Source organism: Thermasporomyces composti (genome assembly GCF_003386795.1).
Classification (GTDB): Bacteria; Actinomycetota; Actinomycetes; order Propionibacteriales; family Actinopolymorphaceae; genus Thermasporomyces; species Thermasporomyces composti.
Genome location: NZ_QTUC01000001.1, coordinates 57456 through 172798 on the forward strand (window position 1 = coordinate 57456; position 115343 = coordinate 172798).

Genomic DNA, 115343 nt, shown 5'->3' on the forward strand with positions numbered 1-115343 from the left:
GACGGGCGCTGTGTGATGTTCGACATCACCGCCGCGACCCCGCGGGAGATCTTCACCCGGCTCTCCAGCGAGGCTGGGGACGTGCCCGACCTGTGGATTCCCGACACCTGGGAATGGGTCTCCCGCACCGGCATTCCTCACGACCGGCTACTGTCGCTGAGCCCGTCGGTGGCTGCCACGCCGCTCGTCCTGGCCACGACCCAGGCCAAGGCGGAGGAGCTCCGTGACGTCAAGGACTGGCCGACCTTGGCCACCGCTGGACGGATGGCCCTCGCCGACGCCGAGCGGTCCGGCCCCGCCCTCAGCGCCCTGCTGGCCATCCGGCGGTCCATCACCGACGACGCCGAGGCAGCACGCCGCAGGCTCGGCACGATCATCCTGCAGTTGATCAAGGAGCGCGTCGACAGCCTCGAGGTCGAGCTGGACCAGGCCAGGCGGGACGGCCTCCGCCGCGGAGTCCCCGCCACCGAGCAGCAGGTGGTGGCGTTCCGGAAGGAGCATCCGACCGCCGACGTCGTGCCCGTGGTGCCCAGCGGTGGCACGGTGCTCCTGGAGTACCCCCTGGTGTCCGTGCTCCACCAGAAGTCCAACCGGGGCCGGATCATCGAGGCGGGGGCCGCCCTCATGCGCTACGTCGACGCCCCCGCTGGCCGCGCCGCATTCCGCAAGGCCGGCTTCCGTGACTACCGCGATCAGACGCCGCCGGACGCAGCCGGCGCGGTCGGCGAGGTGACCGTGCTGCCGCCGGTCTCGCTCGATGACGCCGACGACGTGCTGCGGAGCTGGGCCGCGATGAGCCTGGACACTCGACTGCTGACGGTGGTCGACGTCTCCGGGTCCATGGCGGTGGCCGCCGGTGACCGAAGCCGGATCGAGCTCGCCCGCGACGCGGCCAAGACGGCATTGACCTACTTCCCCGACAAGTCCCAGGTCGGGCTGTGGGAGTTCGCCGAGAACCGTGATGGTCGCCGGCCGTGGCGTGAGCTGTCGGCCATCAAGCCCTTGACCGCCGAGCACCGTGCCGAGCTCAACAAGAACCTCGACGCGCTGCCCAGGCGAACCGGGGGAGGCACCGGGCTGTACGACACGTTCCTCGCGGCGTACCGGGTCGCGCAGAACTCCTACGACCCCACCCACGTCAACTCGTTGGTCTTGCTCACCGACTCCTGCTCGGGTGCCGCCAGGCCGTCGCCTGCCTGTGCCAACGAGGACACGCCCGGGATCTCGCTCAACCAGCTCATCAACACTCTGCAGCTGGAGGCTGACCCAGCTCGGCCGATCGCGGTGATCCTGGTCGGTATCGGTCCGCAGGCCGACATCGCCGCGTTGGAACGCATCGCCAAGGTCACCAGCGGACGGGCCTACCGGGCCAAGGACCCGCAGGACATGGAGAGCATCATCATCGACTCCCTGCTGCGTCGGCAGTGCGGTGCCGCCTGTGAATGATCCGATCTCGCAGCCGGTCGCGTGGTAGGAAGACGGCGGACGCGCCGTCAGAGCGCGGGGCTGGTGGAAGCGAGGCGGGTTTGATGACGCTGTCCGACAGGCGGCCGAAAAGCACGGCCCGGGTCCGTGTGCGAGAGGTGGACAGCGGCACGGTCCGCCAGCGCGAGGACCTGGTGGCGACCGAGGAGCCGCTCGAGATTCGCGTCGCCTGGCCCGGCGCGTCGCCGCGCTCCCTCGTGGTGACGATGCGCACGCCGGGGGCCGACTTCGACCTCGCGGTCGGTTTCCTGGTCTCCGAAGGGCTCCTCACCCACCCCGACGGCGTGGTCCAGGTCAGGTACTGCACAGACCCGGGCGTCGAGCAGACGTACAACGTCGTGACGGTCGACCTGACTGGTCCACTGCGTGGGCCGGTGGCGGCTCGGTACGGCGCCGCCTCGGCCGCGTGCGGGATCTGCGGCAAACAGAGCCTCGACGAGCTGGAGCTGTCCGGCCTCCACTCGGTCGCGCCGGGCCCGGTGGTCGACCCGGTCACGCTGTGCGCCTTGCCCGACCGGCTTCGGGCAGCCCAGAGCCTGTTCAGCCGAACCGGCGGGCTGCACGCGGCCGGCGTGTTCACTCCGGAGGGCGAGCTGGTGTGCGCCCGGGAAGACGTGGGCCGACACAACGCGGTCGACAAGCTCATCGGATGGGCGTTCCTCCGTCGCCGGCTCCCGCTGGCCGGCCACCTCCTCGTCGTCAGCGGACGTGCCGGGTTCGAGATCTGCCAGAAGGCACTGGCCGCTGGCGTGCCCTTCGTCGCCGCGGTCGGCGCGCCGTCCAGTCTCGCGGTCGACCTGTGCGATCGATTCGGCATGACGTTGGTGGGCTTCCTGCGGGGGGCGCGGTACGTGGTCTACACCCACCCCGATCGCGCCGCCGGCCGCGGCGTCAACCAGTAGGCCACAGGCGGGTCAGTCGGTGAGCCACAGGCGGGTCAGTCGGTGCGCCCCGGGCGAGCGGCCACGCGGTCACCGCGGTCAGCTGGTGTGGAAACGCAGCTCCCGGCAGGGGTAGTCGACGTCGGGCGGGTAGAGGTCCCGCGCCTCGATAGGCCCGTCGGCCACCGCCTCCACAACCTGGGGCCAGAACCGGGTCGCGGGTACGTTGGCGTGGTCGTACTCCAGCTGCCAATCACCAGGAAAGCGTCGGAACAGCTTGGTCGCCGCGCGGCGGCCGATCCCGGCCCGGCGCAGGGCCCGCAGCACGAAGAACTCCGCGAGGTGCAGCAGCCCGTCGTCGAGCTTCCGCACGAGGGCGAAACCAGCCAGCCGCTCCCCCGCCAGGATGAACAACGGTTCCCGGGCCGGTTCGACGAAGTAGTGGTCGAGGTAGCGATACGGGTACGTGCCGTGCGGGGAAAGCTCGTAGTTGCGCACCTCACTCAGGTCGTAGCGGTAGAACTGCACGAGGTTGGCGAGCACCGTCTTGTGCCGCTCAGCGACCCGCACCAGCTGGACGTGGTCTTCTTCCGTGCTCATGTCGGGCGTCAGCTTGCCACACCGTGGGGACCACCATGGCTCACAGGCGCACGATCCGAGCACCCGGCACGGTGCTCGCGTAGCGGTCCGGCACGCAGGTCAGCAGGATCACCTGCGTCGTGGAACCGGCGCGGGCGAGCAGTGAGCCCATCGCTTGCAGCCGTGCCGGGTCGGACCAGCCGAGGGCGTCGTCGAGCACGACGGGAACGCCGCTGCCGTCCGACGCGGTGAGTCCGGCGATGGCCAGTCGCACGATGGTGGCGAGCTGCTCACGTGCCCCCGTCGACAGGGACGTGACGGGCAGGGAGACCCCGTCGAGCACCCGCTCCCGCACCTCGAGGTTCTCACCGAGCACCACGCCGAAGGAGGGGCCGTGCAGGACGCGGCCGAGCGCTTCGATGCGCTCGCGCAGGGGCGCGGCGTATCGGCGGCGCGCCTCGACCTGATGGCGGGTGAGGGTCTCCCGGAGCCGGCGGGCCGCGCCGGCCTTGCGCTCGACGTTCTCCAGCTGAGCCTCGGCCTGGGCCTGGTCGGCTTCCGCGCGCTCGGCCGCCGACGCCAGACCGTGTGCGCCGGCCATCTCCAGGCGTCCTTCAACGCGTCGCAGCTCGTCGTGCAGCTCCTCGACCTGCCGCCTTAGCTGGTCGCGCAGGCTCGTGGCGTCGGCCAGCTGGTCCTCGATGGTGTCGAGGCCGCTGGCGGCGAGGGCCTCCCTGGCTCGTGCGAGCTCCTCGGCCACCGCCGCGAGCCGCGACTCGCACGCGCGGACCTCCTCCTCGAGGGTCGTGTCATCCTTCTCAGCGCGGGCGGTGGCGAGCGCGGCGAAGGCGTCGTCCCGGCGTTCCTGTTCCTGTTCCGCTCGGACGCGGGCCACCGTGGCGTGCTCGCTGGCCGCCTCGTACTGCTTGCGGCACCGCGCCTCGCGCTCCTCAGCCTCGGCGACGAGTCGCGCGGCCGCGGACTCGTCCTGCTGGGCGCGGGCCAGCCTGGCGCGCGCCTCCTCGATACCGGTGGGCGGATCAGGAGCGCCGTCATCGTCGCCAGGGTCCTCGGCGAGTCGGCGGGCCAAGACGTCGCGACGGAGGAGGAGCTGCTCGAGCGATTCCCCACCGAGTCGACGGTGGAGCGTCTCGCGAGCGGCGCGTAGTCCTCGCTCCGCTTCCGCCCGCGCGCGGGCCGCTCGACGGGCCTCCGCGACGTTCTCGACACCCAACGTGGCCAGGAGCTCCCGTTCGGCATGCTCAGCCTCCGCGCACGCGGCGGCGAGCTCGGCGACGCCCGCGCCGGGTCGGACGGTGACCTCGGCGACGCCCGCGACGGCGACGGTCGTGTCGTCCGCGACGCTCAGCTCGGTGTCACCGGCCACCGGTCTGCCGTCGATGTCGATGTCACCCAGCCCGATTCGCCGAACGACGACAGTCGGGGCGCCGGCGTCTCGTGCCGCCCGTGCGGCCAGGACGCGACGGTGGGCAGCTTCGACCTCCTCCACGTCGGCGTCGGTGATCGTCAGCCGGTCGAGCTCGGCCGCCCACCGCCGCTCCTCGTCCTGGGCGTGACGGACCTCGGCCAGCTTCGCCTCCAGCTCGGCGAGGTCGGCTCGGTCACGCAGGCGTCCCAGGTGCGCTTCGGCAGCGCGGACGGCCGTGTGTCGCGCGGTGAGCTCCTCCCGAGCCTGCCGGAGCTGCGCGGTGGCCTCGGCGAGATCACGCTCGGCCTCGCGCAGGGCCTGCTCCGCCTGGCGGGCGGTCGCCGCCGTAGCCGCCGCGGTCTCCTCGCGGTGGGCGGCCTCGCCACGAAGCAGCGTGCGGCGCTCCAACTCACCGCGCGCCGTCACCAGCCGCTCCTCGGCGAGGTCGCGGTTCTGGCTGAGCCTCTCGACGGACGCGATGAGCTCGGCCGCGGCCTGGCGGCGCCGTTCCAGCTCGTCGACTCGGCGTGACTGCTCCGCCAGTCGGGCGGCCAGGCGGTCGTGGTCCTGGCTGAGCCGCTCGGCGCGGGCGACGTCCTGGTCGACCTCGGTCAGTCTGGCTCTCGCGTCCTGAGCCAGGCGTCGCGCCTCGTCCCGGCGCCGGAGCGCCTCGGCGTAGGCGCCGGTCGGGCGGCCGGTCGGGGTGAAGTAGCGGAGGTACTCCGCTTCCACGGCCTCCACGAGCGGGACGGTCGCGCCGTGGTCACTCTCCCCACCTGCCACCTCGTCGAGCGCGGTGAGCACCGAGGTCACCGTCCCGGCCACCGGGACGGTGAGGGTCTGCTCTTGGCCGACGGCCAGCGCCGCCCACAGGGTCTCGTCGACGTGTTCGCCGAACAGCCGCCTGGCCTCGTCGTGGGCCTCGCGGCCGGTCCACGTGCGCCCTTCGGGCTCGACCCGAAGCTCGGTGGCCCGCTGCTTGAACCAGCGTTTGCGGTAGTGGAGGCGCAGCTCCCCGACGCTGACGTCGGCTTCGACCTCTGTGCCGACGTCGCTGCCGGCCGGTTGGACCGCGCGCAGCTTCGTCGCCTTGGAGTCGTCGGGCACCTCGAACAGCAAGCGGAACGCCTCGAGCAGGCTGGACTTGCCGGTCTCGTTGTCCCCGACCACGACGGTGACCCCGGTGGGATGGAACGTCAACTCGCGGTCGGTGACCCCGCGGAAGTTGCGCAGTCGGAGCCGATGCAGTCTCACGCCGCTCCCCCAGCCAACCGGTGCAGCAGCGCCAAGGCGTTGGCGGCTTCAGCGTCGCCGGCGCCCGTGGCGATGCGAAGCTCCTCCAAGGCCGCGCGAGCCGGTCCGGTGACGGGCAGCTCGTCCAACGCGGCGTCGTCGGGAAACACCCCGACGTCCCAATGCCGGCCCCAGCGCTGGACAGCGGCGAAGACCTCCTCATAGGCGTCGAGGAGGGTCTCGAGCCTGGTGAGCCCAGCCACCGAGAGCGTGCCGCGGACGCCGAGACGGACGACGGTCCGAGTCTTGTCGGGTTGGTCATCCAACCAGCCGGCGAGCTGGTCGAGGTCGTCGTCACCGTCGACCTCAACCACGTGGGACAGGAGGCGCCAGGTGCCGACCCGCGTCGGGGTGACGGTGCAGGCCTGTCTCTCGCCACCAGCGAGTTCCACGACCAACACCTCGCCCGGGCGCTCCTCCTCCGGACGCGTGGGCTCCGGCGTTCCCGAGTACCAGATCCGCCCGGTGGTGCCCACCTCGGTGGTGGAGTGGCGGTCCCCGAGCGCGAGGTAGTGCAGCCGACCCTCGTGGATCGCCCGCTCCACGGGGGCGAGGCGGATGAGAGCGGGTTCGTCGACGTCGGGCGCGAGGCTGTCCACTTGGCCGTGACCGACGACGACCCGGATCAGCCCGTCAGCGGGCGGGTCGAGGTCGGCGACCGCTGCGAGTGGATCGGTGAGCGCGCGCCGGGTCCGCCAGGGGAAGCCCACCACCTCCACGCCAGGGGTGGGTCGGCGCGGCTCGCTGTCGGACAGGACGTCGACGTGGCTGGGTAGGTGGGTGGTGAGGGTCGAGCTGGTCCAGACCGTGCCCGGCTCGAGCGAGTCATGGTTGCCTGGGAGGAGCAGCACGGGGCACGGAACGGCACGGAGCGCCTCGCAGGTCCGCAGCACGACGTGCCGGTCGACCTGGTTGGCGTCGAAGACGTCCCCCGCTACCACGACGAAGGCAGCGGCCACCTCCCCGGCGAGCGCGCCGATGCGCTCGATCGCGTCGATGCGCGCTTGGCCGTAGCGAGCCTGCGCCTCCGGGCCGAGGAAGTGCCGCACCATGCCGAGCTGCCAGTCACTGGAGTGGACAAACCGCACGCCGACGGTGTCCGAGGCCCCGGGTCTGCTCGTGATCGCCATGATGGGGTGCACGCTAGTCGGAGCGACCGACGAGACGCGTCGTGCCACGCCTGTGAGGGGCAGGGATGAGCGATCGGGCCAGGGACACCGCGGTCATCGACATCGATGGCGTGCTCGCGGACGTCCGCCACCGGCTCCACCACCTGCGCACCCGCCCCAAGGACTGGGACGCCTTCTTCGCCGCGGCCCAGCATGACCCGCCCTTGCCGGAGGGCTTCGCCGTCGTGCGGACGTTGGCAGACCGACACCGCGTCGTCTACCTGTCGGGGCGGCCCGAGCGCCTCAGGGGGGTGACCGAGCGGTGGCTACGCCAGCACGGCGCCCCGCCGGGAACGCTCCTCCTGCGCCGGGACGGCGACCTCAGACCGGCTCGCCGGGTCAAGCTGGAGCGGCTGCGCGAGCTCCAGGCACGTGTCGTGGTCGTGGTCGACGACGATCCCGCGGTGTGCGCGACGCTGCGCGCTGCCGGCTTCCCCGTCCTGCAGGCCACCTGGGGATTCGGCGAGGAGAACGAGCACGGCGAGGCGGCCAGAACCCTGCACGAGGCGCAAGAGCGTAACGGTCGGTCATAACGACCTGCACGTCGTCACTGATTGTGTCGGTGCGCCTACTGTGACCAGCGAAATCACCGATGCGCGGGAACCGGTTGAATAACGAATTGGCAACGTCGTAGAGTCCTGTCCGTCGCGTCGCCTTGACGCGACTACGACCCGCTTCGCCGAGCTCCGCCCAGCGGTGTCGTACGTCCGTCGTCAGCAACGGGGCGGAGACGGAGGAACCGATTCGGCTCCACCCCCTCGGGTGGGCCTAGGGGTGAGGCCGCGGAACCCGCGGCCGGGCACACCTCTCGCCCGAACCCGACAGCTCACTCCGCAGGCGATGAGAGGGAGCGAGACAAGCATGCCCTACAAGCCCAAGCACCGTGGCACGAGTCGCGCTCGACGGGCCGCTCGCAAGGTCACCACGACCGCGGCGGTCACCGGCGTCGCCGCCGCAGTCCCGATCGCGTTCGCCAACCAGGCCGACGCCGCCACGCAGGAAACGTGGGAGCGGCTCGCGCAGTGCGAGAGCAGTGGGAACTGGCACATCAACACCGGCAACGGCTACTACGGCGGACTCCAGTTCGCCCCCTCCACCTGGCGGGAGTTCGGTGGCACCAAGTACGCGCCGCGCGCTGACCTGGCCACCAAGGAGCAGCAGATCGCCATCGCGGAGAAGGTGCTCGACGTCCAGGGATGGGGAGCCTGGCCGGCCTGCTCGCGCAAGCTCGGACTGACCGAGGCGGACAAGGCGGGCGACCCTGGAGTGTCGTCGGACCAGAGCAAGGCCCGTGAGAGCTCCCGGTCGAGGAGCTCGCGCGGTTCGGAGCGAGCTCGCACGCCCGTATCCAGCGCGACCTACGTCGTGCAGCCCGGCGACTCGCTGTCGTCGATCGCCGCCGCGCACAACCTCGAGGGCGGCTGGCGTGCCCTGTGGAAGCTCAACCGCGATGTCGTCGGCAGCAACCCCGACCTGATCTTCCCGAACCAGAAGCTGCGTTTGCGCTGAGCGTCCTGCACCGAACGCCCCGCCTGTCCCACCCGGGCGGGGCGTTCGCGTGTCCAGCGCGGCGTAGGTCACGGTGTGTGTCGCTCGGGGGTGCCGCGACGAGGGCCGTCCGCGGTCACGCGTGATCACCCACCTCGTCGCGCCGGACCGCTAGGCTTCGGCGTGTGCCGCACGAGATCGACCAGGACTTTGTGAGCCTGCCTCTCCACTCTCTCGCCGACGCGGCGCTGAGCCGAGCTCGCGAGCTCGGCGCCGAGCACGCCGACTTCCGCCTCGAGCGAATCCGGTCCCAGCGCTATTCGCTGCGGGACGCCAAGCTGGAGGGCAGCCACGACGGCCAGGACAGTGGCTTCGCCGTCCGTGTCATTCACAACGGCACCTGGGGCTTCGCCAGCAGCGTGATCTTGACGCCTGACGAGGCGGTCCGGGTCGCCGAACGCGCCGTCGAGGTGGCCAAGGTCGCGGCCACCATGAACGCCGAGCGCATCGAGCTGGCCGACGAGCCCATCTACCACGACGTCACGTGGGTCTCGTCGTATGAGATCGACCCGTTCGACATCGACGAGCCCACGAAGGTGGCGCTCCTGGCCGACTGGAGCCGCCGGCTGCTGGACGCCGAGGGCGTGGACCACGTGACCGCTTCGCTCCGCCAAGTCAAGGAGCAGAAGTTCTACGCCGACAACCGCGGCACGATCACCACCCAGCAGCGGGTTCGCATCCACCCGGTCGTGGAGGCGTTCGCCAGCGACCCCGAGACCGGTCGCTTCGACTCGATGCGGACACTCGCGCCACCCGTCGGCCGCGGGTGGGAGTACCTCATCGGATCGGTGTGGGACTGGGAGAACGAGCTGGCCGAGATCCCCTCGCTGCTGGCGGCCAAGCTCAAGGCACCCAGTGTCGAGCCGGGCGTCTACGACCTGGTCATCGACCCGTCCAACCTGTGGCTGACCATCCACGAGTCGATCGGCCACGCCACCGAGTTGGACCGGGCGCTCGGCTACGAGGCCAACTACGCGGGTACCTCGTTCGCGACTCCAGACCAGCTCGGCACCCTGCGCTACGGCTCACCGTGCATGCACGTCACCGGCGACCGCACGGTCGAGCACGGGCTGGCGACGGTCGGCTACGACGACGAAGGCGTCAAGAGCCAGTCCTGGGACATCATCCGGGACGGCATCCTCGTCGGCTACCAGCTCGACCGTCGGATGGCGAAGGCGTTCGGTTACGAGCGGTCCAACGGCTGCGCGTTCGCCGACTCCCCGTCGCACATCCCCGTGCAGCGGATGGCGAACGTCTCGCTGCAGCCCGAGCCTGACGGGCCCTCGACCGAGGAGCTGATCAGCCGGGTCGACCGGGGGATCTACATCGTGGGCGATCGGTCGTGGTCGATCGACATGCAGCGACGCAACTTCCAGTTCACTGGTCAGCGCTTCTACCGCATCGAGGGTGGCAAGCTCGCCGGTCAGCTTCGTGACGTGGCCTACCAGGCGACCACCACCGAGTTCTGGGGCGCGATGGAGGCGGTCGGCGGCCCTCAGACGTGGGTGCTGGGTGGCGCGTTCAACTGTGGTAAGGCGCAGCCCGGACAAGTCGCTCCGGTGAGTCACGGCTGCCCGTCGGCGCTCTTCCGCGGTGTACGCATCCTCAACACCACTCAGGAATCGGGACGGTGAGCGTGAGCAGCAACCTGACCCTCCAGGAGATCGTCGAGCGGGCGCTGTCCCGGTCGAAGGCCGACGGATGCGTCGTCATCGCCCAAGAGTCCTCCAGCGCCAACCTGCGCTGGGCCAACAACACGCTCACCACGAACGGGGTGATGCTGACCCGGTCGTTGACGGTGATCGCCACCGTGGCGGGCCGGTCCGGAGTGTCCTCCGGTGCCATCAGCCGGTCGGTGACCACAGCACAGGATGTCGACCGGGTGGTCCGGGACGCCGAGGACGCCGCTCGGGCCAACGAGCCCTCCGAGGACGCGCGTCCGCTCATCACGGGCGAGGCCGCTCCGGACTGGGACGAGCCGCCGGCGAGCACGTCGATCCACGTCTTCGACTCCTTCGCCCCCGCTCTGGGCGAGGCGTTCGGACGGTCTCGCGACACCGGGGTGCAGCACTACGGCTACGTCGAACACGACGTGACCACGACCTACCTCGGCTCCTCCACCGGCCTGCGGTTGCGGTACGTGCAGCCGACTGGGTTCGTCACCATGACCGGCAAGTCGAAGGACCTGAGCCGCTCCGCCTGGGTCGGCCAGGCGACCCGCGACTTCCGTGACGTCGACCCCGGCGCCCTCACGACCGAGCTCGAGCGCCGGTTGTCGTGGGCGCGGCGCACCATCGAGCTCCCGGCTGGCCGCTACGAGACCTTGCTGCCACCGACGGCCGTTGCCGACTTGATGATCTACGCCTACTGGACGATGTCGGCGCGCGACGCCCACGACGGCCGCACCGTCTTCGCCAAGCCGGGCGGCGGGACACGTGTGGGCGAACGGCTCTCCTCCACCAGCGTGAGCTTGCGCTCGGACCCGGCTCACGCCGGCCTGGAGTGCGCGCCGTTCGTCGTGGCCCACGCGTCATCCAGCGAGCAGAGTGTCTTCGACAATGGCCTCGGCCTGGGCGCCGTCGAGTGGATTCGCGACGGTGTCCTGTCGTCCTTGGTGACGACTCGGCACTCCGCGGAGCTCACCGGGTTGCCGGTGACACCGTTCGTCGACAACCTCATCCTCGAGGTGCCGAACCCGGGTGGCTCGCTCGAGGATCTGGTCGCCCGCACCGACCGTGGCCTGCTGCTCACCTGCTTGTGGTACATCCGCGAGGTCGACCCGCAGACCCTCCTGCTGACCGGGCTCACCCGTGACGGCGTCTACCTCGTCGAAGGCGGGGAGGTCGTCGGGCAGGTCAACAACTTCCGGTTCAACGAGAGCCCGGTCGACCTGCTCGCCCGCTTCACCGAGGCGGGCGTGACCGCGCCGGCCTTCTCCCGCGAGTGGGGTGACTACTTCCCACGCACGGCGATGCCGGCGCTGCGGGTGCCTGACTTCAACATGTCCAGCGTGAGCCAGTCGAGCTGACCCTGGCGCCCACCCTGACCCTGGCGACCACCGGCCGCGGCCGACACGCGCCACGCGCCTTGGTTCGCTGTGCCCGTGTGGCCTTGGTTCGCTGTGCCCGTGTGAGCGTCCGCGGGCGACCCACGCGGTCGCGCGGCTGCACGACCGGGCCGTCGAGCTGTCCCTCGAGCTCGTACGACCGGGCGATGAGGTCGGCCATCGCGGCGCGGAACTCCTCGCGTCGCCTGTCACTCCAGTCCGCGGTCAGCTCAGCGAAGATCCGCTCCTGCCACGGATGCGCGTGCCGGAGGAGGACCTGGCCTTTCGGCGTGACGGTGACCATGCGGCGACGGCGATCGGTCGTCGCCGCGGCCATCGTGAGATAGCCGGCCGCGACCGCGTCCTTGATCAGTCTGGACGCGCCGCTTCGGTCGATGCCGAGCTCGTCGGCGACGCGTTCAACGTCGCCAGCGCGTTACGTCCGGTCAGCGCGGCCACTGCCTCCGTCACCATGACGAGCCGGCCCCGCGCGGCAACCGACCCGTCGCCGGCGACCGCACCTCGCGACCAGTGGCGGACGAACGCGAACAGCAGCTGCCCCGGTCCCGGTGTGCTCATTCGGTCGCGACCAGCTCCCGCTAGACCGACGCGAGTTGCAGCGCGGCCTCGAGGTTGGGCAGTCGCAGCGCAGCGGTCGCCTTCGCGTTCGCGACGCGAAACACCGTCGCCACCCTCGTCGGCGCGTCGCTTCCCGGCCACGTGGCGTCCTGCTCGACCACCACGAGCCGCTGTCCGATGAGGTGCCGGGTGCGCGGCTGCAGCCGGATGCCCGACCGAGCGACCCAGTCGGCGAACTCTTGCGGCGAGATCGACCCCGCGCCCTTCGGGCCGAGGACGACGACCGGGTCACCGACAGCCTCCGCCGCTCGACGGAGGTCACCAGCGTTGACCGCGGCGTGCCACTCGTCGATGGCCCGTTCCTCTGTCGAATCCACCCGGTCTGTCGAAGCCACCCGGTCGGTTGTATGCGAATCGCATACATCAGTTGTCCGCCAGGCCACCGACCACTCGCGGAGACCTGCTGAAGACACTCGAGCGCCTGGTGCAGGCCGTCGAGAGGGTCGGGGTTTTCGCGGTCGGCGTCCGACCCGGCTTCCCCGGTGAGCAGCCCCCGACACCTACCGCAGGGCGAGTCGGCACACCGTCGAGGTGCCATACCGTGCCGCGGCGGCATCCTTGAGCGCGCGGAGGCCAGAAGCCCGCACGGCGATGGCCAGGTCGGCGAGCTCGCGCTGGGCGGTGGCGTCGCCACCGAAGGCCTTGATGCAGGCCTCGGGAGCGACGTTGGCGAAAGCCAGCAACGCACCCGCGACACCCAACGGCCCGGCGAAGGAGAGCAGCGCACCCGACCCGACGTAGATCGCGCCGTCCCACGTGGACAGCTCGTGGAGCAGCCGTACCGGATCCGCCGAGGAGTCCTTGAGGCCGCCGATGGGCAGGTCGGGCAAAGTGCCGACGTCGATACCGGGGACGCCGAGCGGCCCCGGGTTGTGGTACCCGATCACCCGCTCGGGCCCACCCGCGGCGTCCGCCACCGACGCGAACAGCTCACGCTGGTCGACCCCACCGCGTGCCGGGCTGACGAGGACGGCGTCGGCTCCCGCCGCGCGCGCCGCGGCGGTTCGCCTCGCGGCCGCCCTCGGCCACGCACCGCTGGCGCCGGCGATGACGGTGATCTCCTCGGGCAAGGCGTCACGAACGGCCGCGATCAGGTCCGCTCGCTCAGCGTCGTCGAGCGTCTCCGCCTCTCCCGTCGTCCCAGCGACGAGCACCGCCCGGACACCAGCGTCAACGAGTCGCCGGGCGTGGTCGACGGTCGCCGGGACGTCCACCTCACCCTCAGACGTGAACAGCGTGAGCAAGGCGACACCGACGCCGACGAACGCAGGGCTAGCCATACCTCTCCTCAGCCGGACTACCTCTCCTCAGCCGAGCTATGTCCCCTCAGCCGAGCTGTCCCGCTCGACCGGGCTGCTCCGCCACCACGAGGCATTCTGGCAACGAGTTGTCGCCTTGTCGGCAGCCGTCGTGGCTGATCGACGTCACGCCCGCCGGCCCCTCCGGGCTGGCCGGTGCGCCCGAACGCCTCCGGGGCGTCCGGGATCGGTACGGCTCACGTCGGTGAGAAGGGCGACGCGTTGTTACGGTTCCTCCCATGGCCGCTGCCGTCGCGCCCGGGCTGATCCGCACCCTCCTCCAGATCCCTCTCGTCGAGGCGCGGGATGTCGACGACGAGGGTCGGCTGCTGGTCGGCTACGACGTCTCCGGGTCGATGCAGCTCCACGAGGTCGACCACGACGGAACCTGGCGGCAGCTCACCGCTCTCGACGGCCCGGCCAGGGGTCGCTACCTGCCCGGGCAACGCGCGGTCGTCGTCGAGCACGACGCCGGGGGCAACGAACGCACCCAGCTCTCGCTGCTCGACCTGGACGAGACCGGTGCCGCCACCGACGGCGAGGCCAACGACGAGGGCACCGACGAGCTGCCCCTGCGGCCACTGGTTCACGATCCGCGCTGGATCCACCGGCTCGCTGGCGTGCGGCCCGGAGGGGTTCTCTACCTGACCAATCGGCGCAACGGTGTCGACTTCGACCTGGTCCACCGCGACGTCGCCACGGGTGAGGAGAGGGTTCTCTACGACGGGGGCGGATACGTCATGGAAGCCCAGGCCTCACCCGACGGCCGATGGGTCGCTCTGACCCGGCCGAACGCGCCAGCCAACTCCTACCAGCTCGTTCTGGTCGACACGACCGACGGCCAGTGTCGCGCGCTCACAGGCTGGAAGGACGACACGTTCCTGCGGACACCGTCGTGGCTGCCGGACTCCTCGGGCTTGCTGGTCTCGAGCAACGCCGGCCGTGAGATGACCGCCGTCGTCCACTACGACCTGACCAGCGACACCTGGAGGGACGTGGTCGTCGACGACGCCCACGACCTGGTGGGCTGGGCCAGCCCCGATGGCGAGCACGTCCTCGTCGCGGTGAACGACGACGGCGAGGTGGGGCTCGCGATCCACCGCCTCAGCGACGGGCGACTCGTGCGCACTCTCCCCCTTCCCGCCGGCGGCTGCGCCGCTCTGCACCGCCACCCCGACCCGGTCTGGTCGCCGTCGGGGCGCTTCGCCGCGTTCACGTTCTCCTCCCCGCTCGAGCCCCCGTACGCGGTCCGCTACGACCAGGCCTCGACCACACTCACCGCGGCCCGGGCTCCTGACACGCCGGCCCCACCCACGTGCCTGGTAGCGCCAACCTCCCAACGAGTGCCCACACCGGACGGGGAACGGATCCCGACGTTCCTGTACCGGCCCGCCGACGGTGGCGACGGCTCGGTCGTCGTCGTCATCCACGGGGGTCCGGAGAGCCAGTCGGTCCGACAGTGGAGCCCGATCGTCGCCGGTCTCGTGGCCCAAGGACACGCCGTCGTCGTGCCGAACGTGCGCGGCTCGACCGGCTACGGCAAGCGCTGGTACGCCCTGGATGACGGGCGCCGCAGGCTGGACGCGGTGGCCGACCTCGCCGCCCTGCACGAGTGGCTCCCTGCGGTCGGCCTCGATCCCGGGCGGGCCGCGCTCTACGGTGGCTCGTACGGCGGCTACATGGTGCTGGCAGGGCTGGCCTTCCAGCCCGAGCGGTGGGTGGCCGGCGTCGACATCGTCGGGATCGCCTCGCTGGTGACGTTCCTGGAGAACACCTCGAGCTATCGACGCAGCCACCGCGAGCGCGAGTACGGCTCGCTCGCCCACGACCGCGACTTCCTCCACGAGGCGAGCCCACTCACCAGGGTGGACGCGATCCGGGCCGCCCTGTTCGTCATCCACGGAGCCAACGACCCGCGCGTGCCGCTGTCGGAGGCGGAGCAGATCGTGGCGGCGCTGCGCGCACGTGGCGTGCCGTGTGAGTTCCGGGTGTACGACGACGAAGGACACGGCTTGGCCAAGCGCGCGAACCAGCTCGACGCGTACCCAGCGGTCTTGGCGTTCCTCGCCGAGAAGCTGGCCCCGCCGGTGCGGCGTGAGGCTGAGGACGAGTCCTCGCTAGGTTCACAGGTCGGGTCCGGGTGAGTCAGTGGACGAGGCTGGCGGAGAGGATGGACAGCGATGAGTGAACGTGTCGGCTTCATCGGCCTGGGGATCATGGGTGCCGGGATGGCGGCGAACCTGCTCCGCGCCGGGTTCGACGTCGTCGTCTACAACCGCACCGCCGCCAAAGCTGAGCCACTCGCCGCCGCGGGTGCGGAGGTGGCTGACTCGCCTCGGGCGGTGGCTGAGCGCTGCGGCGTGGTGTTCACGTGCGTGAGTGACACCCCTGACGTCGAGCAGGTGCTCTTCGGTGAGGACGGTGTCGCTTCCGGAATGGCCCCAGGAGGACTCGTCGTCGACACGAGCACGGTGAGCCCGGAGGCCACCCGCCGGTGGGCGGCGCGGCTGGCCGAGCAGTCGATCGGCTTCCTGGACGCCCCGGTCTCCGGCGGCAGCGAGGGCGCCGCCAAGGGCACGCTGTCCATCATGGTCGGCGGTGACGAGGCTCACCTCGAGCGCGCCCGGCCGTACCTGGAGGCGATCGGCACGACCATCACCCACATGGGTGGCGTCGGCTCCGGTCAGACCTGCAAGCTCGTCAACCAGATCCTCGTCGTGGTCTCGATGCTCGGCGTCGCCGAGGCGCTGGTGTTCGCGAAGGCGGGTGGGCTCGACCTGCGGAAGACGATCGCGGCGGTCGAGGGCGGCGCGGCCGGTTCCTGGATGCTCAGCAACCGAGGGCCGCAAGTGATCCGCGGCGACTGGCGGCCGGGGTTCACGATCGACCTGCAGCAGAAGGACCTGCGGCTGGTGCTGGAGGAAGCGCACCAGCTGGGGGTGCCCACGATCGCGACGAGCACGATCTCGCACCTGTACCGCGTGCTCCAGCGGGAAGGCCTCGGCGGCGAGGGAAACCACGCGCTGATCAAGGCGTTGGAGCGGCTCGCCGGGATCGAGGCCCGCCAGGACGACTGAGGCGCGCTAGTCGGCGAACGCGTCAGGAGGAGGGCAGACGCACACCAGGTTGCGGTCGCCGTACGCCTGGTCGATGCGCCGGACCGGTGGCCAGTACTTGCGCCGCCGCAGCGTCGCCACCGGGTAGACCGCCTCCTCACGCGCGTAGGGGTGGGTCCACTCCTCGGTCAGCATCTCGGCGGTGTGGGGAGCGTTGCGCAGCGGGTTGTCGTCCGCCGGCCACTCCCCTCGCGCCACCCGATCGATCTCCGCGCGGATGGCGATCATCGCGTCGCAGAAGCGGTCGAGCTCCGCGAGGTCTTCGGACTCGGTCGGCTCGACCATGAGCGTCCCGGCGACCGGGAAGCTCATGGTCGGGGCGTGGAAGCCGTAGTCGATGAGCCGCTTGGCCACGTCGTCGACCGTGATGGAGGTTCCCTTGGTGGCGGGACGGGGGTCGACGATGCACTCGTGGGCGACCAGCCCGTTCCGGCCGGTGTAGAGGATGCGGTAGTGCGGCGCCAGCCTCGTCGCGACGTAGTTGGCGGCGAGGATGGCCGACTCCGTGGCCAGCCGGAGCCCCGACCCACCCATCATCCGCACGTAGACCCACGTGATCGGCAGGATGCCGGCCGAGCCGAACGGGGCCGCGGCCACCGGTCCCACTCCGGTGGCCGGGCCGGCCTCCGGCACCAGCGGGTGGTTCGGCAGGTACGGGGCGAGATGCTCGCGAACCGCGATCGGACCGACGCCGGGTCCTCCCCCACCGTGGGGGATGCAGAACGTCTTGTGCAGGTTGAGGTGGGAGACGTCGCCCCCGAACTCCCCGATCCGGGCGAGGCCGAGGAGCGCGTTGAGATTGGCGCCGTCGACGTAGACCTGCCCGCCGGCGTCGTGCACGACATCGCAGAGCTCCCGGATGTCTTCTTCGAAGACGCCGTGGGTGGAGGGGTAGGTGACCATGATCGCGGCGAGTCGGTCACGGTGCTCCTCGACCTTGGCGCGCAGGTCGTCCAGGTCGACGGTGCCGTCGTCGCGGGCAGCCACCACGACGACTCGCATCCCCGCCATCACCGCTGACGCCGCGTTCGTGCCGTGGGCCGAGGAGGGAATCAGGCAGACGTCTCGCTGGGCCTGCCCACGCGCTCGGTGGTAGGCGCGGATCGCCAGAAGCCCGGCCAGCTCACCCTGAGAGCCAGCGTTCGGCTGGAGCGACACCGCGGCGTACCCGGTCAGCTCGGCGAGCCACGCCTGCAGCTGCGCGAACAGCTCGAGGTAGCCGCGGGCATCCTCGACAGGAGCGAACGGGTGGATGCCGGCGAACTCCGGCCAACTGATCGGCTCCATCGCCGCCGCGGGGTTGAGCTTCATCGTGCAGGACCCGAGAGGGATCATCCCCCGGTCGAGGGCGTAGTCGTCGTCCGCCAGCCCGCGCAGGTAGCGCAGCATCGCGGTCTCGGAGTGGTACCGGTGGAAGACCGGGTGGGTGAGGTACGGCGTGGTCCGTCGCAGCGTTTCGGGGATGCCGCTCGACACCCGCACGGTGTCGACGTCGAGGACCGGCACACCGAACGCCTCCCACACCGCGGTGATGTGCTCGGCGGTCGTCACCTCGTCGCAGGCGACCCCCACATGGTCGGCGTCACGCAGCCGGAGGTTGATCCCCCGATCCCGGGCGGCGGCGACGACCTCGGCCGCCCGCCCGGGAACCCGGGCGAGCACCGTGTCGAAGAAGTGGCGATGCACCACCTCGACGCCACCACGGCGCAGGCCTTCCGCGAGCACCGTCGCGCACCGGTGGACGCGGTCGGCGATCGCGCGGAGACCGTCCGGACCGTGGTAGACGGCGTACATGCCCGCCATGACGGCGAGGAGAGCCTGCGCGGTGCAGATGTTGCTCGTGGCCCGCTCCCGCCGGATGTGTTGCTCGCGGGTCTGGAGCGCGAGCCGGTACGCCGGCCGGCCCGCAGCGTCGCGGGAGACACCGACGAGCCGCCCGGGGAGAGAGCGCTCCAACCCGCGGCGGACGGCGATGTAGCCGGCGTGCGGCCCGCCGTACATGAGCGGGACCCCGAACCGTTGGGCGCTGCCGACGGCGACGTCCGCGCCCATCTCCCCTGGGGGCCGCAGCAGGGTGAGCGCGAGCAGGTCGGCGGCGACGACCACCTGAGCGCCACGGTCGTGCGCCGCGGCGATGGTGTCGGCGTGATCGATGACCGCCCCGTCGACACCGGGGTACTGGAGCAGGACTCCGAAGAACTCCCCGTCCGGCAGCCCGTCGGTGACGTCGGCGACCTCGACGTCGATGCCGAGCGCCGCTGCCCGCGTCCGCACGACCGCGATGGTCTGGGGGAGGCAGTCTGCGGCGACGACGAACCGGTTGCTCGTCGTCGTTCGGTTGGTTCGCCGCACGAGCGTCATCGCTTCGGCGGCAGCCGTCGCCTCGTCGAGGAGCGAAGCCCCGGCGACCGGGAGAGCGGTCAGGTCGGCGACCATCGTCTGGAAGTTGACGAGCGCCTCGAGCCTGCCCTGACTGATCTCCGGCTGGTACGGCGTGTACGCGGTGTACCAGCCCGGGTTCTCCAGGACGTTGCGGCGGATGACCGGCGGCGTGATCGTGTCGGCGTAGCCCAGGCCGATCATCTGGGTCATGGGTCGGTTCTTCGCGGCGATCGCCCGCAGCTCCGCTACGGCCTGCGACTCGGTCGCGGGCGCGGGTAGGTTGAGCGGCCGCTGGGTGCGGATGGAGGCCGGGATCGCCGCGTCGACCAGCTCTTGGAGAGAGCCGAAGCCGCAGGCGGCGAGCATCTTCGCCCGGTCCTCCGGCGATGGGCCGATGTGCCGGTCGGCGAAGCGAGCCGCAGGCGACGGCTGGGACAGCGACGCTGATTCCGAAGGGGCGGAGCTGAAGCGGGTCGTGGCGTTCATCGGGAACTCCCCGGTCGAAGCCGTCAAGGCGCCGTCAGGTTCGGTCCCCTCTCTGTCACGCCGCCGTGGCGGCGCTCCAGAGTCGCCTCGCCCGCGCGGTCCTGGAGCCTGAGAGGTTCCGGGGTGTTGCCCCTTCGGCGCTTCGCGTCGGTCTCGCCCGGGACGCGAAGACTCTCCCACGCGGGGTTATCAGCCAATACCACGCTACCAGTGATGCGGCTCCCCTTGGCCGCCCGTGGCTCGTGACACGCTCGGATCGCCCTCGGTCCGACTCCTGGCCGACGTGTCGAGTTGAGCGGCCGCCGCTCAGCCGGTGAGCCGAGCCCGGGCACGCCGCCGCAGCGCCAGCTCGTCGCGCACGGTGGGTGGCGTGGTCTGCACGCCATCGGGACGCTCGGCCGGCAGCTTCGCGAGGGTGCCCTCGACCTCCCGAGACACCCGCCCCAGCGCGATGCCGAACACCCCTTGGCCGCCTTGCAGGAGGTCGATGACCTCGTCGGGCGAGGTGCACTCGTACACGCTCGCGCCGTCGCTCATGAGGGTGATCTCGGCGAGGTCACGGGTACCGCGCTCGCGGAGATGGACAACAGCGGTACGGATCTGCTGGAGCGAGATGCCTGCGTCCAGAAGCCGCTTGATGACCTTCAGCAGGAGGATGTCGCGGAACGAGTAGAGCCGGTGGCTCCCCGACCCAGAAGCCGGCCGGATCGTCGGCTCCACCAGTCCAGTACGCGCCCAGTAGTCCAGCTGACGGTAGGTGATGCCAGCGGCTGCACACGCTGTGGGACCGCGGTAGCCGAGTGTCTCGCTGGGCGGAGACTCCTCCGCCTTCTCGGTGATCCCGACCAGCAGACCCTGCTCGCCAGCCGAACGTCGTGCTTGCGCCCGTCTGGGATCTTCACCCGCGGCGGCGCCCTGAGCGCCGCCCGCTTGGTCACCCGTGCTTGCCACGGCCGCCTCCTACGCTTTGGTGTCGCCGTAGCCGCGACACCCTCGTCGGGTCCGCCCAGGGCCCCCAACCTGAGCGACAACCGCTGGACATACGGCGGAGCCGCATGTGACACCAAGGTGGAACGACATCGAGAAGGTTCCGTCGTCACGGTAAGCCGCCGCACTGATACGGTCAACGCGCTCGGCCGGCGTGTCGCGGGCAAACCTCTACTTGAGGTCGAGACTGGCGGACTTGGGGAGAACGGCCCGCAGCCCCGGAGGCCCCACGCCCACGCTCGGGTAGGCGGGGAGGTCCCCACGGCCTGACCGTGACGGCGTCAGCCTCCTGGCGTGTCGAAGTCCTCCGGGGTCACCTGGTCGAGGAACTCCCGGAACTTCTGGACCTCCGCCTCCTGCTCGTCGGGGATGGCGACGCCTGCCTCCGCGAGGACCTCCTCCGCGCAGAGGATGCGGACCCCCATGCGGAGGGCCAACGCGATCGAGTCGGACGGCCGGGCACTCACCTCGACACCATTGGCGAACGCGAGGATGCCGAAGAAGACGCCGTCCCGCAGATCGGTGATACGGACCTCGGTGAGTCGCTGTCCGGTCGCGATGAGCACGTCTCGGAAGAGGTCGTGGGTCAGCGGCCGGGCGGGAACGATGCCCTGCTGCGCATGGGCGATAGCACTCGCTTCAGCCGGACCCACCCAGATCGGGAGAAACCGGTCGCCGTCGACCTCCCGGAGCAGGACGATCGGCTGGTTCGACGACATGTCGACCCGCACACCAACGACGTCGAGCTCGCGCACCCATCCACAGTACCCCGATGCCGGCCAGTCCCGTCGAGTGACGCTCATGGCAAGCCGCGGACGGCCATCACGTGTCGAGGTCGGCCTTCATCAGCAACGCGTGGAGCCGCACAGACAGGGCCGCGAGCTCCCGCACGCGCTCCTGGACCCGCGCCCGCGAGTCCGGACCGTGCTGACGGGTGAGGGGAGCCATCAGCTGCTCGATGAGCCCGACCTGACGGTCGGCCGCGGTACGGAAGATGCGAAGGTGACGCGGCTCCAGACCGAAAGCGGCGAGCTCCCCGGCCGTTCGAGCGATCTGCAGCGCGTCCTCGTCGTAGTGGTCCCGGCCGTACCGGGGACGGATGAGGCCGTAGGACTCCAGCTGCTCGAAGGTCTCCGGCTTGATGTCCGCCGCCTCGATGAGCTCCTGACGGGTGAACCGACGCTCCGCTCTCGTCCGGCGGAACGCGTCAGGGTGGGTGTACTCCTCACCACCTCGGAGCACCCGCGGGGGCGGGGCGGTCGGCAGCCGTCCTCCAGGTAGAGGCGGTGGCTCCTGGCCGCGGTCGAGTGCGTCCAAGTGCTCCTTGATCACCCGCAGCGGCAGGTAGTGGTCGCGTTGGGCGGTCAGGACGAACCGCAGACGTTCGATGTCAGCGTGGGTGAACTTGCGGTAGCCCGACGGCGCACGACGCGGCTCGACGAGCCCCTCGGCCTCGAGGAAGCGGATCTTCGAGATGGTGACGTCGGGAAACTCGGGGCGCAGTTGGGCGAGTACCTCGCCGATGGAGAAGTCACCAGACCGCGCGGACGCCGCACTACTCACCGCAGACGCCCTCGTCCGATTGGCGTTCCACCCCTTCCACGCGAAGCGTCACTCACCCTGTGTCCCCCTCCGGACGTCCGTCGCGGCCGGCGCCGGCCCGCTCGGCCGAACCAGTCACGCCGAACCCGCGCTGGCTGGCGAAGTAGACGAGACGGAACTTGCCGATCTGCACCTCGTCGCCGCTGACGAGCAGGACCTCGTCGATGCGGTCACGGTTGACGTAGGTGCCGTTGAGGCTGCCCACGTCACGCACGACGAAACCCTGCGGACCGCGATGAAACTCTGCGTGTCGCCGCGAGACGGTCACATCGTCCAAGAAGATGTCACTGTCCGGGTGCCGGCCCACTGTCACCACGTCGGAGTCGAGCAGGAACCGGCTTCCCGCGCTGGGCCCGCGCTGGACGATCAGGAGCGCGCAGCCTTGTGGCAGCGCGTCGACCGCTGCCTGCTCCTGAAAACGCAGCTCCGGCTCGGTGCGATCGACGTCGGAGTCGAGCCTCAGCGAGATCGTCGCCGTCTGCTCCACGGCACGCTCTCCAGTGAGGGCTCGCCCGCACTGCGAGCAGAACCGGCTACCTTCGGCGTTCTCATGCCCACACTGGGTGCAGAACGGCATCGGTGACCCTCCCGTGGCAGAACGGCGCTGAACGCGCGGACACTTCCCCCGCACACACCCTAACCGTTACGCGCAGTGTGCCGTCGACGGTGGTGCCGGACGAAATCGGCCAGGACCGGGCCACGTCCAGCGCACGCAGCGACGCCGCGGGGTCAGCCACGCTCCTGGCCTGGTGACCTCACCCCACCGAGCCTCACTCGGCGGTTCGGTCTAACCCTGCTGCTCGACGTGGGCGCGATAGCTCTCCGCGTCCATCAGGCTCTCCAGCTCACCGCGATCGGCGGGGCGGATCTCGAGCATCCAGCCCTCACCGTAGGGGTCGCTGTTGACCAGCTCGGGGTGGTCGTCGAGTGCCTCGTTCCGGGCGACGACCGTGCCCGTGACCGGGGCGTACACGTCGCTCACACTCTTGGTGGACTCGACCTCGCCGCAGGCCTCGCCCCGTCGCACCTCGGCACCGACCTCCGGCAGGTTGACGTAGACGATGTCGCCCAACGCCTCCTGCGCGAAGTCCGTGATGCCGACGCGAACGCTCCCCTCGCTGCTGCCGGGGTCACGGACCCACTCATGCTCGCTGGTGTAGGTGAGGTCGTCGGGAACCACCTGCGTCTCCTGGCTTCTGCGGGTTACTTGCCTTCGTCGGAGGTGCTCTCCGGAGCCGGCCGAGCGTAACGAGGCGCCGCGGGCTCGTGCAAGGAGGTGACCTGGAGGTTGTCGCGTTCCAGCACGCTGACCAGGCCACCCTTCTGGTTCACCTCGTCGACGACGCCACCGGGGATCCGCATCGCGGTGGCCAGCGTGCGGGTGTCGCCGATCGCGTCGATGCTGTACGGCGGTCTGATGTGGACGCCGTCGACGATGATGCCGACGCCGCCCTGCGGGTCGAGCACGTAGCTCCCGGCCACGATCCGAACCCGGTCGTTGATCTCGATCGCCTCCGCGCCGGCGTCACGCAGCTCCTGAATGGTGTTGATGATGAGCGAGGCGGAGACCGCGGACTGGGTGTCAGAGATGGTCACCCGAATGCCCGGCCCTTCCGCAGGCAGCGTCCCGGCGAGGATGCCGAGGGTCTCCGCCCGCGCCTTCGCCTGCTCGACCGCTGTGCGCGTGCGGTCGGCACCCGAGATGAGCTCCGCGCGGGCCCGTTCGAGTTCGCTGATCTCCGCCTCCAAGCGACGGGTGCGCTGCTGGAGGCCGTCCAGCATCTGGATGAGCTGCGGCCGGTTCGCGGAGGCGAACTCGTCGTCGGTCCGCAAGGACTGCACCTGGACGGTCGCGGCGAAGCCGAGGATGGCCAGGAGGGCGGCGGCAGCGATCTGAGAGCGTGAGACGTAAGGCCGGAACGCCTGGGACAGCCGTCGCCAGGCGGGATTCTGCGGTCGAGGCCGCGCGGAGCTCGGAGTAGGCTTCGGGTCACTCATCGGTCCGCGTCAGGCCTTGAACAGTCGTCGCCGGATCGCCGCCATGTTGGAGAAGATTCGGATTCCGAGGACGACGACCACTCCTGTCGACAGCTGCGCGCCGACACCGAGCTGGTCCCCGAGGTAGACGATGAGGGCCGCCACCACGACGTTGCCGATGAAGGAGACGACGAAGACCCGATCGTCGAAGATGCCGTCGACCAGCGCACGCAAGCCGCCGAAGACCGCGTCGAGCGCGGCGACCACCGCGATCGGGAGGTACGGCTGGAGCCATAACGGCACCGAGGGCTGGAGAAGCAGCCCGACGATGATTCCGACCAGGAGGCCGATCGTCGCGATCACTGGGTGCCTTCCGTCCGCGCGTACCGAAGCTTGGTTCCTGAGTCAGGCGGCAGCGTGAGCTTGTCGACCGCCTCCGTCTCCAGACGTATATGGTGCACCGCGTGGAGGTTGCGCAGCCACTCGCCACCCGGGCTTTCGGCGAAGCGCGCCTCCAATGTCTTGGGGTCTCCGATCGCCTCCACCACGTAAGGGCGGGCGAGCGGGCGATAGTCCACGGTGATTGATCGGTCCGCGCCGCGGATCGCGGTCACCGAGGTGAGCCGCTCACCGTTGATCGCGATCGCCTCCGCGCCGGCCCACCAGAGGCCGTTGACAACCTGCTGGAGGTCGATGTCGAGGATGCGTCCGTCGGCGGCGGACGGGTCCGCCACGTCGTCGACGGGAGCGTCGTCGATCGTGATGCGCAGCCCTGGGCCCTCCACCCGGCTGGTACCGGCGTACAGGTCGAGGGTCGCCAGCCGGTCGCTCAAGTTCTGACCACTCTCGGTGCTGGCCAGCACCTCGTTCTGGAGGGCGGTGACCTCCTCCCGCAGTGCGTTCGCCCGCTCCCGCAGACTGTCGTTGAGCGCGGCCTCGGCCTTGATCCGCTCCAGCAGCTCCGCCTTCTCCTTCGCCACCGCGGGCGCGGCCTGCCGGGTCTGTGTCGCGGCGACGGTCAGGAGCAAGCCGAGCAACGCCAGGACCACGAGAGTGCCGCTCAGGCCGCGTCGGCTGCGTCCCTGGTTGGCACCCTTGCGGGCGGCAGCGGCGACGTAGCCGTCGTCGAGAGCGTGGGTGACCAGCTCTCGCATCAGGGACATGGAGTCGTCGCGGCGGAGCTCACCGACCGCCCCGGGCCACATGCCTGGCCGGACGACGGTCGAGCGCTGTCGCTGCGCCCCCGACGCCTCGCCCGACGGGCCCGACGCCTCGCCCGTCAGGCGTGGTGTGGGCGACTCCCCCTTCCCCTCGGCCATAGGGACCATCGTGTCATGTCGTCGGGCACGCGGTACCTCCGCGTCGCCAGGTGACGCGCCGCCTCTCGTCGGTGTCGGGTCTCACTGCCCAGCGCGGGTGACCAGGTCGGCCCATTGGTGCGCCAAGGCGGTCGCGCGCTCGGTCGTGGGGCCCTCGGCCCACACGCGTGTCACCGCCTCGGCTGGATCGGGCAGCACCAGAGTCCACGAGCCGTCGTTTTCCACCACTCGAACGCCGTCGGTGGTGTCGACGAAGCGGCCGTCGGCAGCCTCGAGAGCGGCCCGCATCACGGCGCCCTTGCTGGCCCACGGCGTCGGTACCGCGAGCTGGACCAGGTGCGCGCGCGGGATCCGAGCGTTGATCTCGGACAAAGGCAGCCGGGTTCGCGCCACCAGGCCGACCAGCCGGACGAAGGCGGCGAAGCCGTCGACGGCGTGGGAGAACTCGGGGACGACGAACCCACCCCGCCCGTCCCCAGCGAGCAGCAGCCCGTCGTGGGCGGCAGCGGTGGCGAGGGCGTCGGGGGCTGTACTGGTCCAGAAGACGTCGACACCGTGGAACCGTGCCACGCGCTCGGCGACCCGGGTGGTCGTCACGGGGACGGCGACGTGCCCGCCGGCCGCCTCCGCCGCGACCAGGTCGACGAAGATCAACAGCGCGCGCTCGTCGGAGATGAGCGTGCCGGTCTCGTCGACCAGGGAGATCCGCTCACCCATGGGATCGAAGCGCACGCCGAGCGCCGCGCGGGAGGAGGCCACCAGCTCGGCGAGGTTGGCCATGGCGGTGCTGCGCTGCTCAAGCGTCTCGGTGGGACTGCGCTCATCGAGGCCGGCGTTGACCAGGTACGCGTCGATCTCGAGCCGCCCGAGCAGGTTGGGTAGCAGGAGCCCAGCCGTCCCGCGTCCGGCGTCGACGACGACCTTGAGGTGCGCGTCGGCCAAGCCCGAGGTGTCGAGGCTGTCGAGGAGGTCGCGGACGTAGCTCTCGGCGATCCGTGAGGGGAAGCCGAGGTCGCCGATCTCGCCGGGGAACGCGCGCCGGAACTCCTGTCGACCCAGCACCCGCTCCACCTTGCGTTGAGCGGCCAGCGACAGGTCGGCGCCACGCTCGTCGAGGAAGACCAGGTCGACCGAGTCGGGGCGGTTCGGTGTGGTCCGGATGAGCAAACCACCGTCGACGTTGCCGCGCGCCGCCTCCCACCGAGCGACCGGACTCGGTGCTGCCTCCAGGTCGTACACATCGAGTGCGCTGGAGGTGAACGCCGCGATCGCGGCGCGTTTGAGTGCCCGAGCGGATCGGGAGGTGTCCCGAGCCGTGAGCACGGTCGCTCCCTTGCGCAGGGTCGTGGCGTAGGCACAGGCCAGTCGGACAACCAGCTCGGGGGTGATCTCGACGTTGACGATGCCGCTCACCCCGCGTGGGCCGAACAGCGCCCGGCGGCCCTGAGACTCCCAGATGACGCTCTGGTTGACGACTGCGCCCGCCTCGATGGTCTTGCTCGGATACACCTTGATCTCGGGGTGGAGGACCGCCTCCTCCTCGATCACGCAGTCGTCGCCGACGACGGCCCCGTCATCGATGCGTGCGCCGCGCATGACGTCTGTGTTCTTGCCGACCACGCAGCCGCGCAGGTTGGCGTGCGGGCCGATGTAGGCGTTGTCGTGGACGACGGCCCGGTGCAGGAACGCCCCGCTGCGCACCACGACGTTGTCGCCGACGACGGTGTGATCGCGGAGCTCCGCCCCGCCCTCGACCTTGGCGTACGCGCCCACGTAGAGCGGGCCTTTGAGCACGGCGTCGGGGTCGACCTCGGCTCCCTCGTTGACCCACACGCCTCGGGCGACCTCGAAGCCGTCGATGTCGATGTGGACCTTCCCGGCCAGGGCGTCGTGGTTGGCCTTGAGGTAGCTACGGTGGGTGCCGACGTCCTCCCAGTAGCCGTCCGCGACGTAGCCGAAGAGCGGGGCGCCAGCCTCCAACAGCCGCGGGAAGACGTCGCTGGACCAGTCGACGTTCTCCGCCTCGCCGACGGCGGCCAGGATCTCCGGCTCCATGACGTAGATGCCGGTGTTGACCGTGTCGGAGAAGACCTGGCCCCAGGTCGGCTTCTCGAGGAAACGCTCGATGCGGCCGTCCTCCCGCAGGATCGTGATGCCGAACTCCAGCGGGTCCGGTACGCGCGTCAGGCACACGGTCGCGAGCGCCTGGGAGCGTCGATGATGGTCGATGAGGGCGGTGAGGTCGATGTCGGTGAGCGCGTCGCCGGAGATGACCAGGAAGGTGTCGTCTGACAGCGCCGCCGCGGCGTTCTTCACGCTCCCCGCCGTGCCGAGGGGCTTCTCCTCGGTCGCGTAGGTGATCTCCATGCCGAGGTCCTCACCGTCGCCGAAGTACGACCGCACCATCGACCCGAGGAAGTGGACGGTGACGACGGTCTGGGTGAGGTGGTGACGGCGCAGCAGCCGCAGGACGTGCTCCATGATCGGCCGGTTGACCACCGGAAGGAGTGGCTTGGGCATGCTCGTGGTCATCGGACGCAGGCGGGTGCCCTCACCGCCAGCCATCACGACGGCTTTCATGCCCCCTCCTTCGCGGTCCTCTGCCGACCAGCTGATCGGCTGTGGTGTCAGGTACGCAGCCGGTCCCCCTCGACGGTCGGTGGCGTCGGCGTCCCGCGTCGGAGGAGCTCGCGCGCCTGTGCGAGGTAGAGGATCCCCGCCCACCAGTACAGACCCACGCCCCAGATGGCGAACGCCCAGCCCGCCACCTTGGCGGCCAGGGGAAAGCCTCCCTCGCCGTGGCCGAGGAAGAGCAGGGGGAACGCGTAGAGCAGGCAGAACGTCGCCGCCTTCCCGAGGAAGTGCACCGGCAGGGGGCCGTACCCGTGGCGCCGGAGCACGAGGATCTGAATGCCGAGGACCACCTCACGCGAGACGATGAGGAGGACCAGCCACACCGGGACGATGCCCCGCAGGAGCAGCCCGGCGAGGACGGCCAGGATGTAGAGGCGGTCGGCGAGCGGGTCGAGCAGCTTGCCCAGCGTGCTGACCTGCCCCAGACGGCGAGCGAGCTGGCCGTCGAACCAGTCGGTCAGACCCGACACGGCAAGGACCACGACCGCCCACCCGTCAGCTCGCGGACCGAGCACGAGCCACAAAAACAACGGAACGCCAGCGAGCCGGACGAAACTCAACACGTTGGGCAGCGTGAAGATTCGCTCGCCAGAGTACGTTTCGACCCGCCCCGCCACCTGCTTCCCCCTCCGCAGCACCACGATGGGCCTGCCGGAAACCCTAGTACCTGGCCGCCGGCCTGGCCTCCCGGTCACGGCGCACCGGCGGCCGGGCCGTCGTGGCCGGATGAATCTCGCGTTTCGTCGGACGGCGACCTGGTGACGAGTTCGCCGAGACGTGCCCGCCACTTCTCGTCACCACCCACGGTCACCAACCGCTGCGTCGCTCGCGTGAGGGCGACGTAAAGGGTTCGGGTACCGACGGGGCTCTCACGGGCGATCGCCTCCGGCTCGACGACGACGGCGGCGTCGAACTCCAGACCCTTGCTCGCCCGGGCGGTCGTCACGACCACGCGATCATCGGCGGCGAGGCCGTCCAACCACGACGTGGCCTCGGCTTGCCGCGCTGTGGGCAGGATCACCCCGACAGTTCCCTCCACCTCCTCCAGCATGCGCGCGACCGCGTCGCGCAGCGTGTCGGCGAGCGGCTCGCCATCCAGGTGGGTGGGGTGGACTCCGGTGGTTCGGACCGCTCGGGGAAGGGGCGCGTCAGAGTCCACCGCCCGGATCACGTCGGCAGCGAGCGCGAAGATCTCGGCGGAGTTGCGGTAGTTGGTGGTCAGCTGGTACTCGCGGCGCGGACGGTCGCCGAGGGCCGCGTCGCGGGCGCGGGCGGCCTCCGCGGGGTCCGGCCACGCGCTCTGCGCCGGGTCGCCCACGATCGTCCAGCTCGCGTAGCGGCCCCGTCGTCCGAGCATCCTCCACTGCATGGGAGACAGGTCCTGCGCCTCGTCGACCAGGACGTGGGCATAACCATCCGCCTCCCGCGCCGGGGCGGCGTCAGCGTTGACGTCGCCGATGCGCACGTCGTCGGTGTCGTCCGGGTCCTGTGGTCGAGGAGGCTCGGGTGGCTCACCGAGCAGCCAGGCGAGCTCGTCCAGGAGGGGAACGTCCTCCACCGACCACTCGTCCGTGGTGGACCACGAGCGGGCGAGCGCATCGATCTCGTCTGGCCGGAGCACACCGTCGGCCGCGCGAGCCAGCCGGTCCGGATCAGCGAGCCAGGCCAGCACCTCCTCCGGGCGCAGGACTGGCCACCAGGCCTGGACGAAGCTCCAGAACGCGTCCCGGGAGGTGACGTCAGCGATGAAGTCCTCCCGTGGAACACCGGCTTCCTCCCCGACCTTGCGCCACAGGGCGGCGACCAACGCGCGCGCCGCGTCGGTTCGCGCGCGGTTGTACCGGTTGCGCCGCACCACCGCTCGACGGGCGGCGGCGAGCTCGTCGGCGTCCAGCCGTAGTTGACGTCCGGCACCGTACAGGCGCAGCTCGCGAGGGACGCCCGGCGCCGCCTCGCGCACGGCCCGCGAGAGCACCCGCCGCATGCGCAAGGAACCCTTGACAACAGCGACGTCGTAGGGGTCGGACCGGGTGGCCACGATGCCGTCGACGATCTCACCGACGGAGCGCAAGGTGGCGTCGTGCTCGCCGAGCGACGGCAGGACCCGTTCGATGTAGGTCATGAACACCGGCGATGGGCCGACGACAAGGACACCACCGCCCTGCAGACGTCGGCGCTCGGTGTAGAGGAGGTAGGCGGCTCGGTGCAGCGCGACGACGGTCTTGCCCGTCCCGGGCCCTCCGCTGATGATCGTCACTCCCGAGGAGGGAGCACGGATGATCGTGTCCTGCTCCCGCTGGATAGTGGCCACGATGTCCCGCATGCGCCGGCCACGGGCCGCGGTGAGCGCGGCGATCAACGCTCCGTCACCGACCACGTGCATGTGAGGCGGCGCGGCCTGAGGGTCGAGCAGATCGTCCTCGATGCCGACCACTCGCTGACCGTGGCAGCGCAAGACGCGGCGGCGCACGACGCCCATCGGCTCCACCGCCGTCGCCTGGTAGAAGGTCGCCGCCGCCGGAGCCCGCCAGTCGATCACGAGCGGCTCGTGTTCGGCGTCTCGGACTCCGATCCGCCCCACGTAGCGCACCTCGCCGTCCCGCTGGTCGAGTCGCCCGAAGACGAGCCCTTCCCGCTGGGCCTCCAGCACGGCCAACCGTCGGACGGCGTGATCGACGAGCGCATCTCGCTCGAACAGGCTGCGGTAGTCGTCCTCCTTGATCTCCCCGGTGTAGTCCAACAAGCCCCGCGCGTGTCCGTCGCGACGGACCTCCGCTACCCGCTCCACCATCTCGTCCAGACGCGTGTAGACGCGGTCCACGTACTCCTGCTCGCGACGGATCTCCTGCTCGATTGTGGTGGGCTCCACGGATCCCCCTGTCGCATGACCGGCCTTGGGCGCGGTCGACAATCAGGCAATCGGGAAAGTCTAGTCCGCGGTGGCGGACACCGAGGACGCCCAGATCTGCGAGATTGGAAGCGACCTACGGGTGCCGTCGTGGGCTCAAGCGTGCGAGGATCGGTCCTGTGATCGCCATCGCCGTACGCGTCATCATCAACGCGCTCGCCTTGTGGGCGGCCACGCTGGTGCCGGGGATCGAGCTCGGTGCCGGCACCACCACCCAACGGATCGGCACCTTGCTCGCGGTCGCCGTGATCTTCGGGATCGTCAACGCCGTCCTCAAGCCGATCATCAAGGTGATCGGCTGCGGCCTGTACATCCTGACGCTGGGGCTGATCTCCCTCGTCGTCAACGCGCTGCTGTTCCTGCTCGTGGGATGGCTCGCCAACCAGCTCGGGCTCGCGTTCACCGTCGACGGGTTCTGGGCTGGCTTCTGGGGTGCGCTCGTCGTCGCGATCGTGAGCTTCGTGTTGAGCCTGGTCGTTCCGGACAAGTACGACAAGCGCTGACGCGCGGAAGCAACGCTCTCCGTGGCCTCGTGCGGGGCCTTGTGAGGGACGGCCTTGTGAGGGACACAGCGTCGGTCGCCGCGACCCGGCGCCACGTCGTCACGCACCGCCACGACTGACCGGCTGTCACCGCCCACCCGAGCCATCGAGACGCCAATCGCACTAACATTCGAACATAGGTTCGACCTGTTCCCCTGCCCTAAGACCGACCAGGAGGACAGGCAACGTGATCGATCGTTTCGCAGTGCGCAAGAGCTCGCAGGGCTTCGGAGTATGGGACGCCGCCGTCAACGGCTGGCACAGCCGCCAGGACCTGTCCGAGGCCGAAGCGACCGCGTTGGCGCGTTCGATGAACGCGGGCCACACCCCACGCGAGGCGCGGACCGGGTCTCGAAGAGTCTCCCCAGCCAAGCCTGTCCTGGTGCTCGTCGACGGTCGCTGGTGGCCGGGACGACTCGACTGGTGGGTTCGCGAGACCGACGGATGGTACGGCCGAGTCACGCTCGACGACACCGGGGCCAGAAGCTGGTACCCCGCCGCAACACTGCGCCCGGCCAACCCTGCGCGCTCGTCGTGACGCGCGCACGTCGTGAGACGCCAGGTGGCGCTCAATCCTCCTCGGGCCCAGACCCGGGAGGCAAGGTCCATGCCCTCCACAAGACGTCACTGACACCTGGCGCGGAAACCAAGATGCCGCCGGAGTGCGGGAACCATGCCGGCTTGCCGTCCTCTCCCAGCACCACCGCGCCAGCACGCGAGGCGATGAGCATGGCCGCGAGCACATCGATCGGACTGAACTCACCGATCACCCCGCCAACCGCTCGGCCAGCGCCGACACTGACCAGAGACAGCGCCGACGAGCCCATGATCCGCACAGTGCAGTGCATGTCGGCCAGCCGCCGCAGCATCGTCGGCATGCCCGGCCAAGGTCGGTGCGCCGCCCACTCGCTCACCACGATCTCGCCGGAGAGACTGGTCGCGTCTCGGCACTTGATCGGGACTCCGTTCCGCAACGCCGGCCCGTCCCGAACGGCGCTGAACACCTCGCCGTGGAAGGGGTCGGCCACGACGCCGAGAACCGGGCCGTCCGCGTCCGCCAGGGCCAAGCTGAACGAGCACCACGGCAACCCGCTGGCGTAGTTCGTCGTGCCGTCCACGGGATCGACGTACCACGTCAGCCCGTCGGTACTGGGGCGACCGCCGTACTCCTCTCCCACGACGGGGTAAGGGAAGCGCTCGGTGAGCACCTGGCGTACCCGGCGCTCGATCTCCCGGTCGGTCTCCGTCACCAGGTCCGCCGCGTGGGCCTTGGAGGTCACAGCCAGCGGCCGAGCGCCAGTGATCCGCCAGCTCGCCCACTCGGCGAGCTCCAACGCCGTCGCGAGCTCGTCTGGGAAGTCCCGCATCACACCACGCCAGCCTCACGCATACCGCGCAGCTCCCGCTTCAGCTCCGCGATCTCGTCACGCAGCCGCGCCGCGAGCTCGAACTGCAGTTGCTCGGCGGCGGCGTTCATCTGGTCGTTCAACTCTTGGATCAAGTCGGCGAGCTCGCTGGCCGGCAGAGCCGCGAGATCCTTCGCGTGCCTGCCCACCTCGGCCCGGCGGCTGGCCAACTCTGGGACCGGCGCCTTGCCACGGGTGCGCTGCCGACCGGCGCCACCGAGGAGCTTCTGGGTGTCGGCGTCCTCCCGGGCCAGCATGTCCGTGATGTCGGCGATCCGTTTGCGCAGCGGGGTCGGGTCGATGCCCTTCTCCTTGTTGTAGGCGATCTGCTTGGCACGCCGCCGGTTGGTCTCGTCGATGGCGCTGCGCATCGACGGGGTGATCGAGTCGGCGTACATGATCACCTGACCGGAAACGTGACGGGCCGCCCGGCCGATGGTCTGGATGAGGCTCGTACCGGACCGCAGGAAGCCTTCCTTGTCAGCGTCGAGGATTGCCACGAGCGAGACCTCCGGAAGGTCGAGACCCTCGCGGAGGAGGTTGATGCCGACCAGGACGTCGAACTCGCCCAGGCGCAGCTCGCGCAGCAGCTCGACCCGACGCAGCGTGTCGACCTCGCTGTGCAAGTAACGGACCCGGATGCCCTGCTCGAGCAGGTAGTCGGTGAGGTCCTCGGCCATCTTCTTGGTCAGCGTGGTGACCAGGACCCGCTCGTTGCGGGCCTCCCGCATCCGGATCTCGTGGATGAGGTCGTCGATCTGCCCCTTGGTGGGCTTGACGATGACCTCGGGGTCGACCAGACCGGTGGGCCGGATGATCTGTTCCACCACACCGTTGGCCTTCGACAGCTCATAGGGGCCCGGCGTCGCGGAGAGGTAGATGGTCTGGCCGATGCGTTCCAGGAACTCCTCCCACCGCAGTGGACGGTTGTCCATCGCCGAGGGCAGCCGGAACCCATGCTCGACGAGCGTGCGCTTGCGGGACATGTCGCCTTCGTACATGCCGCCGATCTGCGGCACGGTCACGTGCGACTCGTCGATGACCAGGAGGAAGTCCTCGGGGAAGTAGTCGAGCAGACAGTTCGGGGGCGAGCCGGGCGGACGACCGTCGATGTGCCTCGAGTAGTTCTCGATGCCGGCGCAGGTGCCGATCTGGCGCATCATCTCGATGTCGTACGTGGTGCGCATCCGCAGTCGCTGTTCCTCCAGGAGCTTGCCCTGTCGCCGAAGCTCGGCGAGGCGCTCCTCCAGCTCCTGCTCGATGCCGCGGATGGCGCGTTCCATGCGCTCGGGACCGGCGACGTAGTGGGACGCCGGGAAAATGTACAGCTCCTCGTCCTCGGTGACGATCTCGCCGGTCACAGGATGCAGCGTCGACAGACGCTCGATCTCGTCGCCGAAGAACTCGATGCGAACCGCCATCTCCTCGTACATCGGGAAGACTTCGAGGGTGTCCCCGCGGACCCGGAAGGTGCCGCGGGTTCCGGCGGCGTCGTTGCGCGCGTACTGCATCTCGACCAGGCGGCGCAACAGCTGATCGCGGTCGAGCTCCTCACCGACGCGTACCCGCACCATGCGGTCGACGTACTCCTGAGGTGTGCCCAGACCGTAGATGCTCGAGACGGTGGCCACCACGATCGTGTCGCGCCGGGTCAGGAGCGAGTTGGTCGCGGAGTGCCGCAGGCGCTCGACCTCCTCGTTGATCGAGGCGTCCTTCTCGATGTACGTGTCGGTCTGCGGGACGTACGCCTCGGGCTGGTAGTAGTCGTAGTAGGAGACGAAGTACTCAACCGCGTTGTGCGGGAAGAACTGCCTCAGCTCGTTGGCGAACTGCGCCGCCAGCGTCTTGTTCGGCTCCAACACGAGCGTCGGCCGCTGGAGCCGCTCGACCACCCAGGCGATCGTCGCGGTCTTACCGGTACCCGTCGCGCCCAGGAGGACGACGTCCTTCTCCCCCGCCTCGATCCGGCGGACGATCTCCTCGATCGCTTGAGGCTGGTCACCCGAGGGCTCGAACTCGGAGACGACCTTGAACGGCGCCACCTTGCGGACGATGTCTGTGACCGGACGCATGAGACCACCGTAGCCGGGACCGCTGACAACCCCACTCAGGTCGCCCGGCGGCGCAACTCCTCCCAAACCCGGTGAACCTTCCCGTCCAGATCGGCGAGATCTCCCGAATTGTCGATGACGATGGTGGCGGCCCGCAGGCGTTCCTGCCGCGACGCCTGGGCCGCGATCCGCGATCGTGCCTCGTCGCGAGTCATCCCACGCATCCGCACGAGGCGGTCGACCTGGATCTCCTCCGGGACGTCCACCACGATCACCACGTCGAAGCGTTCGGCCTGACCCGTCTCCACCAGGAGGGGGATGTCGTGGACCACCACTGCCGAGGAGTCGGCCGCCACGGCCGCCGCCTCCAGTGCCGCGGCGCGGGCGCGCACCCGCGGGTGCACGATGGCTTCCAACCTGCGGCGGGAGTCGGGATCGGCGAAGACGATCCGCGCCAGCGCCGCGCGATCCAACGCGCCATCGCTGGTCAGCACGTCCTCACCGAACTCCTTCACCACCTCCGCGAGGCCCTCGGTGCCCGGAGCCACGACCTCGCGGGCCAAGAGGTCGGCGTCGATGACGACCGCTCCGTGCGCGGCGAGGCGCCTGGCGACCTCGCTCTTGCCTGAGCCGATCCCGCCCGTCAACCCCACTCGCAGCACGCCCGGACCCTACCGTGACGCTCGGCGCCACACCACCGTCACGACACGCGAGAAAGACACGATCGTGACGCGCCGTCGCGCGTCTCACCAGCCTGCCGCCTCGCTCAGCCGTGTGCGACCACCTGAGCCATCGCCCGCCGCGCCCGCTCCAGACTCGTGGCGAGCGGCTCGTCGAACCGCTCAGGGTTGAACGGAGCCCTGGTCGAGACGTACAAGCCGGATCCCACCCGCTCCATGTGCGCGCCGGTGTAGGCCTGGACGATGCTGGTGTTGAGCCGCGTGAGGTCGAACCAGGCATCGAGGAACAGGTCTGGCTCCGGCGTCACGAGCAGGTCCTTCGGCGACAGGAACGGCGCCTCCAAGACGATCGAGGCGTACAGCGGGCGCAGTGTCACCGCGAGCGCCAGGAGGAGCTCCCGAAGCCGGTCCCCCAACCCGAAGGCGAGCTTCTCGTCCGTGTAGGGACGTTCGAAGACCGAGCCGTCGACCACGACCTCGATCGGGTCCGCGTCGAGCAACGCCAAGGACGTCATCGGCGAGCAACGGCGGACGACCGGGTCCTGCAAGCCGCCCAACCGGTCGACGACCTCGCGTACCTCGGCCACGAGCGCGTCGTCCCGGCGCCCCGGAACGAACAGGCCCACGCCTGCGGGTTGCCATCCGAGCTCGTGCACGTCTCCAGTGTCACCGACCTGACGAGCATCGGACAGGGCGCTGCCAAAGACGCCGACGCGCTTTGCGGGGTATGCGCTCGTTCGCGTCAGACGCGCCAGGCCGGCTATGGGCGCAGGACGTGGTTGACGAACCGTTGCAGGGCTGGCCCGGCTTGCCCCCGTCTGCGGACATCCACGGCTTTCACGCGCGACCTTCGCCGACCCCGTCCTGCTCGGACCCGACGGCCCGCCTCCTCGTCCGCACCCTCACCAAAGCCGGGACGAACCCCGTCGTTGGCGAATCCAGGGCTAGCTACGGCATCGTGCCGTATAACGGAGGCGTGCCGAAGCTTCCCCGCGACGAGGCCGAGGCGCTCTTGCGCGTCCGCAGCCAGCTGGGCGACGACTTCGAACCGGCGCTCGTCGACTCCTTTGTCGACCGCATCGACGAGGCCATCGAGACCAGGGTCGCCCAGCACCTGCGGCGCGCCCTCGAGCAGGAGCGGCGCCGCCGTCACCAGCGGCGGAGCAGAGACGACCATGCTCTGGCGCTGGCGATCGTCTCCCTGGGCGTCGCGATCCCGCTCACCGCGATCGCCTCGGAGTCCGCTGGCTTCGTGGGTGTCCTCGTCGCCTGGCTGGGCATCGTGTTGGTCAACGTGGTCTACGGCCTGGGGTGGTCCACCAACGACTGACCCCGACGGTCGGGAGGACGACGATGAGGCCCCGCCCGGGTCCGGGCGGGGCCTCATCCATGCGGACTCGTCGAGTCCGACACATCTCAGCTCTGGCCGGTCAGCTTCTCCCGCAGGGCCGCCAGCGCCTCGTCGGACGCCAGGGTTCCCTCGGCCGGCTGGGACTGCTCCTCCGAGGCGTACGAGGAGGAGTCCGAGCCCTCGCCGCTGGCGGCGTACTCGGCCGCGGCGGCCGCCTCGATCTGCCGCTTGTGCGCCTCCCAGCGGGCGTGGGCCTCCGCGTAGGCCCGCTCCCACTCGTCGCGCTGCTGCTCGTAGCCCGGCAGCCACTCGCCCGTCTCGGGGTCGAAGCCCTCCGGGTACTTGTAGTTGCCGTGCTCGTCGTACTCGGCGGCCATGCCGTAGAGCGTGGGGTCGAAGTGCTCGACGATCGCCTCGCCGCCCTCGTTGGCCTGCTTGAGCGACAGCGAGATACGACGGCGCTCGAGGTCGATGTCGATGATCTTGACCATGACCTCGTTGCCGACCTGGACCACCTGCTCGGGGATCTCGACGTGGCGCTCGGCCAGCTCCGAGATGTGCACGAGGCCTTCGATGCCGTCTTCGACCCGGACGAACGCACCGAACGGCACCAGCTTGGTGACCTTGCCCGGCACGATCTGACCAATCTGGTGCATCCGGGCGAACTGCTGCCACGGGTCTTCCTGGGTCGACTTCAGCGACAGGGAGACCCGCTCGCGGTCGAGGTCGACATCGAGGACCTCGACGGTCACCTCCTGGCCCACCTCGACGACCTCGCTCGGGTGGTCGATGTGCTTCCAGGACAGCTCCGAGACGTGCACCAGGCCATCGACACCGCCGAGATCGACGAACGCGCCGAAGTTGACGATGCTGGACACCACACCCTTGCGGATCTGGCCCTTCTGCAGCTGGTGCAGGAAGTTCTGCCGGACCTCGGACTGGGTCTGTTCCAGCCAAGCGCGCCGAGACAGGACCACGTTGTTGCGGTTCTTGTCCAGCTCGATGATCTTGGCCTCAAGCTCCCGACCGACATAGGGCTGCAGATCGCGAACCCGACGCATCTCGACCAGGGAGGCGGGCAGGAAGCCGCGGAGGCCGATGTCGAGGATGAGGCCGCCCTTGACGACCTCGATGACGGTGCCCGTGACGACGCCGTCCTCCTCCTTGATCCGCTCGATCGTGCCCCAGGCCCGCTCGTACTGAGCGCGCTTCTTGGACAGGATCAGCCGGCCTTCCTTGTCCTCCTTCTGCAGGACCAGCGCCTCCACTCGGTCGCCGACCTGCACGACCTCGCTGGGGTCGACGTCATGCTTGATCGACAGCTCGCGAGCGGGGATCACGCCCTCGGTCTTGTAGCCGATGTCGAGCAGGACCTCGTCCCGGTCGACTTTGACGACGGTGCCCTCGACGATGTCACCGTCATTGAAGTACTTGATCGTCTCGTCGATCGCGGCGAGAAAGGCCTCCTCCGAACCCACGTCGTTCACCGCGACCTGCGGCGTGTCCTGCTGGGCCGGTGCTGCGTCGTTCAGCGGGGCCTCAATACTGCTCGTCATCTGGATGGTGGCTCCGATATATGGCGTAATCGTCGTGTCGATGCGCGCGTGGACCCTGGATCGTACTGCCGAGGGAACCGGGCGCCGCGTGGAGCCGGAACCGGGGGATTTCGACAGATCAGAGCGCGAGCCTGCTCCGTCCGAGGTCGCGCAGGCCCACAGCGCTCAGGTCAGGATACGGGCACGCCGCGATCAGGGTCAACGCGACCCCCGCGCGTCGCGACCGCCGTGACTGCCCGCGGCGTCCTCGCCGCGTCCCGACATCGTCCACTGGTGGCATCCACTGGTGGCGCACACACCGAGCACGCCCGCGAGGGGCGCGACGCCCTAAGGTTCCAGCTTGTCCGGCTCCGGTGTCAGGGCCATGTCGGCCGTCCTGCGGCAAGATTACGGCATCGCGCCGTGGCCTGGAGGAGTCGGATCGCCGCGGTCGCGGCGGCGTCGCTGCGCATGGCGGCGTCGAGGAGCGCTGGGAGGTCGGCGGCCCGGGCGAGCTCGACGAGCGCGCCCAGGTCGTCGGCTTTGTCCGGATTCGTCGCGATACCTGGGACACGCCACGCGTAGGCGCGAAGGACGGCTTCGGCGAAGGTCGCGTCGGACTCGAAGCGCAGCAAGGCACCGAGGTCCGTGTGGGGAGTGCCAGCGTGCGCGAGCTCCCAGTCGAGGACGCCGGTCACCTCACCGGTCGTGGGGTCGACGAGAAGGTTGCTCGGGTCGAAGTCACCGTGGACCAAGCAGATCCGAGGTTCCCCGCCGCGGTCGAGGATGTCTTCGGCGGAACGGGCGACCTCCACCAGCCCGGTGAGGTCCTCCTCGGACAGGGCCGCGAGTGCCCCGCGCGTCCGCCGGTCCTCCACCAGGTCGACGAGGGACGCGGACCTCGCCCGTGCCTCGATCCTGAGCTCGGCGCCGACGAACTCACCGGCGCGCAGGAAGGGAATGCCGGCGAGCTGGGCGAGAACCCTGCCGACGCTGCCGCCGGCTCGCGCCCGAAGGTCGGCGTCCGCCTCGGGAAGCCACTGGTCCAGACGAACACCGGGCAGTCGTTCGAGCAGGAGGAACGCCGGCGCCTCCGGTGTCCCCCTCACCCGCTGCTCCAACACCCGTGGCACGGGAAGCAGGCCGCGTACCAAGGCGAGCAAGGCCGCGTCGACCGCCGCCCGAGCGGGATCACGGGCGTACAGGCGAAGGACCGCCTCTTCGCCGGCGACTCCCACGAGGAACACCTCACCGCTGTCGCCGTCGAGCGGACGTACGTCAGCGCCCAGGAGCGCCCGGGCCGCGTGGACGAGGCCTGCGGCGGAGCTCGGTCCCTCCACGTCAGTCGGCGGGTGCGAGGAAGGCCGCGAGAGCGGCGACGTACATGCCGGGATCCGCCGCACCACACAGCTCACGAGCGGAGTGCATCGCGAGCTGGGGCGCGCCGACGTCGACCGTCGTGACCCCGATGCCGGCCGCCGTGATCGGACCCACGGTTGAGCCGCACGGCAGGTCCGCCCGGTTGACGAACCGCTGCATCGGCACCCCGGCCTGCTCACACGCCCGGGCGAACGCGGCCGCGCCCCGCGCGTCGGTCGCGTAGCGGAGGTTGACGTTGACCTTGAGCACTGGCCCGCCGTTCACCTGGATCAGGTGAGCGGGCTCGTGGCGGTCGGGGTAGTTCGGATGGGTCGCGTGCGCCATGTCACCGGACGCGCAGATCGAGCCCGCCAAGGCCCGAAGCAGGTCCTCCCGGTCACCGCCGGCCGCGAGGACGACCCGCTCGAGGACCCTCGGCAGGAGGGTGGACGCCGCGCCGCGTTCGGACACGCTGCCCACTTCCTCGTGGTCGAAGAGGACCAGCAACGGCACGACGCCCTCGGTCGGAGACTCCACGGCGCTCAGGAGCGCTTGCAGGCCGGCGTAGGTCGTCCCGAGGTTGTCCAGACGAGGCGCGCTCACCAGGTCGCCGTCGCGGCCGATCCGCCGACTCGGCGCGACGTCGTGTGTCATGAGCTCCCAGCTCACGATGTCCTCCGCCGCGACCTCGAGCTCGTCGGCCAGGAAAGCGGTGAAGTCGGCCGGCGAGGTGCCCACACCCCAGACCGGGTGCAGGTGCTGCTGCGGGTTGAGTCGGACGCCGGTCTCGCGAATCTCCCTGTCCAGGTGGATGGCCAGCTGGGGCACGCGCAGGATGGGACGGTCGACCTTGAGCAACCGCTCCTCGACACCCTTGGCTGCCCGGACGCTCACTCGACCGGACAGCCCCAAGTCCCGATCCAGCCAGGAGTTGAGCAGCGCCCCGCCGTACGGCTCGGCGGCCAGCAGCTGCCAGCCCGCCTGGGCTCGGTCGGGGTAGGGCTTGATGCGGAGGTTCGGGCTGTCGGTGTGAGCGCCGACGATCCGGAACGGCGTACCCGGGCCGCGCGCGGCCTCGGTGCTCCACGCGACCAGGGAGCCGGACTGCCGGACGTAGTAGCGCCCCGCCTCGCGGGGCCAGCGTTCGGTCTCCTCCAGCTCCTGGAAACCGGCCGCCTCGAGCCGGGCCGCCGCCTCGGCGCACGCGTGAAAGGGCGACGGTGCGGCGTCGATGAACGCGCACATCTGGTCGGCGTGGAAGAACGCGTCAGAAGCTGCGGCCGTCATGCGGAGCATCCTAGGCCGCGCCGCCGAGCTGATCGCTGCCGCTGGGCTGACCCGACGCTGCCGCTGAGGCAGCGGACCCAACGCCATACGCCCGGCGGCCCTCTCCGGGCGGTGGTCCGGCCCAGGTGAGACTGGATCCGTGCCAGACGTCCGATCCCACACCCATGCGGACCGACCGTCCGCCGGCACTCCGTGCGCCGACGACTCCGCCGCGGGCTCGCCTCAGCACCTCGCGAGGGATCCCGCGGTGACCACCCGAGCCAACCGCGGCTGGTGGGACGCCAACGCCGACGACTACCAGCGCGAGCACGGTGACTTCCTCCGCGACGTCGGCTTCGTGTGGTGCCCGGAAGGACTCGACGAGGCCGAAGCCCGGTTGCTCGGTGACGTCCGCGGCGCGAGGGTACTGGAGGTCGGCTGTGGCGCCGCCCAATGCGCCCGATGGCTCCGAACCCAGGGCGCCTTGGCCGTCGGCGTCGACCTGTCCTTCCGTCAGCTGCAACACGCGCGCCGGCTGGACGACGCCACCGGGCAGATCGTGCCGGCCGTGTGCGCCGACGCGGCGGCTCTGCCGTTCGCCACAGGCTGTTTCGATGTGGCGTGCTCGGCGTTCGGCGCACTCCCCTTCGTCGCCGACGCGGGCGCGGTGCTGCGGGAGGTGGCCCGCGTCCTGCGCCCGGGCGGGCGGTGGGTGTTCAGCGTCAGCCATCCCATCCGCTGGGCGTTTCCGGACGACCCCGGCCCGCGAGGACTCGTGGCTCGGCACTCCTACTTCGACCGGACGCCGTACGTCGAGACCGATCCCAGCGGCCAGGTCTCCTATGTCGAGCACCACCGAACGCTCGGCGACTGGGTCGACCTGCTGGTGGAAGCGGGCTTCCGCCTGCGACGACTCGTGGAGCCGGAGTGGCCGGACGGACACCGCCGGACGTGGGGAGGCTGGAGTCCGCTGCGGGGCAGCCGTCTTCCCGGCACCGTGATCTTCTGCTGCGTCCGGGAGAGCGGCTGACCTCGGCCGTCGCCGCGCCACCCGCGACCTCGAGCCGTGCGTCGACCTCGTGGCTCGCGCCGGTCCCGAGACCTCAGTGGCCCGCCTCGTGCCAGGTTCGACCTTGGCCGATCGAGACGTCGAGCGGCACGGTCAGCTGCGCGGCACCGCCCATCTCCCGGCGCAGGATCTCCGCCACCTGGTCACGCTCACCGGGCGCGACCTCGACCACGAGCTCGTCGTGCACCTGCAGGAGCATGCGCGACCGTAGCCCCGACTCCCGCAGCGCCCGGTCGACACCGAGCATGGCGACCTTGATGATGTCGGCGGCCGAGCCTTGGATCGGGGCGTTCAGCGCCATCCGCTCCGCCATCTCCCGACGTTGCCGGTTGTCGCTGGTGAGGTCAGGCAGGTAGCGGCGGCGCCCCAGAATGGTCTGGGTGTAGCCGGTCTTGCGAGCCTCCTCGACGACCCCGCGCAGGTAGTCGCGCACGCCGCCGAAGCGCTCGAAGTACTCATCCATCAGCGCCCGCGCCTCACTGGCCTCGATGCGCAGCTGCTGCGACAGGCCGTACGCCGACAGGCCGTAGGCCAGGCCGTAGTTCATCGCCTTGATCTTGGCTCGCATGTCGGGGGTGACCTGCTCGGCCGGCACGCCGAAGACGCGCGACGCCGTGGCGGCGTGGAAGTCCATGCCCGAGTGGAAGGCCTCGATCAGACCCTCGTCGCCGGACAGGTGCGCCATGATCCGCATCTCGATCTGGCTGTAGTCAGCGGTGAGGAGGCAGTCGTAACCCTCGCCCACGACGAAGGCCTCGCGGATGCGTCGACCCTCCTCGGTGCGGATCGGAATGTTCTGCAGGTTGGGGTCGGTCGACGAAAGTCGTCCGGTCGCCGCGATCGTCTGGTTGAACGTCGTGTGAATCCGCCCGTCGTCCGCGACGGTCTTGAGCAGGCCCTCGACCGTCGAGCGCAGCTTCGCCGCGTCGCGGTGAGCCAGCAGGTGCGCCAGGAACGGGTGCCCGGTCTGGGCGTAGAGCTGCTGCAGCGCCTCCGCGTCCGTGGTGTAGCCGGTCTTGGTCCGCTTGGTCTTGGGCATGCCGAGCTTGTCAAAGAGGACGACCTGCAGCTGCTTGGGCGAGCCCAGGTTGATCTCCTCGCCGATGACGCGGTAGGCGTCGTCGGCGGCCTGCTTGACCTTGCCCGCGAAGTGGGCCTCGAGCTCGGACAGGTAGTCGACGTCGACACAGATGCCGGCGCGCTCCATCCGCGCGAGCACCTCGACCAGGGGAAGCTCGACCTCTCGCAGCAGCCGATCGCAGTCTCGGTCGGCGAGCTCGGCGTCCAGGGTCGCGGCGAGGTCGATGATCGCCCGGGCCGCGACCATGGACCGGTGGGCGACGCCACCTTCCTCGTCGACGCCGTCGAGGGTGAGCTGGCCGTTGTCCGGCTCGTCCGAGCGGAGCTCCCGCTGGAGCCACCGCAGGGTCAGGTCGGACAGTTCGTAGGAGCGTTGGTCGGGTCGGACGAGGTAGGCCGACAGGGCGGTGTCGCTGGTCACGCCGCGCAGCGTCCAGCCGCGTGCGGCCATCGCCAGCATGGGCCCCTTGGAGTCGTGCATGGCCTTCTCGTAGCGCTCATCGGCGAGCCAGTCGGCCAACGCGCGCTCGTCGTCGGGCGTCAGCTCTGTCGGGTCGATCCACGCGGCGGCGTCGTCGGGCGCGGCGAGAGCCACACCGTAGACGTCCCCGGTGCCTCGGCCCCAGCTGCCCTCGACCGCGACACCGATCCGAGCGTCGCCCTTGGCGTGCTGTTCCAGCCAGCCACCGACCTCGCCGGGCGAGAGCTTCCTGCCGTCGATCTGGAAGCCGTGCTCCGCCTCCGGTTCGGGCGCCTGCAAGGTGGAGAACAGCCGGTCCCGGAGAACGCGGAACTCCAAGGCGTCGAAGACCTGGTGGACCGCGTCGCGATCCCACGGCTGGAGAGCCAGGTCGTCGGGTCGGACGGGCAGAGGCACGTCGCGGACGAGCTGGTTGATCTGGCGGTTCTGCAGGACCTGGCCGAGGTGGGCGCGCAACGACTCCCCCGCCTTACCCTTGACCTCGTCGACTCGCGCCACGAGATCGTCGAGTGAGCCGAACTGGTTGAGCCACTTGGCCGCGGTCTTCGGTCCGACGCCCGGGACGCCCGGAAGGTTGTCGCTGGTCTCCCCCACCAGCGCGGCGAGATCGGGATAGCGCTCGGGCGGGATGGCGTAGCGACGCTGCACCTCCTCCGGCGTGACTCGGGTCACCTCCGAGACACCCCGGGTGGGGTAGATCACGGTCAGCCGATCGGACACCAGCTGGAAGGTGTCGCGGTCGCCGGAGCACACCAGCACGTCGAAACCCTGCTCCACCGCCTGGTCGCCGAGCGTGGCGATGATGTCGTCGGCCTCGTACCCCTCCACCTGCAGGTAGGGAATCCGCAGCGCTTGGAGGACCTCCTTGATCAAGGACAGCTGGCTGCGAAACTCCTCCGGCGTCGAGGTGCGGTTCGCCTTGTACTCGGCGTAGGCCTCCGCCCGGAACGTCTGCCGCCCGGCGTCGAACGCGACCGCGATGTGGGTCGGCTGCTCATCCCGGATCATGTTGATGAGCATCGACGTGAAGCCGTACACGGCGTTGGTCGTCTGCCCCGTCGCGGTCGAGAAGTTCTCCGCTGGTAAGGCGAACCATGCCCGATACGCCAGGGAATGGCCGTCAAGGAGCAGAAGGCGAGGGGTCTCGTCCAACCGTCGGTTGCGGGATGCGTCGTTGGCGACCACGTAGCGACTCTAGCCGCCGGCTCCGACAGCCCGAGCGGTCCGCCCCGACCTCCGTGTCGCGTGGTGCTGGGCCGTGGAGCTCGGCCGTGGGGGTCCCGCCCGGGCTTAGGCTCGGGGCCGACCGTGTGGAAGGAGAGCCCCGATGTCTGGTCCCCGGCAGACCTCGGCTGACGGCGCCTGCGACCCCGCCGCCCTGCCCCACGCCGCGATCCATGACCGGCTCGGCATCCGGATCGTGAGCGCGAGTCCGCGACGCTGCGTCGGCACCATGCCGGTCGAGGGCAACACCCAGCCGGCCGGGCTCCTGCACGGCGGCGCCTCGTGCGTCCTGGCCGAGAGCCTCGGCTCGATCGCCGCGACGTTGTACGCCGCGCCGGATCGCGTCGCGCTCGGCGTCGACCTCAACGCCACCCACCACCGCCCGGTCTCGTCGGGGACCGTGACCGGGGTGGCGACCCCGGTCCATCTCGGCCGGACGACGGCGACGTACGAGATCGCGATCAGCGACGAGGAAGGCCGGCGGGTCTGCACCGCCCGGCTCACCTGCTACCTCCGGCCGGCTGAGGGTGCCCGGCGTGAGGACAGCGGCGTACGGTGACCCGCACGCTGAGACCGTCGTCGACCTCGAGAGCGACCGTGCCGACACCCTGGCGTTCCTCGACGTCATCCGCGACGACCGGGGAGCTCGCCGGGTGTGTCTCCCCCGGGGCGCTCCCGTGGTCGAGGGCGGCCGATGCCGACCCCGGCTCGACCCTGGTCCGCAGGGCCAGCGTCTCGGCGGCGACGAGGTCGAGGTGCGCGTCGACGGCATCCCGCACCTCGGCGTGGGGTGACGCCACGACCAGCTCGATGCGGTCGGAGACCTCGAGGCCAGCCTCGCGGCGCGCCTGCTGCACCGCTCGGATCACGTCGCGTGCGACACCCTCGCGAGCCAGCTCGGGCGTCACGGTCGTGTCGAGGGCGACCACGCCACCCTCGCCCACGAACCCCGTGGAGGAGGGCAGCGACGCGGACGAGTCCGCGTCGGTGGGCACCAGGCGCAGCTCGTACTCCCCCTCCCGGAGTCGCACCCCGCCCGCGACGACACCCTCGCCGGACACCGACCAGTCGCCGTCCTTGACGGCGCGGATGACCCGCTGGACGTCCCTCCCCAGCCGAGGACCGAGGACACGTGGCACAACGGACAGGACCCAGCGGCCGTGGGAGGTGAGGTCCTGGGTGAGAACCACCTCCTTGACGTTCACCTCGTCGCGGATGAGGTCAACCAGCGGGGCGAGCCTCGGGGCGTCCGGCGCCGCCACCGTCAGACGACCCAACGGCAGGCGCACCCGTAACCCCTTGGCCTTGCGCAGCCCGAGCGCCGCCGAGCAGACGTCGCGAGCCGTGTCCATCGCCGCCACCAGTGCCTCGTCGCCGGGCAGGCAGTCCGGCCGCGGCCAGTCGGTCAGGTGTACCGAGCGGCCTCCGGTCAACCCACGCCAGATCTCCTCGGTCACCATCGGGAGCAGAGGCGCCGCAAGACGTGTCAGAACCTCGAGCACCGTGTAGAGGGTGTCGAAGGCGTCCTGATCACCGGCCCAGAACCGAGCACGTGAGCGTCGGACGTACCAGTTCGTCAGCACGTCCAGGAACGAGCGCACCGTCGCGTAGGCCCCGGGGATGTCGTAGCCGTCCAGCGCCTTCGTGGTCGCCACGACCGTGTCGCGGAGCTTGGCGAGCGCGTACCGGTCCAGGACGTGCGGTGAGTCCGTCCGCCACCGCGCGGTCGTCGACTCGGCGTTGGCGTAGAGGGTGAAGAAGTAGTAGGCGTTCCAGAGCGGGTGGAGCCCCTGCCGGACCGCGTCCCGGATGATGGTCTCGGCGACCGCTCCCTCGCCACCTCGCATGAGCGGCGACGAGAGCAGAGCCCACCGCATCGCGTCCGCGCCGTAGCGGTCGAACATCTCCAGTGGGTCGGGGTAGTTGCGCAGGCTCTTGCTCATCTTGCGGCCGTCCTGGCCCAGCACGATGCCGTGCGAGACGCAGGTACGGAACGACGGCCGGTCGAACAGCGCGGTCGCCAGCACGTGAAGGGTGTAGAACCACCCGCGGGTCTGCCCGATGTACTCGACGATGAAGTCGCCCGGATAGTGGTGCTCGAACCACTCGGCGTTCTCCACCGGGTAGTGCACCTGGGCGAAGGGCATCGACCCGGAGTCGAACCACACGTCGAGGACGTCGGGCACTCGGCGCATGGTGGACCGGCCGGTCGGGTCGTCGGGGTTCGGCCGAGTCAACCGGTCGATGTACGGCCGGTGCAGGTCGGTCAGCCGGACACCGAAGTCGCGTTCCAGCTCGTCGAGCGACCCGTAGACGTCGACCCGCGGATACGCCGGATCGTCCGACTTCCACACCGGGATCGGGGTACCCCAGAAGCGGTTCCGGCTGATCGACCAGTCGCGGGCGTTGGCCAGCCAGTTGCCGAACGCGCCGTCTCTGACGTGGGCGGGCACCCAGGTGATCTGCTGGTTGAGCGCCACCATCCGGTCGCGGAGCTTCGTCACCTCCACGAACCAGCTCGACACCGCCTTGTAGATCAGAGGTGTCTCACACCGCCAGCAGTGCGGATAGCTGTGGGTGTGGCTGTCGTGCCGGAGCACCACGCCGCGCCGCTTGAGATCGCTGATGATCGGCTGGTTCGCCTCGAAGACTTGAAGTCCCTCGTAGGCGGAGACGACCGAGGTGAACCGGGCGTGAGCGTCGACGGTGACGACGGTGGGGATCTCAGCGAGGTCGCAGACCGCTTGGTCCTCCTCACCGAAGGCCGGCGCCAGGTGGACCGCGCCGGTGCCCTCCTCGACGGAGACGAAGTCGGCAGCCAGGACCCGGAACGCGTTCGGTGTGTCGCTGAGGAAGTCGAAGAGGGGCGTGTAACGCCGTCCCACGAGCTGCTGGCCGAGCAGGGTGCCGACCCGCTTGGCGTCGCCGAGCTCCCGCTCGTAGGCCGCCAGCCGCGCGGCGGCCAGGATGTAGCGGACGCCCTCCTTGTCGACCACGGCGTACTCGACCGACGGGTTCACCGCCACCGCCAGGTTGGACGGCAGCGTCCAGGGCGTGGTGGTCCACACCAGCAGCAGCTCGCCGGACTCCAGCTCGACGGCGACGGTCAACGCCGGGTCCCGCCGGTCGCGGTAGACCTCCTCCATCCGAGTCTCCGCGTTGGACAACGGCGTCTCGCAGCGCCAGCAGTACGGCAGGACCCGGAAACCCTCATAGACCAGGCCCTTCTCGTAGAGGCGCTTGAACGCCCACATGACGCTCTCCATGTAGGAGAGGTCGAGGGTCTTGTAGGCGCCGGAGAAGTCCACCCAGCGAGCCTGGCGCGTGACGTAGTGCTCCCACTCGGCGGTGTAGCGCAGGACCGATCGACGGCAGGCCTCGTTGAACCGCTCCACTCCCAGCGTCTCGATCTCGCGCTTGGTGGTGATGCCGAGCTCGCGCTCCGCCTCCACCTCGGCGGGCAGACCGTGGCAGTCCCAGCCGAAGCGGCGCTCGACCCGGCGGCCCCGCATGGTCTGGTAGCGCGGCACGACGTCCTTGACGAAGCCGGTGAGCAGGTGGCCGTAGTGCGGCAGCCCGTTGGCGAACGGCGGACCGTCGTAGAAGACGAACTCATTGGCCCCGTCGGGTCCTGAGTCGCGCTGGTCGATGCTGGCTTGGAAGGTGTTGTCAGTTTCCCAGTAGGCGAGGACTTCCTGCTCGAGCGCGGGAAAGGAGGGCGTCGGAGACAGCTCGAAGCCGGTGGCCCCATCGCCGGGCGCGCCTTGGCGGTGCCGCGGGTAGCTCATCGTCGATCGTCCTCGTTTCGTGTGATCTCGTCACGCGAGGACGAGCGAACCGCTCACGGGGAGCGCCCACCCGCGGTACCACCTCGCTTGGCCCGCACGCACATCGCTGCGCGGACCCACTCATTCCGCCGGCTGTGACGGGCCGGACCCGTCCGGGTCTACTGAGGATCACCAGGGGAGGCTGTGATCCCGTTCTTCCGGAGGCTCACCGGTGATGGCCGGGTCGATGCCTGTAGCGCAAGGGTAGCGAATCGCTCGACGCCGGCCACTCCTCGCCGGGCTGCGCACGCCATTCGTCGCCGTGGCGAACTCAGCTCGGCCCCGCGTGAACCCCACAGCGTGCGTCGCGGCGTGGGCCTTCACCGGCCGTGCCTGCCGAAGAATGATCCACGGTGATCGGCTAGTCTCCGGGCGTGTTTCCTGGGTTCGGAACCGTCCTCAACGTGATCACCGTCCTCGTGGGCACCGGGATCGGTGTCGCGGTGGGGCACCGCCTCCCCCAGCGGACTCGCGACGTCGTGACCGACGCGCTCGGCCTGGTGACCTTGCTCATCGCGGCGTCACTGGTGCTCGACGTCCGTGACCCAGCGTTGACCGCGGCGGTCGGTTCGAGCGCTCCGGTCCTCCTGGTGCTCGGGGCGCTCGTCGTCGGCGGTGTCATCGGATCGCTGTCCAGGATCGAGGACCGGCTGGCCGGCCTGGCCGCCTGGCTGCAAGGCCGCCTCGCCTGGTCCGGCTCCGCGGAGCGTCGTCGGTTCGTCGATGGATTCGTCACCTCCTCGCTGGTCTTCTGCGTCGGTCCCCTTGCGGTCCTCGGATCGATCTCCGACGGGCTGGGGAAGGGCTCCGAGCAGCTCGCGCTCAAGGCGGTGCTCGACGGCTTCGCGTCGATCGCTTTCGCCGCGTCGTTCGGCTGGGGGGTGGCGGTGGCCGCCGGGACCGTGTTCGTCGTCCAGGGCGGTCTCACCCTTCTCGGCGCCGTCCTCGGGGAGTTCCTCGCCGATGCCCAGGTGGTGGCGCTCAGCGCCACCGGTGGCTTGTTGCTCGCCGGGGTGGGTATCCGCCTCCTGCGACTCAAGCAGCTCCCCGTGGGGGACATGCTGCCCGCGCTCGTCGTCGCCCCCCTGCTTACCGCGCTCGTGGCGGGCTTGCGCTGATCCGCAGTGTGTCCGTGTCGATCGCAGAACCGTCAGCCCGGATCGCGGTGACGACCACGTCCTCCCTCGGCGCGTCGCTCACGGTGAGCCGGCGCAGCACGGGCGGTTCGAGCGTGAGAGGGGTAGCGCCTCCGGTCACCTCCCGAATGCTCAGCTTCTCCACGCCGGGTCGGGCGACGACCGCCACAGCGACGAGTCGCGACCCCGGCCTCGTGCAGCCGAGCGCCACCACCGATCGCCGGTCGAGGTCACGGTAGGGGCGGGTCGCGACGCAGCCGACGCGAGAGCCCTCCCAGGCCACGAGCCCCACCTGCGTCTGGCGAGCGGTGCGCACCTCCACGACGGCCAAGCGACCAAGGCTGTCAGCCGAGGCGGCCAAGAGCGCCGCCTGATGGCGAGCGTTCGCCGTCGCGAGGACCGCCTGGGCGTCCTCGTACACCGCGAGGTCGACCGCGCCGAGCGGTCCCCACGTCGGATCGGCCAGGGCGGTCTCGGGTTCTCGGGTCACGAGGTGGGAGGGGTGGGCGACGACCGTGGTGACCGTCTCCGAGCCTCCTGACGCCGGCCGGGCCAACACCAGGACGCTGCCGGACGGCGCTCGGCTGTCCAGGTGCAGCCACGTCTCGGTGAGCCCGGCCCCCTCCAGCTGCAGGTGCTCCCACCCGGAATCGTCGTAGACGTTCCGAGTGTCGTGGACGCGTCGCCACACTCGAAGCCCGTCCGGATGGTCCGGGCCCAGCTGGGATGCCGACGACGTGTCGCGGCTCAACGGGGCGGCATCGGCTCGATCGGTGAGGGTGGGCGACGAGGTGGCGTCCGGCTCCCGGTCCGCGGGCGGGACCAGGAGTCGCAGCAAAGCTGCGCCCCGACCGGGTCGCAGCATCGGGATGTCGACGTTGCCGTCGTAGTTGACGACGAGCACCGACGGCAGGGTCTTCCCGAACCTCTCCTGCCTGTCGACCCGGAGCACCGCGGGTTGCTCGTGTTCGGCGACCTGCGCGACGTAGCCCTGCCCGTCATCGCCGACGGCCTGCAAGAGCGCGACCCGTCCGGCTCCGATCGTGCCTGCCCAGAGCGGGTGGACTTTGCCCAACCGGCCTGGACCCGCTCGTTCGGCCTGTTGCCGCCACACCCGCTCGGCCTGGTCGAGGAACTCTCGGTCCCCGATGAGGTCACCGCGCGGACGCCAGGGCAGCAGCCGAGGGTCGTCGGGGACCCGCGGTCGGTCCAGGTACGACAGGAGAGGGCCCACGGCCGTGGGCACCGCGATCAGAGCGATGAGCACCAGGACGACGACCAGACCGAGGCGGCGGCGGCCGGGAGGTCGCCACTCCCCTCGCCGTGCGACGTAGCTGCGGCTCTCCCCGAGCGATGGATCCGCAGACACGGCTAGGCCAGCGGGCTTCATCCCCGCCTTCTCCATGACGCGCGCCGAGGCCGGGTTGGCCACGTAGTACTGCGCTCGGATCGTGCGCGCGCCGAGCTTGGTGAACCCGTACTCGAGGACGGCGACCAGGGCCTCGGTCATGTAGCCCTTGCCCCAGTGCGAGCGCTTCAGCGCGTAGCCCACCACCATCTCGCCGGCGATCAGGTCCGGTGAGTGCGCGATGCCGATCCAGCCGATCACCTCGCCGGTCTCGCGCAGGACGATGGCCGCGTCGTGCGCCACGCGCGGCTGCCGCTCGGCGTACCGGAGGACGGCGTCGAACCACGCGTCAGGGTCGGTGCCAAGCGGCTGGTCGAGGTAGCGCATGACCTCCGGATCGGTGCGCCATCCGCGGACCGCCTCCCGGTCCGTCTCGACGAAGTCGCGGATGAGCAGGCGCTTGGTCTGGCACCGCATGCCACCCAGTGTCGCGGCTCGCGACCAGGCTGAGCGCGAGCTTCGCCGCGTCGCGCGGCGAAAGCAGCCAAAGCGTGACCTACGCCCGATCCATACGTGACCCGGCCGCCGCGACCGTGCGCTGCGCCGGCGGTCTAGTCCTCGCCGAGGTAGGCCTTGCGGACCTGTTCGTTGCCGAGCAGATTGTGGCCGGTGTCCGACAGCACGATCCGCCCGACCTCCAAGACATAACCCCGGTCGGCCAACTCCAGAGCCGCTTGGGCGTTCTGCTCGACCAGGAGGATGGTGGTGCCCTGCTCCTTCAGCTCCCGGATGGTGGACATGATGCGCCGCATCATCATCGGGGACAGCCCCATGGACGGCTCATCGAGCATGAGGAGCTTCGGCCGCGACATGAGCGCCCGGCCGATGGCCAGCATCTGCTGCTCCCCACCGGAGAAGGTGCCGGCCGCCTGCCGCCGCCGCTCGGCCAGGACGGGGAACAAGGTGTAGACGCGTTCCAGGTCGGTGCTGATGCCGCTGTCACGCCGCGAGTACGCACCGAGCAGGAGGTTCTCCTCGACCGTCATCCGGGGGAAGATTCGTCGCCCCTCCGGCGCGTGGGCCAGACCGCGCTCGACGATCTGGTGTGCGGGAACCCCGTCGATTCGTTCGCCCTGGAAGTAGATCTCGCCCGACTCGACGGGAACGAGCCCGGAGATCGTGCGCAACGTCGTGGTCTTGCCGGCGCCGTTCGTGCCGATGAGCGTGACGATCTCACCGTGGTTGACGGTGAACGAGATGCCCTTGACCGCTCGGATCTTGCCGTAGGCGACGACGAGGTCGCGCACTTCCAAGGCCGCGCTCATGACTCCTCACCCCCCAACGGCGCCTCCTCCGTCGGCTGTGCGGCCTTGTCCGCCGCCGGAGAGTCCTCCTCCGCCGAGGCCTCGCTGCCGCCGATGTAGGCCTCCACCACCCTGGGGTCGGTCTGCACCTGCGTCGGCGTGCCCTCCGACAGGACCCTTCCTCGTACCAAGCACACCACCCGATCACAGACACCGAAGATGAAGCGCATGTCGTGCTCGATGACGACCACCGCCAGACCTCGCTCACGGATACGGAAGATGAGGTCGGTGGCCTCTCGGGTCTCCTGGGGGTTCATCCCGGCTGTCGGCTCATCGAGCAGCAGCAGCGACGGGTCGGTGGCCAACGCCCGAGCGATCTCCAGACGCCGCTGGTCACCGTAGGGAAGGTTGCGGGCGAGGTGGTCGGCGGCGCGGCGCAACCCCACGAAGTCGAGCAGCTCATAGGCCCGCTCACGGGTCTCGCGCTCCTCGCGGTGGAAGCGCGGGCCGCGCAGGATCGCCGAGATGGCGCCGCTCTTGGTCCGGCAGTAACGACCGACCATGACGTTTTCCAGGGCGGTCATGTTGTTGAAGAGCCGGATGTTCTGGAAGGTCCGGGCCACACCCGCCCGCGTCACGGCCTGAGGCTTCGGCGGCAGCCGCCGGCCGCGGAACAGCACCTGGCCTGACGTGGGCCGGTACATCCCGGTGAGGCAGTTGAAGAACGTCGTCTTCCCAGCGCCGTTGGGGCCGATGAGTCCGACGATCTCCTGCTCACGCACACCGAAGTCGACGTTGTCGACCGCGGTGAGGCCACCGAAGCGCATGGTCACACCACGCGCCTGCAGCAGCCACTCACCGGTCGAGGTCGACGTGGGTGGGCTCGTCGAGGTCGTCTCCGTCATCGCGCGCCTACCTTCACCACCTCGGCGTCCACCTGTGCGGCGAGCTCGGTGTCCTCCTCGTGGAACTCCAGCTGACGTCGGCGGCTGGCGATCAATCCCTCGGGACGGAACCTCATCATCACCACCAACAGCAGGCCGAAGAACAGCAGCCGGTAGTCCGAGAAGAAGCGAAGCTTCTCCGGCAGCAGCTTCAGGATCGTCGCGCCCAACAGCACTCCGCCGATCGTTCCCATGCCGCCGAGGACGACCGCGGAGACCAGGAACGCCGACTCGAGGAAGACGAACTGGTCGGGCGAGGCGGCCACGTCGAGGTGGGCCTTGACCGTGCCGGCGAAGCCGGCGAGGGCGGCACCTCCGGCGAAGGCGAGGAGCTTGAGCGCGAAGGTGTTGATGCCCATCGCCTCGGCGGCACGCTCGTCCTCCCGGATGGCGATCCAACCGCGTCCGATCCGGGAGTTGTTGAGCCGCGCGAAGACCAGGATCACCACCGCGATGACGAGCAGGAGGAGGAAGTAGTAGTTGGCGAACCGGGTGAGCGTGACACCGAAGACGACGTGTGGTTCACCGAAGTCGAACCCGAACAGCACCAGGTCCGGGATTCCCGGAATCCCGTTGGGCCCGTTGGTGATCTTCGGCCCGTTGGTGCCGTCGAGGTTGTTCATCCCGATCCGGAAGATCTCCCCGAACGCCAACGTCACGATCGCGAGGTAGTCGCCGCTGACCCGAAGGGTGGGGCTGCCGATGATGACTCCCGCGATGGCCGCCACCACCGAACCGATGATCACCACCACGATGAAGGGCGGCGTCCAGTCGATGGTGGAGAACGCCGAGGCTGACAGGAGCGCACCCACGTAGGCTCCGGCGCCCAGGAAGGCGATGTAACCCAGGTCCAAGAGCCCGGCCAGGCCAACAACGATATTGAGGCCCAAGGCCGTCGCCGCAAAGATCAGTATTTGCGCCGCGATCGACATGTTGGCGTCGCTGCCGTCCTGGGTGAGCGGGAAGACGAACGCGGTGATGAACGCGGACAGCAGCATGACCCGACGCCGCCGCACGGCGATCTCGCTCACCCACTCGACGACACCGGCCCGCTGTCCGACGACCACGATTCCTGCGACGGTGAGCAGGAAGAGGAAGAAGATCCAGGGGTCGCTGGTTCCCAGGGCGTAGGCGGTGGCCCACAATGCCGCCCCAAACGTCGCCGCGAGGACCAGCACGTCCGCCCAACCCGGCATCCGCCAACTCAACGTCGGAACTTCGGAGGCGGGTAGGGCACGAGCCCCGAGGTGCGCGACGACCGCGCCGACGCCGCTCACCCAGCCGCCTGGATCGACGTTGAGGAAGCCGCCGAGCTCGATCGCGATCGCGACCAGCGTGAGCCAGACGACAAGTGCGGCGAAGAGCGTGGCGGCGCGGACCGGCCCCGCGCCTCCCCGCAGGACTCGTCCCAGCCGACGGGCGAGCGGTCCACGCTCCGCGACGAGGAAGGCGAGCGCGAGGAGCGCGAAGGCGAGCGTGTAGACCTGGGGGCCCGCCGGCCAGAAGGCGATGGTGAGGTCCCCGAGGATGTCGGGGTCGTACGTCCACGGGAGTTGCGTCCCCAGCAGGGTCAGCAGACTGCCGGCGATCGCGACCGGCCAGGCCCACGCCGGCCGGATGCCTGCGGCTCCCACGAGACGCTGTGCGGCGTTCATGCGCGGTCCACCACCCTTGCGCCGAGGATGCCCTGCGGCCGGAAGACCAGCACCAGGATGAGCACGACGAAGGCCCAGACATCCTTCCACGCGGATCCGCCGAACTGGCCGGGCACGTACTGGATCGCCATGGCCTCAGCCACACCGAGCACCAAGCCACCGACGACCGCACCGTTGATGTTGCCGATGCCGCCGAGGACAGCAGCGGTGAAGGCCTTGAGTCCGGCGAGGAAACCCATCCGGAAATCGATGTTGGTGTAACGGAGGCCGTGGGCGATGCCAGCGATGGCGGCGAGCGCGGCGCCCACCGCGAACGCGGTGACGATGATGCGGTCGACGTTGATACCCATCAACCGCGCGGTGTCCGGATCTTGCGAGGTGGCCTGCATCGCCCGTCCCGTCCGCGTGCGGTTGACGAAGAACCACAACGCCACAGTGCAGACGATGAGCGAGACGATGGTGAACGCCGCGGCGCGTTGGACCGTGATCTGCCCGATGACCGAGTCCGGTCCGCCGATCCGAATGGCCGGCCCGGTGAGGACGTCGATCTGCGGGAAGGGAATCGCCTTCTTCGCGTCAGGGAAGCCCGGGATCTTGCCGAAGAAGAGGCGAACCGCTTCCTGCAGGAAGATCGAGACACCGATGGCGGTGATCAGCGGGGCCAACCGTGGTGCCCTGCGAAGTGGCCGGTACGCGAAGCGTTCCATCAGGACGGCGGTGCCCACGGAGGCGGCCATCGCGGCCACCACCATGAACGGCAACACCCAGAGCGCGGTCGTGTCCGAGAAGAACGCCGTCCACACGGCCAGCGCCCCGAACGCCCCGACCATGAAGATCTCGCCGTGGGCGAAGTTGATGAGCTGGATGATGCCGTAGACCACCGTGTATCCGACGGCGATCAGCGCGTAGAGCGCTCCTAGGGACAGACCATTGATGAGCTGCTGGAGGAACTGGTCCACGCCTTACCCCTCGAGGTGACGCCTACCCGGGTCTCGGGCAGCGCATCCTTCCAGACAGCGGTTGGGGGCGGGAAAGGTGCCCGCCCCCAACCCGTCGACTACTTGAACTCCTCGGTGAACGCCGGCTCCCAGGCGTCGCCTTCGACGCGGTAGACCGTGAGGACCTTGGTCGTGGTGTCACCGAACTCGTCGAAGGCCACTCGGCCGGTGACACCGTCGAAGCTCACGTCGTTCATCGCCTCGATGGCCGCGGCCCGAGCGGACTTGGCGTCGGAAGCGTCCTTCAAAGCGACCTGCAGAGCCTTGATGACCGCCTGGGCGGCGTCGTAGGCGTAGGCGCCGTAGGCCTCGTAGGACGTCTCGTAGCCGGCCGCCTCGTAGTCCTTGATGAACTGCTGGGCGGTCTCGAGCTCCTCGGTGGGAGCGCCCACGGAGGTCGCCAGGTCGCCCTGGGCCGCCTCACCAGCGAGGTTGATGTACTCGGAGGAGTACATGCCGTCGCCGCCCATGAGCGGGATGTTGAGTCCGGCGGCCTTCATCTGCTGGCTGAGCGGACCGGACTGCGGGTACTCGCCGCCGTAGTAGAGCAGCTCCGGCTGGGCTGGCTTGATCTTCGAGATCACCGCGCTGAAGTCGCTGTCGTCGGGGTTGATGGTCTGCGCGGACACGACCTCTCCGCCCAGCCGCTTGAACTCCTCGGTGAACGCCTCGGCCAGGCCCTGCCCGTAGGTCTTCTTGTCGTGCACGGTCGCGACCTTGCGGATCCCGAGCTCGTTGTAGACGTACCGTGCGGCGAACGGGCCCTGGATCGAGTCGGTCGTGCAGACCCGGAAGTAGTTGTCGTACTGCCGCTGCGGGTTGTTCTCGAAGTCCGCGCCCTTGGTCAGGGTGTCGTTGGTGTTGGCCGGGGAGATCTGGAGGATGCCGGCCGAGTGGAGCACCGGCTGCACGCTTTGGGCGACGCTGGAGTTGAGCGTGCCGATCACCGCGACGACCTCATCGTCGGACGCGAGCTTCGTCGCGGCGTTCTTGCCGACGTCCGGGCTCGCCTGGTCATCCTCGGCGGCCAGCTCGAGCTTCCAGCCGGGGATGAGGTTCTGCTCATTGGCTTGCTTGATGGCCAGGTCGACCGAGTTTCTGATACCAAGCCCGAGAGCGCTAAGGCCACCAGACAGCGGCGCGATCACCCCGATCTTGGCGGTCTTCGTGGACTGCTGGGTGCCGTCACCCCCGCTACCTCCGCCGCGCTCGTCGCCACGAGTACCGCAGGCGGTGAAGATGAGAGACGCGGCGGTGAGCGCCACACCCAGTCGCACGATGGCGCGTCGACGCACGATTCCTCCTGTCAACTGTGCCGTTCCCGCGCACACGTCGGGTCCCGCAGGAAGCGGGGTGTCGGAAGACTAGCCGTCAGGAGCCCGTCGTCGGAACAGAGCAGCCGAGGCTCTTATCTTCTCGTAACGTGGCTGTCCGATTCGCCAGATCCGCCTATGACGACGGCCGATCGGACGCCGAGGACTCATTACTCTGCGTCGCCGACGCCTTACTCTCGTCAATCACCAGCTGGGCGACACGCCGCATGGTGACTCGCTTGTCCATGGCGGTCTTCTGGATCCAGCGGAAGGCGTCCGGCTCGCTGAGGCCGAACTGCTGCTGGAGCAGCCCTTTGGCCCGTTCGACCAGCTTGCGGGTCTCGAGGCGCTCGGTCAGGTCGGCGACTTCCTTCTCCAGCTGCTGCCGCTCGGCGAACCTCGACATCGCGATCTCGATCGTCGGCACCAGATCGGCCTTGGTGAACGGCTTGACCAGGTATGCCATCGCGCCGGCGGCGCTCGCCCGGTTGACCAGGTCGCGCTGGCTGAACGCGGTGAGGATGATCACCGGGCAGATGCCCTCGTCGCCGATCTGCTCGGCGACCGTGATGCCGTCCAGCTTGGGCATCTTGACGTCGAGGATCGCCAGGTCGGGTCGGAGGTCACGGACGAGCGCCAAGGCGGTCTCGCCATCGGCGGCCTGGCCGACGACCTCGTAGCCCTCCTCCGCCAGCATCTCGGCGAGGTCGAGCCGGATGAGAGCCTCATCCTCTGCCAGGACGACACGACGTGGCTGAGCCTCGGTGGTCACTAGGCACCTCCTGCCGGCCGTTTCGCGACACGAGCGCGGTCAGCGTACCCGCCACGGCCAACATCGCGATGCCAACCGCTACCGGTAAAGTGTGTGCGGGCCCCGGTACGCCAACCGGTAGAGCGGGCGGTCTCAAAAACCGTACAGTGTGGGTTCGAATCCCACCCGGGGCACGCGGCTTCCCCCTCGACGGCTCCGGTGCCGACGGTCGTGGCATCGATGATCACGTCGGTCATCACGGTACCGGTGATCATGGTGTCGGCTCTCCTCACCGCCGGTCGGCCGCCGTTTTCGGCCGAGCTGTTCACCGTCTCCGCCTCACCCACCGCGGCGGTTTGGCCCCATTCGCCCGTTCCGTCAGCACCTGGCCACCCGCGAGCGGTGTGCTGGGCGGCCCGGCCGGGTGGGCCGCCCCCGAATGACTCGGACGTCGAGACACGCCCCGTCGGACCCGACGCCGACGGACCGTCTAGGACTGGTAGCCGGCCACCGACTCCGAGACCGCGTCACCGATGCGGTGCACGCGCAGCGCGTTCGTCGAGCCCGGAACCCCTGGAGGACTCCCCGCCACGATGACAACGGTGTCACCGCGACGGCACCGGCCCAACGCCAGCAGCGCCCGGTCGACCTGTTTGACCATCTCGTCGGTGTGCGACACCGTCGGGACGAGGAACGTCTCCACACCCCAGGTGAGTGCCAGCTGGTTACGCGTCGACTCCTCCGGGGTGAAGGCCAGCAGCGGCACCCGGGAACGGTGTCGGGCGACCCGCCGAGCACTGTCGCCGGACTGGGTGAAGGCGACGAGGTACTTCGCACCCAGCCGCTCCGCCACCTCGGTCGCCGCCTTGGCGATCACGCCGCCCTTCGTGCGTGGCTCCCAGTTGATCGGCGCCACGCGCTCCAGGCCGTGCTCCTCGGTGGTCTCGATGATGCGGGCCATGGTGCGGACCGCCTCCACCGGATACATGCCGACGCTGGTCTCGCCCGAGAGCATCACCGCGTCAGTGCCGTCCAGGACCGCGTTGGCCACGTCCGACGCTTCGGCTCGGGTCGGCCTGGGCGCGTTGACCATCGACTCCAGCATCTGAGTGGCCACGATGACCGGCTTGGCGTTCGTGCGAGCCAGCTCGACGATCCGCTTCTGGACGAGAGGAACCTCCTCCAGCGGCATCTCCACGCCGAGATCGCCCCGCGCGACCATGAACCCGTCGAAGGCGTCGATGATCTCGGGCAGGTTCTGGACGGCCTGCGGCTTCTCGATCTTGGCGATGACGGGAATCCGCACCCGCTCCTCGTCCATGATGCGCAGGACGTCGTCGATGTCGCTGGCGCTGCGAACGAACGACAACGCCACCATGTCGGCGCGCAGGTTCAACGCCCAGCGCAGGTCGTCGACGTCCTTCTCGGACAAGGCGGGGACGGACAACGCCACACCCGGCAGGTTGAGGCCCTTGTGGTCGGACACCCGTCCTCCCACGACGACCCGTGTGACGACGTCGGTATCGGTGACCTCCTCGACGTCGAGGACCAGCCGACCGTCGTCGACGAGAATCCGGTCGCCCGGACGCACGTCCCGCGGCAGCCCTTCGTACGTCGTGAAGGACCGAGTGGCGTCGCCGTCCACCTCCTTGGTGGAGATGACGAAGCGATCACCGTAGACCAAGTTCGCCGACCCCTCGGCGAACTTTCCGAGGCGAATCTTTGGTCCCTGCAAGTCGACGAGGATTCCGACTCCGCGTCCGGCCTCTTCGGCCGCCTCGCGGATCATCTGGAAAACCCGCTCATGCTCAGCATGGGTCCCGTGGCTGAGATTGAGCCGGGCGACGTCGAGCCCGGCCTCCACAAGCTCACGAACCCGCTCGGGAGTCGCGGTGGCGGGACCGAAAGTACAGACAATCTTGGCACGGCGCACGCCATGAGCCTATGCCCGCCAGTGGCGCTCGTGGTCCTCAGGTCGGGGCACGTCGCGCTCCGTCCTGAGGACCACTCGCCGCGTCACACTGCCAGCGGCCGGTCGGTAGGCCTGATGGGCGCAGGCAACGCCGACTCCTCACCGCGCAGCCAGGCGTCCACCGCAGCCGCGCACGACCGTCCCTCCGCGATGGCCCACACGATGAGCGACTGGCCACGTCCGGCGTCTCCGGCCACGAACACCCCGTCGACCGTCGTCGCGAACGACGAGTCCCGGCGAACGTTGCCGCGCTCGTCCAGCTCGACTCCCAGCTGCTCCAGCAGCGGCCCGCGCTCGGGGCCGACGAAGCCCATCGCCAGCAGCACCAAATCGGCGGGAATCTCCTCCTCGGTGCCTGGCACGGGCTGGAAGCGTCCGTCCTCGAACCGAACCTGCACCAGCCGCAGCGCCCGGACTCGACCCTGGTCGTCGCCCAGGAACTCGGTGGTGGACACGGCGTAGCGTCGCTCCCCGCCTTCTTCGTGGGCGCTGGAGACACGGAAGACCATCGGGTACGTCGGCCAGGGCTGGTGCGGTGGTCGTTCGTCGCTCGGACGAGGCATGATCTCCAGCTGGACCACGCTCGTCGCGCCCTGGCGCAGCGCCGTTCCGAGACAGTCGGCGCCGGTGTCGCCACCGCCGATGATGACGACGTGCTTGCCTTCCGCGGTGATCTGGCCCGGCACCTCCTCCCCCAGCGCGGCACGGTTGGCCTGCGGCAGGTACTCCATCGCCTGGTGGATGCCCGCCAGGTCCCGGCCCGGTATGGCCAGGTCGCGCGGGGTCGTGGAGCCGATCGCCAAGACGACCGCGTCGTAGCGCTCCCGCAGTTCCTGTCCGGTCACGTCGACGCCGACGTTGACCCCAGGCCGGAAGATCGTGCCCTCCCGAGCCATCTGGTCCAGGCGACGGTCCAGGAACCGCTTCTCCATCTTGAACTCGGGAATGCCGTAACGGAGCAAGCCGCCGATCCGGTCGGCACGCTCGTACACCGCCACGGTGTGTCCCGCTCGGGTGAGCTGCTGCGCGGCGGCGAGACCAGCCGGTCCCGAGCCGACGACGGCGACCCGCCGGCCCGTGAGCCACTCGGGCGGCCGTGGCTGGACCCAGCCCTCGTCCCACGCCCGGTCGATGATGGAGACCTCGACATTCTTGATCGTCACCGCTCCGCCAGATGTCGCCTCGTCGATGGCGAGCACACAGGCGGTCTCGCAGGGCGCGGGGCACAGTCGACCGGTGAACTCCGGGAAGTTGTTGGTCGCGTGCAGGCGCTCGATGGCGCCCCGCCACTCGCCCCGCCACACCAGATCGTTCCACTCGGGGATGAGGTTCCCGAGCGGACATCCGTTGTGACAGAACGGGATGCCACAGTCCATGCAGCGGCCGGCCTGCTTGGTGATGATCGGCAGGAGCACGCGCCCAAGCCCACCTCGACCGTCGCCTCCGGCGTCGCCCTCGCCGGTGGGGTAGACCTCACGCCAGTCGCGCAGCCGCTCCGGGACCGGGCGGCGTTGCGCGACCTCGCGCGGGGTGGTCAAGAAGCCCTTGGGATCAGCCATGCGCGGCCTCCATGATCGCCTCGTTCACGTCGCGCCCTTCCGCCAAGGCCCGAGCTCGCGCCTCCAAGACCCGCTTGTAGTCCAGCGGCATCACCTTCGTGAACCGCTCCGACGCCGTCGGCCAGGTCGCCAGCAGTGCCGCGGCGACCGGCGAGCCGGTCTCCTCGGCGTGCGTGGCGAGGAGGTTGCGGAGGACCTCCTTGTCGTCTTCATCGAGCGGTTCGAGCATGACCATCTCGGTGTTGACCCGCTCCTCTCGCAGGTCGAGGACGTAGGCGATCCCACCGGACATGCCGGCGGCGAAGTTGCGCCCGGTGGGACCAAGGACGACCACCACGCCACCGGTCATGTACTCGCAGCCGTGGTCTCCCACGCCTTCGACCACGGCGGTGGCGCCGGAGTTGCGGACGCAGAAGCGCTCACCGACCTTGCCGCGGATGTACAGCTCGCCGCTCGTGGCGCCGTAGGCGATGACGTTGCCGGCGATGATGTTCTCCTCCGCGGCGAAGGTCGCCGCCTGGTCAGGCCGGACGATGATGCGCCCGCCCGACAAACCCTTGGCGAGGTAGTCGTTGGCGTCGCCCTCCAAGCGCAAGGTGATGCCGCGCGGTACGAACGCGCCGAACGACTGGCCCGCCGAGCCCACGAAGGTCAGGTCGATGGTGTTGTCCGGCAGCCCCGCGCCGCCATAGCGCTTGGTCACCTCGTGACCGAGCATCGTGCCGACGGTTCGGTTGACGTTCCGGATCGGCAAGGTGGCTCGTACTGGACCCTCCCCGTTGAGAGCGTCCTGAGCCAGCTCGATGAGCTGGTTGTCGAGCGCCTTCTCCAGGCCGTGGTCCTGGCTGGTGACGCAGCGCAGCGGCGTTCCCTCGGGCAGCTTGGGCATCTGCAGGATCGGACTGAGGTCGAGGCCGGACGCCTTCCAGTGGTCGACAGCCCGTCGCACATCCAGCATCTCGGCGTGCCCGATCGCCTCATCGAGGGAGCGGAAGCCCAGTTGCGCGAGGTACTCACGCACCTCCTGGGCGATGAACTCGAAGAACGTGATGACGAACTCCGGCTTGCCGCGGAACCTCTTGCGGAGCTCCGGGTTCTGCGTCGCCACACCCACCGGGCAGGTGTCAAGGTGGCAGACCCGCATCATCACGCATCCGGAGACCACCAACGGCGCGGTCGCGAAGCCGTACTCTTCCGCACCCAACAGCGCGGCGATGACCACGTCCCGGCCGGTCTTGAGCTGGCCGTCGACCTGCACGACGATCCGGTCCCGTAGGCCGTTGAGCAGCAGGGTCTGCTGTGTCTCCGCCAGGCCCAGCTCCCACGGCGCGCCCGCGTGCTTGATCGAGGTGAGCGGAGCCGCGCCCGTACCGCCGTCGTGACCGGAGATCAGGACCACGTCGGCGTGCGCCTTGGACACCCCTGCGGCAACGGTGCCGACGCCCACCTCGGCGACGAGCTTGACGTGCACCCGAGCGGCCGGGTTGGCGTTCTTCAGGTCGTGGATCAGCTGGGCCAGGTCCTCGATGGAGTAGATGTCGTGGTGCGGCGGTGGGGAGATCAGTCCCACGCCCGGTGTGGAGTGACGGGTCTTGGCGATCCAGGGATAGACCTTGTGCCCGGGCAGCTGGCCACCCTCACCCGGCTTGGCGCCCTGCGCCATCTTGATCTGCAGATCGGTGGCGTGGGTGAGGTACTCGGCCGTCACTCCGAAGCGTCCACTGGCGACCTGCTTGATCGCGCTGCGGCGCTCCGGGTCGTACAGCCGCTCGGGGTCTTCCCCGCCCTCGCCGGTGTTCGACCGCGCGCCCAGCCGATTCATCGCGATCGCCAGCGTCTCGTGCGCCTCGGCGGAGATGGAGCCGTACGACATCGCGCCTGTCGAGAACCGCTTGACGATGCTCTCGACGGGCTCGACCTCCTCGATCGGGACAGGTGGGCGCACGCCATAGCGGAACGAGAACAGACCCCGAAGCGTCATCAGGCGCTTCGCCTGCTCGTCGACTCGGGCCGTGTACTTGCGGAAGATGTCGTAGCGCTGGGTACGCGTGGAGTGCTGGAGACGGAACACCGTCTCCGGGTCGAACAGGTGCTCCTCGCCTTCCCGACGCCACTGGTACTCGCCACCGACGGACAACCGGCGATGGGCCGGGGCGATGCCGTCACGTGGGTAGGCGGTCACGTGGCGACGCCGCACCTCTTCGGCGATGCCATCGAGGCCGATCCCACCCAGCCGGGACACCGTCCCGGTGAAGTAGCGGTCGACCACCTCCTGGGACAGCCCGATCGCCTCGAAGATCTGCGCCCCGGTGTAGGAGGCGACCGTCGAGACGCCCATCTTGCTCATCACCTTGAGGACCCCCTTGCCGAGCGCCTTGACCAGGTTGCGCACCGCCTTCTCGGGGGTCACGCCCTTGACGAAGACGCCCTCCCGGGCCAGGTCCTCCACGGTCTCCATCGCCAAGTAGGGGTTGACGGCAGCGGCGCCGTAGCCGATCAAGGTGGCGACGTGGTGTACTTCGCGGACGTCGCCGGCCTCGACGATGAGACCCACCTTCGACCGGCTCTTCTCGCGGATGAGGTGGTGGTGCACGGCGCCGGTCAACAGCAGCGACGGGATGGGCGCCAGCTCGGCGTTGGAGTGTCGGTCGGACAGCACGATGATGCGCGCGCCGTTGGCGATCGCCTCCGAGACCTCCGCGCAGATCTCTTCCAGCCGACGCTCCAACTCCCGGCCGCCGCCGTCGACGCGGTACAGGCCGCGTACGACGTGGGTGGCGTACCCGGGGTAGTCACCGTCACGGTTGATGTGGACGATCTTGGCCAGCTCGTCCTTGTCGAGGACGGGGAAGGGCAGCACGATCTGTCGGCAGGACGCGGGCCCCGGCTCGAGCAGGTTCCCCTCCGGTCCGATCGTCCCAGCCAGGGACGTGACCAGCTCCTCGCGGATCGCGTCCAGCGGTGGGTTGGTCACCTGCGCGAAGAGCTGAGTGAAGTAGTCGAACAGCAGCCTGGGTCGCTCCGACAGCGGGGCGACCGGGGTGTCGGTCCCCATCGAGCCGATGGGCTCCGCGCCGGTCATCGCCATCGGCGCGAGGATGAGGCGCAGCTCCTCCTCGGTGTATCCGAACGTCTGCTGCCGGCGAACCACCGACGCGTGGGTGTGGACGACGTGCTCTCGGGGGGCGAGATTCTCCAGCCTGATGAGCCCGGCGTGCAGCCACTCCTGATATGGGTGCTCGTCGGCCAGTCGCTGCTTGATCTCCTCGTCCTCGATGATGCGGTGCTCGGCCACGTCGACCAGGAACATCCGGCCGGGCTCGAGGCGCCCCTTGCGGACCACGGACTTGGGGTCGATGTCGAGAACGCCCACCTCGGAGGCGAGGACGACCAGCCCGTCGTCGGTCACCCAGTAGCGGCTCGGACGGAGGCCGTTGCGGTCGAGCACGGCTCCCACCTGGGTGCCATCGGTGAAGACCACGCACGCCGGGCCGTCCCACGGCTCCATCAAGCAGGCGTGGAACTCATAGAACGCCCGGCGCTTGGGATCCATCTCCGTGTGGTTCTCCCACGCCTCGGGAATCATCATGAGCACCGCGTGCGGCAGGGACCGTCCGCCCAGGTGGAGCAGCTCGAGGACCTCGTCGAACCGCGCTGAGTCGCTCGCCCCCGGCGTGCAGATGGGGAACAACCGCGCCACGTCGGAGGCGTCCGCACCGGGCCGAGCGAGCAGCTCGCTGGCGAGCAAGGCCTCCCGTGCCCGCATCCAGTTCTCGTTGCCCATGACGGTATTGATCTCGCCGTTGTGGGCCACGAACCGGTACGGATGCGCGAGCGGCCAGGACGGAAACGTGTTGGTGGAGAACCGCGAGTGCACGACCGCGATCGCGGTCTGGATACGTCGATCGGACAGGTCAGGGAAGAAGGGCTCCAGCTGCTCGGCGGTGAGCATGCCCTTGTAGACCAGCGTCCGAGACGACAACGAGGGGAAGTACGCGGGTGTGTCGTGCTCGACTCTCTTGCGCAGCGCGAACGCTCGACGCTCGAGCACCATCTGCGGCAGCGGCCTGCCGTCGGCGCTGCCCACGAAGAGCTGGCGGAAGCGTGGCATCGCCGCACGTGAGGTCGCGCCGAGCAGATCAGGCACGACCGGAACGTCACGCCAGCCCAAGACGGCGAGCCCTTCCTCGGCCGCGATCTCCTCGATGCGACGGACGATGGCGGCCTCCACCTCGCCCTGGAGGTCCTCCCGAGGGAGGAAGACCATGCCGGCCGCGTACTCCCCACGCGGTGGCAGCGGGAAGTCGCACACCGCTCGGAAGAACGCGTCAGGCACTTGGAGCAGGATGCCCGCGCCGTCGCCGGAGTCGGGTTCGCTTCCCGAGGCGCCGCGATGGTTGAGATTGCGTAGCGCCGTCAGAGCCTGCTTGACGATCTCGTGACTCGGCTCACCGCTCAGGGTCGCGACGAAGGCAACACCGCAGGAATCGTGCTCGAAGCGAGGGTCGTAGAGGCCTGGCCGCTGGGATGCTCGTCCCATAGAACTCCCGTCGTCGCAACTCGTGTGTGTCTGGATCGCACGAGGGACGACGCTGGCCCCGGCCCCAGTAGCGTAACGGATAGGTTAAGCCCGGCGTTGGGCCTGCCGACCAGGATCGCACGACCAACGGCGGATGTCATCTCCACGTCCGACGCGTGGCGGTCAGGTTTCGGGCGTCCGCCCCCAACGGGGACGTTCACGGCGGATCGCCGGCCGACGGACTGACGTGGTGGCCTCGCTAGTCCTCCGGTGCCCGAGTGGCCTGCCTCGCGTTCGTGGGGTCCTGGCGACGTTCGTGCGTCCCCGACTCCGCTGACGACCCGGTAGGCACCTCGTCGTCGCCGCTACCGCCGGCCCGCTCGGTCGGGTCGCGATGGCGCCCCTCGCTCGCGGACGCCGTTGCCAGCCCGGTCTGCTCGGTCTGTTCAGGTTGACCAGCTTGGTCAGGCCGCTGGTCGGTTCGCTCAGCCCGCTCGGTCCGCTCCGTCTCCTCGGTCGGCTCGGTGACCACCTCGCGACCCGGACGAAGGCGAGCCGACACGACGATGTAGACGACAGCGGCGAGGAAGACGACGATCGACGTCCAGACGTTCAGACGCAACCCAGCGATGTGGTTGACGGGGTCGATGCGGAGGTACTCGATCCAGCCTCGGCCCGCCGTGTACCCCGCGACGTACAAGGCGAACGCCCGTCCGTGACCGAGCCGGAACCGTCGATCGGCCCAGATGACCAAGCCAGCGACCCCGACGTTCCACAGGAACTCGTACAGGAAAGTGGGGTGGAAGGCCTCGTACTGCTCGTACCCGTCCGGACGGTGCTCGGGATCGATCCGCAGACCCCAGGGCAGGGACGTGGGCGCCCCGAACAACTCCTGGTTGAACCAGTTCCCCCACCGACCGATGGCCTGGGCGAGCACGACGCCGGGCGCGGCCGCGTCCGCCATCGCCGGCAGCGGGATCCCCCGGCGCCGGCACGCGATCCAGGCGCCGACCGCGCCGAGCGCGACACCGCCCCAGATGCCCAGGCCTCCCTCCCAGACCGCGAAGACCCGCCAGGGGTCCCGACCCGGGCCGAAGTAGAGCTGGTAGTCGGTGATGACGTGGTAGAGGCGGGCGCCCACGAGGCCGAACGGCACCGCCCAGACGGCGATGTCGGCGACGGTCCCGGGGTTGCCTCCACGCGCGACCCAGCGACGGTTGCTGAGCCACACGGCGACGACGACCCCGGCGATGATGCACAGGGCGTACGCGCGGATCGGCACCGGCCCGAGATGCCAGACACCCTCCGACGGACTGGGGATCAACGCGTGAATCAACATGCGCGGAGTGCTCCTCGGAAGCGGAGTGCTCCTGAACAGGAGTCCCGGACGGGGCCTGGCCGGGAGAGGCGACCTACCCGAGGGGGCGACTTACCGGAGGGACCCTACTCGCGTCCCGACCGCTTGGCGAGCGCGTCGTCGATGACCAGCCGAAGACCCGGGGCGGTCATGTCCTGCGGCTGCAGTGGCTCCCCACCGTTGACGAAGACGGTCGGCGTCCCCGTCACACCTCGGTCAGTGGCGGTCTGGTCGATCGAGCGGACCCACTCCTCGAACTTGCCCCGACGCACACACGAGCGGAAGGACCCGTCGGACAGTCCGACAGAGCTACCCAGCTCCGTCAGCAGGTCCACCGTCCAGTCCTGACGGAAGTTGGTGTAGAGCGCGTCGTGCAGCTCCGGTCCCTTCCCGGCGTCGGCAGCGCAGGCGAACGCGTTGGCCGCGAGCTCCGTCGGCCGCCCGAACGACGACAGCGTCACCGGGTAGTAGACGACCCGCACCTTGCCACTGTCGACCTGCTCCTTGAGGTAGTCCGAGACGGCGGCCTCGAAGTCGCGGCAGTGGGGGCAGAGGAAGTCCTCGAAGACTTCCACGGTGACCGGGGCGTTCTCCTTGCCGATTGCGATCCCGTTGCCCATACCGACGGGCTTCGCGCGTTCCTGGACGTTGCGGGTGTACCCGTGCGCCACACCCGCCGGGACGTCGGAGCCAGAGTCGACCTTGGACCGCTGCCACTGAACGACGCCGGCGATCGCGACCACGACCACGACGACCACCAGAGCGATGAGCAGGCGCAGCCTGTTCTCGCGGCGCCGCGCCTCGGCGGCCTGCCGTGCGCGCTCGGCGCGCAAGGCCTCACGGGCGGACTTCTTGCTCATTCCTCTCCCCGATCAAGGTCCTCGCCGCTGGAGGAGGGCCGTGACATCGCCGAGCTGAGCGCGAACCGGCCGGGGCCGACCACGGCCAGCCACCCGGCGGCCACCATCAGGCCGATGTCGCGAAGAATCTCCTCCAGGTATCGCGTTTCGCCCGGCTCGACCGGACCTCCACCACCGAAGCAGCCGCAGTCGATCGACAGTCCTCGAGCCCAGACCGAGGCGACTCCGATGACGAAGGCCAGCATGAGCACCCCTGACGCCACCGCGGCGATCCGGGTGGCAACCCCGACGATCAAGGCGATCGCCAGGACCAGCTCCACGAATGGAAGCGTGTAGGCGACCGCGGCGTCCACGCCGTGCGGAAGCAGCTGGTACGCCCGGACCGCCCGCACCTGCTCGGCCGGCGATTGACTGAGCTTGGCGATCGCGGCCACCACGAGCACGCCTCCGAGCACCAGGCGCGCCAGGACCGAGATCCACGGCGTGACCACCGCGAGCCGAGACGGAGCGGCGGTGCCGGACGCGGGCTCCGCGTGGACGTCCGTTTTGCTCACCGAACAACTCCTTGCCGCGCCGCAGACGACCTGGTGGCGGAGGGGGGCACCTTGTCCACGCGAGCCGGGCGCGCGTCAAGGGCGTGGGAACACCCCACGAGGATACTGGCCGCCCGCCACCCGCCATGGACGCCGACGCGGCGACGTGTCGGCCCGCCCGCCAACCCGCCCGACGTCGCCACCGAGGTCGTCATAGGGGTCGTCACAGGCCACCTCACCGTACCGAACGGGCGAGCGACGGAGGTCGGTTCAACGGTCACGGTCGGACAACTATGCCCAGGTGGCCGGAAGTTCCCGGCCTGAGGCGATCTCGCCCGACTCGGCCGCAGGTCACCCGACACGTCGCCGAACTCCGGCGGACAGGTCACGAGCCAGGTCACGCACCGCGGCGACACCGGACTCCACGTCCGGCGCGTCGAGGACCCGGCGCACGAACGCCGAGCCCACGATGACGGCGTCCGCGTACGACGCCACCTCTGCCGCCTGGTCGGCGTTCGAGACACCCAGGCCGACGCCGATCGGCAACGAGGTCGCCGCGCGGGTGCGGGCCACCAGCTCCGGTGCGACCGCGGAGGTGTGCTCCCGCGCCCCGGTCACGCCCATCACGGACGCCGCGTAGACGAAGCCACGGCAAGCGCTGACGGTGATCTTGATCCGTTCCGGCGATGAGGAGGGCGCCACCAAGAAGACGCGGTCCAGCCCGGTGGCGTCCGAGGCGGCGATCCACTCCCCCGCCTCCTCGGGGATGAGGTCGGGCGTGATCAAGCCCGAGCCGCCCGCCGCCGCCAGGTCACGCGCGAACCGCTCGACGCCATACCGCTCGATGGGGTTCCAGTACGTCATGAGCACAGCGGGGACCCCGAGGGACGCGACGGCCTCGACGGTCCGCAAGACGTCTCGGGTCCGGATGCCACCCCGCAGCGCCTGGTCGGCCGCCATCTGGATGGTGGGGCCGTCCATCACCGGGTCGGAATAGGGCAGCCCTACCTCGATCAGGTCGACACCGCCCTCGACCATCGCGCGGAACGCGGCGATGGCGCCGTCGTAGCTGGGGAACCCGGCGGGCAGGTATCCCACCAGGACGCCTCGGCCCTCCTCGCGGGCCTTGTCGAAGACCGGCGTGACGCTCATCGCTCGCCCCGATCCGCCTCGAGCAGCCCGAACCACCGGGCGGCGGTGTCCATGTCCTTGTCGCCCCGTCCGGACAGGTTGACGACGATGACGGCGTCCGGACCGAGCTCCTTGGCGACGCGAAGCGCGCCAGCCACCGCGTGCGCCGACTCGATCGCCGGGATGATCCCCTCGGTACGGGTGAGCAGCCGGAACGCCTCCATCGCCTCGGCGTCGGTCACCGGCTCGTAGCTCACCCGACCGGTGTCGTGCAGCCAGGCGTGCTCCGGGCCGACCCCCGGATAGTCCAGCCCGGCCGAGATCGAGTGGCTCTCGATGGTCTGGCCGTCCTCGTCCTGCAGGACGTAGGACCGCGCGCCGTGGAGGACGCCAACCTGCGCGGCGGTGATCGTCGCGGCGTGCCGCCCGGTCTCGACACCCTCGCCACCGGCCTCGAAGCCGTAGAGCCGGACCGTCTCGTCGGGAATGAAGGCGGTGAACATGCCGATCGCGTTGGACCCTCCCCCGACGCAAGCGCAGACCGCGTCCGGTAGCCGGCCGATCAGCTCGAGGACCTGCGCACGCGTCTCGTCGCCGATGCCCCGGCAGAAGTCCCGAACCATGACGGGGAACGGGTGCGGCCCACCGACCGAGCCGATGAGGTAGTGGGTGTGGTCGACGGTGGCCACCCAGTCCCGCAGCGCCTCGTTCATCGCGTCCTTGAGGGTGCGGCTCCCTGTGGTGACGGGGACGACCTCGGCGCCCAGCATGCGCATCCGGGCGACGTTGAGCGCCTGCCGCCGGGTGTCCTCCTCGCCCATGTAGACGCGGCACTCCAGGTCGAGGTAGGCGGCCGCGGTCGCGCTGGCCACGCCGTGCTGGCCGGCACCGGTCTCGGCGATGATGCGGGTCTTGCCCATGCGCTTGGTGAGCAGCGCCTGCCCGAGGACGTTCCGGATCTTGTGCGCGCCGGTGTGGTTGAGGTCCTCCCGCTTGAGCAGGATGCGCGCACCGGCCGCCTCGGACAGCCGTTGGGCGTCGTAGAGGAGGCTGGGCAGACCCGCGTACTCCCGCAGCATTCGGTCGAACTCGGCGGTGAACGCGGGATCGGCCATGGCTTCCTGGCGCGCCGCGTCGAGCTCCTCCAACGCCGCGATCAGGGCCTCCGGCACGAACCGCCCACCGAAGCGCCCCCAGTGCCCGCGCTCGTCAGGGCCGGTGGGCGACGTGGTGGGAGGGTGGGTGGCCAGGTCTGTCATGGCGTCTCTCGGTCGTAGTAGAGGGCTGGGTGCGCGCCAGCCGCCACGAGGTCCGCGACGGCCGCGCGAGGGTCCTTGCCGGTGACCAGGCTCTCACCGACGAGGACGGCGTGGGCACCGGCCCGCGCGTACTCGATCACGTCGTGTGGACCACGGATGCCGGACTCGGCGATCTTGATGATGCCGTCGGGAATCTTCGGCGCGAGTCGGGCGAAGGCGGTGCGGTCGACTTCGAGGGTCTTCAAGTTGCGGGCGTTGATCCCGATGATCCGCGCCCCGGCGTCGACGGCCCGCTCGACCTCCTCCTCAGTGTGGCACTCGACGAGCGGGGTGAGGCCGATCGACTCGGCTCGCTCGATGAGTCCGATGAGGGCGTTTTGCTCCAGCGCGGCGACGATGAGGAGTACCAGGTCGGCGCCGTAGGCGCGGGCCTCCCACAGCTGGTAGCTACTCACCACGAAGTCCTTGCGCAGCACCGGGATGTCCACCATCGCCCGGACCGCGCGGAGATCATCGATCGAGCCGCCGAACCACCGCCGCTCGGTGAGCACGCTGATGGCGGCCGCGCCACCCGCTTGGTAGTCGACGGCGAGCGCGGCGGGGTCGGCGATCGCGGCGAGGGCGCCCTTGCTCGGGCTCGCGCGTTTGACTTCGGCGATGACCGCCACACCCTCCCGCCGGAGGGCCGGCAGCGGGTCGATCGCGTACGGCAGCTGCGCGACTCTCGCCTTGAGATCCTCGATCGAGACTCTCGCCTGGCGCTCGGCTAGGTCGGCTCGCACGCCGTCGAGGATGTCGTCGAGGACGCTCACGCGGTCAGTCCCTTCCTGCGCGGGCTACGGAGCATGGTCGGCCCGATGCGCGGGCCGCCAAGCTCAGGACGTGGCCAGCGTAACGACGCCTCGTGGCCCACCTGACACCGGATGGGTCGATCAGCCCTCGTCGCCCGATGGCGTTCCTCCGAGAACGGCACGACGGTCCGGGGGGGGGCAGATCCCATCACGGCGACCGACCCGCCCCGCGCGACACGTCGCGCGCTGCCGGATGTCACCTGGACGCGGTCGAGAGCGCGCGACGTCAGGAGGCGACGTCAGGAGGCATTGTCGGCAGCGGGCCCTGGTGTCGGACGGCGTCGAGGGCCAGACAGCGAGGGCCAGACAGGGCCGAGGGCCCACGTCGGGGCCCTCGACACGGGACAACGGGTGCCTTGAGGCGACGACCGTGGCGCTCGGTCAGACCCGCACGACCAGGGTGTGCATGATCTTGTCGGTGAACGTCTGTCGCTTCTTGTCCCACAGCGGCCACAGGTACCCGACGTAGATCGGAAGAGCGTCGAGGACGTGGCAGAAGGCGCGCAGGAGGCACCAGAGCCCGCCGATCGGCTGACCGTCAGTCTCTCGGACCAGCTTGATGCCCAGGACCTGCTTGCCGATGGTCTGACCCTTACCGCCCTGCCGAATGCAGTAGTTCCAGATGAACAGGCCCAAGGTGATCAGACTCAGCAGGTTGAGCAGCAGCGGGCTGCCGTTGCCTGTCACGAGCAAGACGTTCGCCACGATCGAGGGGGGTGCCACGACGAGGACGTCGATGAGGGTGGCGCCCACCCGCTGCAGCCACGAGCCCAGCATGTCAGGGCTGGGAGCGGCATACGGGCTGGCCTGCGCGTACGGCCCGTAGGGTGCGACCTGGCCGTACTGCTGCTGGGCGTAGCCGTACTGACCGTACGGCTGCTGTCCGTAGCCGGGGTAGGGCTGGTGGGCGTAGGCCTGCTGGCCCTGGGCGTACTGTCCGTGACCCTGGTGCGCGTACGGCTGCTGGGCATAGCCGTACTGACCGTACGGCTGCTGGACGTAACCCTGCTGGCCGTAGCCCTGCTGCTGTCCGTAACCCGGCTGCGCGTAGGCTTGCTGGCCGTAGCCCGGCTGCGCGTATCCCTGGTAGCCGTACGGCTGGCCGTAGCCGGGCTGCTGATGGGGCTGGCCGTAGCTCTGGCCGTACTGCTGCTGCCCGTACGCACCCGGCTGGCCGTACTCGCCCGGACCGTAGGGCTGCCCGCTGCTGGTCGGCTGCCCCTGCTCGTGCGCATCGGAGCCCGTGGGCGGGTTCGGCGTACTCACAACCGTGCTCCATTCTCGGTGTGTGAACGAACGCGGAGCAGGCTAGCGACCTACAACGTCGCTGAAAACTGGCAGCGCCGCGAGTCGCCACCGTCGGCCAGCTCCACCGCCGGTCGCCGGTGGACTCCTCCTGGCGAGCCGCCGGGGGAGACCCTCCGCGAGGCAGGACAACACGCACCGATGACGCTTCGCCCCGACCACCGGGTCGCTTCGTAGGCTCCGGGAGACCGCGCCCACGGAAAAAGGTGACGGCGTACGTACGGTGGTGGTATGGCCGACGCCCCGGACTCGCCAGAGGCCGTTGAGCACACGCTTCCCTCCGGCGTCCCCTCCGATGCCACCCTGGTCGGCATGGCGGTTGGCGGCGCCGGCGCGGTCGGCCTCGCGGTCCTCGCGGACGCGACCGGTGGGGCGGTCGGCGTCCCCTGTCTCCTGCGCGCCACGACCGGCCTGGCCTGCCCATTCTGCGGCGCGACCCGGATGGGAGCGGCACTGTTGCGCGGCGACCTCGGCGAGGCGCTGCGGCTCAACGCGCCCGTGCTCGTGGCCGGCCTCATGGTCGGCTACCTCTGGGTGAGCTGGGTGCTGGAGCGGCTGGGGGTCGCCCGCGCCCCGCGACCGCGGCTGACGCCACGCACCCGCCGTCTGCTCGTCCCGATCCTGGTGACGCTCGCCCTGACGTTCACGGTCGTGCGGAACCTTCCATGGGAGCCGTTCGCCGCCCTCCGCCCTTGATCACGGATCCGGCTGGGCGAGGCTCGGTGTGCCAGGCTGACGCCGTGCTGGAGGAGCCAGCACACAGATCTGTGCCAGAGGCAGACCTCTCGACAGGGAGCGGATCGGTGCCGGTCCGCGAGAACCCGGTGCGGTGGTGGTTCTGGCCGGACGCCACGGACGTGGAGAAGATCGAGGTCGGGTCGCGTCAGGCGTTTGACGGGTGGGCTGGCGTCGCCGCTCGTCGAGCGCGTCGAGGTCACCGCCGTCCGGGCCGGGGGCGCGCTCCGACGGTTCGGGGAACTCCTGGACCGGCGCTGACCCGCGGGCCGGCCGGCCGGGCCCCGGTCAGGCTGGGCGAGCGCGCGCGGGTGGTGGGCGGCCGTTCCCAGTTCCGCCAGCGGGTCCCCAGTGCCGTCAGTGGTTGGACAGGGACGCCGCCGACAGGCCGCGCCGCCGCGCCGTCGCCAAGACGTCCGCGAGCTGGTCGACGGCCCACTCCAGGTCGGCTCGCTCCACCACGAGGGGCGGTGAGAGTCGGATGGTCGAGCCATGGGTGTCCTTGGCCAGCACACCCCGGTCGGCGAGAGCCGCGCAGACGTCCCGTCCGCTGCCCAGGGTGGGGTCCACGTCGATCCCCGCCCACAGCCCAACGCCCCGCACCTCCCGCAGGCCACGGCCGACGAGCTCGCGAAGCCGCGCGTGCAGGATCACGCCGAGCTCTCTCGCCCGTGCTTGGTAGGTGCCGTCCCGCAGCAGGTCGACGACGGCGCGACCGACCGCGCAGGCGAGCGGGTTTCCGCCGAAGGTGCTGCCGTGTTGGCCGGGTCGGAGCACCCCCAGCACGCTGGCGTCCCCGACGACCGCCGAGACCGGCAGAATCCCACCGCCGAGCGCCTTGCCGAGGATCAACAGGTCGGGGACCACGCCTTCCAGCTCACAGGCGAACGTCGTGCCGGTGCGCCCGAGCCCGGACTGGATCTCGTCCGCGAGAAGGAGCACCCCGCGCTCGGTGCACAGCCGGCGCACCTCCGCCAGGTAGCCGCGCGGGGGCACGATGACGCCCGCCTCACCTTGGATGGGCTCGAGCAGGACAGCCACCGTGGTTTCGTCGATCGCGGCCTCGATCGCCGCGGCGTCGCCGTACGGCACGCGTCGGAAGCCCGGCGTGTAGGGGCCGAAGTGGTCGTGGGCGTCCGGGTCATCGGAGAAGCTGACGATGGTGAGCGTGCGACCATGGAAGTTCCCGCTGGCCACGATGACGCTGGCGCGTCCATCCGGGACGCCCTTGCGCTCGTAACCCCACTTGCGAGCGACCTTGAGCGCGGTCTCGACGGCCTCCGCGCCGGTGTTCATCGGCAGCACCATCGTGTCGCCGGCGAACCCGGCGGTCCGTGTCAGGTCGACCAGCTCCGCGCAGAACGGCCCGAACTGATCGTGGTGGAAGGCCCGGCTGATCAGCGTGAGCCGCTCCAGCTGCTCTCTCGCCGCGGCGACGATGCGCGGATGCCGGTGGCCGAAGTTCATCGCGGAGTAGCCAGCCAGGCAGTCGAGATATCGCCGCCCAGTGACATCGGTGACCCACGCCCCGTCGCCCTCGGCGATGACGACCGGCAGGGGCGCATAGTTGTGGGCGGCGAACCGCTCGGCCATCTCCACGTGAGCGGAGATCGGCGAGGTCGTGTCATTCCTCATGGTGGCCCCCATCCCCACCGCGCGCCCCGTGAGCTTCGTCAACGGCAGTGGACGCCGGTCGAATCTCCAACGTGCAGCACTTCGGTCCCCCACCGGCTTTGCGCAGCTCGGAGATGTCGACTGGGATGGGTTCGAAGCCGCGATCGGCGATCTGCTCGGCCAGTCTGGCAGCCTCCCCCGGTAGGACGACATGACGGCCGTCGGAGACGGCGTTCAACCCGAGCACCATCGCGTCGGCCTCGTCGGCGAGGATCGCGTCGGGATAGAGCCTGCGCAGGAGCTCCTGGCTTTCCGGCGCGAAGGCCGGTGGGTAGTACGCGATGGTTTCCTCGTCGAGGACGACCAGCGCGGTATCCAGGTGGTACAGCATCGGATCGACCAGTCGGAGGGTCACCACTGGGCGAGCCAGGAACCGCTCGAGCTCCCGATGGGCGGCCGGCTCGGTGCGGAAGCCTGTGCCGGCGAGGATCCGCGAGCGTGTCACGAGCAGGTCGCCTTCACCCTCGTTCACCGCGACCGGCACGTGGATGCTCCGAAGGCCGAGCTCGGCGGCGTGGGCCTTGAACCACTCCAGGTAGTGCGTCGCCTCCGGCGCCCGTTCGGCGTACCGGAACTTGGCGCCGAACACCATCCCATCGACCACCAAGGCGCCGTTGGCCGCGAAGACCATGTCGGGGAGCTCGGGAACCGGGTCGATCACACTGACCTGGTGCCCCAGCGTCGTGTAGACGCGACGCAAGGCCTCCCACTGTTGGCTCACCCGATTCGGGTCGACCGCTCCCGCTGGATCGTCCGGGCGCATCCACGGGTTGATGGCGTACGCCACCGTGAAGTACGTCGGCGGGCACATGAGGTAGTGCCGACGAGTGGCCTTTCGCTCGCCCTTCGCCGGGATCCACCGTGGGTTGCGAACACGTTCCCCCCGTACGGCGCTCGTCCGCGCCCATGCGTTCATCGCGAACCTCCGGTGCGGTGTCAAGCTGGACCCGCGACGAGCGTACGAACGACCTGATAGTCGAACCAATGTGCGACACGTGCGTCCCAGCGGCGGTTCGTTGCGTCTTTCCTCCCTGGTCCGTCGATTCGTTGCATTCGCGACCCAGTGTCGGCGACGCCCGCCGGCTCGGCGACGGTCAGCGCCTCGCAGCAGTCGAGACTCGCAGGCGATCGAGGCCGCAGACGGTCGGGCGCCGCCGACTCACCGCTCGGACGGACGAAGGCCGGGACGGTCGAGGAGCCGGGAGAGCACCAGCACGCTCTTGGTTCGGACGACGTAGGGCTCGGCGTTGATCCGCTCGAGGACCTCCTCGAAGTGGTGGATGTCGGTCGCCAGCACGTGCACCAGGGCGTCCGCCTCACCGGTCAGCGTGCAGGCGAAGACCACCTCGGGGAACCGGGCGAGGCCGTCGCGGATGGTCGCCGGCGAGGTCTTGCCCTGGCAGTACAGCTCGACGTAGGCCTCGGTCGTCCAGCCCAATGCCTGCGGCTCGACCGTGGCGGTGAAGCCGGTGATCACCCCCGACCGCCGCAGTCGGTCGACCCGTCGCTTGACGGCCGGCGCGGACAGACCGACCCGCGCGCCGATCTCCGCGAAGCTCGCCCGACCGTCGTCCAGCAGCAGGGCGACGATCCGCTCGTCGACAGGGTCGAGACGCACCAGAGCCACTCCCCAGCGTTGCCCCTCCTGGTCCCGATCCTGCCGCTCGCCTCGCGCCAGGGCTGAGCGGACACGCCCACGCCTACGGTCGGTCATGCCCTACCCAGTGCGTGGCGAGACCACCCATGGCCACCGGAGATCTTGACACCGAGGTAACGATCCTCGAGCATTCGAGATCGAGACGTTACGTGAACGTTCACATTCACCCGGCCGCACCACAACGCTGGGCACGCCCTGCACCTCGGAGCGCCGTCTCGTGTGTGCGCGGTGTTGGCCGACGACCGCTGTGGGCCGACGACGCCGACGTGGGCGTCCAACGGGCCTTAGCGGTTCAGGTGGGAAAGGGCTGACTTCATGCGACGGAAATCCTTCGCGACCGCGATGGTCGTTCTCGCGGCCATGGTGGTGTCAATTCCCTCCGCACAGGCTGCCGGCGTGTTGAGCCCATGCCGCGACGCGCCGAGAAAACCCGTCACGACAGGCGCGGTGTTCAACGACCCCACCGGTGACGCCACGGCTATCGTCCGCGAGATCTGCAACCTCGTGCACCAAGCCCCACGCGGCTCGAGGATCCGCATCGCCCACTTCGTCATCTCCGGCGACGCCGGAATGGATTTCGCGAACGCCCTCATCGACGCACACCGCCGTGGCGTCGACGTGCAGATCGTGCTTGACGGCTGGCAGGCTGACACCGCAGCTGTCGAGGCGCTTCGCGCGACACTCGGCACCGATCGGTCACGACGGTCGTGGCTACACGTGTGCACGAACGTGTCCCCCGAGGGCAACACGGCCGCCTGCATCGGGAACAAGGGGCAGCACAACAAGTTCTATCTGTTCTCCCGGACGGCCGGAAAGTCTCATGTGGTCGTGCAGTCCTCAGCCAACTTCACCGACCTCAACTCCACCACCTACTGGAACAACGCGGTCACGATCGTTGGCAACAAGAGGCTCTACGAGGCCTACGACGCCTACTTCGAAGACCTCGCCGCGGAGAGGCGAACCGACGACTACTTCCGCACTGTGACGACCCGCATGCCAGGCGGCACGGTCACCGCTTCCTTCTTCCCCCAGCGAACCGGTGACCCCATCATCGACCACCTGGCGAAGGTCCGCTGTCACGGCGAGACGACCATCCGTGTCGGGATGTCTGAATGGGACACCTATCGGATCGGCATCGCTGAACGTCTCGTCGAGCTCGCGCAGCAAGGCTGTCAGGTGCGGATCGTGTATGGGCTCATGGACGACGACGTGCGCGAGCTCCTGTCAGCACAGTCGACCATCACCTTGGCCGCGCTCAGCGACGCCCAGCAGCTACCTGGGCGCATCCACTCCAAGTACATGCTGATCGAGGGGCACTACGACGGTCGACCTCACGCTCGTTGGGTCTTCACCGGCAGCCCCAACTTCACCATGACCTCATTGCGGCGCAACGACGAGACCCTCCTGGCGATCAATCTCACCGGCGTGTACCAGCAGTACCGCGCGAACTTCGCCACCCTGGCGAACGCTGCGCGCCAGCGCTGACGCGCGGGCCAAGCGAAGGAACAAGAGAAGAGAAGGAAGAGGCAGAAGATCGTCTAGGACGACGGTGGCTGCCCTGTGGAGACGACCCCACGGGGCAGCCACCATCCTTCCCACCGCGCCTTTCCAGGCGTCAGCCCACGATGCCGAAGCGGGCGTCCGCGGCCGCGAAGTGACACGCGACGTCGTGACCCACCGCTCGGTCAGCCAAGCGCGGGACCTCGATCGCGCAGAGGTCTCGCGCCTTCCCGCAGCGGGTGCGGAACGGGCATCCAGACGGTGGGTTCAGCGGCGACGGTACCTCGCCGGACAGCACGATCTCCTCACCCGCCTCGCCGCGATCGAGGTCCAGGATCGGCGCTGCCGACAGCAACGCTTGGGTGTACGGGTGAGCAGGTTCGGCGAAGACGTGCTCCGTCGCACCGTGCTCGACGATACGACCGAGGTACATGACCGCCACCTCGTCGGCGACGTGCCGCACAACACCCAGATCGTGGGACACGAACAGGTACGACACGCCGGTCTCCTGCTGGATGTCTCGCAGCAGGTTGAGGATCTGCGCGCGAATCGAGACGTCGAGAGCCGAGACCACCTCGTCGCAGACGATGAGCTTGGGACGCATGGCGAGCGCTCGGGCAAGACTGATGCGCTGACGCTGCCCACCCGAGAACTGGTGAGGACGCAGGTGCCGCTGGTTGGGGCGCAAGCCCACGAGCTCCAACAGCCGATCCACCTCACGGTCCCAGTCGCTCGGCTCCACGATGCCGCGATGGATGCGCCACGGCTCACTGATGAGCTCGTGCACGCTCATCCACGGGTTCAGAGAAGCGTAGGGGTCCTGGAACACCATCTGGACCATGGGCCGCAACCGTCGCATCGTCGCCCGAGAGGCGGTGGCCAGGTCGACTCCGCAGACCACCACCTGGCCCCGGGTCGGCCGGAGCAGGCCAACGATCGCCCGAGCGAGCGTGGACTTGCCGCAACCGGACTCACCCACGATGCCGACAGTGCGAGCTGGTGGCACGACGAGGTCGACACCGGTCACCGCGTGGAGCGCCCGCTTGCGGCTGAACCAACCCCCAGGGAGGGGGTAGTCGACGTGGAGGTCGCGCACCTCGAGCACTGGCGCATCGTCGCTCATGGCCGCTCCCCTCCCTCGACACGCTCGGAGGCGAAGACCTGCGTGGCGAAGTGGCATGCGCTCGTCCGTGTCGAGGTCACCGCCACAGGTTGGGGCGGCACGGTTCGACAGATGCTCTGCGCGATTGGACACCGTGGATGGAAGGCGCATCCGGTCGGCAGCGCACGGGGGTCAGGCGGTTGCCCGGGAATCGCCTCCAGAGCGCCACGCGGCCGACGCCTATCGGGCACCGCCCGTAGCAATCCCTGTGTGTACGGGTGGGCAGGCGTGGCGAGTACATCGCGACACGGTCCCGACTCCACCACGCTGCCGGCGTACATGACGGCGACCCTGTCGGCGGTGCGGGCCACCACACCGAGATCGTGACTGATGAGGATCATGGTGAGGCCGTCGGTCCGCTTGCGTTCGGTCAGCAGACGCATGATCTGCGCCTGGACGGTCACGTCGAGCGCCGTGGTCGGCTCATCCGCGATGAGCAGCTTCGGCCGAAGAGCCAGCGCCATGGCGATCATGACGCGTTGGCGCATGCCGCCGGAGAACTCGTGCGGGTACGCGGTCGCCCGCTGACCAGGATCGGGGATTCCGACCTCGGCCATCGCGTGTACCGCGCGATCCAGGGCGTCTCGACGACTCAAGCCAGCGCGCCTGCGGAACATCTCCGCGATCTGCGTGCCGACGCGCATGGCGGGATTGAGCGAGGACAGCGGGTCCTGGAAGATCATGGCGATCTCGGCGCCTCGCACGGATTCCCACTCCCGCTCGGATAGGTGGGTGAGCGAGCGGTTCTGGAAGCGGATCTCCCCACCGCGGACAGTGACTCCAGGGGGCAACAAGCCGATCAGCGACAAGGCGGTGAGGCTTTTCCCACTGCCAGACTCGCCGACGACCGCCACGGTGCCGCCACGCGGGACGGTCAGGCTGACGCCTCGCACGAGGTCGACGGCGGGATGGCCGAGCTGGATCCGCAGATCAGTCACGCGCACCAGCGGCTCACGTTCCGGATTGGCCGTCGGCGCCGTGGTCGACGACGGCGTGCCACTGGCGCCTGGCAGGCTCGACGTCTCGGTCATAGCACCGCCCTCGGATCACTGACGTCTCGATACACGTTGCTCACGAGGCCGACGGCCACCACGACGACGGCCAGCATGACCCCGGGGAGGGTGGAGATCCACCACGCCGATGCCAGGTAGTCACGGCCCTCGGAGATCGTGGTGCCCCAGGACGCCTGAGTCACCGGCACACCGAGGCCGAGGAAGCTCAACGACGCCTCGGCGACCATCGTCAGTCCGATCTGCGCGGTGCCCGCCACCAGCAACGGCGGCCAGCACGACGGCAGGATGTAGCGGGTCAGGATCCGCAGGTGACTGGCACCAAGCACGCGTGCCGAGTCCACGTATTCGAGGTTTCGCGCCGTGATCGCGGACGCGCGCACCACTCGAGCGAAGATGACCCAGCGGGTGACCGCCAACGCGATGATGACGTTGGTCATGCTGGGGCCGAGGACACCGGCGATGAGGATGGCGAGCAGCACGCTGGGAAAGGCGAGCTGGATGTCTCCCAGCCGAGAGATCACCGTGTCGATCCAGCCGCCGAAATAGCCCGCGACCAGGCCGAGCACCATCCCGACCAGGCCGCCGATCAGGACAGTGAGCACGCCGACGGTGACGGAGACGCGACTTCCAGCCAGAATCTGAGCGAGCATGTCACGTCCGACGGCATCCGTCCCCAACCAGGCGATGGACCCATCCGTCAATCGCGCGCCCGGAGGGAGCAGCCGGTTGGGGAGATCTGTCTTGGTGGCCGAGTAGGGGCGCAGCATCGGCCCGACGACGGCGCCGAGCACGACCAACGCGATCAGTCCCGTCGCCACCTTGGCGCTCCAAGGAACGCGTCGGCGCGCGAGAGCTCCCTCGACAGCCGGCGTTTCCTCGGGCGGTGACGCGTTGTTGGCCGGTGCGGCAGTGGCGTTGGCAGTCATCGCAGATGCTCCGGCTTCAACCGAGGGTCGAGCGCGACGTACAGCAGGTCGACGAGCAGGTTCAGCAGCACGTACGCGATCGTGATGACCATGATCACCGCCTGGACCACCGCGTAGTCCCGGTTGGTGATCGAGTCGATCATGAGTGATCCGATACCTGGCCAGGCGAAGACCACTTCGATGATCACCGCGTTGGCGATGAAGTTCCCGATCAAAAGACCTAGCAACGTGACGACCGGAATCAGCATGTTCCGGACCACGTGACCGTAGAAGACCACACGGCGATTCAGCCCTTTCGAGAGCGCAGTCCGCACGTAGTCCTTGTTGAGCTCGCCGAGCGCGCCGTTTCGCACCAGCTGCACAAGCCAACCGAGGAACGGCAGGGCAAGAGTGATGGCGGGCATCAGAAGGGCCGCGACGGTTCCGTCCGCGGTGGGTGGCAGGAGGTCGAGCGTTCGGGAGAAGATCAGGATGAGCATGACCCCGACCCAGAAGGACGGCAGGGCCTGCCCCACCATGGCTGGCACCGAGATGAGGCGGTCCAGCCACGAGCCAGCGTGGCGAGCGCTGACGACGCCGAGTGGGAAGCCGATGAGAACGGTCAGGAGCAAAGCGAACGCGCTGAGCTCCAAGGTTGCGGGCAGACGCTCGGCGACGTTGGCCAGCGCGTCGCCACCGAGCCGCCACGAGATGCCGAAGTCGCCTCGCGACACCTGGGAGAGGAAGGTGAGGTACTGCACGCCGAGCGGTTGGTCCAGGCCCAGCTGACGACGCAGGCGCGCGACATCCTCGGGCGTGGCGGACGAGCCCAGCATGAGCCCCGCTGGGTCACCTGGCACCACGCGAACGATGAAGAACACCACGCTCAACGAGGCGAAGATGATGAGGGCGGCTTGGACGAGCCGCCTGAGCAGAAACCGCAGCATCAGCCGCCTCCAGGCGGACTCTGGGCCGGCGAGGAAGCGATGGACGAGTCGCGAACGACAAGCTGGCAGGAGTAGCGGACAGTCGTGTAAGCGTCCGGTGACTCGCGCTTCGACAAGCGGGCGACCAGCTGGTCGACGGCGGCGCGCCCGACTTGCTCGGCGGGTAGACGTACGCTGCTCAAGGCCGGCATCAGGTAGGCCGAGAAGGGGTGGTCACCGAAGCCGACGACGGCCACGTCGGTGGCGATCGTGCGGTGGGCCTCGGTCACCGCCCGGTATACCCCGAGCGCGAAGTAGTCGTTGCCGACGAGGATGCCCGAGCGTCGCGGAAGCTGCCCGACGAGCTCGCGGGCGAGCTGGTAGGACTCGTTGGGTTCCCACGGCAGCGCCCTCGCCTCACGGCGTCTGGTCGGCACTCGCAGCACCGAGACCGCATCCTCTGGCACACCACGCTCGGCGAGGGCCTCGCGGAACCCCTCGATGCGAGCTTTGACAGGCGAGATCTCGAGGTCCTCCTCCAAGAGACACAGGTGCTCGGCTCCGGAGTCGAGCAGATGCGTGGTGGCGTCATACGCCCCTTGTCGGTAGTCGATGCCTACTAGGTCGCAGGAGAACCCGGATAGCTCGCGGTTGACGAGCACGACGGTGGTCCCCGCCGACGTGAGCCGCCGCAGGTGGTCGACCTCCGTCTGGACCGGCACCACCAGCGCTCCGTCCACGCCCCATCGCATCATCGTCTCGACCGCGCGCCGCTCGTTCTCCTCGTTCTCCTCGGAGACCATGAGCAGCAGGGAGTAGCCGAGGGCACGGCTCCGTTGCTCGATCGCGCTGATCAGGCGCGCGTAGAACGGGTTGGACGGATTCGTGATGACCACGCCGATGGTCATGTTCGAGCCGAGCACGAGCGAGCGAGCCACGCTGTTGGGGACATAGCCCAGCCGTTCCGCCTCGGCCTTGATCAACGCGCGAGTTCGCTCGCTGACCGCGCTCTTGCCCGCGAGCGCTCGGGAGACCGTGTTCACGGACAGTCCGAGCGAGTCAGCGATGTCCTGCAGCCTGACACGTCGCGGTGGGTTCATGGCGCATCCGTTCTCTGGCTCGGTTCGGTCACGTAGCGCCGTCCCCCGCCACGCGACCGAGCCGCGGCTTAGCTCACCGATACCTTCGCGAGGTCCGGCTGGTTGCTTGGCACCGGTGCGAAGCCCCGGACGGAGTCGCGCAGCGCGTAGACGGTGACGATCGTCGCGGGGAAGATGCCGACCGCATCCTCCCAGATGATCTTGCACGCCTCCGCGTACAGCGACTCCCGCTCGGCGGGCTCGGACGTGGCGCGAGCGTCGGCGAGCAGCTTGTCGAGCCGGGGGTTCTGGTAACCCATCCGGTTCGCCGACGACGTGTACAACCGGCCGAGGGTGAAGTCAGCATCACCGGTGGTGACGGTGTTCGTCTGAAGCTCCAGGTCCCAGTCGAGCTTGTTGAGCCGCTCCAGCCAGGTGGCCTTCTCGATCTGCTCGGCCCGCACCTTGATGCCGATCTCCTCCCAGCCGGAGATCATCGCTTGGGCCAGCTCGGAGATCAGCGGGCCGCTCGTGGGGAACCACATGAGGGACGTCTCGAACCCGCGTGGCAGGCCAGCGTCGGCCAACAGCTTCCGAGCCTTGTCCGGGTCGTAGGCGTAGGGCTGCTGCGCGGCCGCCCCGAACACCGAGGACGGGATCGGGGCGTCCATCACCGTGGCGGACTCGCCGTAGAGCTCGGCGACGATGCTGGTGAGATCGAGGGCGTGCCACATCGCCCGACGTACCCGCGCGTCGGTGAACGGCTCGCGGCTGCAGTTGAACCACATCAGGAAGTAGACCCAGCTGGGCTCTCGCTCCAGCTTGACGCCGTTCTTGCCCTCGACGTCTTGGACCTGGTCCGGCGGGACCGGCCAGAACACGTCGATGTCGCCCCTGAGGAGCGAGGTGATCGCGGTCGACGTCTCCGGGATGTACGGCAGCTCGACCTTCGGCTGGAGCGCCTTCTCATCCCAGTAGTCGTCCCAGCGCACGAGCTCCAGCTTCGATGAGGGGGTGAAGGACTGGACCCGGAACGGACCGCTGCCCACCGGCTTACGAAAGAACCCGGGTTCCTCGAGACGGTCCTTGGGCGTGATGAAGAGCAGGGTCAAGTTCACCAACAACGTGCCCAGTGGGCCGTCAGTCTTGATGGTGACCGTGGTGTCGTCTGTCGCCTCAGCGGACGTCACCGCCTCCCACAACGGCGACAGGTTGGTCGTCGTCGACGTGGCCCGGTTGATCGTGGCCACCACATCGTGGGCGGTCAGTCTGGTCCCGTCGTGGAACGTGACGTCGTCACGGATCTTGAAGACCCACGTCTCCTCGTCCGGCTGCTCCCACGACGTCGCCAACGCGGGCGTGATCTCGTCGCCCACCCGGCGGACGAGCGTGTCGAAGATCAGCCGGCGAGCCATGAGCGCGGGCTCGTCCACCGTCGTCGTCGCGCTCAGCGGATCGAGGTCGGTGATCGGTTGGGCGAAGCAGGCGCGCAGCGCTTTCTCCGCCTGCTTCGCGTCACCTCCGCTGACTCCGCACGAGGCGAGAAAAGCGCTCGCAGCTCCGATCCCCGCGATGCTCAAGAACTGCCGACGGCTCACCGTCACGTCGTTGATCATGTTCGTCTCCTCACCTTGGCTCGCGGCCAGTCGTGAGTCGCTCTCATTCCTTGAGAGCGAGATAGATGAGCATGGGCACCTGGGTGCCGGCCGCCGCGGGCCCGCGTACCGTCGCGTGGAGCCTCAGCCAGCCGCCGAACTCACGCGTCGTCCACGTCGCGACCCCAGGCGTGACGACGGTGTGGACAGTCTCGTCGATGTCACACCAGTACAAGCCGTCCGGCGACACCTGAACCCGGAAGTCGACGCCCTCGATTCCTTCCGGGAACTCGAGGGTGCGCACGAACCACCGTGCCTCACCCGCCCATGCGACCTCGTACGGCTCGGTGGTGTAGTCAGGACCAGTGACGCCGTCCCGTTCCAGCACTGCCGTCATCGAATTGCGCATGGGCTCACCAATCCGTCGAGATCAGGATCGAGTCGAGGTACAGGAAGTTCCGGACGTTGGTGTGCGTGCGAACGCTGACGTAGAAGTTCAGCAGGTTGTGCAGCGAGCCATAGGACTCCTCGTACACCGGGACGGGAACCTCGGAGAGGTCCATCACCCGATCGTTGACCTGCAGCTCGACGTTCTTGCGGGTCGAGGTGTCGATGACCCACCGCAGGTAGTGCCAGTTGACCTTGGTGGGCACCTCGTTGTAGCAGAGCTCCTGAGGCTCGCCGATCGGATGCCAGTCCTTTGGGTTCGGGGCGGTGAAGTCCGCCAGTCGGGGCAGCTTGATCTTGCCCTGGAGATGCTCCCGAGGCGTCGGCTCGGGAACCGTGGGATAGACCCACTGCCGGACCAGCTTGTTCTCGAGGTTCGTGTTGAGATAGCGCATCACCGTGTGGTAGCGGGTGCCGTCACAGATGTCGGTGGCCACGGTGAACGCGCCGAACTGAGTCTCTGACGGATGGAAGTTGGCATCCCAGCCGCCGCTACCCGCCTGTTCGTAGGCACGGTTCTCCGCTGAGGCCGCCTCCGCCTTGTAGGTGAAGTAGGTCTCGAACTGGACACGACCCCGACCGGCCATCGTGAGCCTGCGGATCGCCACCGCGGTGTGCCCGGCGATTGGCTTGGTGGCGACTTTCAGCGCGTAGGTCCCCGACATCGCGCCGTGCGTCCCGATGTCGAAGAAGTTGCACGCGCTCAGCTGGGGCGGTCGGAAATCGCGCATGTGGTCGTCGACGGTCGCGAGGTCGCCGCGCTCGTCATGGTTGCCGATCAGTTCGGTCCAGCCATGAGTGCCGGTATTGAAGTCGTCGTAGCAGAGAATTCGCGGCAGCGGATTGAAGCGGGAGAGCCGGGCGTCGGCCGATTGGATCGCCCGCCGCACGTCGTCAACCGAGACAGTGATTCCAGGCGCCAAAAGGTCACCCTTTCACGTCGGACGGTGAACGTTCACGCACTGAAGGCGGCTTGAGCTACGTGAACGTTAACGTTGAGGTGGCAGGAAGATTATGAGCGCGTCATAGGCTCGTCAAGGCTGGCCGCGCGCCTCGTCCTGGACCAGCCATTCCCACGGGTGTCCTCGCGGCGCTCTCCGAGACTAATCGATGGCGGAGCGCGGTCACTCCCCGAGACGATCACGTAGTGCCCTATGCTGCCGGCGTGCCACGTCAGGCCAGACTCGTCGTCCTCGTCAACGGCATGCCGGCCACCGCGGCACGTCCACACTCGCGCCGCGACTGGCGGAAGCGCTGGCCCTTCCACTGTTCGGCAAGGACGTCATCAAGGAGGCGCACGCCGGTGTGACGTGTCCGCTCGAGGTCTGGTGCGATGTCTCCCCGGAGCTGTCCTGGAGAGGTACGTCACGCGCTTCCCGAGCCGGTACCCCATCCACGGCGCCCATGATGAGCCGGGACGACGAGTGGGCACGGATGGTCGCCGACGCCGAGCCGCTCGGGCTCGGGCCTGTGTACCGGGTCGACACGAGTGGCCCGGTCGACATCGACGCGATCGTCGCGTGGTGTCACACGACCGCGTCCGCCCTCGCGACGTGACCGAGCGAGCCACCGACCACGGGGCCGCCAAGGGCGATCCGGCCAGACGCTGCGGTGGACGTCAGGCGGTCTCCGCGGAGGACTCGACTTCCTCGCGAGGGTGCCGCGCGTTGGGTCGGCCGCCCAGCCCCATGCTGGCCATGACGCGTCCGACGATCAAGCCCACAAGGGGAAGGCCGACCGCGCCCACGCCGAAGAGCACCCAGTTCCCCATGGCGACCGCGACGCCGGCGACGATGGCGCCGATGATGATGATCGTCACCGCGGTCCACGCGGCGGGGCTGTTGCCGTGGCTCTGCCCGCCATGCAGGTGCGGGTGGTGGTGCTGCTGCGCCATGTCGCTCATCTCCTTCCCGGTCCCGCCCCCATTGTGGCCGGCCGGACCGGGCGCAGTGCGCCGGGGGTGAGGGCTGCGCGGGACGTCCACGCCGGCGGGACGGCTCCGTGACCGGACTCGTCCGGTGAGGGCGCTCAAGCCCCGAGTGTCGGGTCCTCGCCCTTGTCGAGCGCCGTCCATGGGTCGTCGTCGGCGTGACGCCGGGTCGTCGGCGCCTCGTAGCGCAACCCCAGCGCCGGCCACTGCGGACCCCGGGCCGTCGCCCACACGCCCGCCCCGGTGATCAGCACGCCACCAGCGACCGCGAGAAGGGGCCAGCCGGTCGTCGTGATGTCGGAGGCCACGACGCCAAGCGTCGACTCGCCCGCGGCGTGGGTGAGAGCGGAGTCGGCGACCACGTCCCCGAGCCACCAGAAGAAGCCACACGCCACGACCACGCCCAGGCCCGCGAGGGCGAGGAGAGCGCCCACGATCCGGCGACCGGTCCTGCGGGTCGCGACCAGCGCGACCACTCCGGCCAAGGCGACATACCCGCACGCGCGGGCCACCGGTGAGGCGTCGCCCCCGTCGAGGCGCACCCACACACGTGGGTAGTCAGGCGCAGTCCACGCCGCCGTGACCCACGTCTGGCTCACGGCGAGCAGCACCGCCACCGCCCCCACCAGGATCGCCAGGGCCGCGATCGTCATCTCCCTGCGCCCGGTCATGGTTGTGCGAACGTCTCGGCGATCGCGACGGCCCGAAGCGCGGCAGCCGCCTTGTTGCGGGTCTCGGCGTCCTCGGCCGCCGGGTCAGAGTCGGCCACGATTCCACCGCCGGCTTGGACGTACGCCACACCGTCCCGCAGCAGCGCCGTCCGGATCGCGATGGCGGCGTCGACGTCGCCGGCAAAGTCGAAGTACCCGACAATGCCGCCGTAGAGCCCGCGCCGGGTGGGCTCGAGCTCTTCGATGATCTCCATGGCGCGTGGCTTGGGCGCGCCGGAGAGAGTGCCAGCCGGGAAGCAGGCGCAGAGCGCGTCGAACCCCGTTCGCCCCTCCGCGAGTCGGCCCACGACGGTGGACTCCAGGTGCATGACATGGCTGTAGCGCCGCACCGTCATGAAGTCGACCACCTCGACCGTCCCCGGAGCACAGACTCGGCCCAAGTCGTTGCGGCCGAGGTCGACGAGCATGAGGTGCTCGGCGCGCTCCTTCTCGTCGGCCCGCAGCTCCATCTCGAGGGCGTGGTCTTCCTCCGGCGTGGCGCCACGGGGCCGAGTGCCGGCGATGGGGTGCGTCATGACCCGCTCCCCGGTCACCGTGACCAGCGCCTCCGGACTCGACCCCACGACGTCGAAGTCGTCGAACCGCAGGAGGTACATGTACGGCGACGGGTTGGACAGACGCAGGACCCGATAGACGTCGAACGCGCGGGCCGTCGTACGGCGCTCGAACCGCTGGGACACCACGACTTGGAAAGCCTCGCCCGCGCGGATCTGCTCTTTGGCGCGCTCGACGGCCGCCATGTGCTCCTCGGGTGTTCTGCGCCGCTCGTAGGTCACCTCGGCGGTGAGGTCGGCGGTCACCACGAACGACGGCGTGGGCTGGGCGAGCGCCTTGGTCATCGCGTCCAGCCGCTGCACCGCGTCCTCCCACGCCTGGTCGACGCGTTCGTCGGTGTCGTCCCAGTTGACCGCGTTGGCGACGAGGAGCAGGGTGCCGTCCTCGTGGTCGAGCACCGCGAGGTCAGTGACCAGCATGAGGGCCAGCTCGGGCAGCCGGAGGTCGTCCGTCGCGAGCTCGGGAAGCCGTTCGAGCCTGCGGACCGCGTCGTAGCCGATGTAGCCGACCAGACCGCTCGTCAAGGGCGGCAGGCCAGGCATGCGCGGAGTGTAGAGGCGAGCGATCGTGTGACGCACCGCCTCGAGCGGATCACCGCCCTCAGGGAGTCCCACCGGCGGTGCGCCGAGCCAGCGGGCCACGCCGTCGCGCTCGGTGAGGGTGGCGGCGGAGCGCACCCCCACGAAGGAGTAACGGCCCCAGACACCGCCCTGCTCGGCGGACTCCAGCAGGAACGTGCCCGGCTCGTCGCGGGCCAGCTTGGCGTAGACGCCGAGTGGGGTCTCGGCGTCGGCCATCAACCGGCGAGTCACCGGGATGACCCGATGCTTGCGGCCACCCGCTCGTGGTGTGTCCTCACCGGGGACCGGCTGGCCCAAGGCGAGCGCGCGGAACGTCGCGAGATCAGGAGTGGTGGATCCCAACTCGGTCATGCGTTCCCCTCGACGTCGAGCAGGCCCTGGTCGAAGCAGGTCCGTGCGCCGGTGTGACAGGCCGGGCCTTCCTGGTCAACCCGGACGAGCACGGTGTCACCGTCGCAGTCGAGCCGCACCTCTTTGACCCACTGCCGGTGCCCGGATGTCTCGCCTTTGACCCAGTACGTTCGCCGGCTCCGACTCCAGAACGTCGTACGCCCGGTGGTGAGCGTGCGGTGCAACGCCTCGTCGTCCATCCAGCCGACCATGAGGACCTCACCGGTGTCGTACTGCTGGACGACGGCCACGATGAGCCCGTTCGCGTCTCGCTTCAGGCGCGCGGCGATCTCCGGCGCGAGCCCGCTCGGTCTTCCAGGCACGTCCGTCATTCTCGCCCGTCCCCACGACCGCCTGTTTGGTCGGGTGGCCGGTCGATCACCCGGCGGCTCATCGCCGCGGCCTCCACGCTGGCCGGGCGGTGCCGACCGGCGGCGACGGCCAGGTGGCGGCACGCCCGTTCCCACGTCGAGCCCGCGCGTGGCAGGCTGCAGCACCATGGCCACGTCGCTGACCGGTGATACGAACCCTTCCGCCTCGTCGAACCTCTCCTGCTCGTCGAGCCAGTCGACGACCACGTTCTCGACCTCCTTCGAGGCCGGTGATCCTCAACCGCTCGCTACCACCACGCCATCGCCCTCGCCCGCCGGCGGTGTCGAACTGACGGTGACCGTCGGCGGTGGACCCGCCTTTTCCCCCACCGCGAAGACCGGCGTGGGATTCACAGGGAAGCGGGCGCTGCGGTACGAGGGTCGCCATCCGGTCGACGGCACCGCGACCGCCTCCGTCCGGCTGTTCGAGGTCGATCTCCCGGTGCAGCCAGAGACCACGCTGTCCTACCTGATCTTCCCCGAGCTCTCCGACGACCCACGCCAGCCGGCGACGTACATCGCGATCGACCTCGCCTTCGACGACGGCACCCGGCTCAGCGAGCTCGGCGCGCGCGACCACCACGGCGCCCCGGCCACGCCGCGCGGGCAGGGCGAGTCGAAGACGCTCTCCCTCGACCAGTGGAACGCCAAGCGGGTGGCGGTCGGTGACGTGGCCGCCGGCAAGACGATCAGGGCGATTCTGCTCGCCTACGACAACCCCGCCGGTCCCGCGTCGTTCGGCGGCTGGATCGACGACGTCCGCATCGGCCCTCGGCGCCGGCGTTCGACCACCGACCGACCATCGGACTACGTGCTCACGACACGGGGCACCAACGCCAGCGCGGCGTTCTCCCGGGGCAACACGATCCCGGCCACGGCGGTGCCGCACGGCTTCAACTTCTGGGTGCCGGTCACCGACGCCGGCTCCCTCAGCTGGCTGTACGAGTACCACCGCGCCAACACCGACGACAACCGCCCCGCGCTCCAAGCCCTCGCCCTCAGCCACCAGCCCAGCCCGTGGATGGGCGATCGGCAGACCTTCCAGGTGATGCCGTCCGACGACCCTGGCACCCCGAACGGTGACCGGCGCGCTCGGGCCCTCACCTTCAGCCACGACAACGAGGTCGCGCGCCCGCACTACTACTCGGTGACCTTCGACAACGGCATCCGCGCCGAGATCGCGCCGACCGACCACGCGGCCATCCTGCGCTTCACGTTCACCGGTGACGTATCGACGTTGCTCTTCGACAACGTGACCGCCGACGCTCACCTGGAGATCGACGGCGCCGCGGGCGTCATCACCGGCTACACGGACGTACGGAGCCCGCTCTCGACGGGCGCCACCCGCATGTTCCTCTACGCCACCGTGGACCAGCCCGTCTCCTCCTACGGCCGGCCCGTTGGCGTCGGCGAGCGTACCGAGGCCGCCGGCTACGTTCGCTTCGACACGACGGACAACAAGACCGTGACGATGCGCATCGCCACGTCGCTGCTCAGCATCGAGCAGGCGAAGGCCAACCTCACGCTGGAGATCGCGCCGACCGACACGTTCGAGGACGTGCGCGAGCGAGCGCAGCGGCTGTGGGACGACAAGCTCGGCGTCCTCGAGGTGGAGAACGCCACCGAGGACCAGCTCGTGACGCTGTACTCGAACCTCTACCGGCTGTTCCTCTACCCCAACTCCGCGTTCGAGAACGTCGGCACCGTGGAGGAACCCACGTTCGTCCACGCGGTCCAGTCCTCCACCACCACGCCGCCGAGCACCCCGACGCGCACCGGCGCGCCCGTCGCTCCGGGCACGGTCTTCGTCAACAACGGTTTCTGGGACACCTACCGGACCTGCTGGCCGGCCTACGCCCTCCTGTGCCCCACCGCCGCGGGCGAGCTGGTGCGAGGCTTCCTGCGCCAGTACGAGGACGGCGGGTGGGTCGCCCGCTGGTCCTCCCCCGGCTACGCCGACCTCATGGTCGGCACGAGCTCTGACGTCGCGTTCGCCGACGCCGCCTTGCGGGGGGTTCCGGGCTTCGACCCGCACCTGGCGTACGAGGCCGCGCTGAAGAACGCGACCGTGCGACCGCCCAATGACCACGTCGGCCGGAAGGGCTTCGACAGCGCGGTCTTTCTCGGCTACCCGTCGGTGGAGTCCACGGCGGAGGCGATGTCGTGGGCCATGGACAACCACATCAACGACTTCGGGATCGCGATGTTGGCACGCGCCTTGGCGGAGCGAGCCACCGAACCGCTCCGGAGCCGGTACCTCGACGAGTCCGTCTACTTCCTGCACCGCTCGCTCAACTACGTCCATCTGTTCGACCCTGCCGTCGGCTTCTTCCAAGGCAGGTACGCCGACGGTCGCCGACGGCTGCCACCGGAGGAGTTCGACCCGCGCATCTGGGGGTTCGACTACACCGAGACGAACGCCTGGAACATGGCGTTCCACGTCCCCCATGACGGCGCTGGTCTGGCCTGGCTCTATGGCGGCCCCGAACGACTGGAGGCGAAGCTGGACGAGTTCTTCGCGACGCCGGAGACCGGCGACGCCGCCGTCAAGGGCTCCTATCGCACGGTCATCCACGAGATGGTCGAGGCCCGGGATGTCCGGATGGGCATGTACGGCCACAGCAACCAGCCGGCCCACCACATCGCCTACATGTACGCCTACACGCCTGCCCCGTGGAAGACGCAGGAGAAGGTCCGGGAGGTGCTGGCCCGGCTCTACCTGGGCAGCGAGATCGGGCAGGGCTATCCCGGTGACGAGGACAACGGCGAGATGTCGGCGTGGTGGATCTTCAGCGCGCTGGGGCTGTACCCGCTGCAGGTCGGGCGACCCATCTACGTCATCGGGTCACCGCTGTTCACCAAGGCGGTCGTGCACTTGGAGAACGGCAACGACCTCGTCATCTCCGCGCCGAACAACAGTCCGGAGAACGTCTACGTGCAAAGCGTCCGCCTCAACGGCAAGCCGTACGAGCGGACCTGGATCGAGCATGACGTGGTGGCGGCCGGTGCGGTGCTGGAGTTCACCATGGGACCGCGACCGTCTCGCTGGGGAACCGGTCCGGACAGCGCCCCGCCCTCGATCACCACCGACGGCGGTCCCCCTCGTCCCTTGGTGGACGTCACCGGCCCTGGCATCGGCCAAGCGACGGCGAGCGACGAGGTGGACGTGGCCGCGCTGTTCGACAACTCGTCCTCGACCGCAACCCGCCTCAACCCTGCCGGCTTCGTGGAGTACCGGCTTCCTGAGCCGCGGTGCGTCGAGTTCTACACCCTGACTTCAGGGGAGCCGGACAAAGACCCCTCCGCGTGGGTGCTCAAAGGCTCTCTCGATGGCGAGCGCTGGGAGGTGATCGACGAGCGTCACGGCGAGCGCTTCCCGTGGCGGTGCCAGGTTCGGCCGTTCCGGGTGCGCCGTCCCGGGGCCTACCTGAGGTATCGCTTCGAATGGGCCGACGAGGAGCCGGTGTGGCTCGCCGAGATCGAGCTGTTGACGCGACAGGAGTGAGCCGGACGCCGGCTCGCCGGCCAGGCGTTCCCGCCGTCAGTCGAGCGTGATGAGCGTTCCGCAGTTCTCACACCGGGTGGGCGGCTCGTTCTCGGCCAGCCGGCCGCACTCGGGACACACGCGTGGAAGCCAGCAGACTGGTTCTCCGCCGAGCTGGTCGACCTCCTCGCGGCGTCGCTGCGGGCGGCGGTCGCTGGACGGTGGCCGTTCGCCCATGGTGGCTCCTCCTCGGCGTTCTCGCGGCTTGTCTTCCCCAGTGTCCGTCGGCGGTGCCCCGAAGCGAAGGGACCTTCCGCCTACGATCGGAGCATGACCGAGCACGCACGCGCCGAACGTCACGCCCTGGCCGACCTGCTCATGGCTGTCGGCCCCGACGCCCCGACGTTGTGCGCGGGCTGGACGACGGCTCACCTCGCCGCGCACCTCGTGGTCCGCGAGAGCGATGTGCTCGCCGCCGCCGGCATCGTGCTCGGCCCGCTGGCCCCCCGCACCAAGGCGGCCATGGACGACCTCGTGCGACGAACGGACTACGCGACGCTCGTGGAGCGGGTTCGTAGCGGCCCGCCACGGTGGTCTCCGGCGCGGGTCGGCGCTGTGGACCGAGAGCTCAACACGACCGAGTTCTTCGTCCATCACGAGGACGTACGGCGCGCTCAGCCGACGTGGCAGCCGCGCGAGCTCCCCGACGACCTGGAGGAGTTCCTCTGGCGGCGCCTCACCCGCGCGGGCCGATTCTTGTTCCGACGAGCCGCCGTGGGCGTCCTCCTCGTCCGACCGGACGGCCCAACGGTGCGTGTCCGAGGCGGCGAGCCGACGGCGGTGCTCGAGGGCAAGCCGAGTGAGCTGACGCTCTACGCCTTCGGCCGGACGTCGGTCGCGGACGTCGCGTTGCGCGGTCCTTCGGAGGCCATCGAGGCCCTCGCCCACGCGCCGCTCGGCGTGTAGCGGCAGCGCACCACGCTCCGACCGGTCCCGTCGTGTGCACGAGGTCAACCCGACTTGACGGGCGGTGCCTGTCCGCCGCTGGACATCGGCGAGAGTCGCACCCCGTGTTACCCTTCGCCCAGGGCGCCGCGCCTCGCGCGGTCGCCCACACGGCGCGAGGCGCCGACACTCAACCACACAGTGTGCAGACGACAGGGGAGCGCGTAGGCGCTGAGAGTGCGGGACCACCGTTGTGGCGACCCGCAGACCCTATGAACCTGATCTGGGTAATGCCAGCGCAGGGAGTCGGGCTGTCAGGCACGGCGACGTGCCACACACCCTCCCTCACCAGCAGGGGGCGGGTGTGGCGGCGATGTCGCCGAATCTCGTCACCTTCGCTCTCCCCGCCGTCCTGCACGCAGCAGGGAGGGCAATCGGATGAGTCCGCAGAGCACGGCGGGGACACGGAGTGGCGGGTCGGCCACTCCTACCCGCTGGCGTACCGTCGACATCATCGTCGCGGCCGTGATCGGGGTCGCGTTCGGCGTCGTCTTCGCCGGTTGGAACGCGTTGTGGGCGGCGACCAGCCCTGTGTTCACCGGGTTCCCACCAGCGCAAGCGTTCCTGTACGGCATGTGGCTGGTACCGGGCGTCCTGGGCGGTCTCGTCGTCCGTAAGCCTGGTGCCGCGGTCTTCACCGAGCTCGTCGCCGCCTCCGTCTCGGTGTTCTTCGGCGCGCCGGCGCCCACAATGATCATCCTGTACGGCCTGCTCCAAGGCCTCGGCGCCGAAGTGGTCTACGCGACCTTCCGGTATCGCTCGTGGCGTCCCACCGTCGCCCTCCTGGCGGGCGTCGGTGCGGGGCTCGTCCCGGCGATCCTCGACAACGTCCTCTACAACGCCGGGTGGGCACCGAGCTGGATGCTCGTCTACGGCGTCCTCGTGGTGCTCAGCAGCCTGGCGCTCGCGGGTGGCGGAAGCCTCCTCCTGGTCCGAGCGCTGGCTCGCACCGGCGTGCTGGCGCCCTTCGCCTCTGGCCGTGAGCAGTCGGCGACATGAGGTACGGGCTGAGCCAGAAGCTCGTTCGAGACCCAGGCACACGCGAGGACTGTGGGCCGCGTCGGGATCATCATGGTGCGGCACGCCGCACGCCGGCCCGGATCGCGGCTCGAGGATGGGGCTACCGACACGCCGGGCGTACCACGTGGGCGATCCGCAATCTCGACCTGTCGGTGGATCCCGGCGAGCGTGTGCTGCTCGCCGGGCCCTCCGGCGCGGGCAAGAGCACCTTGCTCGCTGGCCTGGCTGGGCTGCTCGACACCGACCAGGCGGGTGAGACGGAGGGAACGCTCCTGGTCGACGACGCGCCCCCGGTGCACGTGCGTGACCGGATCGGCATGGTTTTCCAAGACCCGGAGACGCAGTTGGTCATGGCGCGAGCCGGTGACGACGTGGCCTTCGGGCTGGAGAACCACGCCGTGCCCACCGAAGAGATCTGGCCGCGGGTGGACGCCGCCCTCGCTCGCGTGGGATTCCCCTACGACCGCGATCACCCCACTGGCCGGCTCTCCGGCGGCGAGAAGCAGCGGCTGGTCCTCGCCGGCATCATCGCCTTGCAGCCTTCGCTTCTGCTGCTGGACGAGCCCACCGCGAACCTCGACCCGGAGGGCGCCACCCTCGTGCGGTCGACCATCGCCCGGCTGGTGGACGACCGGCGAACGACTCTCGTCGTCGTCGACCACCGTGTCGAGGACTGGCTCGATCTGGTCGACCGGGTGATCGTCCTGGATCGGCAAGGAGAGCTGCTGGCGGACGGCCCGGCGACGACCGTCTTCACCCGCGAGGCCGACCGCCTGGCCGCCGCCGGTGTGTGGACGCCGAGTCCACGACCCGTCGACCGCCGTCGGCCTCGGGCGATCGACGGCGAGGAGTTGCTCGTCGGTGACCGGCTCTCCTACACCTACCCCGGCGCCGCACGGGAGGCGGTCAGCGAGGCATCCGTGTGCCTCCGCGCGGGTGAGATCGTGGCCGTGACGGGACCCAACGGGTCGGGCAAGTCCACGCTCGCCATGCTGCTTGCCGGTTTGCTCGCGCCCACCGCGGGGGAGGCCCGGGCCGGAGCCGGCCTCCACGACCGTGTGCGGTCACTGACGAACGGTCGCGCGACGATTGATCGTCGCATCCTGGGGCGGCCGCTGCATCGATGGCGGGCACGCGACCTCGTGTGTGCCGTCGGCACGGTCTTCCAGAATCCCGAGCACCAGTTCCTCACCGGGACCGTCCGCGCCGAGCTCGCCTTGGGGCCTCGGGCTGCCGGTCGGTCCGCGAGCGAGACCCGCGGCATCGTGGACACTCTGCTCGAGCGCTTGCAGCTCGTCCACGTCGCCGACGCGAATCCCTTCACCCTGTCAGGTGGGGAGAAGCGGCGGCTGTCGGTGGCGACCGCGCTCGCCAGCATGCCGACCGTGCTGGTGCTGGATGAGCCGACGTTCGGGCAGGACCGGCGAACCTGGTCGGAGATGGTGGACTTGCTCGGCGAGCTCCGCGACACCGGTCACGCTCTGTGCTGCGTGAGCCATGACGTCGAGTTCGTCACCGCCGTGGCCGACCGTGAGATCGCGGTCAGGACTGGATCGGTGATGTCAGCGGCGGGCTGACGGTGGTGTCATGAGTGTGTTGACAGAGCCCATCGTGGCGGATCCGAACGCGCCGATCACCCGGTTGAACCCCGTCGCCAAGCTCGCCGCGGCGTTGGTGATCGCCGTCGGTCTGCTCCCCACCGGGGATCCGCTGACCCCGGCGCTGGTACTGACCGTCGAGCTTCTCGCCATCGCGGTCGCGGGCGTGCGGTGGCGGGTCTTCCTTCGTCGGCTCTGGCTGCTGTTCGTCACGATGGCGGGTCTGTGTGTCTCGACCCTGATGTTCACCGACGAGCGCGGAGGTACCGTGCTGGTCGACGCCGGGCCCTTGCTGGTGACGAGCGACAGCGTGCTCACGGCGACGGCGATGGGCCTGCGTGTGATCGCGATCGCCCTGCCGGGGGTCTTGGTCTTCGCCTCCACCGATCCGACGGAGTTCGCTGACGCGCTGGTCCAGCACCTGCGGACCCCACCCCGGTTCACCTTCGGCGCTCTCGCGGCGTTCCGGCTCCTGCCCGTGCTCGGCGACGAGTGGCGCATGATCATGCTGGCCCGACGTGCTCGCGGCGTCGACCCTGGTCGCTCCCCGTGGGGACGGGTCCGCCTGTTCGGGTCGGCGGTGTTCGCGCTGCTGGTGGGCGCGATCCGCCGCGGCGTACGGCTGGCCACCGCCATGGACTCACGCGGCTTCACTCTTCGGCGTGACCGCACGGTGGCCAGGCCACGGGACTTCCGGGCCGTCGACGTCGCGCTGATCGCCGCCAGCTGTGTCGTCGTGGTCGGTGCGACCGCCGTGAGCGTCTGGCTGGGGACGTGGCGGTTCGTGTTCTTCTAGTCGGCCGTACCGACCACGAGCACCTTCTGTGCTGGCTCGGGGCACACGATGACGACTAGGCACGTTCGAAGGTGCCGGCGCGAACTCCTCGGACGAAGGAGGACCACGCGCCGACGGAGAACGTCAGGACAGGTCCGTGACGATCCGCGGAATCGCGCACCGCGATTCGCTCGTCGAAGACGCCGACCTCCACACAGCTGGAGCCATTGGCGCAGTAGCTGCTCGTGCGCCAGGTGAGGCGGGATGAATCAACGGTGGGCTCTCGCATCTGTTCTCCTCGCCCCCATCAGCTGACGATCACCTCAGCTGTTCATGACTTTCTCGGCCGCCTGCGCGAGGTACTCGAGTGAACTCGCTGGACTGAGTGCCATGGCACGCAAGTGGTCGAACGCCAAGCTGTACCGGTAGATCTCCACATGACTTTCGACATACCGGTTTGCCGTCATCGTCTCGACGTAAACCACATCCGGCTCGTGCGGACTCGGAAACTCCAAGATGTGGAAGGCCCCCGTGGTCCCCGGATGAGCGCCGGCGGAAACCGGAAGGATTTGCAGCGTGACGTTGTCGAGACTGGCGAGCTCCCGAAGCTTCTCGTACTGCTCGGCCATGATCTTCGGCGATCCGACCATCCACATGAGCGCTGGCTCGGCGATCACCGTCCAAAACCGCAGCGGTTTGTCCTCGCGCGTCAGTACCTGCTGCCGAGTCATGCGGACCTCCACCCGACGCTCGATCTCCGCGGGCGAGGACAGGCCCATGACGCCGGCGCGAATCACCTCGCGCGCGTAGCTCTCGGTCTGCATCAGGCCATGGATGACGTGCGCGTCGTAGCAGCGCATGCCCGCGAGCTGGGCTTCCACCTCGATGTAGTCGATGTAGTCGCTTGGAACGAATTCCGCGTAGGCGTCCCACCATCCCTTCGTCCGCGCGGTCCGGGACTTGCTCAGCAGGGCGGTGCGACGTTCACCCGTCACCTCGTACAGGTCCAGCAGACGGCTGAGGTCCTTCGCGCTGATTCCGACGACCGCCGTCTCGATACGACTGATCTTGGCCACTGACCAGCCGAGCCGCTGCGCGACGTCCTCGAGCGTCAGCCGCGCCCGTTCTCGAAGCAGCCGAAGCTCCGCGGCCAGGCGGCGTCGTTGGATCGTCGGAGGTTTCGGATTCGGTCTCGACATCGTCTCTTCCAGTCAGTCAGGGACGGCCCTCGGCGGTTCGGCCATCGGCGACTGTGACCACCGGTAACAGGATCGTCACGTTGGGTACTGAACGACACAAGTGCAAATTTACGCATACATGTTGTGCTGTGGGGTACTGGAGTTTACGGTCGGTATCAGCGCAGTGCCACAGCGCAAACACCTCGGCGAGGAGGTCCGTGCGATGGCATCGACGTCACCAAGCTTCGCGTGGCAGACCGGTCGAAAGCCAGCGTCCGAAGCTGACGTCTGGTTCCTTGTCACCAATTACGGCCAGGCGGACCGCCCGGAGGATGAGCTCGACCGTCGAGCCCGAGACTTGGCCGCGATCCATCGGCCCGACCGCGAGGCGGTGCACTGGCGTCGACGCTGGGGCGTCCTCCCCTGGCCGGAGCTCCACCAGCCGCTGTGCGTCTTCTGCAAGCGAAAGTGGCTATGCCCACCCGCAGCCTGGGCCCACGCCCGGCTCTCCACGCTCGGAAGTTTCCGTCGCGAGCACCTATGCGAGGAGCGACCTTGACGCCTACGACGTCGCGAGACGGCGGCCGGGCGGTCACCGCTCCCGGCACGCGCACCCCCGTCGTTCTCAAGCTGGGACCCGGTGATCCAGAACCCACCGGCCATGCCGACTACGACGAGGTCATCGCAACCGTCCCCGTCCGCGAGATTCCCTACAGCTGGGTGCGACTCGTTCGTCCCGGCGGCACGCTGCACGTGTCGTGGCTCAATCCGTTCTCGGGACCGGCCACGGCTCGTCTCACCGTCGTCCCCGAAGGCCGCGCCTCCGGTCACTTCGTCGAGATGGCCGACCACCCGCCTGCCGAGGAGGTCCCCTCGGTCGTGCGGCAGGCGGAGCTGTCAGTCCCCTGGTATCGCACCACGACCAGCCTCGATCCCGAGGTGATCTGGTCCGACCCTGCCGCGCTGTTCGCTCTCGGTATCCGACTCCCCCGCTTGCGTTGCGCACAGACCAGCGTGGGACGCGGGCAGGTGCGGCGGTGGGTCCACGACACGACCTCGGCGGCCTGCGCCGTCGTCACGCCATCGGGGGCGATCACGGTCGAGCAGCACGGTCCGCAGCTGCTCTGGCGGGAGGTCGAGGCCGCCTATCAGTGGTGGGAGGAGCAAGGCCGCCCGGAGTTCCACCGGTTCGGCTTGAGCGTCACGTCCTTCGGGCAATTCGCTTGGCTGGACGACCGTTGCTCAGGACGAATCTGGCGGGTGTGAATCGGGCGGACGCGGCATTCCGCCTTTCCCGTCCGTAACCGTGCGTCATGACACGAGAGTTTCGGTGAAGTCTCCCCAGTGATCGCGCCACCCCACTTACGATGAGCGACATTGGTGCGACAAAGGCACGAGCACGGGGAGACATTCATGCTGAGCGCCGGCGCCACCCAGGTGGTGAGACATCAGGCTGACCACGGACTGGCGCAGTCTCGTCCCGCCACCCGCGACGGTGGCGGAGCGGTGGCGGAGCGGTCACGCCGATGACGCGCCTGCTTCCCGCGGAGACCACCCTCGCTCCCCCGCGGCACGACGGCAGGCTCGGCCGGCGTGAGCGTGGCGGTGGTCTTCTCACCGCCGCAGTGGGGGCGGTGCTCGCCGTGGGTGTGGCAGTGGTGGAGTTCACCTATCGGGTGACGCCTTTTCCCTCCGACCAGATCAACTACTTCGAAGCAGCCTCGACCTTTCCCAGTCATCCGACCTACGCCGGACTACACCAATTCCTCCGGCACGGATTGATCTTGCCGATCCGGGCTGCGCAGGAGATATTCGGCTATTCCCAAGCGGCCTTCCTCGTCGTCCCCATGCTTGCGGGCGTCGCCCTCGCCGTCGCCGTGTATCTCCTCGGAGTCCTCCTGCTGGGCAGCCGGACCGTGGGCGTCGCCGCGGCGGTGTTGACCGTCGGCAACAGTGTGGTCTTCCCCGACCTCACCCAGCCGCTCCCCGACTTGATGGCGACGAGCCTGATGGCGTGGGCCGTCGTGCTCGCGCTCGCGATCCGGCAGCGACGACGGCTCGTCACGGGCAGGCCGTGGCGACTCGCGCTGGCGCTGGTGGGCGTCGGGCTCCTCATGGGCTGGAGCTATCTCGTCCGTGAGTACATCGTCTTCCTGTGGCCGCTGGTTCCCCTCCTGCTGGTGGGACGCGTTCGAGCGCGAACTCTGGTCTGGGTCGTCGTCCCACTCGCCCTCATCGGAATCGGCGAGGTCCTCGTCAACGGCGCCGTCTTCGACCAGCCGTTCGCTCGGTTCCAGGCGTCAGCGGCCCACGGAAGTCAGCCCTCCCCCGTCGACGACCACATCGGCCACGACCGCGTGTGGTACCTCGCGCAGCTGCCCACGATCCTGGCCGGCACACCGGAGGGCCGGTGGCTGCTCGCCGCCCTCGTCGGCTGCGTCATCGGCGCGTTCTTCTCCCGCAAGCTGGCGTTCCTGCTGTGCTGGGCGCTGCTGTTCTACGTGCCGTTCGTGGCGCTGGGTGGCTTCCTCGACCCCAGCGAGCCCAAGCTGCGAATCGTCAAGGAGCGGTACTGGCTGCCGCTGCTTCCGGCGATCACCGTGAGCGCGGTCGCCGGCCTGTGGCTCCTGGTGCGTCGCATCGCCTCTTGGCTGCCGTTCCTCCGCCGGTACGCCACCGCTGTCGCCGCCGTCGCCACCATCGTGGCGGTGGCGTTCCCGGTGACGATCGCGCACCAGGCGCGGTCTGCCTCGGACGATCCAGACAACGCCAGCTACGCCGCCAACGGCGGGACGGGCCTGGAGCAGTTCCGGACGTGGCTCGCGGCGCACCCTGGCGAGGTCACCAGGTTGTGGGCGGAGAAGCGTACCTATCGTCTGGTGCGCGTCTTCGCGCACAGCCCGCTCCGCGGCACTCCGCTCTGGGACGGCGAGCTGGTGCTCTGGACACCGGGACAAGCACGCCACCCAGGTCCTGGGGACCACGTCGTGCTCTACAGCGCGCGGTCGACCCTGTGCAATGAGTGCAAGCTGAACGCATGGCGGCTGCTCGGCAATCCGCTCCAGATCCCGCGAGACTGGCAGCGGGTGTTCCTCTCCAGCGACCGGATGGTCGAGGTCTATCGAGTCCGCTGAGGGACGGTCCCCTGACGAACCCGCCAGCGTGGCTCCGGAACGGCCCCGTCGAACCTCGCCGTCACCACTCCTCCGGCAGGCCGGCGATGCGAAGCACCGCTCGCCGCGATGGCCGGCCCCTCCAGGCCATCCGGCTCCGGTGTCGTCGACCGGTACGGTCAGAGGACGTGACGACGAACGATGTGACGACCCATCCTTCCACGAGTCTCACCGTCGCGGCCGTCCTGTTCGACCTGGACGGCACCCTGGTCGACTCCACGCAAGCCCTCGTGCGGGCGTGGACCCGGTGGGCGCTCCACTACGGAATCACCCGCGAGCAGCTCACCGCTGTTGTCGGTCACGGGCTCACCTCCGAGGCGATCATCGCGGCCCTCCTGCCACCCGACCAGGTGCCAGCCGCGCAGCGACACATCGAGGAGCTCGAGGCCAGCGACGTCGACGGGGTCACGGCGCTCCCGGGCGCACGAGAGCTCCTCGCGGCTCTGCCGACCGACCGGTGGGCCGTCGTCACGTCTGGGACACGTGCCGTGGCGAGCGCACGGCTGCGGGCCGCCGGCCTCAGCTGCTCATGCCTCGTGACCGCGGACGACGTGCGCCGAGGCAAACCCGACCCCGAGCCGTACCTGGTCGGTGCCGCCCAGCTCGGCGTCCCACCCGAGCGGTGCCTGGTGGTGGAGGACGCCCCCGCCGGTCTCGCCGCCGCCCGCGCCGCCGGGATGCGGTCGGTGGGGGTCACGACCCACCACAGCCCCGTCGAGCTCGACGCCGACGTGGTAATCGACACCCTCGAGCGACTCCAGGTCCAGGTCGACGACGACGTTCTCACCGTCACGGTCAGGCCCGCGCCCTAGCTCCGGTCCCCTAGCTCCGGTCACCGCCGCACCCCCGCCACGACCGGCCCTCACCTCCCCGCGGTGTGATCGGCGAGGTTGGCGGCCTGGTGGAGCGCCCACGCCGCGTCGACCAGACCGATGTGACTGAACGCTTGTGGAAAGTTGCCCAAGGCCTCACCGGTGACGGGGTGGGCCTGCTCGGCGAAGAGCCCGACGTCGTTCCCGAGCGCCGCCGCGCGCTCGAAGACCTCACCGGCCCGCTGAACTCGCCCCGCGAGCGCGAGGGCGTGGGCCAGCCAGAACGTGCACAACACGAAGCTGCCCTCGCCCCCCGACAGACCATCGACGCCAGCACGGTAGCGGTACACCAGTCCCCGGTCGTCGGTGAGCCGCTCCTCGATCGCGTCGATCGTGGCGAGCATCCGTGGGTCGTCGGCCGACACGATCCCCGTGATAGGCATCGTCAGCACCGAGGCGTCCAGCTCATCGGAGCCGAAGGACTGGGTGAAGGCCCCCACGTCGGCGTTCCAGCCATCCCGCAGCACCGCCCGCCGAATCTGGTCCCGTACCCGCCGCCATCGGTCGAGGGTCGTGCTGTCCGGCCGCAACAGACCGGTGAGCCCGAGCGCGCAGTCCAACGCGGACCAGCACATCACCTTCGAGTGCAGGAAGTGGCGGGGCTCCCCGCGGATCTCCCAGATCCCGTGGTCCTTCTCGGTCCACTGCTCGGCCGCCGCGTCCGCACAGCCACGGAGGAACTTTCGGGTGCTCTCGTCGAGAGCATGAAGCTGGTCGGCGAGCCGACGGACCGCCGCGAGGATCGCGCCGTAGACGTCGAGCTGGCGTTGGTTCCACGCCCCGTTGCCGACCCGCACCGGTCTGCTGTCACGCCATCCCGACAGGTGGGGGAGCTCGCGCTCGGAGAGGTCCCGCTCTCCGCCGACCCCGAACATGATCTGCAGACCACGGTCCCGACCGGACGAGGACGCGGCGGCGGTGAGGAAGTCGAAGAACTGACGCGCCTCATCTGGACACGCCGCCACCCAGAGCGCCTGCAAGGTCAGCGAGGCGTCCCGCACCCAGGAGTACCGGTAATCCCAGGTGCGTTCCCCGCCCGGCCATTCCGGCAGCGACGTCGTGGGCGCCGCCACGATCGCCCCAGTGGGCTGGAACGACAAGGCTTGGAGCACCCGTCCGCTGTGGTGGACCAGGTCCCGGGCCGGACCGTCGTAGGCCTGATGCAGGCTCGACCAGGAGCGCCAGGCCAACACCGTGCCGCCGAGCCGCGCGGCGAGCTCCCGCTGGGACCAGACGCGCGGCTGGGAACGGTCAAGGCTCGACCAGTGGAGACCGAAGCGCAGGGTGTCGCCAGCGGTGAGCAACACCTCGCCGTGGAGTCCTCGCGGTCCCGGCTCGAGCCGGACGGGTGTGGTGAGCACCATGCGGGCGCTGCCGCCCTGGCTGGCGATGCCACCGTCGCTCCAGGACAGTCGCGGCGAGACCAGCCCGTACTCAGGACGCGGGTCGTACTCCACCCGTACAAGCACCGCGCCCTCCGTGCAGCGCACCTCACGGGCGAGCACGTGCGGGACGTCCACGCCGAGCCGGTGACCGCCGTCGTCCGCTCCGGTGAGGAGGGCGTCGGAGAGAACCAGCACACCGTCATGGGTTCGGAAGATGGTCTGCAGGACCATGGTCTGGTCGACGTATCGACGCGTGACGTGCGCGTCGTCCGCGGGTCCGATCCGCCAGTGCCCGGCGTCCTCGTCGAGGAGCCGACCGAAGATGGACGGGCTGTCGAACCTCGGGAAGCAGAGCCAGTCGACCGAGCCCTCCCGGTTGACCAGAGCCGCGGTGTGCCGGTCAGAGAGGAGCGCGTAGTCCGCGATCGCTGATCCGCTCATGCAGCCGCCGCCCCCGATGCCAAGGTTGACCCAGATGTCCCGACCTGGCCGGACGACTCCAGCTCACCAGCGAACGGGGACCGCGGCCAGACCCGAAAGTCCCATCGACAGTCCTGCCCGGCGCCCCTGAAGGCCCCGCGGCGTGGGACGCCTTCCAGGGTCACCGGACGTCAACGCGGTCCACGATCGGCGGGCCGCCGCACCGCGCGTTGGCGCCACTGCTCGGTCCATGCGCGCAGCTCGTCCAAGATCGCGGGATCGTGCGCGTACCGGGGGGCCCGCTCCGCGAGCATGGCCGCGCCTGCCCACGCGTGACAGATCGGCGGGATACTGCGCGCGGCCTCGCCATATCCGTCGGCCCACCCCTCGGCGAGCGTGGCGACGATCCGCCGGACGTCCGGGCCGAACTTTTGCAGCTCGGGTTCGACGATGAGGAGGGCGTGGGTGCGGGCGAGGTCCAAGAGCGGGTGGCCCGCTCCGGCGTTCACCCAGTCCACGATGCCGCTGACGCCGTGATCGTCCACGAGGACGTTGTAGGGGTGGAAGTCCATGTGCAGCACCGCGCTGCGGCCGACGAGCTCGGCAGGGGACGAGCCGTCCTCCAGCACGGGTGGCTTCACCGCCGGGAGGGCAGCCGGCGCGGGTGCCTGGTGCAGCGCTCGCTGCGCGACACCCATGAGGTGGCCGAAGTGGTAGGCATCATTCGGGCGCGCCGGCAGCAGCTCGTAGATGGGCGTGCCGGGAAGCCAGGTGCACAGCATCACCTCATGACTCGCGGTGCTCGCACATTGGAGGACCTCCGGCACGGGAAGGCCCACGGATCGAGCGGCCGTCATCGCGGCGACCTGGCGAGCCATCTCCTTCTTCGACCTGCTCAGGCGCAAGGCGTACGTCGCGCCGTCCACACAGACCTTCCATTGGGCTCCCGTGGCACCGCCAGCCGGCTCGAGGTCGGCGTCCGCTGGGAGGCCGACACAGCGCAGCACCTCGGGCCCAGGCCTGATCGTCATGGCAAGCACGGTAGCGGCTGACGCGTCACGTGGTCTTCTCCAAGACGCGCACCAACCCTTCCGCGCCGGTTCCGGCCCGACCTCACCGGACGGCGTATCCGGCCGCCCGCAAGGCGTCCTTGACGTCACCGATCCGCAGGTGGCCGAAGTGGAAGACGCTCGCGGCGAGCACCGCGTCCGCGCCGGCCTCGACCGCTGGCGGGAAGTCCTCGACCTTGCCGGCCCCACCACTGGCGACCAGGGGGATGTCGACGGCGGCACGAACGGCGCGGATCAGCTCCAGGTCGTATCCGGCCTTGGTGCCGTCAGCGTCCATGGAGTTGAGCAGGATCTCGCCGGCGCCCAGCTCCGCGCCTCGAGCCGCCCACTCGATCGCGTCGATGCCGGTGCCGCGCTGGCCGCCGTGGGTGGTGACCTCGAAACCGGACGGCGTGCAGTCGGCGCGACGGACATCGAGGGACAGGACCAGGACCTGCGAGCCGAAGCGCTGGGCGATCTCCGAGACGAGCTCCGGACGAGCGATCGCCGCCGTGTTCACGCTCACCTTGTCCGCACCCGCACGCAGCATCCGGTCCACGTCATCGACCGTGCGGACCCCGCCACCGACGGTGAGCGGGATGAACACTTGCTCGGCCGTTCGACGCACCACGTCGTAGGTGGTCTCCCGGCCTTCCACTGAGGCGGAGACATCGAGGAAGGTCAGCTCGTCGGCTCCCTCAGCGCCGTACACGGTCGCGAGCTCGACGGGGTCCCCGGCGTCCCGGAGGTTGGCGAAGTTGACACCCTTCACGACTCGCCCAGCGTCGACGTCGAGGCAGGGGATCACCCGCACAGCCAAACTGTCCCGCATGCCAGCACTGTAGCGGTCGAGTCGGCGAGGCCCGATCGGCCGCACGGCACCTCCGCTCAGCCATCGGGAGTGGCGCCACGCTGTCGTTGCGCTCTTTGGTGACAGCGGCGGGTCAGGTCGCGAGGGTCCCCTCGCGCGCGAGGCGCTCGATGCGCTCCTTGCCCCAGGCTCCCAGCGGTCGAAGGGCCTCGTTGAGGGTCTTGCCGTGCTCGGTGAGGGAGTACTCCACTCTGGGTGGAACCTCGCGAAACACCTTGCGGTGGATGAGTCCGTCCTCCTCCATCTCCCGGAGATGCTGGATGAGCATCTTCTCGCTGACCCCGGGAAGAGAGCGTTTGAGCTCGCCGAAGCGGCGGGTGCCGTGACTGTCGAGCTCCCACAGGATGAGCGACTTCCACTTGCCCGACACCACGTCCATGGCCGCGTCGATCCCGCAGATGTACGGCCCACGCCTCGCGCTCGACGCCATCACGACCCTCCGCGCTCCCGCCGGGTCCTTGGGTACCACGTCAATACTTACGAGAAGGTAAGTATTGAACAAAAAGGTGAGTACTTGTCGATGAGAAGGTGCTCGCCGAGGATGGCCACGGGCGCGCCCTCGCACACGAAGGAAGGGACCTCCCGTGAGCACGACGACAACGTTCCTTGGACTAGGGGCGATGGGCAGTGCCCTCGCCAAGGCGTGCCTGGACGCCGGCCGACCCACCGTGGTGTGGAACCGCACGCCACATCGGGCGCACGAGCTCGGCGAGCGCGGCGCGACGGTCGCCACCACCGTCCAGGACGCGGCCACCGCCGGCGGAGTGGTCGTCTCCTGCCTGTTCGACCACCGCTCCGTCCATGACGTCCTCGATCCGGTGGCCGACCTGCTGACCGGACGCACCGTGATCAACCTCACCACCACGACGCCGCACGAGGCTCGCGAGCTCGCAGGCTGGGCCGACGAGCGTGGAATCAGCTATCTCGACGGCGCGATCATGGCGGTGCCCGAGATGATCGGCGGCCCTGGCGCAGCGATCCTGTACAGCGGTTCGGCCACCGTCTTCGACCGGTACCGAACCCTGTTGGACCTGTGGGGCGAGAGCCACTACTACGGATCGGACGCCGGCCTGGCCTCCCTCCACGACATGGCGATGCTCACCGGCATGTACACGATGTTCGCCGGCTTCATGCACGGCGCGGCGATGATCGCCGCCGAAGGCGGGTCGATCAGGTCGTTCGCCGAGAGGGCGGCTCCCTTCCTCGCCGCCATGACTGAGGGGCTCGCGGACCTCGCCACCACCATCGAGGCGCGCGATTACGACGGCGAGGGCCAGCAGAGCCTGAAGTTCACCGAGACCGCCCTCGCTGCGCTGCTTCGGGCGAGCGTCGACGCGGGTGTCAACGTCGAGGTACTCAAGCCCGTGCACGACATCGTCCGTCGGCAGATCGCCGCGGGCTACGGGAAGCAAGGCACCGCCCGCATCTTCGAGGAGCTGAGGAGCCCGCAGGCACGGCGACCGCGCTCGACCGGGTAGTCACCAGCTCGTCGGTACGGACCGTCGAGGGCTCCGGCGTGGCGCGAGGGCCATGCTGGAGCCCTCCATCGTCACTGGAGGAGCCGTCGTCGGAGCGCCTGTCGACCTCACGCACGTGATTCACCTCACTCTTCAGCGACGTCGCTTCCAGATACATAGCTTCCCTATGTAAGTTCCTTGCACGTGCCGACGGACTTGACTCGTCTCGGCGAGGACCTCGCGGTCGCCGCGAGCCGCCTCTCCCGCTTCGCCACCCGGAATCTGAACGCCCTCCCGCACGCTGCTCTGCGGGTGCTCGGCCGCCTCGACGAGCTCGGACAGGCCCGGATCAGCGAGCTCGCGAAAGCCGATCGGTGCTCGCAGCCGACCATGTCCGCCCTGGTCCAACGCCTCGAGGACCACGGCTTGGTCCGGCGGATCTCAGACCCCGGCGACTCGCGCGCCAGCCTGATCAGCCTCACCGAGAAAGGGCTCGGTGAGCTGCGCAGTGCCCGGCGACAGGCCGGCGAGGCACTCGCCCAGCAGCTGCGTCAGCTGCCACCGTCCGACCTCGCCACCCTCGAGGCCGCGGTCGCCGTCCTGCAGAAACTCGTCGCCCTCGACCCGGTGGAGGCCACGCCCCGGTGAGTACGTCGTCGTTCCTCAAGCAACCCAAGGCGGTGTGGGCGGTCGCGTTCGCGTGTGTGATCGCCTTCATGGGCATCGGCTTGGTGGACCCGATCCTCAAGCCCATCGCCGATCAGTTGCACGCCACCCCGTCCCAGGTGTCGCTGCTCTTCACCAGTTACATGGCGATCATGGGCGTCGCGATGCTGATCACCGGTGCGGTATCCAGCCGACTCGGCGCCAAGCGCACCTTGCTCACCGGCCTGGCCGTCATCGTGGTGTTCAGCGCCCTGGCCGGCATGTCCAACTCCGTGACCGGGATCGTCGCCTTTCGGGCCGGATGGGGTCTCGGCAACGCCCTGTTCATCGCCACCGCCCTGGCCGCGATCGTCAACTCCGCGAGCGGCTCGGTCGCCCAGGCGATCATCCTCTACGAGGCCGCCCTCGGCGTCGGCATCGCCGCCGGCCCGCTGGTCGGCGGCGAGCTCGGAACGATCTCCTGGCGTGCCCCGTTCTACGGCGTCGCCGTCCTGATGCTGATCGCCCTGCTCGCGACGTGGACCATGCTCCCTGCCACGTCGCCGGAACCGCGCCGCACGTCGATCGTCGAACCACTGCAGGCGCTGCGAAACCGCTCGTTGGCAACGGTCGCGGCGACCGCGCTGCTGTACAACTTCGGCTTCTTCACCGTGCTCGCCTTCACACCGTTCCCGCTCGCGATGTCGGCGCGACAGATCGGGTTGATCTTCTTCGGCTGGGGCCTCTGTCTCGCGATCACCTCGGTCTTCGTGGCACCGCGCCTACAAGCCCGCTTCGGCGCCCTGCCGGTGATCATGACCGTCCTGACGCTGTTCGCCATCGACCTGTTCGTCATGGGGCTGGGGGCGCAGCACAAGCCGGTGCTGGCCGTTGGCGTCGTCGTGGCCGGCCTCTTCCTCGGCATCAACAACACGCTGGTCACCGAGGCGGTCATGGGGGCCACGACACTCGAGCGCAGCACGGCGTCGGCGGCGTACTCGTTCGTCCGGTTCGCCGGCGGAGCGGTCGCGCCCTGGCTCGCTGGCAAGCTGGGCGAGGAAATCAACATTCACGTGCCGTTCTTCGTGGGCGGCGTCGCCGTCGTGCTCGCAGTCGCCGTTCTCGGCTCGGGCTGGAAGCCGTTGGCCCACCTGCGCGTCCCGAAGAGCCACTCGGCGGAAGAGGCCGAGGCCCTCACCGTCGCCGACGCCTGACGCCGACCGCCGCCAGGGAGGTTGCTGACCCGCGTGCGGAGGCCGGTCCCGGACGACTGGTACACGTTGGGGCTTGGGCTCTCGTGCCCAAGCCCCAAGCTCTCACCTGACCGCCGTCGTGGGAGCCACCAGGCCGGCGATCGACTCAGCCCGGATTCTCGTGGGTCGCCACCAAGGTCGCCCGGCCAATGGAATGCATGAAGAGGTTGAAGCCAAGGTAGGCACACGACGCGCCCTCGGGCAGCTCGAGAGTCTCGACATCGACGGCGTGCACCACGAAGAAGTACCGATGCGGCCCGTGGCCAGGCGGCGGCGCCGCGCCGACGTACTGCTTCAAACCCGCGTCATTGGCCAGCGTCACAGCGCCCTCCGGCAGACCTGGCCCACCGGGAGTCCCCGCGCGGGAAGGAAGCTCCGTGACACTCGCTGGGATGTTGTAGACCGCCCAGTGCCAGAAGCCACTCGCCGTGGGAGCGTCCGGGTCATAGACAGTGACGGCGAAGCTGCGGGTCTCGGCCGGGAAGCCACTCCACGACAACTGGGGCGACGCGTCCTCGCCACCCGCACCCATGACCCCGGACAGCTGCGGCTTCGGCAGAGACCCCCCGTCTTTGATGTCGGTGCTCGTCACGCTGAACGTGGCCACCGGCGGAAGATAGTCGTAGGGGTTGAAGCCGAACGGCGCCTTCGGTGTGCTCATCGGTCCTCCAGTGACAACTCGCTCACCCCAGGTGAGGTTACCGCCGGGCGCGTGACGCCCGCGCGATGCTCGCATCGTCTCGCCGGAACCTCAACGCCACGCCCGCGGACGACCATCCCTCCCCGGTGGCTCCGTCTGCGCCCAGATTCGTCGCCACGTGGCGATCGGCGGACCCGCTGGGTCGGGTGTCTCCCCTCGCGCTGCCCGTCGGGTCGCGTCCCACCACGTCGTGGCGTCCTCGTCCAAGAGGCGGGCCACGGCGTCACGGATCTTCGGCGCGAACGCCCGCGGCCCCTCCCCCTCCTCAGGCCAGATCGGCTCGCCGTACCGAATCCGAACCGGCAGGCGGCCCGGCTGGGGCCAGCCGCGACCACGCGGCATGGCCGCGTACGAGCCTCGAATGGCGATGGGGACGACCGGAACCCGATGATCGACCGCGAGCCAGGCAGCGCCCATGCGGAAGCGTCCCACCCACCCGTCGACCGAGCGGGTGCCCTCGGGGTAGACGACGACGTTCCAGCCCTCGTCGAGCAGGTCACCTGGTGTCGACGACAGGGCACCACCGCGCCGCTCGATCGGGAAGGTGTTGAACACCATCGCCGAACCGGTCGCCCGCCACCAGGTGTCGAAGAAGTAGTCCGCCGCCGCGGCCACCGCCGTCCGACGCCGCCACTCGTCGGGCAACGTGCAGAGGATCATCGGCGTGTCCAGGTGCGAGGAGTGATTGGCCACGAACAGCACTGGTGGCTTCACCCTGGTGAGCACGTCGAGGCCGGCGACCTGCGGCGTGACCGTGGAATGCAGCAGGGGCCGCAGACCCGCGCGCTGCACGATGTCGCGGACAGCGTTCGCCACCGGGGTTCGCGCCCACGCGGTGGGAAACACGTGGGGCTGCTTCGGCGGCTGGAACGGCTCGGCGCTGCGCGGCACGAGAGGCCGTCGACCCCACCGCCAGGCGCGGGCCACCATCCGCACTTCTTGGGCGGTCTCGCGAACGAACCGCACCGGACCCATGCGCCGCGTGCTCATCGGACGTCCGCGATCAGGTGGGGCGGGTTGTGGGTGTAGGTGATGGTTGGCGATCGGCCGACCGTTCCACTCACCATCTCCAGTGCGTCCTCCAACGTCGACGCGGCCCGGAAGCCCATCCGCTGCACGGTCTTACGGTTCGCCCCAACCCACACCACGTCGCCGACGTGGTCCATGGCGTGCGCGGCCCAGTACCACATGTAGAACGGGTGGACACCGTGGTAGGCGTACGAGGTGCGGTACAGGTGGATGTACCACGGGTCGGTGGCGTACTGCTTCTCGAAGTTCTGCTCGATCGTCGCCGGGTCGGTGGACTCGGCGAGCACCTCCTCGAAGAAGTCGATGTAGCTGGGGTGGTGCAGCTGGCTGAACTCGTACGGCACCGGGTGGTAGAGGATGACCGCGCCACCCTTCCGCACCAGCGGTTTCCCCCGGTAGGAGTTGAAGAAGTAGCCCAAGCCCATGCAGGTGGCCAGGATGGGGTTCATGGGCGCGTTGACGTTGTACGGCCCCAGGTAGGGCACGCCCATGATCAACACGTCCGTCTGCCCCTGCACCTCGACCGCCTGCTGGCGGAAGACGTTGGCGAGCGTCTTCTTGTGCACCGCTTCCGTCTCGCCCGCGTGCACCCCGGTGACACCGTACGGCGCGCGGATGCTCTGGAAGATCCGCCGCTTCAGCTTCGGCGGGGTGATCGCGAGAGCACGCCGCGCGGCGAGCATCGCGGCCTGGTCCCGGACGCTCCACTCCCACTCGCGCTTGTTCAGGAAGTCATACGGCGGTGGGAAGACGTCGTTGTTGAGTGTCGTCTCGATCGTGAAGATCTTGACGTGCTGGTTCAGCAGGCGTCCCATCCGCCACGCCGAGTGGTGCATGGCTGAGTTCTCGGGATCCATGAACGAGCGGGAGTGCACCATCGTGTGACTGTTGTGGTGGTGCCGCAGTGAGCGGTACGACGCCAGACCGATCGGCACCGACTTGTGCCCGCCGTCCATGGGGACGAGGTTGATGTTGACGTAGACCAGCAGGTCGGACGTGGCCGCCCGCTTGTTGATCTCGACCTCCTCGCCCTGGTCGGTGGTGCCGATGAACTCCAGGTTGTCGGGGTCCTCGGCGTCGTGGTTGTAGAGCAGGCCCTGAGGTGCGAACGACCGGTAGACCCGCTCCCCGACCGCGTGCTTGAGCTCGCTCGGCGTCATCCGCCGATGCAACGCGAGCGCGGCGATGATGTGGACGTCGTCGACACCCCGCTCCGCGGCGATGGTGAGCACCTGCTCGATGACGCGCTGCCGGATGTCAGGAGCCCGCATCGGTGGCAGCGGCAGGGAGACGTCGTCGAACGCGATGGTGAGCCGCATGCCCGGCCGCAGCAGCGCCCGCAGGGGCTCGGAGTTCTCCGGGTTCTCCAGCGCGTGCCGGATCGCGCCGTCGACGTCACGCAACCCGGGCAGGGACTCGGGCGGGTACACCACGCGGGTTCCGATCGGGAACTTCTCCAACCGGAAGCCCTCACCCTCATGGACGACCAGCGGCGGCGTACGGTCGTCGACCTCGAGTACGAATCCTGGTCGGCTCACCTGCTGCTCCTTACGTCGAACGCCACCTTCACGGTCCCCAACCTGCCCGCGGAGTGCGCGTGGTCGAGTGCCTCCCGCCAGCGGTACAGCGGGTACCGGCCCCCGACCACACCGTCGAGTGGTGCGGTGGCCGCGAGTTCGAACGCGGTCTCGAACGCCTCCCGGCCGGGCGAAGCGTAGGTGCCGGTCACCTCGAGCTCGCGGAACCACACCGGCGACAGGTCGACACCACTCGCTGGCATCCCTGACAGTACGACGCGGCCGCCGGCCCGGGTCACCCGGAGCACGGTGTTGAGGGACTCCTTGCTGCCCACCGCGTCGATGGCGACGTCGACGCCGCCGAGCAGGAACTCGCCACCCCGCTCGGGTGTCAGCCGGAAGGCCTGCGTGGTGCGCCGCACCCGTGCTGGCACCTCGTCGGGCGCCAGCACGTCGGTGGCGCCGAACGCCTTCGCCAGCTCACGCTGGCGTGGGTACTTGGCCACGACGCTGATCCGACCCGCGTTGGTCAGCTCCCGCACCGCCAGCGTGGCGAAAAGGCCGACCGCTCCCGCGCCTGAGATCAGCACCGATCCGCCCTCAGGCACCTGCGCGCGTCGAGCGGTGTGGACCGCGCAGGCCAGCGGTTCGACGAGCACCGCTCGTTCGTCGGACAGGTCGTCCGGCACCGGGTGGAGCTGGCTTCGGTGGGCCACGAGCAGACCGCCCCAACCGCCGCCGGTGTCGGCGCAGTACCCGGTCTGGAGTCCCGGCGACACGTGCCCGACCGTCACCCGGTCACACCGGTTGGTGTCACCGCGGGCACAGGACTCACACCGCTCGACTCCTCGTGCGGCGCACGCGAGCACCGGGTCGAGCACGACGCGCGTGCCCTGCGGGAGGTCCTCGCAGTCGTCCTGCAAGACGCCCACCACTTCATGGCCCGGCACGAACGGCATCGAGACCAGAGCTGAGAAATAGAGAGAGGTCTGGCCGAACAACGCGCCCAGGTCGGAGCCGCAGATGCCCGAGAGGATGGGCTGGACCCTGGCCCACCCGGGCCCGGAGACGCGTGGCTCCTCCCGGTTGACCAGACGAACCGGCGCGGCGGGTCCGGTGAGGATACCGGGGATCCGACCACCGACCGCCCGGGCCGCGACGTAGCGGGGCAACGAGCGGTACATCTCCAACGCGAGCATCATGAGGCTGGTTCCCCC

The 115343-nt window shown here is 69.4% G+C and carries 98 protein-coding genes, 1 tRNA gene, 1 pseudogene and 3 riboswitches (2 of these 103 cut by a window edge); of the genes and pseudogenes, 29 read left to right on the forward strand and 71 right to left on the reverse strand.

The annotated features are described in order from the left end of the window. Together DFJ64_RS00265 and fdhD are read left to right on the forward strand one after the other, a co-directional pair. A protein-coding gene (locus DFJ64_RS00265; protein ID WP_115848606.1) for a substrate-binding domain-containing protein crosses the window boundary here: on the forward strand, window positions 1–1446 show its 3' portion. It extends 252 nt beyond the left edge of the window; 1446 of the gene's 1698 nt are visible here — the last part of the coding sequence; its start codon lies off the left edge, out of view; it ends in the stop codon at window positions 1444–1446. An 83-nt stretch (window positions 1447–1529) separates the two neighbouring features. After that, the gene (fdhD, locus tag DFJ64_RS00270; RefSeq protein WP_115848607.1) at window positions 1530–2387 is read left to right on the forward strand and encodes a formate dehydrogenase accessory sulfurtransferase FdhD; all 858 of its coding nucleotides are present in this window, start codon (window positions 1530–1532) and stop codon (window positions 2385–2387) included. Between the two features lie 78 nt (window positions 2388–2465). Here fdhD and DFJ64_RS00275 read toward each other — a convergent pair whose 3' ends face one another. The 3 genes from DFJ64_RS00275 to DFJ64_RS00285 are packed head-to-tail and all read right to left on the reverse strand — an operon-like array spanning window position 2466 to window position 6797. Beyond that, window positions 2466–2966 (reverse strand): GNAT family N-acetyltransferase, encoded by a 501-nt coding sequence (locus tag DFJ64_RS00275; protein WP_115848608.1) that lies wholly within the window; start codon window positions 2964–2966, stop codon window positions 2466–2468. 40 nt (window positions 2967–3006) lie between these two features. Continuing rightward, entirely contained in the window at window positions 3007–5628 is a 2622-nt protein-coding gene (locus DFJ64_RS00280) for an AAA family ATPase (protein ID WP_115848609.1), read from the reverse strand. Further along, on the reverse strand, window positions 5625–6797 hold the full coding sequence (locus DFJ64_RS00285; RefSeq protein ID WP_115851694.1) for a metallophosphoesterase family protein: 1173 nt from the start codon (window positions 6795–6797) through the stop codon (window positions 5625–5627). Before DFJ64_RS00285 ends, DFJ64_RS00280 begins: the two co-directional genes overlap by 4 nt. 65 nt (window positions 6798–6862) lie before the next feature. Here DFJ64_RS00285 and DFJ64_RS00290 point away from each other — a divergent pair, with 65 nt between their 5' ends. From DFJ64_RS00290 to DFJ64_RS00305, 4 genes are all read left to right on the forward strand, one after another. Then, window positions 6863–7369: a phosphatase domain-containing protein gene (locus DFJ64_RS00290; RefSeq protein ID WP_115848610.1), complete on the forward strand. Its 507-nt coding sequence runs from the start codon at window positions 6863–6865 to the stop codon at window positions 7367–7369. A gap of 164 nt (window positions 7370–7533) precedes the next feature. Continuing rightward, window positions 7534–7690: riboswitch (cyclic di-AMP (ydaO/yuaA leader) on the forward strand. Window positions 7691–7697: 7 nt separating this feature from the next. Continuing rightward, a complete protein-coding gene (locus DFJ64_RS20030; protein ID WP_170152452.1) occupies window positions 7698–8345 on the forward strand; it encodes a LysM peptidoglycan-binding domain-containing protein in 648 nt (215 codons plus the stop codon). A 164-nt stretch (window positions 8346–8509) separates the two neighbouring features. Then, the gene (locus DFJ64_RS00300; protein WP_115848612.1) at window positions 8510–10018 is read left to right on the forward strand and encodes a TldD/PmbA family protein; all 1509 of its coding nucleotides are present in this window, start codon (window positions 8510–8512) and stop codon (window positions 10016–10018) included. 2 nt (window positions 10019–10020) lie between these two features. Further along, on the forward strand, window positions 10021–11412 hold the full coding sequence (locus DFJ64_RS00305) for a metallopeptidase TldD-related protein (protein WP_211310440.1): 1392 nt from the start codon (window positions 10021–10023) through the stop codon (window positions 11410–11412). A gap of 387 nt (window positions 11413–11799) precedes the next feature. Here DFJ64_RS00305 and DFJ64_RS19770 read toward each other — a convergent pair whose 3' ends face one another. The 3 genes from DFJ64_RS19770 to DFJ64_RS00320 form a co-directional block, all read right to left on the reverse strand. Then, window positions 11800–12009 (reverse strand): hypothetical protein, encoded by a 210-nt coding sequence (locus DFJ64_RS19770; protein ID WP_245940860.1) that lies wholly within the window; start codon window positions 12007–12009, stop codon window positions 11800–11802. 20 nt (window positions 12010–12029) lie between these two features. Next, the gene (locus tag DFJ64_RS00315; protein ID WP_115848614.1) at window positions 12030–12386 is read right to left on the reverse strand and encodes a hypothetical protein; all 357 of its coding nucleotides are present in this window, start codon (window positions 12384–12386) and stop codon (window positions 12030–12032) included. Between the two features lie 183 nt (window positions 12387–12569). Continuing rightward, entirely contained in the window at window positions 12570–13349 is a 780-nt protein-coding gene (locus DFJ64_RS00320; protein WP_115848615.1) for a dihydrodipicolinate synthase family protein, read from the reverse strand. Between the two features lie 257 nt (window positions 13350–13606). Between DFJ64_RS00320 and DFJ64_RS00325 the strand changes: the two genes are divergently transcribed. Together DFJ64_RS00325 and DFJ64_RS00330 are read left to right on the forward strand one after the other, a co-directional pair. Beyond that, window positions 13607–15511: a S9 family peptidase gene (locus DFJ64_RS00325; protein WP_115848616.1), complete on the forward strand. Its 1905-nt coding sequence runs from the start codon at window positions 13607–13609 to the stop codon at window positions 15509–15511. Between the two features lie 33 nt (window positions 15512–15544). Next, window positions 15545–16444, forward strand: a pseudogene (locus DFJ64_RS00330) (NAD(P)-dependent oxidoreductase); the annotation flags it as partial. A 6-nt stretch (window positions 16445–16450) separates the two neighbouring features. Here the strand turns inward: DFJ64_RS00330 and gcvP are convergent. The 12 genes from gcvP to DFJ64_RS00390 all read right to left on the reverse strand — a co-directional run bounded on the left by gcvP (window position 16451) and on the right by DFJ64_RS00390 (window position 30739). Beyond that, window positions 16451–19351, reverse strand: a complete 2901-nt coding sequence (gene gcvP, locus DFJ64_RS00335; RefSeq protein WP_115848618.1) for an aminomethyl-transferring glycine dehydrogenase — start codon at window positions 19349–19351, stop codon at window positions 16451–16453. 86 nt (window positions 19352–19437) lie between these two features. Further along, window positions 19438–19540, reverse strand: a riboswitch (glycine riboswitch). A gap of 117 nt (window positions 19541–19657) precedes the next feature. Then, complete coding sequence (locus DFJ64_RS00340; protein ID WP_115848619.1) at window positions 19658–20302, reverse strand: MerR family transcriptional regulator; 645 nt, start codon at window positions 20300–20302, stop codon at window positions 19658–19660. 317 nt (window positions 20303–20619) lie between these two features. Beyond that, on the reverse strand, window positions 20620–21093 hold the full coding sequence (locus tag DFJ64_RS00345) for a bifunctional nuclease family protein (protein WP_115848620.1): 474 nt from the start codon (window positions 21091–21093) through the stop codon (window positions 20620–20622). A 67-nt stretch (window positions 21094–21160) separates the two neighbouring features. After that, window positions 21161–21901, reverse strand: a complete 741-nt coding sequence (gene ftsR, locus DFJ64_RS00350) for a transcriptional regulator FtsR (RefSeq protein ID WP_115848621.1) — start codon at window positions 21899–21901, stop codon at window positions 21161–21163. A 52-nt stretch (window positions 21902–21953) separates the two neighbouring features. Then, window positions 21954–22517, reverse strand: a complete 564-nt coding sequence (locus DFJ64_RS00355) for a zinc-ribbon and FHA domain-containing protein (RefSeq protein WP_115848622.1) — start codon at window positions 22515–22517, stop codon at window positions 21954–21956. A 210-nt stretch (window positions 22518–22727) separates the two neighbouring features. Continuing rightward, window positions 22728–23120, reverse strand: coding sequence for a glycine cleavage system protein GcvH (gene gcvH, locus DFJ64_RS00360; protein ID WP_115848623.1), 393 nt, complete (start codon window positions 23118–23120; stop codon window positions 22728–22730). 23 nt (window positions 23121–23143) lie between these two features. After that, entirely contained in the window at window positions 23144–23938 is a 795-nt protein-coding gene (locus tag DFJ64_RS00365; protein ID WP_115848624.1) for a DUF881 domain-containing protein, read from the reverse strand. A 9-nt stretch (window positions 23939–23947) separates the two neighbouring features. Then, window positions 23948–24280: a small basic family protein gene (locus DFJ64_RS00370; RefSeq protein WP_115848625.1), complete on the reverse strand. Its 333-nt coding sequence runs from the start codon at window positions 24278–24280 to the stop codon at window positions 23948–23950. Next, the gene (locus DFJ64_RS00375; RefSeq protein ID WP_170152453.1) at window positions 24277–25236 is read right to left on the reverse strand and encodes a DUF881 domain-containing protein; all 960 of its coding nucleotides are present in this window, start codon (window positions 25234–25236) and stop codon (window positions 24277–24279) included. The genes DFJ64_RS00370 and DFJ64_RS00375 overlap by 4 nt, the downstream gene beginning before the upstream one ends. A gap of 81 nt (window positions 25237–25317) precedes the next feature. Continuing rightward, entirely contained in the window at window positions 25318–27816 is a 2499-nt protein-coding gene (locus tag DFJ64_RS00380) for a sugar phosphate nucleotidyltransferase (protein ID WP_115848627.1), read from the reverse strand. Window positions 27817–27863: 47 nt separating this feature from the next. Beyond that, window positions 27864–28514, reverse strand: coding sequence for a cardiolipin synthase ClsA (clsA, locus tag DFJ64_RS00385; RefSeq protein ID WP_211310681.1), 651 nt, complete (start codon window positions 28512–28514; stop codon window positions 27864–27866). A gap of 47 nt (window positions 28515–28561) precedes the next feature. Next, window positions 28562–30739, reverse strand: coding sequence for a HelD family protein (locus DFJ64_RS00390; protein ID WP_245940861.1), 2178 nt, complete (start codon window positions 30737–30739; stop codon window positions 28562–28564). Window positions 30740–30897: 158 nt separating this feature from the next. Between DFJ64_RS00390 and DFJ64_RS00395 the strand changes: the two genes are divergently transcribed. Both DFJ64_RS00395 and DFJ64_RS00400 read left to right on the forward strand, forming a co-directional pair. Continuing rightward, the gene (locus DFJ64_RS00395) at window positions 30898–31281 is read left to right on the forward strand and encodes a phage holin family protein (protein ID WP_211310441.1); all 384 of its coding nucleotides are present in this window, start codon (window positions 30898–30900) and stop codon (window positions 31279–31281) included. A 226-nt stretch (window positions 31282–31507) separates the two neighbouring features. After that, complete coding sequence (locus DFJ64_RS00400) at window positions 31508–31858, forward strand: hypothetical protein (protein WP_115848629.1); 351 nt, start codon at window positions 31508–31510, stop codon at window positions 31856–31858. A gap of 31 nt (window positions 31859–31889) precedes the next feature. Here DFJ64_RS00400 and DFJ64_RS00405 read toward each other — a convergent pair whose 3' ends face one another. The 4 genes from DFJ64_RS00405 to DFJ64_RS00420 form a co-directional block, all read right to left on the reverse strand. After that, window positions 31890–32687, reverse strand: a complete 798-nt coding sequence (locus DFJ64_RS00405) for an inositol monophosphatase family protein (protein ID WP_245940862.1) — start codon at window positions 32685–32687, stop codon at window positions 31890–31892. Then, window positions 32687–34798: an excinuclease ABC subunit UvrB gene (gene uvrB, locus DFJ64_RS00410; protein ID WP_115848631.1), complete on the reverse strand. Its 2112-nt coding sequence runs from the start codon at window positions 34796–34798 to the stop codon at window positions 32687–32689. Before uvrB ends, DFJ64_RS00405 begins: the two co-directional genes overlap by 1 nt. 35 nt (window positions 34799–34833) lie before the next feature. Continuing rightward, window positions 34834–35439, reverse strand: coding sequence for a dephospho-CoA kinase (coaE, locus tag DFJ64_RS00415; protein ID WP_115848632.1), 606 nt, complete (start codon window positions 35437–35439; stop codon window positions 34834–34836). 104 nt (window positions 35440–35543) lie between these two features. Continuing rightward, a complete protein-coding gene (locus DFJ64_RS00420; RefSeq protein ID WP_147304552.1) occupies window positions 35544–36113 on the reverse strand; it encodes a hypothetical protein in 570 nt (189 codons plus the stop codon). Window positions 36114–36433: 320 nt separating this feature from the next. Here DFJ64_RS00420 and DFJ64_RS00425 point away from each other — a divergent pair, with 320 nt between their 5' ends. Continuing rightward, window positions 36434–36787 carry a hypothetical protein gene (locus tag DFJ64_RS00425; RefSeq protein ID WP_115848634.1) on the forward strand — a complete coding sequence of 118 codons (354 nt, stop codon included), beginning with the start codon at window positions 36434–36436 and terminating at the stop codon, window positions 36785–36787. Window positions 36788–36873: 86 nt separating this feature from the next. On the opposite strand, the gene rpsA is transcribed toward DFJ64_RS00425, so the two are convergent. The 3 genes from rpsA to DFJ64_RS00440 all read right to left on the reverse strand — a co-directional run bounded on the left by rpsA (window position 36874) and on the right by DFJ64_RS00440 (window position 40989). Next, window positions 36874–38364 carry a 30S ribosomal protein S1 gene (gene rpsA, locus DFJ64_RS00430; RefSeq protein WP_115848635.1) on the reverse strand — a complete coding sequence of 497 codons (1491 nt, stop codon included), beginning with the start codon at window positions 38362–38364 and terminating at the stop codon, window positions 36874–36876. Between the two features lie 356 nt (window positions 38365–38720). Further along, window positions 38721–39683 carry a phosphotransferase family protein gene (locus tag DFJ64_RS00435; RefSeq protein ID WP_245940863.1) on the reverse strand — a complete coding sequence of 321 codons (963 nt, stop codon included), beginning with the start codon at window positions 39681–39683 and terminating at the stop codon, window positions 38721–38723. A 1-nt stretch (window position 39684) separates the two neighbouring features. Beyond that, complete coding sequence (locus DFJ64_RS00440) at window positions 39685–40989, reverse strand: M18 family aminopeptidase (RefSeq protein WP_211310442.1); 1305 nt, start codon at window positions 40987–40989, stop codon at window positions 39685–39687. A gap of 247 nt (window positions 40990–41236) precedes the next feature. Between DFJ64_RS00440 and DFJ64_RS00445 the strand changes: the two genes are divergently transcribed. Then, window positions 41237–41998, forward strand: a complete 762-nt coding sequence (locus tag DFJ64_RS00445; protein ID WP_245940864.1) for a class I SAM-dependent methyltransferase — start codon at window positions 41237–41239, stop codon at window positions 41996–41998. 73 nt (window positions 41999–42071) lie between these two features. Here the strand turns inward: DFJ64_RS00445 and polA are convergent, their stop codons facing one another. Next, complete coding sequence (gene polA / locus DFJ64_RS00450) at window positions 42072–44783, reverse strand: DNA polymerase I (RefSeq protein ID WP_245940865.1); 2712 nt, start codon at window positions 44781–44783, stop codon at window positions 42072–42074. Window positions 44784–44925: 142 nt separating this feature from the next. On the opposite strand from polA, the gene DFJ64_RS00455 reads away from it, so the two are divergent. Beyond that, entirely contained in the window at window positions 44926–45381 is a 456-nt protein-coding gene (locus tag DFJ64_RS00455) for a PaaI family thioesterase (protein WP_115848639.1), read from the forward strand. On the opposite strand, the gene ileS is transcribed toward DFJ64_RS00455, so the two are convergent. Continuing rightward, window positions 45323–48610: an isoleucine--tRNA ligase gene (gene ileS, locus DFJ64_RS00460; protein WP_115848640.1), complete on the reverse strand. Its 3288-nt coding sequence runs from the start codon at window positions 48608–48610 to the stop codon at window positions 45323–45325. The two genes, DFJ64_RS00455 and ileS, sit on opposite strands and share 59 nt — an antisense overlap. A 413-nt stretch (window positions 48611–49023) precedes the next feature. Here ileS and DFJ64_RS00465 point away from each other — a divergent pair, with 413 nt between their 5' ends. Next, window positions 49024–49767, forward strand: coding sequence for a DUF554 domain-containing protein (locus DFJ64_RS00465; protein ID WP_115848641.1), 744 nt, complete (start codon window positions 49024–49026; stop codon window positions 49765–49767). On the opposite strand, the gene DFJ64_RS00470 is transcribed toward DFJ64_RS00465, so the two are convergent. The 7 genes from DFJ64_RS00470 to DFJ64_RS00500 all read right to left on the reverse strand — a co-directional run bounded on the left by DFJ64_RS00470 (window position 49739) and on the right by DFJ64_RS00500 (window position 58119). Next, complete coding sequence (locus tag DFJ64_RS00470; RefSeq protein WP_115848642.1) at window positions 49739–51610, reverse strand: GNAT family N-acetyltransferase; 1872 nt, start codon at window positions 51608–51610, stop codon at window positions 49739–49741. The two genes, DFJ64_RS00465 and DFJ64_RS00470, sit on opposite strands and share 29 nt — an antisense overlap. A 134-nt stretch (window positions 51611–51744) precedes the next feature. Beyond that, window positions 51745–52458, reverse strand: a complete 714-nt coding sequence (locus DFJ64_RS00475) for an ABC transporter ATP-binding protein (protein WP_115848643.1) — start codon at window positions 52456–52458, stop codon at window positions 51745–51747. Further along, entirely contained in the window at window positions 52455–53342 is an 888-nt protein-coding gene (locus tag DFJ64_RS00480; RefSeq protein ID WP_115848644.1) for an ABC transporter ATP-binding protein, read from the reverse strand. The genes DFJ64_RS00475 and DFJ64_RS00480 overlap by 4 nt, the downstream gene beginning before the upstream one ends. After that, entirely contained in the window at window positions 53339–55036 is a 1698-nt protein-coding gene (locus tag DFJ64_RS00485) for a branched-chain amino acid ABC transporter permease (protein WP_115848645.1), read from the reverse strand. The genes DFJ64_RS00480 and DFJ64_RS00485 overlap by 4 nt, the downstream gene beginning before the upstream one ends. Continuing rightward, on the reverse strand, window positions 55033–55995 hold the full coding sequence (locus DFJ64_RS00490; RefSeq protein WP_115848646.1) for a branched-chain amino acid ABC transporter permease: 963 nt from the start codon (window positions 55993–55995) through the stop codon (window positions 55033–55035). Before DFJ64_RS00490 ends, DFJ64_RS00485 begins: the two co-directional genes overlap by 4 nt. 98 nt (window positions 55996–56093) lie before the next feature. Continuing rightward, entirely contained in the window at window positions 56094–57329 is a 1236-nt protein-coding gene (locus DFJ64_RS00495) for a branched-chain amino acid ABC transporter substrate-binding protein (protein WP_115848647.1), read from the reverse strand. 154 nt (window positions 57330–57483) lie between these two features. Further along, the gene (locus DFJ64_RS00500) at window positions 57484–58119 is read right to left on the reverse strand and encodes an ANTAR domain-containing response regulator (RefSeq protein WP_115848648.1); all 636 of its coding nucleotides are present in this window, start codon (window positions 58117–58119) and stop codon (window positions 57484–57486) included. Between the two features lie 99 nt (window positions 58120–58218). On the opposite strand from DFJ64_RS00500, the gene DFJ64_RS00505 reads away from it, so the two are divergent. Then, a tRNA-Leu gene (locus DFJ64_RS00505) sits at window positions 58219–58292 on the forward strand. 296 nt (window positions 58293–58588) lie between these two features. Here DFJ64_RS00505 and pyk read toward each other — a convergent pair. From pyk to DFJ64_RS00555, 10 genes are all read right to left on the reverse strand, one after another. Next, entirely contained in the window at window positions 58589–60031 is a 1443-nt protein-coding gene (gene pyk / locus DFJ64_RS00510) for a pyruvate kinase (RefSeq protein ID WP_115848649.1), read from the reverse strand. An 83-nt stretch (window positions 60032–60114) separates the two neighbouring features. Next, window positions 60115–61629, reverse strand: coding sequence for a glutamate synthase subunit beta (locus DFJ64_RS00515; protein ID WP_115848650.1), 1515 nt, complete (start codon window positions 61627–61629; stop codon window positions 60115–60117). Next, a complete protein-coding gene (gltB, locus tag DFJ64_RS00520; RefSeq protein WP_115848651.1) occupies window positions 61622–66169 on the reverse strand; it encodes a glutamate synthase large subunit in 4548 nt (1515 codons plus the stop codon). Before gltB ends, DFJ64_RS00515 begins: the two co-directional genes overlap by 8 nt. 238 nt (window positions 66170–66407) lie before the next feature. After that, on the reverse strand, window positions 66408–67487 hold the full coding sequence (gene lgt / locus DFJ64_RS00525) for a prolipoprotein diacylglyceryl transferase (RefSeq protein WP_115848652.1): 1080 nt from the start codon (window positions 67485–67487) through the stop codon (window positions 66408–66410). Window positions 67488–67591: 104 nt separating this feature from the next. After that, window positions 67592–68365, reverse strand: a complete 774-nt coding sequence (locus DFJ64_RS00530) for a DsbA family protein (RefSeq protein ID WP_115848653.1) — start codon at window positions 68363–68365, stop codon at window positions 67592–67594. Continuing rightward, entirely contained in the window at window positions 68362–68919 is a 558-nt protein-coding gene (locus tag DFJ64_RS00535) for a MauE/DoxX family redox-associated membrane protein (RefSeq protein WP_245940866.1), read from the reverse strand. Before DFJ64_RS00535 ends, DFJ64_RS00530 begins: the two co-directional genes overlap by 4 nt. Window positions 68920–69249: 330 nt before the next feature. After that, on the reverse strand, window positions 69250–70050 hold the full coding sequence (gene trpA / locus DFJ64_RS00540) for a tryptophan synthase subunit alpha (protein ID WP_115848654.1): 801 nt from the start codon (window positions 70048–70050) through the stop codon (window positions 69250–69252). Continuing rightward, a complete protein-coding gene (gene trpB, locus DFJ64_RS00545; RefSeq protein ID WP_115848655.1) occupies window positions 70047–71288 on the reverse strand; it encodes a tryptophan synthase subunit beta in 1242 nt (413 codons plus the stop codon). The genes trpA and trpB overlap by 4 nt, the downstream gene beginning before the upstream one ends. Continuing rightward, window positions 71285–72100, reverse strand: a complete 816-nt coding sequence (gene trpC, locus DFJ64_RS00550; protein ID WP_115848656.1) for an indole-3-glycerol phosphate synthase TrpC — start codon at window positions 72098–72100, stop codon at window positions 71285–71287. The genes trpB and trpC overlap by 4 nt, the downstream gene beginning before the upstream one ends. Window positions 72101–72520: 420 nt before the next feature. After that, entirely contained in the window at window positions 72521–73405 is an 885-nt protein-coding gene (locus DFJ64_RS00555; protein WP_115848657.1) for an RDD family protein, read from the reverse strand. Window positions 73406–73675: 270 nt separating this feature from the next. Here DFJ64_RS00555 and DFJ64_RS00560 point away from each other — a divergent pair, with 270 nt between their 5' ends. Then, on the forward strand, window positions 73676–74140 hold the full coding sequence (locus DFJ64_RS00560; RefSeq protein WP_115848658.1) for a DUF2752 domain-containing protein: 465 nt from the start codon (window positions 73676–73678) through the stop codon (window positions 74138–74140). Window positions 74141–74536: 396 nt separating this feature from the next. Here the strand turns inward: DFJ64_RS00560 and rocD are convergent, their stop codons facing one another. The 3 genes from rocD to DFJ64_RS00575 all read right to left on the reverse strand — a co-directional run bounded on the left by rocD (window position 74537) and on the right by DFJ64_RS00575 (window position 77471). Beyond that, the gene (gene rocD / locus DFJ64_RS00565; protein WP_245940867.1) at window positions 74537–75814 is read right to left on the reverse strand and encodes an ornithine--oxo-acid transaminase; all 1278 of its coding nucleotides are present in this window, start codon (window positions 75812–75814) and stop codon (window positions 74537–74539) included. Further along, window positions 75804–76769, reverse strand: coding sequence for a dimethylargininase (gene ddaH / locus DFJ64_RS00570; protein WP_211310443.1), 966 nt, complete (start codon window positions 76767–76769; stop codon window positions 75804–75806). Before ddaH ends, rocD begins: the two co-directional genes overlap by 11 nt. 243 nt (window positions 76770–77012) lie before the next feature. Beyond that, window positions 77013–77471, reverse strand: coding sequence for an Lrp/AsnC family transcriptional regulator (locus DFJ64_RS00575; RefSeq protein ID WP_115851700.1), 459 nt, complete (start codon window positions 77469–77471; stop codon window positions 77013–77015). A 354-nt stretch (window positions 77472–77825) separates the two neighbouring features. Here DFJ64_RS00575 and DFJ64_RS00580 point away from each other — a divergent pair, with 354 nt between their 5' ends. After that, entirely contained in the window at window positions 77826–78995 is a 1170-nt protein-coding gene (locus DFJ64_RS00580) for a phospholipase D-like domain-containing protein (protein ID WP_115848660.1), read from the forward strand. A gap of 130 nt (window positions 78996–79125) precedes the next feature. Here the strand turns inward: DFJ64_RS00580 and DFJ64_RS00585 are convergent, their stop codons facing one another. The 8 genes from DFJ64_RS00585 to DFJ64_RS00620 form a co-directional block, all read right to left on the reverse strand. Further along, a complete protein-coding gene (locus DFJ64_RS00585) occupies window positions 79126–80133 on the reverse strand; it encodes an ABC transporter ATP-binding protein (RefSeq protein ID WP_115848661.1) in 1008 nt (335 codons plus the stop codon). Further along, window positions 80130–81203: an ABC transporter ATP-binding protein gene (locus DFJ64_RS00590; protein ID WP_115848662.1), complete on the reverse strand. Its 1074-nt coding sequence runs from the start codon at window positions 81201–81203 to the stop codon at window positions 80130–80132. Before DFJ64_RS00590 ends, DFJ64_RS00585 begins: the two co-directional genes overlap by 4 nt. After that, on the reverse strand, window positions 81200–82003 hold the full coding sequence (locus DFJ64_RS00595) for an ABC transporter permease (RefSeq protein WP_211310445.1): 804 nt from the start codon (window positions 82001–82003) through the stop codon (window positions 81200–81202). Before DFJ64_RS00595 ends, DFJ64_RS00590 begins: the two co-directional genes overlap by 4 nt. A 104-nt stretch (window positions 82004–82107) precedes the next feature. Further along, window positions 82108–83037, reverse strand: coding sequence for an ABC transporter permease (locus DFJ64_RS00600; protein WP_115848664.1), 930 nt, complete (start codon window positions 83035–83037; stop codon window positions 82108–82110). Beyond that, on the reverse strand, window positions 83037–84116 hold the full coding sequence (locus tag DFJ64_RS00605) for a LacI family DNA-binding transcriptional regulator (protein ID WP_115848665.1): 1080 nt from the start codon (window positions 84114–84116) through the stop codon (window positions 83037–83039). Before DFJ64_RS00605 ends, DFJ64_RS00600 begins: the two co-directional genes overlap by 1 nt. A 68-nt stretch (window positions 84117–84184) precedes the next feature. Beyond that, window positions 84185–85711 carry an ABC transporter substrate-binding protein gene (locus DFJ64_RS00610; protein ID WP_115848666.1) on the reverse strand — a complete coding sequence of 509 codons (1527 nt, stop codon included), beginning with the start codon at window positions 85709–85711 and terminating at the stop codon, window positions 84185–84187. A 43-nt stretch (window positions 85712–85754) separates the two neighbouring features. Further along, window positions 85755–86099: a hypothetical protein gene (locus DFJ64_RS00615; RefSeq protein WP_115848667.1), complete on the reverse strand. Its 345-nt coding sequence runs from the start codon at window positions 86097–86099 to the stop codon at window positions 85755–85757. 4 nt (window positions 86100–86103) lie between these two features. Continuing rightward, window positions 86104–87027 carry a DUF6772 family protein gene (locus tag DFJ64_RS00620; RefSeq protein ID WP_115848668.1) on the reverse strand — a complete coding sequence of 308 codons (924 nt, stop codon included), beginning with the start codon at window positions 87025–87027 and terminating at the stop codon, window positions 86104–86106. A gap of 517 nt (window positions 87028–87544) precedes the next feature. Between DFJ64_RS00620 and DFJ64_RS19305 the strand changes: the two genes are divergently transcribed. Then, complete coding sequence (locus DFJ64_RS19305) at window positions 87545–87694, forward strand: hypothetical protein (protein WP_170152454.1); 150 nt, start codon at window positions 87545–87547, stop codon at window positions 87692–87694. A gap of 61 nt (window positions 87695–87755) precedes the next feature. Here DFJ64_RS19305 and DFJ64_RS00625 read toward each other — a convergent pair whose 3' ends face one another. The 4 genes from DFJ64_RS00625 to hisI all read right to left on the reverse strand — a co-directional run bounded on the left by DFJ64_RS00625 (window position 87756) and on the right by hisI (window position 90647). Then, window positions 87756–88031, reverse strand: a complete 276-nt coding sequence (locus DFJ64_RS00625) for an HGxxPAAW family protein (RefSeq protein ID WP_115851701.1) — start codon at window positions 88029–88031, stop codon at window positions 87756–87758. Window positions 88032–88165: 134 nt separating this feature from the next. Further along, window positions 88166–88738, reverse strand: coding sequence for a Trp biosynthesis-associated membrane protein (locus DFJ64_RS00630; protein ID WP_115848669.1), 573 nt, complete (start codon window positions 88736–88738; stop codon window positions 88166–88168). Continuing rightward, the gene (locus DFJ64_RS00635; protein WP_115848670.1) at window positions 88735–90285 is read right to left on the reverse strand and encodes an anthranilate synthase component I; all 1551 of its coding nucleotides are present in this window, start codon (window positions 90283–90285) and stop codon (window positions 88735–88737) included. The genes DFJ64_RS00630 and DFJ64_RS00635 overlap by 4 nt, the downstream gene beginning before the upstream one ends. Next, on the reverse strand, window positions 90282–90647 hold the full coding sequence (gene hisI / locus DFJ64_RS00640) for a phosphoribosyl-AMP cyclohydrolase (protein ID WP_245940868.1): 366 nt from the start codon (window positions 90645–90647) through the stop codon (window positions 90282–90284). Before hisI ends, DFJ64_RS00635 begins: the two co-directional genes overlap by 4 nt. 391 nt (window positions 90648–91038) lie before the next feature. On the opposite strand from hisI, the gene DFJ64_RS00645 reads away from it, so the two are divergent. Beyond that, complete coding sequence (locus tag DFJ64_RS00645; protein WP_245940869.1) at window positions 91039–94200, forward strand: GH92 family glycosyl hydrolase; 3162 nt, start codon at window positions 91039–91041, stop codon at window positions 94198–94200. A gap of 36 nt (window positions 94201–94236) precedes the next feature. Here DFJ64_RS00645 and DFJ64_RS00650 read toward each other — a convergent pair whose 3' ends face one another. Then, window positions 94237–94416 (reverse strand): hypothetical protein, encoded by a 180-nt coding sequence (locus DFJ64_RS00650; RefSeq protein WP_115848671.1) that lies wholly within the window; start codon window positions 94414–94416, stop codon window positions 94237–94239. A 93-nt stretch (window positions 94417–94509) separates the two neighbouring features. On the opposite strand from DFJ64_RS00650, the gene DFJ64_RS00655 reads away from it, so the two are divergent. The 4 genes from DFJ64_RS00655 (at window position 94510) to DFJ64_RS00670 (ending at window position 98598) form a co-directional block, all read left to right on the forward strand. Then, the gene (locus DFJ64_RS00655; protein WP_115848672.1) at window positions 94510–95145 is read left to right on the forward strand and encodes a TIGR03085 family metal-binding protein; all 636 of its coding nucleotides are present in this window, start codon (window positions 94510–94512) and stop codon (window positions 95143–95145) included. 183 nt (window positions 95146–95328) lie between these two features. Further along, window positions 95329–95446, forward strand: a riboswitch (TPP riboswitch). Window positions 95447–95562: 116 nt separating this feature from the next. Further along, window positions 95563–96183, forward strand: coding sequence for an ECF transporter S component (locus DFJ64_RS00660; protein WP_115848673.1), 621 nt, complete (start codon window positions 95563–95565; stop codon window positions 96181–96183). Further along, a complete protein-coding gene (locus tag DFJ64_RS00665) occupies window positions 96180–97781 on the forward strand; it encodes an ABC transporter ATP-binding protein (RefSeq protein ID WP_115848674.1) in 1602 nt (533 codons plus the stop codon). Before DFJ64_RS00660 ends, DFJ64_RS00665 begins: the two co-directional genes overlap by 4 nt. 10 nt (window positions 97782–97791) lie before the next feature. Further along, the gene (locus DFJ64_RS00670; RefSeq protein WP_115848675.1) at window positions 97792–98598 is read left to right on the forward strand and encodes an energy-coupling factor transporter transmembrane component T family protein; all 807 of its coding nucleotides are present in this window, start codon (window positions 97792–97794) and stop codon (window positions 98596–98598) included. Window positions 98599–98653: 55 nt separating this feature from the next. Here DFJ64_RS00670 and DFJ64_RS00675 read toward each other — a convergent pair whose 3' ends face one another. Both DFJ64_RS00675 and DFJ64_RS00680 read right to left on the reverse strand, forming a co-directional pair. Next, window positions 98654–98866: a DUF397 domain-containing protein gene (locus DFJ64_RS00675; RefSeq protein WP_115848676.1), complete on the reverse strand. Its 213-nt coding sequence runs from the start codon at window positions 98864–98866 to the stop codon at window positions 98654–98656. A 34-nt stretch (window positions 98867–98900) separates the two neighbouring features. Beyond that, window positions 98901–99776, reverse strand: coding sequence for a helix-turn-helix domain-containing protein (locus DFJ64_RS00680; RefSeq protein ID WP_115848677.1), 876 nt, complete (start codon window positions 99774–99776; stop codon window positions 98901–98903). A 534-nt stretch (window positions 99777–100310) separates the two neighbouring features. Between DFJ64_RS00680 and DFJ64_RS00690 the strand changes: the two genes are divergently transcribed. The 3 genes from DFJ64_RS00690 to DFJ64_RS00700 all read left to right on the forward strand — a co-directional run bounded on the left by DFJ64_RS00690 (window position 100311) and on the right by DFJ64_RS00700 (window position 103740). After that, on the forward strand, window positions 100311–101021 hold the full coding sequence (locus DFJ64_RS00690; protein WP_115848679.1) for a hypothetical protein: 711 nt from the start codon (window positions 100311–100313) through the stop codon (window positions 101019–101021). Between the two features lie 260 nt (window positions 101022–101281). After that, the gene (locus DFJ64_RS00695) at window positions 101282–102889 is read left to right on the forward strand and encodes a hypothetical protein (RefSeq protein ID WP_115848680.1); all 1608 of its coding nucleotides are present in this window, start codon (window positions 101282–101284) and stop codon (window positions 102887–102889) included. A gap of 167 nt (window positions 102890–103056) precedes the next feature. After that, window positions 103057–103740, forward strand: coding sequence for an HAD-IA family hydrolase (locus DFJ64_RS00700; protein WP_245940870.1), 684 nt, complete (start codon window positions 103057–103059; stop codon window positions 103738–103740). Window positions 103741–103790: 50 nt separating this feature from the next. Here DFJ64_RS00700 and DFJ64_RS00705 read toward each other — a convergent pair whose 3' ends face one another. The 4 genes from DFJ64_RS00705 to DFJ64_RS00720 all read right to left on the reverse strand — a co-directional run bounded on the left by DFJ64_RS00705 (window position 103791) and on the right by DFJ64_RS00720 (window position 107955). Beyond that, window positions 103791–105626 (reverse strand): glycoside hydrolase family 15 protein, encoded by a 1836-nt coding sequence (locus DFJ64_RS00705; protein WP_115848682.1) that lies wholly within the window; start codon window positions 105624–105626, stop codon window positions 103791–103793. Window positions 105627–105796: 170 nt separating this feature from the next. After that, window positions 105797–106636 (reverse strand): phosphotransferase family protein, encoded by an 840-nt coding sequence (locus tag DFJ64_RS00710; RefSeq protein ID WP_115848683.1) that lies wholly within the window; start codon window positions 106634–106636, stop codon window positions 105797–105799. Between the two features lie 82 nt (window positions 106637–106718). Next, on the reverse strand, window positions 106719–107486 hold the full coding sequence (gene hisF / locus DFJ64_RS00715; RefSeq protein ID WP_115851704.1) for an imidazole glycerol phosphate synthase subunit HisF: 768 nt from the start codon (window positions 107484–107486) through the stop codon (window positions 106719–106721). A 112-nt stretch (window positions 107487–107598) separates the two neighbouring features. Next, window positions 107599–107955 carry a winged helix-turn-helix transcriptional regulator gene (locus DFJ64_RS00720; protein WP_115848684.1) on the reverse strand — a complete coding sequence of 119 codons (357 nt, stop codon included), beginning with the start codon at window positions 107953–107955 and terminating at the stop codon, window positions 107599–107601. A gap of 154 nt (window positions 107956–108109) precedes the next feature. Between DFJ64_RS00720 and DFJ64_RS00725 the strand changes: the two genes are divergently transcribed. The 3 genes from DFJ64_RS00725 to DFJ64_RS00735 all read left to right on the forward strand — a co-directional run bounded on the left by DFJ64_RS00725 (window position 108110) and on the right by DFJ64_RS00735 (window position 110841). Beyond that, the gene (locus DFJ64_RS00725) at window positions 108110–109003 is read left to right on the forward strand and encodes an NAD(P)-dependent oxidoreductase (RefSeq protein WP_115848685.1); all 894 of its coding nucleotides are present in this window, start codon (window positions 108110–108112) and stop codon (window positions 109001–109003) included. Window positions 109004–109186: 183 nt separating this feature from the next. Then, window positions 109187–109630, forward strand: coding sequence for a MarR family winged helix-turn-helix transcriptional regulator (locus DFJ64_RS00730; RefSeq protein WP_170152455.1), 444 nt, complete (start codon window positions 109187–109189; stop codon window positions 109628–109630). Beyond that, a complete protein-coding gene (locus DFJ64_RS00735) occupies window positions 109627–110841 on the forward strand; it encodes an MFS transporter (protein WP_245940871.1) in 1215 nt (404 codons plus the stop codon). The genes DFJ64_RS00730 and DFJ64_RS00735 overlap by 4 nt, the downstream gene beginning before the upstream one ends. Before the next feature lie 145 nt (window positions 110842–110986). Here the strand turns inward: DFJ64_RS00735 and DFJ64_RS00740 are convergent, their stop codons facing one another. The 5 genes from DFJ64_RS00740 to DFJ64_RS00760 all read right to left on the reverse strand — a co-directional run. After that, window positions 110987–111541 carry a YbhB/YbcL family Raf kinase inhibitor-like protein gene (locus DFJ64_RS00740; RefSeq protein WP_115848687.1) on the reverse strand — a complete coding sequence of 185 codons (555 nt, stop codon included), beginning with the start codon at window positions 111539–111541 and terminating at the stop codon, window positions 110987–110989. A gap of 90 nt (window positions 111542–111631) precedes the next feature. After that, window positions 111632–112570: a lysophospholipid acyltransferase family protein gene (locus DFJ64_RS00745; RefSeq protein ID WP_245940872.1), complete on the reverse strand. Its 939-nt coding sequence runs from the start codon at window positions 112568–112570 to the stop codon at window positions 111632–111634. After that, window positions 112567–114147, reverse strand: coding sequence for an NPN-dependent hydroxyacid isomerase, LarAH14/15/16 family (larAH, locus tag DFJ64_RS00750; protein ID WP_115848688.1), 1581 nt, complete (start codon window positions 114145–114147; stop codon window positions 112567–112569). Before larAH ends, DFJ64_RS00745 begins: the two co-directional genes overlap by 4 nt. Further along, window positions 114144–115328, reverse strand: coding sequence for a zinc-dependent alcohol dehydrogenase (locus DFJ64_RS00755; protein ID WP_115848689.1), 1185 nt, complete (start codon window positions 115326–115328; stop codon window positions 114144–114146). Before DFJ64_RS00755 ends, larAH begins: the two co-directional genes overlap by 4 nt. Then, a protein-coding gene (locus DFJ64_RS00760) for an HAD-IB family hydrolase (RefSeq protein ID WP_115848690.1) crosses the window boundary here: on the reverse strand, window positions 115325–115343 show its 3' portion. It continues 2267 nt past the right edge of the window; 19 of the gene's 2286 nt are visible here — the last part of the coding sequence; the start codon falls outside the window, past its right edge — the gene reads right to left on this strand; it ends in the stop codon at window positions 115325–115327. Before DFJ64_RS00760 ends, DFJ64_RS00755 begins: the two co-directional genes overlap by 4 nt.

Bases quoted from the DNA above. Each gene is read 5' to 3' on its own strand.
- DFJ64_RS00320 (WP_115848615.1), bottom strand. From the start codon at position 13,349: ATGGCTAGCCCTGCGTTCGTCGGCGTCGGTGTCGCCTTGCTCACGCTG.
- DFJ64_RS00355 (WP_115848622.1), bottom strand. From the start codon at position 22,517: ATGCCGTTCTGCACCCAGTGTGGGCATGAGAACGCCGAAGGTAGCCGG.
- DFJ64_RS00745 (WP_245940872.1), bottom strand. From the start codon at position 112,570: ATGAGCACGCGGCGCATGGGTCCGGTGCGGTTCGTTCGCGAGACCGCC.
- DFJ64_RS00600 (WP_115848664.1), bottom strand. From the start codon at position 83,037: ATGCTGCGGTTTCTGCTCAGGCGGCTCGTCCAAGCCGCCCTCATCATC.
- trpB (WP_115848655.1), bottom strand. From the start codon at position 71,288: ATGACAGACCTGGCCACCCACCCTCCCACCACGTCGCCCACCGGCCCT.
- uvrB (WP_115848631.1), bottom strand. From the start codon at position 34,798: ATGCGTCCGGTCACAGACATCGTCCGCAAGGTGGCGCCGTTCAAGGTC.
- DFJ64_RS00580 (WP_115848660.1), top strand. From the start codon at position 77,826: ATGCGACGGAAATCCTTCGCGACCGCGATGGTCGTTCTCGCGGCCATG.
- fdhD (WP_115848607.1), top strand. From the start codon at position 1,530: ATGACGCTGTCCGACAGGCGGCCGAAAAGCACGGCCCGGGTCCGTGTG.
- DFJ64_RS19305 (WP_170152454.1), top strand. From the start codon at position 87,545: ATGAGCCGGGACGACGAGTGGGCACGGATGGTCGCCGACGCCGAGCCG.
- DFJ64_RS00515 (WP_115848650.1), bottom strand. From the start codon at position 61,629: ATGGCTGATCCCAAGGGCTTCTTGACCACCCCGCGCGAGGTCGCGCAA.
- trpA (WP_115848654.1), bottom strand. From the start codon at position 70,050: ATGAGCGTCACGCCGGTCTTCGACAAGGCCCGCGAGGAGGGCCGAGGC.
- rpsA (WP_115848635.1), bottom strand. From the start codon at position 38,364: ATGACGAGCAGTATTGAGGCCCCGCTGAACGACGCAGCACCGGCCCAG.
- DFJ64_RS00610 (WP_115848666.1), bottom strand. From the start codon at position 85,711: ATGATCAACGACGTGACGGTGAGCCGTCGGCAGTTCTTGAGCATCGCG.
- DFJ64_RS00440 (WP_211310442.1), bottom strand. From the start codon at position 40,989: ATGACGGCCGCAGCTTCTGACGCGTTCTTCCACGCCGACCAGATGTGC.
- DFJ64_RS00285 (WP_115851694.1), bottom strand. From the start codon at position 6,797: ATGGCGATCACGAGCAGACCCGGGGCCTCGGACACCGTCGGCGTGCGG.
- lgt (WP_115848652.1), bottom strand. From the start codon at position 67,487: ATGTTGATTCACGCGTTGATCCCCAGTCCGTCGGAGGGTGTCTGGCAT.
- DFJ64_RS00585 (WP_115848661.1), bottom strand. From the start codon at position 80,133: ATGAGCGACGATGCGCCAGTGCTCGAGGTGCGCGACCTCCACGTCGAC.
- DFJ64_RS00455 (WP_115848639.1), top strand. From the start codon at position 44,926: ATGTCTGGTCCCCGGCAGACCTCGGCTGACGGCGCCTGCGACCCCGCC.
- DFJ64_RS00680 (WP_115848677.1), bottom strand. From the start codon at position 99,776: ATGTCGAGACCGAATCCGAAACCTCCGACGATCCAACGACGCCGCCTG.
- DFJ64_RS00675 (WP_115848676.1), bottom strand. From the start codon at position 98,866: ATGCGAGAGCCCACCGTTGATTCATCCCGCCTCACCTGGCGCACGAGC.
- DFJ64_RS00560 (WP_115848658.1), top strand. From the start codon at position 73,676: ATGGCCGACGCCCCGGACTCGCCAGAGGCCGTTGAGCACACGCTTCCC.
- DFJ64_RS00705 (WP_115848682.1), bottom strand. From the start codon at position 105,626: ATGAGCGGATCAGCGATCGCGGACTACGCGCTCCTCTCTGACCGGCAC.
- DFJ64_RS20030 (WP_170152452.1), top strand. From the start codon at position 7,698: ATGCCCTACAAGCCCAAGCACCGTGGCACGAGTCGCGCTCGACGGGCC.
- DFJ64_RS00530 (WP_115848653.1), bottom strand. From the start codon at position 68,365: ATGAGCAAGAAGTCCGCCCGTGAGGCCTTGCGCGCCGAGCGCGCACGG.
- gcvP (WP_115848618.1), bottom strand. From the start codon at position 19,351: ATGAACGCCACGACCCGCTTCAGCTCCGCCCCTTCGGAATCAGCGTCG.
- DFJ64_RS00470 (WP_115848642.1), bottom strand. From the start codon at position 51,610: ATGCGGTGCCAGACCAAGCGCCTGCTCATCCGCGACTTCGTCGAGACG.
- ileS (WP_115848640.1), bottom strand. From the start codon at position 48,610: ATGAGCTACCCGCGGCACCGCCAAGGCGCGCCCGGCGATGGGGCCACC.
- gltB (WP_115848651.1), bottom strand. From the start codon at position 66,169: ATGGGACGAGCATCCCAGCGGCCAGGCCTCTACGACCCTCGCTTCGAG.
- DFJ64_RS00625 (WP_115851701.1), bottom strand. From the start codon at position 88,031: ATGGCGCAGCAGCACCACCACCCGCACCTGCATGGCGGGCAGAGCCAC.
- ddaH (WP_211310443.1), bottom strand. From the start codon at position 76,769: ATGAACGCATGGGCGCGGACGAGCGCCGTACGGGGGGAACGTGTTCGC.
- DFJ64_RS00670 (WP_115848675.1), top strand. From the start codon at position 97,792: ATGAGTGTGTTGACAGAGCCCATCGTGGCGGATCCGAACGCGCCGATC.
- rocD (WP_245940867.1), bottom strand. From the start codon at position 75,814: ATGAGGAATGACACGACCTCGCCGATCTCCGCTCACGTGGAGATGGCC.
- DFJ64_RS00695 (WP_115848680.1), top strand. From the start codon at position 101,282: ATGACGCGCCTGCTTCCCGCGGAGACCACCCTCGCTCCCCCGCGGCAC.
- DFJ64_RS00710 (WP_115848683.1), bottom strand. From the start codon at position 106,636: ATGACGATCAGGCCTGGGCCCGAGGTGCTGCGCTGTGTCGGCCTCCCA.
- DFJ64_RS00660 (WP_115848673.1), top strand. From the start codon at position 95,563: ATGAGTCCGCAGAGCACGGCGGGGACACGGAGTGGCGGGTCGGCCACT.
- DFJ64_RS00380 (WP_115848627.1), bottom strand. From the start codon at position 27,816: ATGAAAGCCGTCGTGATGGCTGGCGGTGAGGGCACCCGCCTGCGTCCG.
- DFJ64_RS00740 (WP_115848687.1), bottom strand. From the start codon at position 111,541: ATGAGCACACCGAAGGCGCCGTTCGGCTTCAACCCCTACGACTATCTT.
- DFJ64_RS00630 (WP_115848669.1), bottom strand. From the start codon at position 88,738: ATGACCGGGCGCAGGGAGATGACGATCGCGGCCCTGGCGATCCTGGTG.
- hisF (WP_115851704.1), bottom strand. From the start codon at position 107,486: ATGCGGGACAGTTTGGCTGTGCGGGTGATCCCCTGCCTCGACGTCGAC.
- DFJ64_RS00405 (WP_245940862.1), bottom strand. From the start codon at position 32,687: ATGCGGGACTTCCCAGACGAGCTCGCGACGGCGTTGGAGCTCGCCGAG.
- DFJ64_RS00720 (WP_115848684.1), bottom strand. From the start codon at position 107,955: ATGGCGTCGAGCGCGAGGCGTGGGCCGTACATCTGCGGGATCGACGCG.
- DFJ64_RS00375 (WP_170152453.1), bottom strand. From the start codon at position 25,236: ATGGCCGAGGGGAAGGGGGAGTCGCCCACACCACGCCTGACGGGCGAG.
- DFJ64_RS00665 (WP_115848674.1), top strand. From the start codon at position 96,180: ATGAGGTACGGGCTGAGCCAGAAGCTCGTTCGAGACCCAGGCACACGC.
- DFJ64_RS00755 (WP_115848689.1), bottom strand. From the start codon at position 115,328: ATGATGCTCGCGTTGGAGATGTACCGCTCGTTGCCCCGCTACGTCGCG.
- DFJ64_RS00290 (WP_115848610.1), top strand. From the start codon at position 6,863: ATGAGCGATCGGGCCAGGGACACCGCGGTCATCGACATCGATGGCGTG.
- DFJ64_RS00275 (WP_115848608.1), bottom strand. From the start codon at position 2,966: ATGAGCACGGAAGAAGACCACGTCCAGCTGGTGCGGGTCGCTGAGCGG.
- DFJ64_RS00655 (WP_115848672.1), top strand. From the start codon at position 94,510: ATGACCGAGCACGCACGCGCCGAACGTCACGCCCTGGCCGACCTGCTC.
- DFJ64_RS00590 (WP_115848662.1), bottom strand. From the start codon at position 81,203: ATGACCGAGACGTCGAGCCTGCCAGGCGCCAGTGGCACGCCGTCGTCG.
- DFJ64_RS00605 (WP_115848665.1), bottom strand. From the start codon at position 84,116: ATGAACCCACCGCGACGTGTCAGGCTGCAGGACATCGCTGACTCGCTC.
- DFJ64_RS00485 (WP_115848645.1), bottom strand. From the start codon at position 55,036: ATGAACGCCGCACAGCGTCTCGTGGGAGCCGCAGGCATCCGGCCGGCG.
- DFJ64_RS00635 (WP_115848670.1), bottom strand. From the start codon at position 90,285: ATGACCGAGTTGGGATCCACCACTCCTGATCTCGCGACGTTCCGCGCG.
- DFJ64_RS00475 (WP_115848643.1), bottom strand. From the start codon at position 52,458: ATGAGCGCGGCCTTGGAAGTGCGCGACCTCGTCGTCGCCTACGGCAAG.
- DFJ64_RS19770 (WP_245940860.1), bottom strand. From the start codon at position 12,009: ATGAGCACACCGGGACCGGGGCAGCTGCTGTTCGCGTTCGTCCGCCAC.
- DFJ64_RS00325 (WP_115848616.1), top strand. From the start codon at position 13,607: ATGGCCGCTGCCGTCGCGCCCGGGCTGATCCGCACCCTCCTCCAGATC.
- DFJ64_RS00615 (WP_115848667.1), bottom strand. From the start codon at position 86,099: ATGCGCAATTCGATGACGGCAGTGCTGGAACGGGACGGCGTCACTGGT.
- DFJ64_RS00480 (WP_115848644.1), bottom strand. From the start codon at position 53,342: ATGACGGAGACGACCTCGACGAGCCCACCCACGTCGACCTCGACCGGT.
- DFJ64_RS00365 (WP_115848624.1), bottom strand. From the start codon at position 23,938: ATGAGTGACCCGAAGCCTACTCCGAGCTCCGCGCGGCCTCGACCGCAG.
- DFJ64_RS00650 (WP_115848671.1), bottom strand. From the start codon at position 94,416: ATGGGCGAACGGCCACCGTCCAGCGACCGCCGCCCGCAGCGACGCCGC.